The sequence below is a fragment of the Nocardia camponoti genome, assembly GCF_014646135.1.
Lineage (GTDB): Bacteria > Actinomycetota > Actinomycetes > Mycobacteriales > Mycobacteriaceae > Nocardia > Nocardia camponoti.
This window is the reverse complement of record NZ_BMMW01000002.1, coordinates 115,344-230,686: the sequence shown is the minus strand read 5'-3', so window position 1 is coordinate 230,686 and position 115,343 is coordinate 115,344. Positions and strand designations below refer to the sequence as shown.

General features: G+C 65.0%; 99 protein-coding genes and 1 pseudogene (2 of these 100 cut by a window edge). 57 read left to right on the top strand and 43 right to left on the bottom strand.

The annotated features are described in order from the left end of the window. Positions 1 to 858: the 3' portion of a glycogen synthase gene (gene glgA / locus IEX78_RS09225; RefSeq protein ID WP_188829482.1), read on the top strand. The gene continues 297 nt to the left of window position 1, outside the view; only the last 858 of its 1,155 coding nucleotides appear in the window; the start codon falls outside the window, past its left edge; its stop codon occupies positions 856 to 858. On the opposite strand, the gene IEX78_RS09220 is transcribed toward glgA, so the two are convergent. From IEX78_RS09220 to IEX78_RS09180, 9 genes are all read right to left on the bottom strand, one after another. After that, the gene (locus tag IEX78_RS09220) at positions 855 to 1,697 is read right to left on the bottom strand and encodes a putative RNA methyltransferase (protein ID WP_188829481.1); all 843 of its coding nucleotides are present in this window, start codon (positions 1,695 to 1,697) and stop codon (positions 855 to 857) included. The genes glgA and IEX78_RS09220 overlap by 4 nt on opposite strands. After that, positions 1,694 to 1,861: a DUF3117 domain-containing protein gene (locus IEX78_RS09215; protein WP_011211259.1), complete on the bottom strand. Its 168-nt coding sequence runs from the start codon at positions 1,859 to 1,861 to the stop codon at positions 1,694 to 1,696. Before IEX78_RS09215 ends, IEX78_RS09220 begins: the two co-directional genes overlap by 4 nt. A 106-nt stretch (positions 1,862 to 1,967) precedes the next feature. Beyond that, entirely contained in the window at positions 1,968 to 2,558 is a 591-nt protein-coding gene (locus IEX78_RS09210; RefSeq protein ID WP_188828498.1) for a DNA-3-methyladenine glycosylase I, read from the bottom strand. Beyond that, positions 2,555 to 2,866 carry a DivIVA domain-containing protein gene (locus IEX78_RS09205; protein ID WP_188828497.1) on the bottom strand — a complete coding sequence of 104 codons (312 nt, stop codon included), beginning with the start codon at positions 2,864 to 2,866 and terminating at the stop codon, positions 2,555 to 2,557. Before IEX78_RS09205 ends, IEX78_RS09210 begins: the two co-directional genes overlap by 4 nt. A gap of 19 nt (positions 2,867 to 2,885) precedes the next feature. Continuing rightward, entirely contained in the window at positions 2,886 to 4,022 is a 1,137-nt protein-coding gene (locus tag IEX78_RS09200) for an Mrp/NBP35 family ATP-binding protein (protein ID WP_188828496.1), read from the bottom strand. 20 nt (positions 4,023 to 4,042) lie between these two features. Further along, complete coding sequence (locus IEX78_RS09195) at positions 4,043 to 4,894, bottom strand: lytic transglycosylase domain-containing protein (protein ID WP_188828495.1); 852 nt, start codon at positions 4,892 to 4,894, stop codon at positions 4,043 to 4,045. 97 nt (positions 4,895 to 4,991) lie between these two features. Continuing rightward, positions 4,992 to 6,386 (bottom strand): lytic transglycosylase domain-containing protein, encoded by a 1,395-nt coding sequence (locus IEX78_RS09190; protein WP_229683835.1) that lies wholly within the window; start codon positions 6,384 to 6,386, stop codon positions 4,992 to 4,994. 144 nt (positions 6,387 to 6,530) lie between these two features. After that, entirely contained in the window at positions 6,531 to 7,121 is a 591-nt protein-coding gene (locus IEX78_RS09185; RefSeq protein WP_188828493.1) for a DUF1003 domain-containing protein, read from the bottom strand. Then, positions 7,118 to 8,413, bottom strand: coding sequence for a magnesium transporter MgtE N-terminal domain-containing protein (locus IEX78_RS09180; protein ID WP_188828492.1), 1,296 nt, complete (start codon positions 8,411 to 8,413; stop codon positions 7,118 to 7,120). Before IEX78_RS09180 ends, IEX78_RS09185 begins: the two co-directional genes overlap by 4 nt. 58 nt (positions 8,414 to 8,471) lie before the next feature. Between IEX78_RS09180 and IEX78_RS09175 the strand changes: the two genes are divergently transcribed. Genes IEX78_RS09175 through IEX78_RS09165 form a run of 3 tightly spaced genes read left to right on the top strand, consistent with a single transcriptional unit; the run spans position 8,472 to position 10,494 of the window. Continuing rightward, the gene (locus tag IEX78_RS09175) at positions 8,472 to 9,416 is read left to right on the top strand and encodes an HpcH/HpaI aldolase/citrate lyase family protein (RefSeq protein WP_188828491.1); all 945 of its coding nucleotides are present in this window, start codon (positions 8,472 to 8,474) and stop codon (positions 9,414 to 9,416) included. Continuing rightward, on the top strand, positions 9,413 to 9,907 hold the full coding sequence (locus tag IEX78_RS09170; protein WP_188828490.1) for a YflT domain-containing protein: 495 nt from the start codon (positions 9,413 to 9,415) through the stop codon (positions 9,905 to 9,907). The genes IEX78_RS09175 and IEX78_RS09170 overlap by 4 nt, the downstream gene beginning before the upstream one ends. A 5-nt stretch (positions 9,908 to 9,912) precedes the next feature. Then, the gene (locus IEX78_RS09165; protein ID WP_188828489.1) at positions 9,913 to 10,494 is read left to right on the top strand and encodes a suppressor of fused domain protein; all 582 of its coding nucleotides are present in this window, start codon (positions 9,913 to 9,915) and stop codon (positions 10,492 to 10,494) included. On the opposite strand, the gene corA is transcribed toward IEX78_RS09165, so the two are convergent. After that, positions 10,491 to 11,564: a magnesium/cobalt transporter CorA gene (corA, locus tag IEX78_RS09160; RefSeq protein WP_188828488.1), complete on the bottom strand. Its 1,074-nt coding sequence runs from the start codon at positions 11,562 to 11,564 to the stop codon at positions 10,491 to 10,493. The two genes, IEX78_RS09165 and corA, sit on opposite strands and share 4 nt — an antisense overlap. 51 nt (positions 11,565 to 11,615) lie before the next feature. On the opposite strand from corA, the gene IEX78_RS09155 reads away from it, so the two are divergent. The 5 genes from IEX78_RS09155 (at position 11,616) to IEX78_RS09135 (ending at position 16,163) form a co-directional block, all read left to right on the top strand. Next, positions 11,616 to 12,470 carry a PHP domain-containing protein gene (locus tag IEX78_RS09155; protein WP_188828487.1) on the top strand — a complete coding sequence of 285 codons (855 nt, stop codon included), beginning with the start codon at positions 11,616 to 11,618 and terminating at the stop codon, positions 12,468 to 12,470. Then, the gene (locus IEX78_RS09150; RefSeq protein ID WP_229683834.1) at positions 12,467 to 12,736 is read left to right on the top strand and encodes a hypothetical protein; all 270 of its coding nucleotides are present in this window, start codon (positions 12,467 to 12,469) and stop codon (positions 12,734 to 12,736) included. The genes IEX78_RS09155 and IEX78_RS09150 overlap by 4 nt, the downstream gene beginning before the upstream one ends. A gap of 59 nt (positions 12,737 to 12,795) precedes the next feature. Beyond that, positions 12,796 to 14,328 carry an FAD-binding protein gene (locus IEX78_RS09145; protein WP_308426526.1) on the top strand — a complete coding sequence of 511 codons (1,533 nt, stop codon included), beginning with the start codon at positions 12,796 to 12,798 and terminating at the stop codon, positions 14,326 to 14,328. Positions 14,329 to 14,736: 408 nt separating this feature from the next. Next, positions 14,737 to 15,885, top strand: coding sequence for an NAD(P)-dependent malic enzyme (locus IEX78_RS09140; RefSeq protein WP_373291592.1), 1,149 nt, complete (start codon positions 14,737 to 14,739; stop codon positions 15,883 to 15,885). A gap of 68 nt (positions 15,886 to 15,953) precedes the next feature. Beyond that, on the top strand, positions 15,954 to 16,163 hold the full coding sequence (locus IEX78_RS09135) for a CopG family transcriptional regulator (protein ID WP_188828485.1): 210 nt from the start codon (positions 15,954 to 15,956) through the stop codon (positions 16,161 to 16,163). On the opposite strand, the gene IEX78_RS09130 is transcribed toward IEX78_RS09135, so the two are convergent. The 4 genes from IEX78_RS09130 to IEX78_RS09115 are packed head-to-tail and all read right to left on the bottom strand — an operon-like array spanning position 16,113 to position 19,579. Beyond that, complete coding sequence (locus IEX78_RS09130; protein WP_188828484.1) at positions 16,113 to 16,835, bottom strand: ABC transporter permease; 723 nt, start codon at positions 16,833 to 16,835, stop codon at positions 16,113 to 16,115. The two genes, IEX78_RS09135 and IEX78_RS09130, sit on opposite strands and share 51 nt — an antisense overlap. Beyond that, a complete protein-coding gene (locus IEX78_RS09125; protein WP_188828483.1) occupies positions 16,832 to 17,470 on the bottom strand; it encodes an ABC transporter permease in 639 nt (212 codons plus the stop codon). The genes IEX78_RS09130 and IEX78_RS09125 overlap by 4 nt, the downstream gene beginning before the upstream one ends. Beyond that, positions 17,467 to 18,615, bottom strand: coding sequence for an ABC transporter ATP-binding protein (locus IEX78_RS09120; RefSeq protein WP_188828482.1), 1,149 nt, complete (start codon positions 18,613 to 18,615; stop codon positions 17,467 to 17,469). The genes IEX78_RS09125 and IEX78_RS09120 overlap by 4 nt, the downstream gene beginning before the upstream one ends. A 7-nt stretch (positions 18,616 to 18,622) precedes the next feature. Beyond that, a complete protein-coding gene (locus tag IEX78_RS09115; protein WP_229683832.1) occupies positions 18,623 to 19,579 on the bottom strand; it encodes an ABC transporter substrate-binding protein in 957 nt (318 codons plus the stop codon). A gap of 106 nt (positions 19,580 to 19,685) precedes the next feature. Here IEX78_RS09115 and IEX78_RS09110 point away from each other — a divergent pair, with 106 nt between their 5' ends. Continuing rightward, complete coding sequence (locus IEX78_RS09110) at positions 19,686 to 20,564, top strand: glycine betaine ABC transporter substrate-binding protein (RefSeq protein WP_373291551.1); 879 nt, start codon at positions 19,686 to 19,688, stop codon at positions 20,562 to 20,564. A 9-nt stretch (positions 20,565 to 20,573) separates the two neighbouring features. Here IEX78_RS09110 and IEX78_RS09105 read toward each other — a convergent pair whose 3' ends face one another. Next, entirely contained in the window at positions 20,574 to 23,669 is a 3,096-nt protein-coding gene (locus tag IEX78_RS09105; RefSeq protein WP_188828479.1) for an MMPL/RND family transporter, read from the bottom strand. A 735-nt stretch (positions 23,670 to 24,404) separates the two neighbouring features. Here IEX78_RS09105 and IEX78_RS09100 point away from each other — a divergent pair. The 12 genes from IEX78_RS09100 (at position 24,405) to IEX78_RS09045 (ending at position 38,148) form a co-directional block, all read left to right on the top strand. Next, positions 24,405 to 25,412 carry a polyprenyl synthetase family protein gene (locus IEX78_RS09100; protein ID WP_188828478.1) on the top strand — a complete coding sequence of 336 codons (1,008 nt, stop codon included), beginning with the start codon at positions 24,405 to 24,407 and terminating at the stop codon, positions 25,410 to 25,412. Then, positions 25,409 to 26,683 carry a hypothetical protein gene (locus tag IEX78_RS09095; protein WP_188828477.1) on the top strand — a complete coding sequence of 425 codons (1,275 nt, stop codon included), beginning with the start codon at positions 25,409 to 25,411 and terminating at the stop codon, positions 26,681 to 26,683. The genes IEX78_RS09100 and IEX78_RS09095 overlap by 4 nt, the downstream gene beginning before the upstream one ends. Then, positions 26,680 to 27,672, top strand: a complete 993-nt coding sequence (locus IEX78_RS09090) for a fatty acid desaturase (protein WP_188828476.1) — start codon at positions 26,680 to 26,682, stop codon at positions 27,670 to 27,672. The genes IEX78_RS09095 and IEX78_RS09090 overlap by 4 nt, the downstream gene beginning before the upstream one ends. Continuing rightward, on the top strand, positions 27,663 to 28,460 hold the full coding sequence (locus IEX78_RS09085; RefSeq protein WP_188828475.1) for a methyltransferase family protein: 798 nt from the start codon (positions 27,663 to 27,665) through the stop codon (positions 28,458 to 28,460). The genes IEX78_RS09090 and IEX78_RS09085 overlap by 10 nt, the downstream gene beginning before the upstream one ends. Positions 28,461 to 28,577: 117 nt before the next feature. After that, positions 28,578 to 29,579: a mevalonate kinase gene (gene mvk, locus IEX78_RS09080; RefSeq protein ID WP_229683830.1), complete on the top strand. Its 1,002-nt coding sequence runs from the start codon at positions 28,578 to 28,580 to the stop codon at positions 29,577 to 29,579. After that, complete coding sequence (gene mvaD / locus IEX78_RS09075) at positions 29,576 to 30,589, top strand: diphosphomevalonate decarboxylase (protein WP_188828473.1); 1,014 nt, start codon at positions 29,576 to 29,578, stop codon at positions 30,587 to 30,589. The genes mvk and mvaD overlap by 4 nt, the downstream gene beginning before the upstream one ends. Then, the gene (locus tag IEX78_RS09070) at positions 30,586 to 31,875 is read left to right on the top strand and encodes a phosphomevalonate kinase (protein WP_188828472.1); all 1,290 of its coding nucleotides are present in this window, start codon (positions 30,586 to 30,588) and stop codon (positions 31,873 to 31,875) included. The genes mvaD and IEX78_RS09070 overlap by 4 nt, the downstream gene beginning before the upstream one ends. Further along, positions 31,872 to 32,954, top strand: coding sequence for a type 2 isopentenyl-diphosphate Delta-isomerase (fni, locus tag IEX78_RS09065; RefSeq protein ID WP_188829478.1), 1,083 nt, complete (start codon positions 31,872 to 31,874; stop codon positions 32,952 to 32,954). The genes IEX78_RS09070 and fni overlap by 4 nt, the downstream gene beginning before the upstream one ends. Next, complete coding sequence (locus tag IEX78_RS09060) at positions 32,947 to 34,008, top strand: hydroxymethylglutaryl-coenzyme A reductase family protein (RefSeq protein WP_188828471.1); 1,062 nt, start codon at positions 32,947 to 32,949, stop codon at positions 34,006 to 34,008. Before fni ends, IEX78_RS09060 begins: the two co-directional genes overlap by 8 nt. Beyond that, complete coding sequence (locus tag IEX78_RS09055) at positions 34,005 to 35,180, top strand: hydroxymethylglutaryl-CoA synthase (RefSeq protein ID WP_188828470.1); 1,176 nt, start codon at positions 34,005 to 34,007, stop codon at positions 35,178 to 35,180. Before IEX78_RS09060 ends, IEX78_RS09055 begins: the two co-directional genes overlap by 4 nt. Positions 35,181 to 35,188: 8 nt before the next feature. Continuing rightward, the gene (locus tag IEX78_RS09050) at positions 35,189 to 36,694 is read left to right on the top strand and encodes a flavin-containing monooxygenase (protein WP_188828469.1); all 1,506 of its coding nucleotides are present in this window, start codon (positions 35,189 to 35,191) and stop codon (positions 36,692 to 36,694) included. Beyond that, the gene (locus IEX78_RS09045) at positions 36,691 to 38,148 is read left to right on the top strand and encodes a flavin-containing monooxygenase (protein ID WP_373291550.1); all 1,458 of its coding nucleotides are present in this window, start codon (positions 36,691 to 36,693) and stop codon (positions 38,146 to 38,148) included. Before IEX78_RS09050 ends, IEX78_RS09045 begins: the two co-directional genes overlap by 4 nt. A 30-nt stretch (positions 38,149 to 38,178) precedes the next feature. Here IEX78_RS09045 and IEX78_RS09040 read toward each other — a convergent pair whose 3' ends face one another. Then, the gene (locus tag IEX78_RS09040; protein ID WP_188828467.1) at positions 38,179 to 38,469 is read right to left on the bottom strand and encodes a HigA family addiction module antitoxin; all 291 of its coding nucleotides are present in this window, start codon (positions 38,467 to 38,469) and stop codon (positions 38,179 to 38,181) included. Positions 38,470 to 38,485: 16 nt separating this feature from the next. Continuing rightward, positions 38,486 to 38,764: a type II toxin-antitoxin system RelE/ParE family toxin gene (locus IEX78_RS09035; protein ID WP_188828466.1), complete on the bottom strand. Its 279-nt coding sequence runs from the start codon at positions 38,762 to 38,764 to the stop codon at positions 38,486 to 38,488. A gap of 176 nt (positions 38,765 to 38,940) precedes the next feature. Here IEX78_RS09035 and IEX78_RS09030 point away from each other — a divergent pair, with 176 nt between their 5' ends. The 4 genes from IEX78_RS09030 (at position 38,941) to IEX78_RS09015 (ending at position 42,528) form a co-directional block, all read left to right on the top strand. Beyond that, entirely contained in the window at positions 38,941 to 39,621 is a 681-nt protein-coding gene (locus tag IEX78_RS09030; protein WP_229683976.1) for a PadR family transcriptional regulator, read from the top strand. A gap of 17 nt (positions 39,622 to 39,638) precedes the next feature. Further along, entirely contained in the window at positions 39,639 to 41,099 is a 1,461-nt protein-coding gene (locus tag IEX78_RS09025; RefSeq protein WP_188828465.1) for a DHA2 family efflux MFS transporter permease subunit, read from the top strand. A 170-nt stretch (positions 41,100 to 41,269) separates the two neighbouring features. Next, positions 41,270 to 41,977 carry a cutinase family protein gene (locus IEX78_RS09020; protein WP_188828464.1) on the top strand — a complete coding sequence of 236 codons (708 nt, stop codon included), beginning with the start codon at positions 41,270 to 41,272 and terminating at the stop codon, positions 41,975 to 41,977. Positions 41,978 to 42,105: 128 nt separating this feature from the next. Continuing rightward, entirely contained in the window at positions 42,106 to 42,528 is a 423-nt protein-coding gene (locus tag IEX78_RS09015) for a hypothetical protein (protein ID WP_229683829.1), read from the top strand. A 51-nt stretch (positions 42,529 to 42,579) separates the two neighbouring features. Here the strand turns inward: IEX78_RS09015 and IEX78_RS09010 are convergent, their stop codons facing one another. The 4 genes from IEX78_RS09010 to IEX78_RS08995 all read right to left on the bottom strand — a co-directional run bounded on the left by IEX78_RS09010 (position 42,580) and on the right by IEX78_RS08995 (position 47,810). Then, positions 42,580 to 44,376: an AMP-dependent synthetase/ligase gene (locus tag IEX78_RS09010; RefSeq protein ID WP_188828463.1), complete on the bottom strand. Its 1,797-nt coding sequence runs from the start codon at positions 44,374 to 44,376 to the stop codon at positions 42,580 to 42,582. Between the two features lie 92 nt (positions 44,377 to 44,468). After that, positions 44,469 to 45,425, bottom strand: a complete 957-nt coding sequence (locus IEX78_RS09005) for an alpha/beta hydrolase (protein ID WP_188828462.1) — start codon at positions 45,423 to 45,425, stop codon at positions 44,469 to 44,471. A 13-nt stretch (positions 45,426 to 45,438) separates the two neighbouring features. Next, positions 45,439 to 46,272 carry an SDR family NAD(P)-dependent oxidoreductase gene (locus tag IEX78_RS09000; protein WP_188828461.1) on the bottom strand — a complete coding sequence of 278 codons (834 nt, stop codon included), beginning with the start codon at positions 46,270 to 46,272 and terminating at the stop codon, positions 45,439 to 45,441. Then, entirely contained in the window at positions 46,269 to 47,810 is a 1,542-nt protein-coding gene (locus IEX78_RS08995; RefSeq protein WP_188828460.1) for a flavin-containing monooxygenase, read from the bottom strand. The genes IEX78_RS09000 and IEX78_RS08995 overlap by 4 nt, the downstream gene beginning before the upstream one ends. Before the next feature lie 69 nt (positions 47,811 to 47,879). Between IEX78_RS08995 and IEX78_RS08990 the strand changes: the two genes are divergently transcribed. The 3 genes from IEX78_RS08990 to IEX78_RS08980 all read left to right on the top strand — a co-directional run bounded on the left by IEX78_RS08990 (position 47,880) and on the right by IEX78_RS08980 (position 50,595). Beyond that, positions 47,880 to 48,509 (top strand): TetR/AcrR family transcriptional regulator, encoded by a 630-nt coding sequence (locus IEX78_RS08990; protein WP_188828459.1) that lies wholly within the window; start codon positions 47,880 to 47,882, stop codon positions 48,507 to 48,509. 219 nt (positions 48,510 to 48,728) lie between these two features. Further along, positions 48,729 to 50,051 carry an AAA family ATPase gene (locus IEX78_RS08985; protein ID WP_188828458.1) on the top strand — a complete coding sequence of 441 codons (1,323 nt, stop codon included), beginning with the start codon at positions 48,729 to 48,731 and terminating at the stop codon, positions 50,049 to 50,051. Beyond that, positions 49,945 to 50,595 carry an RloB family protein gene (locus tag IEX78_RS08980; RefSeq protein ID WP_308426525.1) on the top strand — a complete coding sequence of 217 codons (651 nt, stop codon included), beginning with the start codon at positions 49,945 to 49,947 and terminating at the stop codon, positions 50,593 to 50,595. The genes IEX78_RS08985 and IEX78_RS08980 overlap by 107 nt, the downstream gene beginning before the upstream one ends. On the opposite strand, the gene IEX78_RS08975 is transcribed toward IEX78_RS08980, so the two are convergent. Further along, positions 50,596 to 51,174, bottom strand: coding sequence for a helix-turn-helix domain-containing protein (locus IEX78_RS08975; RefSeq protein WP_188828456.1), 579 nt, complete (start codon positions 51,172 to 51,174; stop codon positions 50,596 to 50,598). 218 nt (positions 51,175 to 51,392) lie between these two features. On the opposite strand from IEX78_RS08975, the gene IEX78_RS08970 reads away from it, so the two are divergent. Next, positions 51,393 to 51,914 carry a hypothetical protein gene (locus tag IEX78_RS08970; protein ID WP_229683828.1) on the top strand — a complete coding sequence of 174 codons (522 nt, stop codon included), beginning with the start codon at positions 51,393 to 51,395 and terminating at the stop codon, positions 51,912 to 51,914. Positions 51,915 to 51,967: 53 nt separating this feature from the next. Here IEX78_RS08970 and IEX78_RS08965 read toward each other — a convergent pair whose 3' ends face one another. Beyond that, positions 51,968 to 53,107, bottom strand: a complete 1,140-nt coding sequence (locus tag IEX78_RS08965) for a hypothetical protein (protein WP_188828455.1) — start codon at positions 53,105 to 53,107, stop codon at positions 51,968 to 51,970. A 440-nt stretch (positions 53,108 to 53,547) separates the two neighbouring features. Between IEX78_RS08965 and IEX78_RS08960 the strand changes: the two genes are divergently transcribed. The 4 genes from IEX78_RS08960 (at position 53,548) to IEX78_RS08945 (ending at position 58,686) form a co-directional block, all read left to right on the top strand. Further along, positions 53,548 to 55,104 (top strand): peptide ABC transporter substrate-binding protein, encoded by a 1,557-nt coding sequence (locus IEX78_RS08960; protein WP_188828454.1) that lies wholly within the window; start codon positions 53,548 to 53,550, stop codon positions 55,102 to 55,104. 66 nt (positions 55,105 to 55,170) lie between these two features. Continuing rightward, a complete protein-coding gene (locus tag IEX78_RS08955; RefSeq protein WP_188828453.1) occupies positions 55,171 to 56,097 on the top strand; it encodes an ABC transporter permease in 927 nt (308 codons plus the stop codon). Beyond that, positions 56,090 to 57,019: an ABC transporter permease gene (locus IEX78_RS08950; RefSeq protein ID WP_188828452.1), complete on the top strand. Its 930-nt coding sequence runs from the start codon at positions 56,090 to 56,092 to the stop codon at positions 57,017 to 57,019. The genes IEX78_RS08955 and IEX78_RS08950 overlap by 8 nt, the downstream gene beginning before the upstream one ends. After that, positions 57,016 to 58,686, top strand: a complete 1,671-nt coding sequence (locus IEX78_RS08945) for a dipeptide ABC transporter ATP-binding protein (RefSeq protein WP_188828451.1) — start codon at positions 57,016 to 57,018, stop codon at positions 58,684 to 58,686. The genes IEX78_RS08950 and IEX78_RS08945 overlap by 4 nt, the downstream gene beginning before the upstream one ends. A 61-nt stretch (positions 58,687 to 58,747) precedes the next feature. On the opposite strand, the gene IEX78_RS08940 is transcribed toward IEX78_RS08945, so the two are convergent. The 5 genes from IEX78_RS08940 to IEX78_RS08920 form a co-directional block, all read right to left on the bottom strand. Further along, positions 58,748 to 62,521, bottom strand: coding sequence for a multifunctional oxoglutarate decarboxylase/oxoglutarate dehydrogenase thiamine pyrophosphate-binding subunit/dihydrolipoyllysine-residue succinyltransferase subunit (locus IEX78_RS08940; RefSeq protein WP_188828450.1), 3,774 nt, complete (start codon positions 62,519 to 62,521; stop codon positions 58,748 to 58,750). Positions 62,522 to 62,627: 106 nt separating this feature from the next. Next, positions 62,628 to 66,269, bottom strand: coding sequence for an ABC transporter ATP-binding protein (locus IEX78_RS08935; protein WP_188828449.1), 3,642 nt, complete (start codon positions 66,267 to 66,269; stop codon positions 62,628 to 62,630). 2 nt (positions 66,270 to 66,271) lie between these two features. Continuing rightward, positions 66,272 to 67,054, bottom strand: coding sequence for an ABC transporter permease (locus IEX78_RS08930; RefSeq protein WP_188828448.1), 783 nt, complete (start codon positions 67,052 to 67,054; stop codon positions 66,272 to 66,274). After that, on the bottom strand, positions 67,051 to 68,139 hold the full coding sequence (locus IEX78_RS08925; protein WP_229683827.1) for an ATP-binding cassette domain-containing protein: 1,089 nt from the start codon (positions 68,137 to 68,139) through the stop codon (positions 67,051 to 67,053). Before IEX78_RS08925 ends, IEX78_RS08930 begins: the two co-directional genes overlap by 4 nt. Further along, positions 68,136 to 68,915, bottom strand: a complete 780-nt coding sequence (locus IEX78_RS08920) for a hypothetical protein (protein ID WP_229683826.1) — start codon at positions 68,913 to 68,915, stop codon at positions 68,136 to 68,138. Before IEX78_RS08920 ends, IEX78_RS08925 begins: the two co-directional genes overlap by 4 nt. Before the next feature lie 95 nt (positions 68,916 to 69,010). Between IEX78_RS08920 and IEX78_RS08915 the strand changes: the two genes are divergently transcribed. Then, positions 69,011 to 69,796 carry an enoyl-CoA hydratase/isomerase family protein gene (locus IEX78_RS08915; protein ID WP_188828447.1) on the top strand — a complete coding sequence of 262 codons (786 nt, stop codon included), beginning with the start codon at positions 69,011 to 69,013 and terminating at the stop codon, positions 69,794 to 69,796. 83 nt (positions 69,797 to 69,879) lie between these two features. Continuing rightward, on the top strand, positions 69,880 to 71,097 hold the full coding sequence (locus IEX78_RS08910) for a class I adenylate-forming enzyme family protein (RefSeq protein ID WP_188828446.1): 1,218 nt from the start codon (positions 69,880 to 69,882) through the stop codon (positions 71,095 to 71,097). On the opposite strand, the gene IEX78_RS08905 is transcribed toward IEX78_RS08910, so the two are convergent. Beyond that, positions 71,077 to 71,820 (bottom strand): tyrosine-protein phosphatase, encoded by a 744-nt coding sequence (locus IEX78_RS08905; protein WP_188828445.1) that lies wholly within the window; start codon positions 71,818 to 71,820, stop codon positions 71,077 to 71,079. The two genes, IEX78_RS08910 and IEX78_RS08905, sit on opposite strands and share 21 nt — an antisense overlap. Positions 71,821 to 72,186: 366 nt before the next feature. On the opposite strand from IEX78_RS08905, the gene IEX78_RS08900 reads away from it, so the two are divergent. Further along, entirely contained in the window at positions 72,187 to 72,666 is a 480-nt protein-coding gene (locus IEX78_RS08900; protein WP_188828444.1) for a TetR family transcriptional regulator, read from the top strand. 48 nt (positions 72,667 to 72,714) lie between these two features. After that, positions 72,715 to 73,890, top strand: coding sequence for an amino acid deaminase/aldolase (locus IEX78_RS08895; protein ID WP_188828443.1), 1,176 nt, complete (start codon positions 72,715 to 72,717; stop codon positions 73,888 to 73,890). Here the strand turns inward: IEX78_RS08895 and IEX78_RS08890 are convergent. Both IEX78_RS08890 and IEX78_RS08885 read right to left on the bottom strand, forming a co-directional pair. Then, a complete protein-coding gene (locus IEX78_RS08890; protein ID WP_188828442.1) occupies positions 73,887 to 74,507 on the bottom strand; it encodes a phosphoribosyltransferase in 621 nt (206 codons plus the stop codon). The genes IEX78_RS08895 and IEX78_RS08890 overlap by 4 nt on opposite strands. Before the next feature lie 24 nt (positions 74,508 to 74,531). Continuing rightward, a complete protein-coding gene (locus tag IEX78_RS08885) occupies positions 74,532 to 75,380 on the bottom strand; it encodes a carbon-nitrogen hydrolase family protein (protein WP_188828441.1) in 849 nt (282 codons plus the stop codon). Positions 75,381 to 75,442: 62 nt separating this feature from the next. On the opposite strand from IEX78_RS08885, the gene IEX78_RS08880 reads away from it, so the two are divergent. Both IEX78_RS08880 and IEX78_RS08875 read left to right on the top strand, forming a co-directional pair. Continuing rightward, positions 75,443 to 77,269: a DEAD/DEAH box helicase gene (locus tag IEX78_RS08880; RefSeq protein ID WP_229683825.1), complete on the top strand. Its 1,827-nt coding sequence runs from the start codon at positions 75,443 to 75,445 to the stop codon at positions 77,267 to 77,269. Positions 77,270 to 77,370: 101 nt separating this feature from the next. Continuing rightward, on the top strand, positions 77,371 to 80,766 hold the full coding sequence (locus IEX78_RS08875; RefSeq protein WP_229683824.1) for a bifunctional RecB family nuclease/DEAD/DEAH box helicase: 3,396 nt from the start codon (positions 77,371 to 77,373) through the stop codon (positions 80,764 to 80,766). Between the two features lie 1,238 nt (positions 80,767 to 82,004). Here the strand turns inward: IEX78_RS08875 and IEX78_RS08870 are convergent. After that, the gene (locus IEX78_RS08870) at positions 82,005 to 83,534 is read right to left on the bottom strand and encodes a hypothetical protein (RefSeq protein WP_188828440.1); all 1,530 of its coding nucleotides are present in this window, start codon (positions 83,532 to 83,534) and stop codon (positions 82,005 to 82,007) included. Then, positions 83,527 to 83,913, bottom strand: a complete 387-nt coding sequence (locus IEX78_RS08865; RefSeq protein ID WP_188828439.1) for a hypothetical protein — start codon at positions 83,911 to 83,913, stop codon at positions 83,527 to 83,529. The genes IEX78_RS08870 and IEX78_RS08865 overlap by 8 nt, the downstream gene beginning before the upstream one ends. A 446-nt stretch (positions 83,914 to 84,359) precedes the next feature. Between IEX78_RS08865 and IEX78_RS08860 the strand changes: the two genes are divergently transcribed. Beyond that, complete coding sequence (locus IEX78_RS08860; protein WP_188829619.1) at positions 84,360 to 84,671, top strand: hypothetical protein; 312 nt, start codon at positions 84,360 to 84,362, stop codon at positions 84,669 to 84,671. Positions 84,672 to 84,686: 15 nt separating this feature from the next. Here the strand turns inward: IEX78_RS08860 and IEX78_RS08855 are convergent. Then, positions 84,687 to 84,887 (bottom strand): annotated as a pseudogene (locus IEX78_RS08855) (serine aminopeptidase domain-containing protein); the annotation flags it as partial. Between the two features lie 151 nt (positions 84,888 to 85,038). Between IEX78_RS08855 and IEX78_RS08850 the strand changes: the two are divergent. Further along, the gene (locus tag IEX78_RS08850) at positions 85,039 to 85,926 is read left to right on the top strand and encodes an SMP-30/gluconolactonase/LRE family protein (RefSeq protein ID WP_188828438.1); all 888 of its coding nucleotides are present in this window, start codon (positions 85,039 to 85,041) and stop codon (positions 85,924 to 85,926) included. Between the two features lie 75 nt (positions 85,927 to 86,001). On the opposite strand, the gene IEX78_RS08845 is transcribed toward IEX78_RS08850, so the two are convergent. Then, positions 86,002 to 86,808 carry a hypothetical protein gene (locus tag IEX78_RS08845; protein ID WP_188828437.1) on the bottom strand — a complete coding sequence of 269 codons (807 nt, stop codon included), beginning with the start codon at positions 86,806 to 86,808 and terminating at the stop codon, positions 86,002 to 86,004. A gap of 198 nt (positions 86,809 to 87,006) precedes the next feature. On the opposite strand from IEX78_RS08845, the gene IEX78_RS08840 reads away from it, so the two are divergent. Together IEX78_RS08840 and IEX78_RS08835 are read left to right on the top strand one after the other, a co-directional pair. Further along, positions 87,007 to 88,179, top strand: a complete 1,173-nt coding sequence (locus tag IEX78_RS08840) for an acyl-CoA dehydrogenase family protein (RefSeq protein WP_188828436.1) — start codon at positions 87,007 to 87,009, stop codon at positions 88,177 to 88,179. A 10-nt stretch (positions 88,180 to 88,189) separates the two neighbouring features. Next, positions 88,190 to 89,320, top strand: coding sequence for an acyl-CoA dehydrogenase family protein (locus IEX78_RS08835; RefSeq protein ID WP_188828435.1), 1,131 nt, complete (start codon positions 88,190 to 88,192; stop codon positions 89,318 to 89,320). A 15-nt stretch (positions 89,321 to 89,335) separates the two neighbouring features. Here the strand turns inward: IEX78_RS08835 and IEX78_RS08830 are convergent, their stop codons facing one another. Further along, on the bottom strand, positions 89,336 to 89,881 hold the full coding sequence (locus IEX78_RS08830) for a hypothetical protein (RefSeq protein WP_188828434.1): 546 nt from the start codon (positions 89,879 to 89,881) through the stop codon (positions 89,336 to 89,338). 228 nt (positions 89,882 to 90,109) lie between these two features. Between IEX78_RS08830 and IEX78_RS08825 the strand changes: the two genes are divergently transcribed. Further along, positions 90,110 to 90,364 carry a hypothetical protein gene (locus IEX78_RS08825; protein WP_188829618.1) on the top strand — a complete coding sequence of 85 codons (255 nt, stop codon included), beginning with the start codon at positions 90,110 to 90,112 and terminating at the stop codon, positions 90,362 to 90,364. Here the strand turns inward: IEX78_RS08825 and IEX78_RS08820 are convergent. Beyond that, positions 90,354 to 92,060: a serine/threonine-protein kinase gene (locus tag IEX78_RS08820; RefSeq protein WP_188828433.1), complete on the bottom strand. Its 1,707-nt coding sequence runs from the start codon at positions 92,058 to 92,060 to the stop codon at positions 90,354 to 90,356. The genes IEX78_RS08825 and IEX78_RS08820 overlap by 11 nt on opposite strands. Positions 92,061 to 92,165: 105 nt before the next feature. Then, positions 92,166 to 93,302 (bottom strand): serine/threonine-protein kinase, encoded by a 1,137-nt coding sequence (locus IEX78_RS08815; RefSeq protein ID WP_229683823.1) that lies wholly within the window; start codon positions 93,300 to 93,302, stop codon positions 92,166 to 92,168. A gap of 82 nt (positions 93,303 to 93,384) precedes the next feature. Between IEX78_RS08815 and IEX78_RS08810 the strand changes: the two genes are divergently transcribed. The 6 genes from IEX78_RS08810 to IEX78_RS08785 all read left to right on the top strand — a co-directional run bounded on the left by IEX78_RS08810 (position 93,385) and on the right by IEX78_RS08785 (position 100,963). Further along, positions 93,385 to 94,155, top strand: coding sequence for a deoxyribonuclease IV (locus IEX78_RS08810; RefSeq protein ID WP_188828432.1), 771 nt, complete (start codon positions 93,385 to 93,387; stop codon positions 94,153 to 94,155). A gap of 124 nt (positions 94,156 to 94,279) precedes the next feature. Then, positions 94,280 to 95,209 (top strand): TauD/TfdA dioxygenase family protein, encoded by a 930-nt coding sequence (locus IEX78_RS08805; protein WP_188828431.1) that lies wholly within the window; start codon positions 94,280 to 94,282, stop codon positions 95,207 to 95,209. 44 nt (positions 95,210 to 95,253) lie between these two features. Further along, positions 95,254 to 96,477 carry a CaiB/BaiF CoA transferase family protein gene (locus IEX78_RS08800; RefSeq protein WP_229683822.1) on the top strand — a complete coding sequence of 408 codons (1,224 nt, stop codon included), beginning with the start codon at positions 95,254 to 95,256 and terminating at the stop codon, positions 96,475 to 96,477. Positions 96,478 to 96,661: 184 nt separating this feature from the next. Then, positions 96,662 to 97,576, top strand: coding sequence for a hydroxymethylglutaryl-CoA lyase-like TIM-barrel protein (locus tag IEX78_RS08795; RefSeq protein ID WP_188828430.1), 915 nt, complete (start codon positions 96,662 to 96,664; stop codon positions 97,574 to 97,576). A 73-nt stretch (positions 97,577 to 97,649) separates the two neighbouring features. Further along, on the top strand, positions 97,650 to 98,432 hold the full coding sequence (locus IEX78_RS08790) for an ABC transporter ATP-binding protein (protein ID WP_188828429.1): 783 nt from the start codon (positions 97,650 to 97,652) through the stop codon (positions 98,430 to 98,432). After that, complete coding sequence (locus tag IEX78_RS08785; RefSeq protein WP_229683821.1) at positions 98,429 to 100,963, top strand: ABC transporter permease; 2,535 nt, start codon at positions 98,429 to 98,431, stop codon at positions 100,961 to 100,963. Before IEX78_RS08790 ends, IEX78_RS08785 begins: the two co-directional genes overlap by 4 nt. 67 nt (positions 100,964 to 101,030) lie before the next feature. Here IEX78_RS08785 and IEX78_RS08780 read toward each other — a convergent pair whose 3' ends face one another. From IEX78_RS08780 to IEX78_RS08765, 4 genes are read right to left on the bottom strand one after another with little or no spacing between them, the layout of a single operon-like run. Beyond that, positions 101,031 to 102,194: a VWA domain-containing protein gene (locus IEX78_RS08780; RefSeq protein ID WP_188828428.1), complete on the bottom strand. Its 1,164-nt coding sequence runs from the start codon at positions 102,192 to 102,194 to the stop codon at positions 101,031 to 101,033. Positions 102,195 to 102,228: 34 nt separating this feature from the next. After that, complete coding sequence (locus IEX78_RS08775; protein WP_188828427.1) at positions 102,229 to 104,661, bottom strand: DUF5682 family protein; 2,433 nt, start codon at positions 104,659 to 104,661, stop codon at positions 102,229 to 102,231. Positions 104,662 to 104,683: 22 nt separating this feature from the next. Continuing rightward, entirely contained in the window at positions 104,684 to 105,784 is a 1,101-nt protein-coding gene (locus IEX78_RS08770; RefSeq protein WP_188828426.1) for an ATP-binding protein, read from the bottom strand. Then, positions 105,781 to 108,780 carry an SWIM zinc finger family protein gene (locus IEX78_RS08765; protein WP_188828425.1) on the bottom strand — a complete coding sequence of 1,000 codons (3,000 nt, stop codon included), beginning with the start codon at positions 108,778 to 108,780 and terminating at the stop codon, positions 105,781 to 105,783. The genes IEX78_RS08770 and IEX78_RS08765 overlap by 4 nt, the downstream gene beginning before the upstream one ends. A gap of 408 nt (positions 108,781 to 109,188) precedes the next feature. Here IEX78_RS08765 and IEX78_RS08760 point away from each other — a divergent pair, with 408 nt between their 5' ends. The 5 genes from IEX78_RS08760 to IEX78_RS08740 all read left to right on the top strand — a co-directional run bounded on the left by IEX78_RS08760 (position 109,189) and on the right by IEX78_RS08740 (position 114,518). Continuing rightward, positions 109,189 to 111,648: an AAA family ATPase gene (locus IEX78_RS08760; protein WP_229683819.1), complete on the top strand. Its 2,460-nt coding sequence runs from the start codon at positions 109,189 to 109,191 to the stop codon at positions 111,646 to 111,648. Next, on the top strand, positions 111,645 to 112,052 hold the full coding sequence (locus IEX78_RS08755; RefSeq protein ID WP_188828423.1) for a hypothetical protein: 408 nt from the start codon (positions 111,645 to 111,647) through the stop codon (positions 112,050 to 112,052). The genes IEX78_RS08760 and IEX78_RS08755 overlap by 4 nt, the downstream gene beginning before the upstream one ends. A gap of 9 nt (positions 112,053 to 112,061) precedes the next feature. Beyond that, positions 112,062 to 112,460: a YchJ family protein gene (locus IEX78_RS08750; protein WP_188828422.1), complete on the top strand. Its 399-nt coding sequence runs from the start codon at positions 112,062 to 112,064 to the stop codon at positions 112,458 to 112,460. After that, positions 112,457 to 112,756 (top strand): Rdx family protein, encoded by a 300-nt coding sequence (locus IEX78_RS08745; protein ID WP_188828421.1) that lies wholly within the window; start codon positions 112,457 to 112,459, stop codon positions 112,754 to 112,756. Before IEX78_RS08750 ends, IEX78_RS08745 begins: the two co-directional genes overlap by 4 nt. Before the next feature lie 196 nt (positions 112,757 to 112,952). Next, the gene (locus tag IEX78_RS08740; protein ID WP_373291591.1) at positions 112,953 to 114,518 is read left to right on the top strand and encodes a carboxylesterase/lipase family protein; all 1,566 of its coding nucleotides are present in this window, start codon (positions 112,953 to 112,955) and stop codon (positions 114,516 to 114,518) included. Here IEX78_RS08740 and IEX78_RS08735 read toward each other — a convergent pair. Further along, on the bottom strand, positions 114,511 to 114,885 hold the full coding sequence (locus tag IEX78_RS08735) for a winged helix-turn-helix transcriptional regulator (protein ID WP_188828419.1): 375 nt from the start codon (positions 114,883 to 114,885) through the stop codon (positions 114,511 to 114,513). The two genes, IEX78_RS08740 and IEX78_RS08735, sit on opposite strands and share 8 nt — an antisense overlap. A gap of 67 nt (positions 114,886 to 114,952) precedes the next feature. On the opposite strand from IEX78_RS08735, the gene IEX78_RS08730 reads away from it, so the two are divergent. Then, positions 114,953 to 115,343, top strand: the 5' portion of a protein-coding gene (locus tag IEX78_RS08730; RefSeq protein WP_188828418.1) for a nitroreductase family protein. The gene runs 260 nt beyond the window's last position; only the first 391 of its 651 coding nucleotides appear in the window; it begins with the start codon at positions 114,953 to 114,955; the stop codon falls past the right edge of the window.

Below are 115,343 nucleotides of genomic sequence, written 5' to 3'. Positions count from 1 at the left end.
TACGGGATTCCGCATGTGCTGACCGCGCATTCGCTTGAACCGCGTCGCCCGTGGAAAGCCGAGCAGCTTGGCGGCGGCTATCGACTTTCGTCGTGGTCGGAACGTACCGCGATGGAGAACGCGGACGCGGTGATCGCGGTGAGCGAGGGCATGCGCGGCGACGTCATCGACGCTTACCCGACCGTCGATCCTTCGCGAGTTCACGTGGTGCACAACGGGATTGACGCGAAAGTGTGGCATCCGGGTGGACCCTATTCGGTACTTGCTGAGCTTGGCGTTGACGTCGAGCGGCCGATTGTCTCGTTCGTTGGGCGCATCACGCGACAGAAGGGCGTCGCCCATTTGGTCGCTGCCGCACAGGATTTCGATCCGGAAATCCAGCTTGTGCTGTGCGCGGGCGCTGCCGACACGAAGGAACTGGGGGACGAAATCGCTTTGGCGGTAACGGAATTGGAACGCGTGCGTGGCAACGTGTACTGGGTCAAAGACATGTTGCCGACCGAATCCGTGCGCCAAATCCTTTCGGCGTCAGCAGTCTTCGTCTGTCCGTCGGTCTATGAGCCGCTTGGCATTGTGAACCTCGAAGCGATGGCGTGCGCGACGGCCGTCGTCGCGTCCGATGTTGGCGGGATCCCCGAAGTTGTCGACGACGGCGTCACGGGGACGCTCGTGCATTACGACCCGACGCGGGCGCGCGAATACGAGCAGGCGCTTGCCGAAGCGGTGAACCGGATCGGGCGCGACCCTGCCCTTGCCGAGCGATACGGGCTGGCCGGCCGCGCGAGGGCGGTGGCGCGATTCGACTGGGCGACGATCGCCGCGCGCACGGTCGATGTCTATCGCGGAGTGTTGCGCTAGCCGTTCGCGACATAAGTCGACACGTCGACCGAGGCGGTCACCGGTGTGATCGCGGGTAGCGCGGCGATGCGCGGATCATCAGTCGACCGGTGAAATGCCGACGGACCCATCGCGACGACCTGGCCAACCGCGTCCGGCGACAACGGCATCGAGTACTCAACCACCTCATGGCCGACGCGGGAGAACGTGCCAGCCAACTGCTCGGCCAGGCGACGGTCCTTGTCCGGGTCGACGCGCACCATGTCGAGCGGCTCGATGAGCTCGCCGAGGTGACGTTCGGTTGGCGTGACAACGACGAACCGACCGCCAGGTGCGAGGACCCGTGCGACCTCGGCCGCGTTGCGTGGCGCGAAAACGCACAGCACGCCTTCGACGCTGCTGTCACGCAAGGGAAGTCCACGCCAGGCGTCGGCGAGGACCGACGCAACGCGCGGATGCACGCGAGCGGCCCGACGCGCTGCCGGTTTCGCGACATCGAGCGCGACGCCGACTGAGTCGGGCGAAGCGTCGATGACCGAAGCAAGGTAGTACCCGGTGCCAGCGCCGATCTCAAGCACGGCGCTGTCGGGGGAGAAGCTGCCTAACGCACGCGCGACCGCTTCAGCGATCGGACCAAAGTGGCCAGCGCCCTGAAAGGCCGCGCGTGCGTCGAGCATGTCGGCGGTATCGCCGGTCATCTTGGTTGAAGCACCGGTCAGTAGGCCGACATAACCCTGACGGGCGATATCGAAACTATGGCCGGCCGAGCAGCGCAGCGCGCGTTGATCGTCGGGTGGGTGCAGGGCGCCGCCGCACTCTGGACAGGCCAGCAGTGCGGCGACGCTACCGAGCGCACTCAGCTGGTGACGCTCTTCAGTTCGTCACCGAGCGCCGCAGCCTCGTCCGGTGTGAGTTCGACGACCAAACGCCCGCCACCCTCGAGTGGAACCCGCATTACGATTCCACGACCTTCCTTGGTTGCTTCGAGGGGACCGTCCCCGGTACGGGGCTTCATGGCCGCCATCCTCTGCTCCCTCCAGTTTCCCTACAAGGCCCGCCGGGTGTTCGGCGGGCCGCACGGGTCCTATTCTTCCCTATTGCTCACGCGCTTGGACACCTGAGTAGGAAATCTAACCGTCGAGTCGGTTCGGTTGACCTGCCTGGCCGACCCAGCAAACCTCGACGTGGTCGTCGACCATGCCGGTGGCTTGCATGAGCGCATAGGCGGTTGTCGGACCAACGAAACTGAACCCCCGACGCTTCAAATCCTTTGCTAGCGCAATAGATTCGGGTGTGGTGGCGGGCACATCGGCGAGGGTAGCCGGTCGCTTACCGGGCTCGGGTGCGAAGGACCACAGCAGCTCGTCGAGCGGCATGGGCAGGTCGCGAGCAACCTTCGCGTTGTTGATCGCCGCGTCGATCTTGGCGCGGTTGCGGACGATGCCAGCGTCGTTGAGCAGGCGTTGCCGGTCGGCATCGTCGAACTGGGCGACCGCGTCGATGCGGAAGTCGGCGAACGCGGCACGGAACGCGGGCCGCTTGCGCAGGATGGTGATCCACGCGAGCCCCGACTGAAACGCCTCAAGGCACACGCGTTCGAACAACGCGTCGTCGCCGTGCAGCGGCTTGCCCCACTCGGTGTCGTGGTAGTTGGCATAGAGCGCCGACGCGGTTGCCCACCCGCAGCGCGGCAGGCCGTCATCGACGAACGGCTCGGTCATCGGTGCTCGACCGCAGTCGCGGAATGACTACGCGCGACGGCCAATTCGGCTTCTAATTCGTCGATCCGTTCGGCGAGTCGCGCCAACGCCCAGTCGACCTCGCTCGCCTTATAACCGCGCAACACCTGTTGGAACCGCAGAGCACGCACGTCGCTGCCGGTGACCCCGTAGGCGGGCAGCACGGTGGCCGTTGTGCCCTCGGGCAGCGGACCAAGCTCTTCGGCCCGCCCGAACACCGCGCTGACAACAAGAAACAGCATTGCCGCGACGAGCCCGACGATCAGCACATATAAAAGCAGCGTCAGCATAGGTCCACCTTAGGTAGCCCTACAGGTGTCGGGTGGTGTCGATGCCGAGCGACATGCCAGCAAGGCCACGTCGCCGGATCGCGAGCTTGTCAGCGACCCCACGCAGCGCGACAGCGGCCGGGTTCTCCGGATCGCTGAGCACGATCGGGGTGCCCTCGTCGCCACCTTCGCGCAACGCCTGTTCGATCGGGATCTGACCGAGCAGCGGAACGTCGGCGCCGACGGTGCGGGTGAGGCGGTCGGCGACAACCTGACCGCCGCCGGAGCCGTACAGCTCCATGCGTGAACCGTCGGGCAGGTCGAGCCAGGACATGTTCTCGATGACGCCAGCAACACGCTGACGGGTCTGCAACGCGATCGCGCCCGCGCGCTCAGCGACCTCGGCAGCGGCGACCTGCGGCGTGGTGACAACCAGAATCTCGGCGCTGGGGATGAGCTGGGCGATGGAAATCGCGACGTCGCCGGTGCCGGGCGGCAGGTCGAGCAGCAGCACGTCCAGGTCGCCCCAGAAGACGTCGGCGAGGAACTGTTGCAGCGCGCGATGCAGCATCGGGCCGCGCCACACCACCGGGGTGTTGCCCTGGGTGAACTGCGCGATCGAAATCATCTTCACGTCGTGGGCGACGGGCGGCATGATCATGCGCTCGACCTGTGTCGGGCGAGCGTCGGTGCCGAGCATGCGCGGGATCGAGTGACCGTAGATATCGGCGTCGAGTACGCCAACGGAAAGTCCACGCTGGGCGAGCGCCACGGCGAGGTTGGCCGTGACGCTCGACTTGCCTACGCCACCCTTCCCCGATGCGACGGCGTAGACCCGCGTGAGCGACCCGGGCTGAGCGAACGGAATGACCGGCTCAGCCGAATCGCCGCGCAACGACTTACGAAGCTCGGTGCGCTGCTCATCGCTCATCACATCGAGGTCGACGGTGACCGCGCCCGCGCCGGGCACGTCGGCGACGGCACCCGTGACGCGCTGAATGATCTCGGTGCGCAGCGGGCAACCCGACGTGGTGAGGTAGATCTCTACGTGCACATCACCGTTGTCGGCGATGGCAATGCTTTTGACCATGCCCAACTCGGTGATCGGTTTGCGGATCTCCGGGTCGTCGACCTTCGCGAGCGCCGCCCGCACATCCGCTTCCGTAATCACTGGCATGTGCCCGATATTATGCTGCGCTAAATTCGCGGCAGGTCCTGGGGCTTGGGTGTGAGGCCGCTTGAGTAGGACCCGGCCCACGCCATGACGTTGGCGACATAGGCCATCGAGTTGTTGTAGCGCAGGATCGCCTTGGACTGTTGCGCGTAGTCGCGCATGTCGAGGCCGCCGTCGCACAGGTAGCGGCCCGCGGTAAGCGCCGCGTCGAAGAGGTTCTGCGGGTCGGCGATGCCATCGCCATTGCCGTCGGCGGCGTAGCGGTGCCACGTCTCGGGCAGGAACTGCATCGGCCCGATGGCGCGGTCGTAGCCAGCGAGCCCGTCGAGTTCGCCGCCATCGCTGTCGTGGATGACGTTATTGCCATACAGGCTGCCGTCGAGGACAGGGCCGTACACAGCCTTGATGGGGTTGCCGTCGGCGTCGGCTTTGCCGTATGCGTGGGTTGACTCGACGCGGCCGATGCCAGCGAGCATGGTCCACGGCATGTGGCAATCCGGATTCTGTACTGCCAGTTGCTGTTCGGCGTTTTGGTACGCCGCGACCGCGATGCCGGGGATGCCGAGCGAGCCCGCTGGTAGGTCGGACGCCGCGCGATCGTCGCGCTGGGCGACGGTCTTGACCACCGGTGCTGCCGAGGCGGATTGCTTTGCCTCAAGGTGGATTTCGTCGGCGATGGGCGCTGCCGCCTGCGGCGCGCCAGCGACATCCTGGGTGCCCGGCACGATGTCGTGCTCGACGGCAGCCGTGCTGGTAGCGGTACCCACGTCGGTAGCTGCGGTGACCGCGACAAGCCCGGCGGGGACCAATCCGGTAAGTGCGATGAGCGAGCTGCGGCGAACCGCCGGTGCCTGCTGTTTCCGATGACGACCCACTGTGTGGTGCCCTCCTCAACCGTGTTGGATGAGAAGAGATTACCGCACCCGAGACCTTTTTGTTACCCCGTTGTGATCTGAATTCCGGTTTGTTTTTCTACAGCGGGGCAGGGACGGGCGGCAGCGGAATCACGATGTTGAACGGCAAGGTGATGCCGGGCTGCGGGGTCGGCGTGGGCGCGGGAGCCTCTTCGACCGGGGCAGGTTCCTCGGTTGGCGTGACGCTCGGCTCCGGCGTTTTTGTCGGTTGGGGCGTCTCCGCGGCTGGCGTGTTGGCAGGCGCGGGCGCGTCGACGCACGCGGGCTTCGCGGCGGGATCAACGGGCTGCACGGGGTTAGCTGCCTGCGCGGGGTCGACTACCTGTGCGGGGTCGGTTGCGGCCGGATCCTTCGGTGCGACAGCGCCGTAAGTCTGCGCGAGCGGCTTGGGCGCTGGCCTGGTTGGCGCGAGCGGATCGGGCATCGACGCGGGCACCGGATCGGCGACACAGGTGGTCGGCGGCGTCGGGGCGGGCGCGGGGCAGAAGATGCCGCAGGGGATGGGCGGCAGCCCGGGCAGGTTGATCATGACCGGCGTCGGCGTTGTGGTCTTTGGCGCGGCGGGCACGGTGGTGGTCGGGACCGTCGTCGCAGGCGAATTGCCCTGGGCGGCAAGGATATTCGGTGACACCGTCGGCGCGCTGCCAGGCGTGACCAACCCTGGCGAGATCGGCACCGAGGAAGGCGCGCCGCCCGTGCGATAGGCAACCGACCAGCTCAGCACGTTGGCCGCATACGACATCGAGTTGTTGTAGCGCAGGATCGCGCGTAGCTCCTGAGCGCTGTCGCGCAGGTTCATGCCGCCCGAGCACAGGTACTTGGCGGCGGCAAGCGACGCGTCGAAGACGTTGTGTGGGTCGGCGTGTCCGTCGCCGTTGCCGTCGGCGGCGTAATGCACCCAGGTACTCGGCAGGAACTGCATCGGCCCGACCGCGCGCACGAAGCCACCGTCGGCTTCCTTGATGACCTCGTTGCCCGGCAGTGTGCCGTCGAGGGCGGGACCGAAAATCGGGGTGGTCGATGTGCCGGCGGAGTCGGTCGACCCGTTGCTCGCGTGCCCGGATTCAATGCGCCCAATGCCAGCGAGCAGGTTCCAGGTGATGCCACAGCCGGGTTCGGCGGACTCCATCGCGAGTTCAGCGTTGCGGTAGGCGGCAAGCACGATCTCCGGAATCCCCAGTGCGCCACTGCCTGCGGGTAGCGAAATGCTTTGCGGCACAGGTATTCCCGAACTCGGCGTGCGCGACCCGGGGTTCACCGCGCGCAACTTGCGCGGCGATTCTTGCGAAACCGGAAGCAGCCCGACGATGTCGGCGGGATCGGTTTCGCCCGGCTCAACAACGGGAGCCGTTGCCGCAGCGAGGAGTTCGGGCGCGGCGGGCGCCTCGTTGCGAGTGTTGGTTTGGACTGCTGACCCCGAAGCCACCAATCCGGCGACGACTAGGGCGGACATCGTTATCGGCGCTGACATTCGCATACCGGCCACACCAACCCTCACACATCGAAGCGGCGGCACCGTCAGATTTCCCCCTCCGGCCCGCCCGGAACAACGTGATCTAGGTTACCTACCGGTCAGGAGTTTGTTGAGCATTTCCGGTCACTCATCTGCCGCCCCAGGCGAAACCGAGTCGCTTGACCCCGTTTGACCGGAGGTTTTCTTGTGCGCGGACTTTCGCTTCTTCGGCTGCTTCGGCGTGGCGTCGTCGGTTTCGCCAGGGTCGAGCCGGTTCAAAATGTCCTTGATGTCTTCGAGTTCGCGACGCAGATAATCGCGGGTCGCGACATCGCCAACGGCCAGTCGCAGCGACGCGAGTTCGCGTGCGAGGAACTCGGTGTCGGCCTTGGTTTGCGCGGCGCGAGTGCGGTCTTCTTCGAGCGAGACCTTGTCGCGGTTGTCCTGGCGGTTTTGCGCGAGCAGGATCAGCGGCGCCGCGTAGGCGGCCTGGGTGGAAAATGCCAGGTTGAGCAGGATGAACGGGTAAGGGTCCCACTGCAATCGCACCGCGAAAACGTTGATGAAAATCCAGACAACGACGATCACGGTCTGGATCGCCAGATAGCGTCCGGTGCCGAGGAACCGCGCCACCCGCTCGGACGCGCGGGCGAATCCTTCGGAGTCCCAGTCGAAGCTAAATCGGCTGCCGACCGGCGTCTCAAGCCGTTGCCGCGCAGAACTTTTGTCTGTCATCGCTGCACCGGCTCAACGCTGCGCTCCAACGCGGGCTGTTCTTCCTCGCGCCAATCTTCGGGCAGGAGATGGTCGAGCACATCGTCGACGGTCACCGCGCCGATGAGGTGATTTTCGGCGTCGACAACCGGGCCACAGACCAGGTTGTAGGTGGCGAAATAGCGCGTCACCTGGCCAAGCGACATCTCCGGCGACAGCGGCGCGAGGTCGCTATCGACAAGTCCGCCAACCAGATGCGCTGGCGGTTCCCGCAGTAGCTGCTGGATGTGTACGCAGCCGAGGTAGCGGCCGGTCGGCGTCGCTGTTGGCGGTCGAACGACGAAAACCATCGACGCGAGCGCGGGCGTGAGGTCTGGGTCGCGAATGCGCGCGAGCGCTTCGGCGACCGTCGTTGACGGGCTCAAGATCACCGGTTCGGGGGTCATCAGGCCGCCAGCGGTGTCGGGGGAGTGGGCGAGCAGTCGACGGACCGGTTCGGATTCCTGCGGGTCCATCAGCGCGAGCAGCGATTCGGCTTCGCTCTCGGGCAGTTCGCCGAGCAGGTCGGCGGCGTCGTCGGGGTCCATCGCCTCAAGCACGTCGGCGGCGCGATGCACTTCCAAGTGACCCAACAGGTCGACCTGGTCGTCGTCGGGCAGCTCTTGGACGACGTCGGCGAGACGCTCGTCATCGAGGGCGATGGCCACTTCCAGCCTGCGTTTCTCGGGCAGTTCGCGCAGCCGATGCGCGACGTCGGCAGGGCGCAACCCTTCGAACTGGCCAAGCAGCGACGTGACGTCCTGGCCCGGCTGATCCACATCTTGGGGCGTGAGCCCACGCACGTCCGACCAGTCGACGACATGCACGGCGCGCCTGCGGGCGATGCGGCGGTGTCCGCGCACCGCGACCCGGCCAACAACCCAGTCGCGGGTGCGATTCTGTTCAATCCCAAGGTCGGCGACGTACACGTCGACATCGCGCAAGTCGGGTAAATCGGGATCGTTGACGCGCACGCGAGAGTCGACAATCTGCGCCAGCGCCAGCAATTCGCCTGGGCGCTGGGCGAATCGGCGCAAACTCACCGTGCCGGTATTGAGCGTGACCATGCCCGGTTCGATCGCCGTCACGCGGCCCATCGGCACGAAAATCCTTCGGCGCGTTGGCAATTCGACGACAAGCCCGTGGATCCGTGGCTGCTGATGGTCGCCGCGCACCGCTACCACGACATCGCGGACGCGACCGATAGACTCGCCGTCAGGACCGAGCACCGTCAGCCCGGCCAGTCTGGCTACGTAAACCCTCGCGGTTGCCATGCGCACCAGGCTAGGCGGTTTGGTTTCCTCGATCGAACCAACACGACAGGATTTGGTGATGAAGCCTCGCCGTTCGGTACTCGCCGTGCCGGGCAGTAGCCAGAAGATGATCGCCAAGGCTAAGGGCCTGCCCGTCGACGCGGTTTTCCTCGACTTGGAAGACGCCGTCGCGCCCGATGCGAAAGCGGGTGCGCGCGCCAATATCGTCGCCGCGCTCAATGAACCGGGCTGGGGCGAGCAGTTGCGCGTCGTCCGCGTCAACGACTGGACAACCGAGTGGACCTACGCCGACGTGATCAGCGTCGTCGACGGCGCGGGTTCGGTCATCGACGCGATTCTCCTGCCCAAAGTCACCGACGCTGGTCAGGTGCGCGCGCTCGACCTGCTGCTTACCCAGTTGGAGAAGTCGGCTGGGCTCGAAGTTGGTCGTATCGGCATTGAGCCGCAGATCGAAAACGCCCTTGGCCTGCGCAATATCGACGAGATCGCCACCGCGAGCCCACGCGTGCAAACGCTGGTTTTCGGCCCTGCCGATTTCATGGCGAGCATCAACATGCGCACGCTGACCGTCGGCGAACAGCCCGAGGGCTACGACGTCGGCGACGCCTACCACCACATTCTGATGACGATCCTGCTCACCGCACGCGCGCATGGCCTCCAAGCCATTGACGGGCCGTACCTCGCCGTCCGTGACGTCGACGGGTTCCGTCGCGCCGCCGCACGCACCGCCGCACTCGGTTTCGACGGCAAATGGGTGCTGCACCCAGCCCAAATCGACGCGGCCAACGAGATCTTCTCCCCACGCCAAGCCGACTACGACAAGGCCGAAGACATCTTGGCCGCGTACGCGTTTCACACGTCGACGGCCGGTGGCGCGCGTGGCGCGGTGATGCTTGGCGATGAGATGATTGACGAGGCAAGCGCCAAGATGGCCCAGGTCATCGCGGACAAGGGTCGCGCTGCCGGGCTAACACGCACGACAAACGGCAGAATAGGACTATGACGAATCCCCTCGGGAACGCCAATCGCGGAAGGCAACCCCTGCCGACGCCACCTTCGGGCTGGCCCGTCGGCTCGTATCCAACCTATGCCGAAGCGCAGCGTGCGGTCGATTACCTGGCCGACAACGAGTTCCCGGTGCAAGACATGACGATCGTTGGCGTCGACCTGATGCAGGTTGAACGCGTGCTTTACCGACTCACGTGGGGCAAGGTCATCGGCGGCGGCATCGTTTCTGGTGCGTGGCTCGGCCTTTTCCTCGGCCTGCTGTTGAGCCTGTTCGCCACCAGCGGCGGCGCGCTTGGGCCGCTGCTTGTCGGCCTGCTTGGCGGCATCGTTTTCGGCGTTATCACCACGTCGATTCCGTACGCGGCAACCAAGGGCCAGCGCGATTTCGCGTCAACGATGCAGCTCGTTGCTGGCCGTTACGACGTGCTGTGCGATCCGAAAACCGCTGAGCGCGCACGTGACATGCTCGCGCGGTTGGCGATCTGACCGGCATGGACGTGCTTTCGGCGGTGAAGTCGACGGTGCTCGACCACTTCGGGGTCACCCCGGACGCGGTCGACTCGGCGTCGGTCACCTTCCTCGGGCTCGAACCCATCGAAATCCTGCGCATCCCCGGCGACGGCGCGGTGCATTACGCGACGCTCGGCGGGTCACGTCATCCGATGGGCGACCCGGGCGACCTGCTCGCCGACCCGGTGCGCGGCCCGCGCGCCGAACTGGTGCTCACCTTGCGTCTTGGCGCTGGACCGCAGTCGGGGCTGGTGCGCACGCTCGGCGTGCTTGTCGCGTCACCGTCGGTGGAAGGTCTTGTGCTGCAACCGGATTCGCTCATCGATTTGAGCGAACCGCTGTGGCAGGGTTCGCATTTCACCGCCGTTTTGCTTGGCGAGGGCGAGGTGCCTGCTACCCCGTTGCCTGAACCAGCTGAGCCGGTCGCGTACTTCAGTGTCACGCCGATCACCGCGACCGAGGCGGCGTGGGTGCGGGTGCGCGGTGCCCAGGCGTTGCGCGACGCGTGGACCGAAGCGGGCATCGACGTCACCGATCCGGGCCGTCGCGCGGTGAACCTCTAAAGCCAGTTATTGCGTCGGAAGCTGATGAACAGCGCGGTGCACGCGGCGACCATCACGAAAAGCACAATCGGGTAGCCGTATTCGCTGCGCAGTTCGGGCATGTGCTCGAAGTTCATGCCGTAAATACCAGCGATCATCGTTGGCACGGCCGCCATCGCGACGTACGCCGAGATTTTTCGCATGTCGGTGTTCTGTTGCACGCTGATCTTCGCCAGTGCGGCGCTCACGAGTTCGCTCAGTGATTCGTCGAAAACGTTGATGTGTTCGGTGACTTGCGTGTGGTGGTCGGCGACGTCGCGCAGGTAGCGCTTCACTTCCTTCGGCAGCGTGAAATTGGTCGAATTGAGCAGCATCGCGAGCGGAACGGTCAGCGGGGCGACGGCTTGGCGCAGTTCGACGACTTCCCGTTTGAGCTGGTAGATCACCTCGATGCCCACTCGCGAGCGGGTGGAAAAAACTTCCTCTTCCATCTCGTCGACGTCCTGGTCGACGGCTTCGGCAACCTCGACGTAGGAGTCAACAACGTGGTCGGCCACCGCGTGCAGCACCGCGCACGGGCCAAGACGCAGGCGTTCGGGTTCGTTTTCCAGTTCGTGGCGCACGGCGGCGAGGCCGGTGTGGTCGCCGTGACGCACGGTGATCGCGAAGTGTGGGCCAACGAAAACCATGATGTCGCCGGTGAGCACGATTTCGCTGACGGTGTCGATCTCGTGCGCGACGTAACTGACCGTGCGCATCACGAAGAACAGCGTCTGGTCATAAACCTCGAGCTTGGGACGCTGTTTGCCGTGGACGGCGTCTTCGACGGCCAAGGGATGCAGCCCGAAAATCTCGGCGATTTCCGCCATCTGGGCCTTGTCGGGGTCATGCAGCCCAACCCAGACGTAGCCGGTGTCGGCCTTGCTCGCCTCGGCTAGCGCTTTGGCGGGGGCGAATCGGCCAGGCACTCGCTTGCCGTCGATGTAGACGCCACAGTCGACGATGGCCCGCGCGGTTGGCACCGGAATTTTCGGCGGCGTCGGCACGGTGGCGCGTCCTCGGAATGACGGCATGGGCGGAAGGGACGGCATTCCTCGATGCTAAAGGGTCGCCTGCACCGTCGACGCTGTAAGACTGGTGGGGTGCGCATTGATCTGCATACCCATTCCACCGCGTCCGACGGCACCGATTCCCCTGCTGAGCTGGTCCGCAATGCCGCTGCGGCCGGTCTTGACGTCGTCGCGATCACCGATCACGACACAACGAGCGGCTGGGCCGAAGCCGAAGCCGCCCGACCTGCCGGGCTCACGCTGGTCCGTGGCATGGAAATGTCGTGCACCGGACTTGGTGAAGACGGCTATCCGGTGCCGGTCCACCTCCTCGCCTACCTCTTTGATCCTTCGCACGCTGGGTTCGCGCAAGAACGTGAACGCCTTCGGGGCGAGCGCGTCGCGCGGGTGCGGGCGATGGCCGACAAGATGGTCGCCGATGGGCTGCCGATCGACCCCGACGCGGTACTCGCTGGCACGGGCGCGTCGGCAGGTCGACCGCATCTCGCGCGCGCGCTCGTCGCGGCTGGCGTTGTCGAGAGCGTCGACGCGGCCTTTCAAGACCTGCTCGCGCCGCACGGTCCGTACTACGCCGAGAAGGTCGACACCCCGCTCGCGACGGCCGTACGTCTGATCGCCGAAGCAGGCGGGGTGAGCGTTGTCGCCCATATGAAAGCACGCAAACGCGGTCGCCTGCTCGCCGAATCCGAGATCGTTCGACTCGCTGACCTCGGTCTTTCCGGCTTGGAAATCGATCATCCCGACCACAGCGACCCCGACCGCGCCGCCTTGCTCGGTCTCGCGACCGAACTCGGATTGTTGCGAACCGGTTCGTCGGATTATCACGGTACGAACAAGACCATCGCGCTCGGCGCGTGCGAAACCGCGCCTGACCAGTTCGAAGCCCTGCTCGACAAGGCAAGCGGCGTGCCGGTGATCGCGTCGTGACCGGCGTTATTCGCGGCTTTAGCGGGGTGCTCGCCGGTGGCGTGATCGTGCTGATGTGCGTGGTCATCGGCGCGAGCATGCTCGGCACCGATCGCGGCTTTCCCGGACCGGGAACAACGTCGCTGACCTGGCACGTTGGTGCCGCGATCGTTGTTGTGGTCGCCCAACTGGCCGCCGATCGGGCGCGTGGGGGCGCGGTTGTTGGCTGGGCGACGGTTGTCTGCGGCGTAGCTGGGCTACTGCTGTGGACACAGTGGTGGAGTTGAGACCGTGTAATGGTTGCGGTCCGGTGAAATGTCGCCGAACATTTTTGGTTATGACCGGCATGGAAACAGACGTTCTGATTCTGGGTGGGGGACCCGCCGGACTGTGGACTGCCGTCTCCGCCGCCGCGGCGGGCGCGCGCGTGGTGATCGTCGACAAAGCGCGGGCGGGATCGAGTGGACCGACCGTCTACGGGCAGACAACGCTGTGCGACATCGCGCCCGGTCCTGAGCGCGAACTCGCGATCGAGCGGGCTTTCGCTCAGGGCGGCGGACTGGGCGACGTCGAGTGGTTGAGCAACGTGCTCGCCGAAACGCATCGTCGCCTCGCGACGTGGCCTGGCACGCGACATCGACTGCCGACCGGCGATCCAACGGTATTGCGACTCGACGGCGCGAGTTATGTGCGTAGGTTGCGGCGCGGTGCGTTGGAAGCGGGCGTGCGGATTCTCGATCACCATCCCGCGCTGCAACTGCTTGTCGATGGGCGCGGCACTGTCGTTGGCGCGGTTGGGGTGCAGCGGCACAACAAGTTTCGACCGTGGGCCATTCGCGCGGGCGCGGTCGTGATCGCCACCGGTGGTTGCGCGTTTCTGTCGGGCAGCGCGGGCACGGAAGTGAATACCGGCGAAGGCTTGCTGATGGCGGCCGAAGCGGGCGCTGAGCTGGCTGGCATGGAGTTTTCCAGCGCCTACGGGCTCGCGCCGGTGCTGGCTCGGGTCGCGCCGCCGTCGGCGATCGCGGTTGGACTCGGCGTGCGGTTCGGCACGCTCTATGACGAGGCGGGCACCGCGTTGCCAGGCCACTATCCAGCGGCTGCGCTCGGCGCGATCGCCGACGGACATCGCGTGTACGCGGTGCTGAACGAAACGCCGGAAACCGTGCGGCACTGGCTCGGTCGACACGGCGCGCTCGGGCCAGACGGCCGCGTCGCGGTACGTGCCGTCTTGGAAGGAACGATTCGCGGGGGAGCGGGGTTGGCTCTCACCGGCCGCGACTGCGCGACCACCGTGCGGGGGCTTTTCGCCGCGGGCGGGGCAACCGGGCGCGACATGGTCTTGGGTGCGGCCAACGGCTCGGGCGGCTGGAACGGCGCGTGGGCAGTCGCGTCGGGGTCGTGGGCGGGTGCGGCGGCAGCCCGATTCGCGACGGTGAACGAACGCGGCACGTTCGCGCGACCAGTTCCCGGCGCTGGCCTCGGCACGCGTTCCCACATCGACCCGCGCGGCATCGTCGGCCTAGTCCAAGAACACACGCTGCCGCTGCGCCGCAGTTATCGGCGCAGCGCCGGTTCGCTCGCCGATAGCATCGCCGAACTCGACAGCATGTGGCCGGGCGCGCAGTTCGAACTTGGCGGTTCGGGTGCCGAACGTGTGCGCGCCCGACAGGCCGCCGCGCTGTTGGCTGTCGCGCGCTGGGCTGGCTACAGCGCGTTGACGCGCGCCGAGACACGCGGGATTCACCGGCGAAGCGACCACCCCGACGCCAGCGCGGACTGGCGTGTGCGGCTGCGCTGTGGTGGGCTCGACGAGGTGTGGGTGCGTCGCGTGACGCACGGCAACGACCTCACCGTGCCGAGGACGACCGCGGTGTGATTGTTCACCGGATGTTCTAGGTGACCTGCGAGTTTTCGCTAACTCCACGGCAATTGGGTCGCTTTACGCTTAGTCGATGACGCACTATCGGGCTCGCCCGCCTATCGGTTTGGCAACCGCCCGACCGGGCTGGCAGAATGCTTCGAGATTCCCTTCCCTCGCCACCGCCGGGTTCGGGACCCAGGTCGCTTTCCGCCTCACGACGCACCGTCGTATCCGAAAGTCGGCCCGATAGTTCGACTGGACGTACCCGTCCGTCCCAACCCCGCAGTCTTTGAAGTACCCGGCGGTAACTGTCCCCCGGTTGAGCCCAACCCGAGCAGGAGTGGAATCGTGTCCCCTGTGACTGACGCACCGAATGCCACCGCGACGCCCCCGCAGTCTGACGATGCGGCGAGCCTCGCCGCCATCACCAACGACGAGATCTTCGCAGGTCACCTTGGTGGAAAGCTTTCGGTCGAGCTCAGTGCGCCCCTTGAAACGCAGCGCGATCTGTCGATCGCTTACACCCCCGGTGTCGCCCAGGTTAGCCGCGCGATCGCTGAGGATGCCGCGCTTACCAAGACCTACACCTGGACCGACCGCCTCGTCGTCGTTGTTTCCGACGGCACCGCTGTGCTCGGTCTGGGCGACATCGGCCCGCGCGCCTCGCTGCCCGTGATGGAGGGCAAGGCCGCGCTGTTTAAGAAGTTCGCTGGCCTGAACTCCATCCCGCTTGTGCTTGACACCACCGATCCCGACGAGATCGTGCAGACGCTGATTCACCTGCGTCCGTCGTTCGGCGCGGTGAACCTGGAAGACATCTCGGCACCGCGTTGCTTCGAGATTGAGCGTCGCGTCATCGAGGCGCTCGACTGCCCGGTCATGCACGACGACCAGCACGGCACCGCGATCGTCGTGCTCGCCGCGCTCAAGGGCGCTGCCGCAGTGCAGGGTCGCGACATGAGCGGCCTGAAGGTTGTTGTTTCGGGTGCCGGTGCTGCCGGTGTCGCGTGCGCCAACATCCTGCTTGCCGCTGGCATCCCCGACGTTGTGGTGCTCGACTCGAAGGGCATCGTCTCGACCGGTCGCGACGGCCTCAACGACATCAAGGCCGACCTCGCCGCTCGCTCGAACCCGCGTGGCATCACCGGTTCGGCCGCCGACGCGCTCGCTGGTGCCGACGTGTTCCTCGGCCTGTCGGCTGGCACCATCCCCGAGGAGCTCATCGCGTCGATGGCTCCCGAGGCGATCGTGTTCGCGATGAGCAACCCGGACCCGGAGATCCACCCCGACGTCGCTGCCAAGTACGTCGCGATCGTGGCGACGGGCCGTTCGGACTTCCCGAACCAGATCAACAACGTGCTCGCCTTCCCCGGCGTGTTCAAGGGTGCGCTTGATGCGGGCGCGCGGCGCATCACCGAAGGCATGAAGGTCGCCGCCGCGAACGCCATCTTTGGCGTTGTCGCCGACGAGCTTGCCGTCGACAAGATCATCCCGAGCCCGCTCGACCCGCGCGTCGCCCCGGCTGTTGCCGATGCCGTCGCAGCGGCCGCGCGTGCCGAAGGTGTTGCGTAACAAGGTAATTCGAGCAAAGGCCGCGACCGTTTGGGTCGCGGCCTTTCGCGTGTCACTAGGGTGCGGCTATGCGTGAATTGAATCTGCGACTGCCCGATGACCTGCACGAACACCTGGTTGAGGTGTGCTCAAGCGACGGGACCGAGGTCAACACCGCCATCGTGGAAGCGGTCCAAGCGTGGGTCGCCGTCCGTGCCGCGCGAGCCGCTGAACGGGCGCGACTGAACTCAGTCCTGGCCGACGATCCCGAGCTTCGGGCCCTGCTCGGCGACGAATAGCTCGCGTCGGGCGACCCGACCGGTGCCGGGGATGCTGAGCCAGATCGCGAACGCGAGCAGCCCGTCGAGGACAAGCGCGAGCGCGGCGACGAGCAGCGCGCCAACAAGCACCAGGTCGTAGCGGTACAGCCCGATGCCGTCGAAGATGTAGCGACCGAGTCCGCCCAGGTTCACATACGCCGCGATGGTCGCCGTTGCCACCACTTGCAGTGTCGCCGAACGCAATCCGCCGAGGATCACCGGCAATGCGTTCGGTAGTTCAACGCGAAAAAGCACCTGCGCGTGGGTCATGCCGACTGCTCGCGACGCGTCGACAACGTCGTCGGGCACGTTCGCGATGCCCGCGTACGTGCCCGCTAGTAGGGGCGGAACCCCGACGGTCACCAGTGCGATCAGCGGCGGAATCAGCCCGAGCCCCATGCCGAGGACGAGGAACGTGAGCAGACCAAGCGTCGGTAGCGCCCGCATCGCGTTCGCGAAACCGACAACGTAGGCGCTGCCCCGGCGAGTATGACCGACGACCATCCCAATCGGCACCGCGATCACCGCCGACAGCGCGACCGCCAAGAAGCTGTACCAAAGGTGTTGCGCGAGCCGGTGTTCGATGCCGGTCGGGCCACCCCAATTCGCTGCCGTCGTGAGGTAGGACCATGCGTCGAGAAACAGGTTCATGCGCGCACCCTCGTCCACGGTGTGAGGAATTTGCCGAGGTAGAACACGATCCGGTCGAAGATCAACGCGAGCGCGAGGATCACGATGATGCCAGCGACGATTTCATCGGGATAGTCGCGCTGGTAGCCCTGGGTGAACAGCTTGCCAAGGCCGCCAACGCCAATCAGCGCGCCAACCGACACCATCGCGATATTGGTGACGACCACGACGCGCAGGGTCGAGAAGAACACCGGAATGGCAAGTGGCAGATCAACGGTGAGCGTGCGCCGGAACCGGCCGAAGCCAACGGCGTCGGCGGAATCGAGTACCGATGGCGACACCGTGTCCAGCGCGGCGGGCACCGCGATCAGCAGCAGCGCGGTTGAGTACACGGTGAGCGCGATGATCACGTTCAGCGGGTCGATCGCGGAAATGCCAACGAGCGGCGGGATGATCACGAACAGCGCGATCGAGGGAATGGTATAGGCCAAACTCGACACCGTCGTTGTGATCTTCCGAGCCCACCCGTTCCCGCGAACCACCGAGCCGAGCGGCACCGCGATCGCCAACCCCAGCAGCAGCGGCACCAGCGCGAGAATCAAGTGGGTGCGGGTGATCGCCATGATGTCGGCGAAGTTGTCGATCAGGTACTTCACAGCGCGCCCTGCTCGACGAATTCCCGGTTGCGCACCGCGTCTTCGTGTTCGCGTTGCGCGCTGAGTTGGGCGAGGACGTCGGTTGCGAGGATGCCGCCGCGCGCGACACCCGAATCATCAACGGCCACCCCAATTCCCGACGGCGACGAGATCGCGGCGTCGAGCGCCTGGCGGAGGTCGCCGCCCGGCGCGTACAGCGAACCGCCGGCGCGTAGGTGGTCGCGCAGGGGTTTGCCCGCGCGCACGGCGTCGACGCTGGTGACGTCGACCCAGCCGCCAGGTCGGCCAGCATCGTCGACCAGCAGCGCCCACTCGCCGCGCCGCAGCCGTAGTTGCGCTACCCCGTCCTCTTTCACGGTGGAGAGCTGGTGCAGCGCAACATCATTCGCTGTTCGGAACGACAACGCGCGATAGCCGCGATCGTGCCCAACGAACTCGGCGACGAAGTCGGTTGCCGGTTGCGTGAGCACCCGTTCGGGGGTGTCGTACTGCTGCAACACCCCGCCACGGCCGAACACCGCGATCTTGTCACCAAGCGTGACGGCCTCGTCGATGTCGTGCGTCACGAACACGATGGTTTTCGCCAATTCGCCCTGCAGTCGGCGCATCTCGGCTTGCAGCTCAGCGCGCACAACCGGGTCGACGGCGCTAAACGGTTCGTCCATCAACAGCACAGGCGGGTCGGCGGCCAGCGCACGCGCGACGCCAACGCGCTGCTGCTGACCGCCAGACAGTTGCGCTGGGTAGCGCCCGGCGAGACTGCGATCGAGACCAACCCGATCGAGCACGTCGAGCGCTTCCGCGCGAGCCTGGCTGCGCGACTTGCCAAGCAGCATCGGCACCGTCGCGACATTGTCGATGACCTTGCGGTTGGGCAACAGCCCGCCGCTTTGGATCACGTACCCGATCCCGAGCCGCAACTTCACCGGGTCGATGTCGGCGATGTCGCGGCCGTCGATGGTGATCTTGCCTTTGGTCGGGTCGACCATTCGGTTGATCATCCGCATCGACGTTGTCTTGCCACAGCCCGACGGCCCGACGAACACGGTGAACGAGCCCGAATCAATCTTGAGATTGAGGTCGTCGACGGCGGTTGTGCCGTCGGGATAGGTCTTGGTGATACCGCGAAATTCGATGTCGGACACCGGTCTCCTATCCGATGGGGGAGTTGAGCCCTTGCGCGGTAATCCAGGCGAGCGCCGCTGCCTTTGGTTCGATCTTGGACTGCCCGGAAACCGCGGTGTTGAGCGAGATTAGTTCGGCCGTTGTCAGTTTCGCCGACACCGCGTCGAGAACCGCGACAGCTTTGTCGGTCTTCTTCGCCGCGTTGAACAGCGGGACAACGTTTTGGGCGGCGAAGTTGTGCTTCGGGTCGGCGAGGACGACGAAGTCATTTTGCGCGATCGCGGGCGATGTCGTGAAGATGTCGGCCGCGGTGACCTGGCCGTCGACGAGCGCGCGGACGGTCGCCGGGCCGCCGCCGTCGGCGATCGGGACGAAGTTGCCCGGGCTGATGTCGAGGCCGTAGATCTTCTTCAAGCCGGGCAGGCCACCCGGACGTTCCGCGAACTCGGCGGGCGCGCCGAAGCGGACCTCCGACGAGTGGGCGGCGAGGTCGCCGATGGTCGACAGGTTCCACTTGGTCGCGGTCGCGCGGGTCACGACGACGGCGTCGGAGTCTTCGCCTGGCGCGGGGGTCGCGATGGCGAGGTCGCTTGGCAGGGCCTTGATCAGCGCGGCGGTGACCTCAGGCGCTGCCGTGGCTGTCGCGTCGCGGTCGAGGTATTGCAGGAGGTTGCCGGTGTATTCGGGGATCAGCGAGATCGCGCATTGGTGCAGCGCGGGGATGTAGGCCTCGCGACTGCCGATATTGAACTTGGTGTCGACTTTGAAGCCGTTGATGCGCAACGCTTCGGTGTAAATGTTGGCGACGGTCTCGGATTCGGGGAAGTTGGCCGAGCCGACGATCAGCGAGTCGGACGTGCAACCGCCCTTCGCCGCAAGCGGATCGGAGTTGCCGCATGCGCTCAGCGCGAAGGTTGAGGCGAGTGCGGTGGCGACGGCGAGCACGCGCAGCGTGGTACCCGCGAGACGGGATCGAGTTTTCACTGGGGTCCTTCCGGCAAAGGCGGGCAGTGCGCTGTGCGAGCGACGCGAAGGCCGCAGGTACATTCTGGTAGACCATATTGCCCGCGCAACGCTTCGATCGCGCGGGATGACGGCAAATAAAGGAAGTTGGTGTCGCCAGATGGGGTCGGGCGCGTGGCGGCGGACGCTACTCGCGACACTGGTCGCTACCTGCGGTTTTGCTGCTGTTTCCTGTGCGAATGAACCCGTCGCGCCGGTTGTTGTTGTCGGCGCGGATTCTTCTGTGGAATCGATTGTGCTCGCACAGATTTATTCACAGGCGTTGACGCGCGCCGGTACCGCAACGGCAGTGCGCACCGAGTTGAGCACCCCGATCGCCGACCTCGACGCCGCCCGCATCGCCCTGCTGCCCGCTCGCAACGGGGCGTTGCTTGAGCGGTGGGACCCGGAATCGCCAGCCCGCACGCCTAAGAATGTGCCCGCCGCACTGAATGCCGCACTGCCAGAACGGCTTTCGGTGTCTGATGCTGCCGATGGAACCGAGCTACGTGCGCGCGTTGTCATGAAGTCGGACGAGTTCGCGACGGTTTCCGCCCTCGCCCCGCAGTGTGCGAGCTTGACCGCTGGCTTCGCCGACGTGCCGGGTTTGCGACGCGGTTTGCCGCAGATCGACGGCTGCACCTTCGCCAACGTAACCGAGTTCGCCGACCCGGAATCACTGCGAGAAGCGTTGCGCGCCAATCAAATTCAGGTCGGGGTCGTGAACGGCCCGACAACGGCTGGCGATGGATTGCGCGTGCTCGACGACCCGAAGTACGCGGTGCGCACCCAGAACGTCGTCGCTTTGCACCGCTCGGGCATCTTCAACCGGGTGCAGGCGAAGAAGTTGAATTACGTTGCGGGCGAGCTGAATACGGCAGGGTTGCTGGAACTGGTCGCGAAGGTCCGCAGGGGCGACGACCCGGCCGTCGTCGCCCGCGCATGGCTGGACGCGCACGCCCTGTAGGACTGCGTCTTAGGCGCGGACAACCTCGTATTCAGACGCGGGCGTGTCGGCGACGGGCTTCGCTACGGTCGGGCGGCTCAAGCGGGACGGCCACCAGTTCCAGCGGCCCACTAAAAGCGCGAGTGACGGGATTGTCACCGTGCGCACCACTAGCGTGTCGAGCAACAAACCGACTGCGATCGTGAAGCCGATCTGGGCGATGTTGGTGATATCCGAGAACATCAGCGCCACCATCGTCAGCGCGAAAACGACGCCCGCTGTCGTGATTACCCCGCCCGTCTGCGTGACCGCCCGCGTAACCGCTCCGCGAATGCCACCGGCTGGATCGTCGAGCAGTTCGTCGCGTACCCGCGACATCAGTAGCAGGTTGTAATCGGCACCCACGGCCGTCAATGCGATAAACGACATCGCGGGCACCGCCCAATGCAACGGCTTGTCGAGCAGGTGCTGCCACAGCAGTGCGCTCAACCCGAGCGCCGCCAGGTACGACGCGAGGACGGTGCCGAACACGTACAGCGGCGCGATCACCGAACGCAACGTGATCGCCAAGACGAGCAGGATCAGCAGCGATGCCGCGATGACGATGGTCGCCAGGTCGCGGAACGCGAGCGCGCGCAGGTCGACGTACGTCGCGGCGAGGCCGGCGGCATCAATGCTGGTCGTTTGTAACGGTGTTCGCGCTGCCGCCGCCGTTGCCGCGTCGGCCAACGAACTCGCCAGCGCCATTCCTTCCGCACTGAACGCGTCGGCGGTGCCGAGCACCATCATGCGGGCCGAATGCCCGTCGGGGGAGAGGAAGTACCGTGAAGCCGTCACCAGATCGGCATTGCCCAACGCGAACGTTGGCAGGTTGAACGCCCCGTTGCTCGCGGACAGCGTCGGATTCTGTTGCAGCTCTTGCAGATACGTAACCGCCTGGCCGAGTCCGGTTGGCAGTTCGGTGAGCACCGTCGTCATCTGGCCGACCCCGTCGCGCACCTGACCGGTTCCGTCGGCGAGCGTATTCGCCCCACCGCTCGCCTGACCAAGCCCCGCGTCGAGCGCGCCGATGCCCTGGTGCAGCTGCGTCTGCCCGGCCGACAGGGTCGTCGCCCCCGACTGCGCGGTGCGCAACCCAGTAAGCAATTGCCCGATTCCCCCGCCCAATTGGGCGTTGCCGTCGGCAAGCAACCGCACCCCGTCGCGCAGTCGCGTGACCTCGCCGACTGCCGCGCCAAGCGCACTCCCGTCGAACGCGGCCAGTGCCGCCGACGCCGCCGCGCACAGCGGCACCGTCGCGCAGTGCGGATCGGCGCTGACCATCGCGCGCAACCCGTCGATCGCGGCGAGCGAAGGTTGCGCGGGCGCGAGCGCGGAGTCGACGCCCGCGGCAAGTTGAGCGCTACCAACGCGCAACTGCTGAGCAGCCGAGTCGAGCTGGGTCGCACCATCGACAAGCTGATTCAGGCCGCCGACAAGCGCTTTCGACCCATCGACCAGTTGCGTCGAACCACCGGCGGCCTGCGAAGCGCCCGCCGTCAGGCTCGTCATCCCGTCAGCAAGCGCGCGCGCCCCGTCGTTGAGTTGAACGAGTCCGCCGGTGAGTCGGGCGATGTCGGGTTTGGCCGCGTCGAGTCGAACCGCCGCGCCGCTGAGTTGCGAACTGACCATGCCGAGCTGCTTGTCGACGGCCGCTTCCGCGATCGGCGTGCCGAGCGGCCGGGTAATCGACCGCACCTGCGCGACGCCAGCCACCTTCGACAGTTCGTTCGCGATCGATTCGAGCGCGGCGTAGTCGGCGGAATTGCGCAGGTCGTGGTCGGCCTGAATGAGCAGGAACGTCGGCAGCAGTTCGTTGGTTGGGTAGTGCGCGTCAGCGGCGGCGTAGCCCCGGTTGCTTGGGGTGTCGTCGGGTTGGGTCGCGCGTTCGTCGTAACTGAGCGCGAGCGTCGGCAGCACCAACGCGAGCGCGGCGATCACCGCCAACGACGCCGCGAGCATCCGCGCGGGGTGCGCGCCGATCAGCGTGGCGAGTCGATGCCAGTACCGATTCGATGCGCGCCCACGGGGTTCGGCGCGACCCCACTCGGCCGCGATCGCGAGCAACGCGGGGGTGAGTGTGATTGCCGCGAGCACGGTCACGGCGACACCGGCCGCGCACGGGATGCCGATCGTGCGGAACACCCCGATACGCGTTGCCGTCATCGTCGCGCAGGTGACGACGATGATGAGCCCGGATGCGAGCACGATCGGCGTGATCCGTCGGTAGGCCGCCTGATAAGCGGGCCCAACTTCGAGCCCAGCCCGCCTGCCCTCGTGATAGCGACTGATGAAGAAGATCGCGTAATCGGTGCCCGCACCCAACACCATCGCCGACAGCAACGCGACGGAGAAGATCGACGTCGGCAGCCCGGCGATGCCAAGCAGCGAGACAACAGCGCGCCCGGCACCGAGCGCCATCCCGATCGTGATGAGCGCGACGAACGTGGTCGCGATCGACCGATAGGTGAGCAGCAACAAGACAGTAATGAGGACGACGGTGAGCAGCGTGATGATCGTGAGCGCGTCGTGGATACCGCCGAGTTCGTCGGCGAAGGTGGGACTTGGCCCGGTCACGTTGACAGCCAGGCCCGGTGGCGCGGGAACCGAGTCGATGATGGCGTTCACCGCCGTGAGCGAGCGCGTCGCGTCGGTTGTCCCGGTATCGCCGACGAGTCGGATGCCGAGATACACCGCTTTGCCGTCGGCGCTGAGCACCGAACCCGCCGTCGTCGATGACGCCCACAGGTCATTGACCGCTTCCACGTGCGCGCGATCGGCGCTCAGCGCGGCGACGACCTTCGTGTAATAGGCGCGGTCTACCTCCCCGAGCGGTTGAGCGCGCGTGAGCAACAGATAAGCGCCACCGGAACTCGTTGTCTCGCCGAACCGTTCGCCCATCGTCGCGAGCACTTTCGCGGCGGGGGTGTCGGTGGGGACCATCGGCGTTGAACTGGCGAAGACCGTCGTTTCCAGCTGTGGCACTGCCAGGTTGCCGAGTCCCGCGACGAGTAGCCACGCGAACACAACCACATAGCGGAAACGGCGAACGGAGTCGCCGAAGCGATCAAGCCCGTTGATTCGCATCCGATTTTCCCTTTCAGATACCACGCAAGGCAGAGACCGTGCCCGGGGAGATGGAGAGGAAGCGCGCGAATCGCGCGAGAAGTGGCGTCAGCCTAACACGGGCCGATCGTTGGTTTCGCTCACGAAAGTGCACGAAAAACGCGGTAAGACAACGCCTTTGGTGAGTGTGATCTCAGCCACTTAATGGCTAGGGGTGGTCGTGGTTCATGTTGTGAGTTCTCCCGATATGAAGGCTTCGCGACTGGTCTCGGGTCATCAAAGTGTCAGTTTCGAGTCGCATCTTTTCACTTAGAAGTGTTAGCTCATACGGTGTCACAGACAGTGAGTCGTCTAGTGGCTTTCCACAACGTTGTGGATTCGGACCTGTAACCGGAAATTTCCGCAACTACCAGTGCTTTTGCTTCGGCTTCAAGATCTGTTGAAGGTCCGAAACCAGTCAAATTCCGTCGCGATGATGCGACTGACGCCCGCGTTACGACTCGACCTGAGTCGTCACGCTTATCGAAACGCGCCCGAAAATCGTTGTCGCTCTTGCCTTCTCGCGTGACCCGCTGTGACAGCGCAACATCGAACGTATCGTTGTGAAACTGGTCAGTAGTTGGAACACGTTGCAACACTTGACGTTTCGAACCATCGCGCGCAAAACTTCGCCGCAACGCCGGGCATCGCTGTCGCCGCCCGAAGATTCACGTCACCGTCGTCCGTTGTCGGACCCCGCCAAGGAGCTGAAGCGCTATGGATTCGCCCGCGCTAGTGCCTGTTCGACCGCTTGAGCAGATCCCGCTGGTCACCGCTCGTTTGCACGAATTACTGCTGACCAACGGGGCTTTCGACGACATCTACCGCCACATCCTCGCCGCGCCTGGCAAGCGGGTTCGGGCACGTCTTGTCCTCGCAACCGCGGGGCTCCTCCGTGCGGAAACCGACCCTGCGCCGGTAGCGACCTCGTTCGGCGACGCGATCGACCTTGCCTGCGCGATGGAGATGTTTCACGAGTCATCGCTGGTGCACGACGACATCTGTGACGGGTCACTGTTGCGACGTGGCGCGGCGTCGGTGGCCGCCGAGTTCGGAGTGCGGACCTCGGCGCGGCTCGGCTTTCACATGGCCGGGGTCGCGTTGGAATCGGTCGCGCGGGTGATCGACGCCAATCCCGTCGTCTTCGCTGGCATCGGCACGGCCCCGGGCGTCACGTACGCGGATCGCTTGTCGGACTTGTCGTTTGGCCAGCTCATCGAGACGTTGCCGCCGTCGGTTGACGTCGATGTCGACGCGCTGCGTCGCCACTACGAACTCGTCGCTGGCGCGAAAACCGGCACCCTGTTTCGACTTTCGTGTTCCTACGGCGGCACTGCTGGCGGCGTGAATCCCGAACGCCTGCAAGCGCTGATGGAGTACGCCGACCAGCTCGGGCTGGCGTTCCAAATCATGGACGACGTCCGCGATATCGAAGGCGGTGTCGAGCTCGGCAAGGACGCCGGCGGCGATCTTGAGCGGCGCGTTCCGACGTGGCCCGTCATCGAATGGCTCGCGAATCGTCCTGGCGCACACGAACTTTGGCTGTCTGACGAAACAACAAGCGAGTTCCTACAAGCCGACCTAATCGAAAGCGGCGCGACCAAACTCGCGCGCGAAGCCGCCGTCGCGGCAACCGACACCGCGAGCCGCGCCCTTGAGGTTTTCGGCCCGTCGCCCGCGCGTGACGACCTACGCGCCCTGCTACACGAGGTGATTTCCCGATGAACACGCCACGGGTGGCACTGCTCGCGCGCGGTATGCGCCAGCTGCGCCGCCGCGCCGACCTCGCGGCGTTGCGCGCCGCACGCACGCCTACCGAACTCGCTGACCGCGCGCTCATTCCCGCTGGTCGCAACCTCGCAATCGCGATCGGTTTCCTCGCAGCGCCGCTGCGCGCCGAAGCCACCGCCGCGCTGCTCGCCTCACGTGTGCTCGACGCCTACGAAGACCTTTCGCCCCGCGCGACCGCCGCCGATGACGTGCGCGCCGCCGTCGCCTACCTCACCGGTGCGACCGACACCGTCCCGCCCACACTGCCGGAGCTGCCCGGCGACGTGCGCGACAGCGAAGCCGTCGACCGACTGCTCGCCGAACGCATCGCCGATGTGGCCGCGCTGCTCGACGCGCTCTCGCCGGAAGCGCGCGAACGCGTGAACAGCGTGCTCGTCGACATGGGCGCGGTGATGGCACACAACATCGAATCGCCGCTCACCCGCGTCGCCTATAGCGAAGGTGTGCTCGGTCGCGTGACGCACTACGCGTGCTCGCTCGTGGCAACCGACGCGCTCGCCGAAACTGACCTGCGCGACCTCACCGCGTGCGTCGCGGTGATCGCCCAGTCGGCCAACGACCTGCGCGACGGCGAATACGAGATCTACGGCGTCGCCGACCGCACCGAACTGACCCGCATGGTGATGTTGCGCCTGCTCAGCCCCGCACTCGGCGCGTTCGCGCTGCTCGACCGTATGGGCCCTGGCACGCCGAGCGTCGGCGCGCGGGCGGCGATGGCGTACATGACCATCACGACGTCGGCGTTCCTGTGCGCCGCCGTTAACGCGCCGCCCGCCTACAAGCGCCCGCTCGCGGCGGCGACGTTGGCGGCGTGCTCGGCGAAGTACTGGACCAAGATGCTCGACCGGCTGCGCGCCACCGCCGACACGGCCATTCACACGATGCTCGACACGTCGCCCGACTTCGCCGAAGGCGCCGATCAGACGATGGTCTTGAGCTCGAATCACCCGTCGCGACGCGCCCAGCCCGCCATCGTCCCGCTCATCGTCGACACCACGTTCGCGCTGGTCGAGACGCTGCCGGAAGGCCCACTCACCGGCGAACTCGGCGACGCCGACATCCGCACGATGATGATCGCCGACCACCTGGCCTTCGGTGCGATGGAACGCGTTCCTTCGCATCAACCCGAAGCGATGTTCGCCCTTGCCGCACGGCTCAAGAACGCCGCGCTACCCGCCCCAACTAGTCAAGGAGCTCGACAATGAGCACCCGAACGCCCGACATAGCCGAGCGGCCGCCGTTCGCGCGCCGAGTTTTCAAGCTGGAGCACGGGTCCAACATCGGACCGCTGATTCATATCGCGTTGTGGATCTCAATGACCGCGGTCGGGCTTTTCGTCCCGTTCGCGAGCAACTGGTTCGTCGCGATTCCGCTGATCATCGTGCTGTCGCTGCTGAACCTTTCGCTGACGATCGGCGTGATGCACATGCACACGCACCGCCCGCTGTTCGTGGCGAAGTTCCCCAACCGCGTCGTCGACGTGCTGTGCTGCCTGCCCGGCAACCTCACCGCGGCCGAGATGCGTGAAGTTCACGTGCTCAATCACCACCGCTTCAACGACGGTCCCGGCGACGTGACCGCGACGACCGGCATGGAGAAGGGCATCGGGGCCATCTGGTACTGGGTCCGCTACGGCATGGTCGTCAAGATTCACACGCTCAAGATGCTGTTCGCCAAGAACGTGGCCGACACCCGCAAGGTGCGTCGCAACCAGTTCCTGTTCGATATGGCGGCCTACGCGGTGATCATCGGTGGCGTCTGGGCGCTCGTCGACTTCAACAAGTTCATCATCTTCTACTGGGTGCCGTTCCTGATCACGCAGGTCAACGCCGGTTACTTCGCCTGGCTCAGCCACGCACCGGCTAAGCAGTTCGAAGATGACGCGTCGACTTCGCTGAACAACGCGGGCAACATTCTCAACTTCCTGATCTTCAACCAGGGCTACCACTCGGTGCATCACCGCTACCCCGGCGTGCACTGGAGTGAGATCCCCGACAAGCTCGACTACATGCGCAAGGTCGAGCCGGGCGTCATCGTTCCTTACTGGATGGTCGCGCAATCCGGTTGGCGCCTGTTCTTCCCGGGCGGCTTCCTCAACGAGAAGTACGGCAACAAGTGGAAGGCCAAGCTCGAAACGCGGCTGGAAGCCGGCACGGTTCGCAACCGCTACCTGCCGTGGTTCGCATGGATCTAGCAACGGTCAACGATGCCAAGGACGTGGTGAAAACCCCGTCCCGGCTCGTTCCCTTCCTCATCTCGTTCGCGATCTACGGCCTCGCTGGCATCACGGTGCCGCTGATGCTGCTGTTCGCTGGCGGCTGGTTCCTTCCGAAGACCATCGACAAGGGTCCGCACCTGTCGACGGTGCCCGCGCTGGTCATCGACCTCGCGCTGCTCGGTCTGTTCGGCTTGCAGCATTCGGGCATGTCGCGCCCGGCGTTCAAGGCATTCATCACGCGATGGGTGCCGCCCGCGCTGGAACGTAGCGTCTACATCCTCGCGGTCTCGGCCGTGATGTGGCTGATCTTTCTCGCTTGGCAGCCCATCCCGGCCGTACTCTGGGATGCCAACGGGGTAGTCGGGACGGCGCTCGACGCGGGTTTCTGGATCGGCTTCGTTTTGGTGTACGCCGCGACGCTGCTGCTCAACCATTTCCATCTGCTCGGCATCAGCCAGGCTTATCGCCAGTATGTGATCCGCGTCCCAGACGCGACGTCCGATCGCCTTCAGGTGGCAGGCCCGTACCGGTTGGTGCGCCATCCGCTGATGACCGGTTTGCTCGTATCGTTTTGGTGCGCAAGCACTTTCACGGTCGGGCATCTGGTGTGGGCGCTTGGTCTCACCGGCTACATCCTGCTTGGCACCTACTTCGAAGAGCGTGATCTGATCGCTCGCTTCGGCGCTTCCTATCGCGCCTACGCGGCCGAGGTTCCCGCCTTCTTCCCGTCGGTGCGTAGCATTTTCGGGCGAACGACTCAGTAGCCGTAAGGCGGGCCGTCTGACGCGGTCGTAGCGTTGAACGCGTCAGACGTGCCACGGCTGAGTCTGGAGAGGAAAGATGTGAACGGTCACCCTGTTCGAGAGCGTACGAGACCCGACTTGATAGAGACGAGCCAGGTTGGGATCGGGCATGCCTATGCCAAGGCCATCCTGCTGGGTGAACATACCGTCGTCCACGGCACGCCCGCCATCGCTTTTCCGCTGCCCGCGCTGCCGGTGCGTGCGGTCGCGCGTCGAGGCACCTCCGGTTACGTCCCAGACGGGCACCTGCGCTTCGTCGCGGGGCAAACCGACACTGGGACTCGGTCGGGGCCACACGTGGCCGTTGACGCGGCATTGAGCCGCTGGGGCGTGGCCGCTGGACCCGTCGAGGTCACCGTGGAGTGCGAGATCCCGCTCGCGCGCGGGCTCGGCTCGTCGGCCGCATGCGCTGGCGCTGCCGTGCGCGCGGTCGCCGACCTGTTCGACCATGAGCTCGACCTGGCCGCGCTGTATGAGTTCGTGCAGTGCGGGGAACAGGTGGCTCACGGTCGCGCGAGTGGCATCGACGCCAGCGCGGTGCTCGCTGCCGGACCGATTTGGTTCGAAAGTGGTAGCTCACGTCCGCTCGCGGTGGGGCTCGATGCTTCGATCGTGATCGCCGACACCGGTGCGGCCGGGTCGACCGCGCACGCCGTCGCTGGCGTGCGGGCCAAGCTGGCCGCCGACCAGCTTGCCGCGAACCGACTGCTGTGTGAAGCCGCCGACCTCATCGCGGCGGGCGCGCACGAACTTGCCGGTTCAACCGCAGGTCACGCGGTCGCGCTTGGCAAGACCATGGTCGCCTTCCAGGAGTTGCTCGCCGAGCTTGGAGTCAGCACACCCGGCATAGATACCCTGGTCAGTGCGGCCCTTGACGCGGGCGCGCTCGGCGCCAAACTCACCGGCGCGGGACTTGGTGGTTGCGTAATCGCGCTCACCTGGCCCGCCGAAGCAGACGCTGTGAGCGCGGCGTTGCGTCACGCCGGGGCCGTGCGCACCTGGACTGTCTCAACCGACAGCCTGCGCGCCGCACCACCGTCCCTATCCGACACTCGACCTGAACGCGACCGAAAGTTATGAGCTCAGACACCGACGTAACCGCGACAACCGCGGTCGCCTACCCCAACATCGCGCTGGTCAAGTACTGGGGCAAGCGTGACGAGGAGTTCTTCCTTCCGGTCACATCGAGCCTGTCGCTGACGCTCGACATCTTCCCGACGACCACGACGGTCACCGTGATTGATGGCCCTGACGATGTCGTTGAGTTCAACGGTGAGGTCGCATCGGGCACGCCGCTCGCGCGCATCACCCGCTTCCTTGATCTTGTTCGCGCGAAGACCGGGCGCACTGAGCGGGCGCATGTCGTCACGTCGAACGCCGGGCCCACCGGCGCTGGGCTCGCGTCGTCGGCGTCGGGGTTCGCCGCGTTGGCAACGTCGGCTGCCGCCGCGTTCTCGCTCGATGCTGATCAGCGCGCGCTTTCGCGGCTCGCGCGGCGTGGGTCGGGGTCGGCTTCGCGGTCGATTTTCGGTGGATTCGTTGTGTGGAACGCTGGCGATGGACTGGGTGAAGCGGCCGATCTTGGTTCGTATGCCGAGCCGATCGACGGCGGTTCGCTCGACCCCGCGCTCGTCGTTGGTGTCGTGAACAACCAGGCTAAGGCCGTGTCGAGCACGGTCGCGATGCGCCAGACCGTCGCGACTTCGCCGTTTTACCTGCCGTGGGCCGAATCGTCGAAGGTCGACCTCGCCGAGATGCGCGCGGCGATCGCTGCCAGCGACCTCGCCGCCGTCGGGGAAATCGCCGAACGCAACGCCCTCGGCATGCACGCCACGATGCTCACCGCCCGCCCCGGCATCCGCTACCTTTCGCCGCAGTCGCTGGCGATCCTCGACGCCGTGCAAGGCCTGCGCGCCGACGGAGTTGTCGCCTACGCGACCATCGACGCTGGCCCGAACGTGAAGGTGCTGTGCTCGCGCGCCGACGCGCCCGTTGTCGCGAAAACCATTGAGGCACTTGGCGATTTCGTGAGCACGCAGACCGCGTTTAGTGGTCAAGGTGCGTACCTGCTGCGGGATGGGGCCTCATGAGTGTGAGTTGTCGCGCCCCCGGAAAACTGTTTTTGGTGGGGGAGTACGCGGTTGTTGAGCCGGGTCACGCGGCGGTGTTGATCGCGGTTGACCGGTTCGCGACGGCCTCGGTTTCGGCGTCGGCCACCACCGTTTTGCGGTCGGACCTTGACGGCGGAATCGCGCTCGAGCTTGCGCGGGTCGCCCCTTCGGCGCGGCCGACGCACGCTCACGCGGCTTCGCCGGCCGAGCTCGCGACGAACTCGGCGGGTGCCAGCTCGGCTTCGACGCGGCCGACGCATGCTCACGCGGCTTCACCGGCCGAGCTCGCGACGGGCTCGGCGGCTAGCTCGGCCGCCGCGCGCGTTGCTGAGCTGGCGAGTGGAGTTGGCATCACGGGCGACCGTGGGTGGCTTGTCCCAGCGTCGGGCGTCGTTCCGGCCGCCTTCTCCTACGTTTTCGCCGCCGTCACCGTCGTCGACCGGCTTGTCGCCGAGCGCGGGCTGCCCGCGCGAGACTTCACGCTCGACGTGCGCGCCGAACTCGGCGACGCCGACGGCCGCAAGTTTGGGCTCGGGTCGAGTGCCGCTGTCACCGTCGCCACGGTCGACGCGCTCGCCGAGTTCTACGACCTCGCGCTCAGCCGCGAAGACGTCTACCGACTCGCGATGGCCGCCACCATCGCCGTGAACCCCAGCGCATCCGGCGGTGACATCGCCGCCGCCACCTTCGGCGGCTGGCTTGCCTACCGTTCGCCCGACCGCGCCCAGGTCGCCGGCCTGCTTACCCGCGGCGTCGAAGCCGCACTCCGAGCGCCGTGGCCGGGTCTGCTGATCCGCCCGCTGCCGACGCCAACCACTTTCGACGTACGCATCGGCTGGACCGGCGCACCCGCGTCGACCCCCGACCTCGTGCGCGCCCAGCGCAAAGCGCCGCGACCGACCACGTTCCTCGCCGACAGCGACGCGCTCGTCGAACGATTCATCGCGGCCGTCGAAGCCGACGACTACGCGCTGGCGAGTCGTGAAATGCGCAGTGCGCGAGCACTTCTCACGCAACTCGACCAGTCTGCCAACCTCGGCATTATGACCGACGGACTGCGCGCGCTGTGCGACGAAGCCCACGCGCTCGGTCTCGCGGCCAAGTCGTCTGGGGCTGGCGGCGGTGATTGCGGTGTCGCACTGAGTGATTCGGCTGACCACATCGCCGAATTGCACGCCCGCTGGCGTGCGGTTGGTATCGAGCCGCTGCCTGTCGCGGTGTACGCGCCCGCCGAGTTCGCAACCGAGGAGGTGTGCGCATCATGATCGGTGACCGCAAAGACGACCACGTCCGGCACGCTGTCCGCCATCAGGAAACCCGTTCGGCGACAAGCGATTTCGACGACATCAATTTCGTGCACCACGCCCTCGCGGGCATCGACGCCGCCGATATTTCGACCGAGGTCGCCTTCGCGGGCAGCACCTGGTCAACTCCGCTGTATGTGAACGCGATGACCGGCGGATCGATGAAAACCGGCGAGATCAACCGTCAGCTCGCCATCGCCGCTAACGAGACCGGCGTGCCCATCGCGTCCGGTTCGATGAGCGCGTACTTCCGTGACCGCGATGTCGCCGACACGTATCGCGTACTGCGGCAAGAGAATCCGAACGGATTCGTGCTCGCCAACGTGAACGCGACGGCGTCGGTCGAACAGGTCAAGCACGCTGTCGATCTGCTCGAAGCCAACGCGCTGCAAATCCACCTCAACGCCGTCCAAGAAGTGGTGATGCCCGAGGGCGACCGCTCCTTCGGCGCGTGGCCCGCCCAGATTGAGGCGATTGTCGCGGCGAGCGAAGTGCCCGTCGTCGTCAAGGAAGTTGGCTTCGGGCTCAGTCGCGAGACGATCCTGTGGCTGCGTGACGTCGGCGTTTCCGTCGCCGACGTGGGCGGACGCGGCGGCACCAACTTCGCCCGCATCGAAAACGATCGACGCCCCGGCGGCGACTTCTCCTTCATCGAAGGCTGGGGCCAGTCAACGCCCGCGTGCCTGCTCGACGCCGCTGGTATCGACGGGATCGACGTTTCGGCGTCGGGCGGCATTCGCTCCCCGCTCGACATGGCCCGCGCACTTGCGTTGGGCGCCAAGGCAACTGGCGTCGCTGGCCCGTTCCTCGAAACGCTGGTCAACGGCGACACCGCCGCGTTGATCACCCAAATCAGCACCTGGCTGGCCCAGTTGCGCACCATCATGACCGTGCTCGGCGCGCGCACCCCCGCGGACCTGACAAGTACGGATCTGCTCATCACCGGCGCGGTGTCGAGCTTCTGCCACAGCAGGGGCATCGACACCACGCCTTACGCAAGCCGGACAGCCCATCGGAGAAGGAGTCACCCCCATGAATGACACGTCGTACGCAGCGGTTCCGCTGCAATGGGTGGGTCCGGCCCGGGTCAGCGGCAACGTCGTCACCGACGAGCTGGTCGACTTCCCCCTCGCCACCTACGAAACGCCGCTGTGGCCTTCGGTTGGGCGTGGCGCGCGCATCTCGACGCTCACCGAAAAGGGCATCGTCGCCACGCTCATCGACGAGCGCATGACGCGGTCGATCCTGCTTGAAGCCGACGACGCCTACACCGCGTTCACCACCATCCAGGGCCTCCAAGCGCGGATGGCTGAACTGCAGGAAGTGGTCGCGGGCAGCAGCCGGTTCGCCAAGCTCATCGAGATCAACCACCAGATCGCGGGCAACCTGCTCTTCGTCCGGTTCGAATTCACCACCGGCGACGCGTCCGGCCACAACATGGCAACCCTCGCCAGCGACCACCTGATGGACCACATCCTCGCGACAACGCCGGGTGTGAAGTACGGCTCGATCTCGGGCAACTTCTGCACCGACAAGAAGGCAACCGCCGTCAACGGCATCCTCGGTCGCGGCAAGAACGTGATCACCGAACTGCTCATCCCGCGTGAAGTGGTCGAGGCCCGGCTGCACACCACCGCCGCCAAGGTGGTCCAGCTCAACATCCGCAAGAACCTCATCGGCACCCTGCTCGCAGGCGGAATCCGTTCCGCCAACGCGCATTACGCCAACATGCTGCTTGCCTACTACCTGGCGACCGGCCAGGACGCGGCCAACATCGTCGAAGGTTCGCAAGGCGTCACCCACGCCGAAGACCGCGACGGCGACCTGTACTTCTCCTGCACGCTGCCCAACCTCATCGTCGGCACCGTCGGCAACGGCAAGCACGCCACCTTCGTTGAAGACGTGCTCACCCGCCTCGGCTGCCGCGAAGAGCGCGAGCCGGGCGCGAACGCCCGCCGCCTCGCCGTGATCGGTGCCGCATCGGTGCTGTGCGGCGAACTGTCGCTGATGGCGGCCCAGACCAATCGGGGCGAGCTCATGCGCGCCCATACCCAATTCGAACGGTCCACCTCGAGCAACGGAACCCCCGCATGAGTACTTCCGCATCGGTCGGTATTAGCGACCTGTCGTTCGCAACCACCCATTACGCACTCGACCACGCGGTCCTCGCTGAGCGTCTCGGCGTTGATCGCGACAAGTTCTACATCGGCATCGGCCAGGAACGCATGAGCGTCGCGGCCGCCGACGAGGACATCGTCACGATCGCGGCGGCGGCGGCCAAGCCGATCATCGACCGCCACGGCGTCGACGGCATTCGCACCGTGCTCTTCGCGACCGAAACCGGTGTTGACCAGTCGAAAGCCGCCGCGCTGTACCTGCATTCGCTGATTGGGCTGCCCAACGCCGCGCGCGTTGTCGAGCTCAAGCAGGCGTGCTACGGCGGTACCGCTGGCCTGCAGTTTGCGGCTGGGCTCATCGCGCGCGACCCGTCGCACAAGGTGCTCGTGATCGCCGCCGACATCGCCAAGTACGAAATCGACACCCCCGGGGAACCGACCCAGGGCGCTGCCGCCGTCGCGATGCTGGTCACCGCTGACCCGAGCATCATCGCGCTCGACCCGCAGTCGGGCCTGTATTCGGCCGACATCATGGACTTCTGGCGACCCAACTACCGCACCGAAGCCATCGTCGACGGCAAGACCTCGGTGAACGCCTACCAGAAGGCCGCCGAGGAAGCGTGGAACGATTACCGCCGCCAAGGTGGCCGTGACCTGGGCGACTTCGCCGCGTTCTGCTACCACCAGCCCTTCACCAAGATGGCGTACAAGGCGCACAAGCACCTGCTCGAAAGCCAGGGCCGCACCGCTGAACCCGAGGCCATCGAAGCCGCGATCGGCAAGACAACCACCTACAACCGCACCGTCGGCAACAGCTACACCGCGTCGCTGTACCTCGGCTTGCTCGCGCTGCTTGACCAGGCCGAAGACCTCACCGACAAAGTGCTCGCCTTCGTGAGCTACGGCTCCGGTGCTGTCGCTGAATTCTTCAGTGGCACAGTGGTTTCCGGTTACACTGAGCACTTACGTACCGAAGCAAACCGCGCCGCTATCGATTCGCGCGAACTGCTCGATTACGACCACTACCGCCAGCTGCATGAGGCCCAAGCGCCCGTCGATGGCAAGTACCACGCAACCGTTTCCGAGACTTCGCGCCCGTACCGTCTCGCTGCCATCTCAGGGCATAAACGCATTTACGAATCCGTGTAGAGGATCCCATGAGTAACGAAGCTGCTGCGATCGGCACCGCCGATCGCAGGCCCGTCCATGCCCTTATCGTGGGAGCTGGCCTATCTGGGCTTGGTGCCGCGATTCGGTTGAAGCAGCACGGTTTTGACGATTTCGTCGTCGTCGAACGTGGCTCCGACGTCGGTGGCACCTGGCGTGTCAACTCCTACCCCGGCGCTGGCTGTGACGTGCCGTCGCAGCTGTACTCGTACTCCTTCGCCCTCAATCCTGAGTGGTCGCACTCGTTTTCCCCGCAGCCCGAAATCTACGCGTACTTGCGAAAAGTGGCTGACGACAATGGGATTCGCGATCGACTCTTGTTTGACAGCGCGATGACCGGCGCGCGGTGGAACACCGAAACATCGCGCTGGGACGTCGACACCGCCAACGGCAACTTCAGCGCCCAGTTCCTGATTTCCGGTGCTGGCGTGCTCGCTGAGCCGAGTTTGCCTGATATCAAAGGCATTTCGACGTTTGAGGGCAAGATCTTCCACTCGTCGCGCTGGGATCATTCGGCTGAGTTGGCAGGCAAGCGCGTCGCGGTGATCGGCACCGGTTCGTCGTCGGTGCAGATCGTGCCGTCGATCGCACCCGAGGTCGAGCGCCTTGACGTGTATCAGCGCACCGCGACCTGGGTGATGCCGCATTTGGGTCGCCGCTACACCGGGCTCGAACGCGTGCTGTTCAAGCGTGTTCCCGGTTTTCAACGATTCGTGCGTGGCCTGATTTATGCGAACCGCGAAATCTTCGTCGTCTTCCAGGTGAAGTACCCGAAACTCGCTGTGCTGCTGGAAATCGTTGGTCGCGTGAAGATGTTCCTGGAAATCCGCGATCCGGAAAAGCGACGCAAAGTCGTGCCAACGCACCGACTTGGCTGCAAGCGCATGCTTGTCTCGAATAAGTTCTACCGTGCGCTCGATCGCAAGAACGTCGACCTAGTGACGGACGGAATCAGCGAAATTCGCGCGAATTCGATTGTCACCGAAGACGGTACCGAGCGTGAAGTCGATGCCATCGTGCTTGCGACCGGCTTCCACGTCGCCGATTCGCCGACCTTCAACCTCTACACCGGTGCCGACGGGCGAACGATGGCCGAGTGCGCTGAGGAGGAAGGGCCCAAGGTGTATAAGGGCACGACCGCGACGAATTTCCCCAACCTGTTCATGATGCTCGGCGCGAATTCCGGCCTGAATTACACGTCGCTGATTTACATCATCGAATCGCAGCTCAATTACGTGCTTTCCGCGTTGACCCGCATGCGCGAGCTCAACCTCGGCACCTTCGAGGTGAAGCTCGCCGCGCTTGACGACTACAACGCGGTCATCAAGAAGAACATGGCGACAACGGTGTGGGCCACCGGTGGGTGCCAGAGCTGGTTCCTCGACAAGGCTGGCAACAATTCGGCACTATGGCCCGATTTCAGTTTCCGGTTCCGCAACCAGACGCGCGAATTCGACCTCACCGCGTACGAAACCACCCCGGCGGTCGCACGGTGACGCGCCACGTACGGGTCGCGATTATGGGTGCCGGATTCTCCGGCCTCGGCGTCGCCATTCGACTCGATAAGCAAGGTGTTGACGATTTCGTAGTCTTCGAGAAGGCAAGCGATGTTGGCGGGACGTGGCAGGCGAACACCTATCCTGGTGCCCGCTGTGACGTGCCGTCGCAGCTGTACTCGTATTCGTTCGCGCTGAATCCCCGTTGGACGCACTCGTTTTCGACGCAACCCGAAATTCAGCAATACATTCGCGATGTGGTCGACGAGTTCGGTATTCGCGACCGCGTTGTGTTGAATTGTGAGGTGCTCGGCGCACGCTGGAACGCCGACGCCGCGCACTGGAAGATCACAACGACCCAGGGCGAGTTCACCGCCGACTTCGCCGTCTCGGCAGCCGGACCATTGAGCGCGCCGAATCTGCCTGATATCAAGGGCATTTCGTCGTTCGAAGGTGCGGTTTTCCACTCGGCACGCTGGGATCATTCGGCCGAGTTGGCAGGCAAGCGCGTCGCGGTGGTTGGTACCGGCGCTTCGGCGATTCAGATCATCCCCGGCATCGCCGACACCGTTGGCCAGTTGACCGTGTTCCAGCGCACCGCGCCGTGGGTGCTGCCGCGCGTTGGGCACAAGTACACCGCCGTGGAACGCTTTGCCTACCAACGGATTCCGGGGTGGCAGCGCCTCGTTCGCACCGCGATTTACTGGTTGCGCGAGAGTTTCGTGATTTGGCAGGCGAAGATTCCGCTGCTCGCCGCGTTCGTTGGGTTGGTCGCGCGGGGCAAGATTTTCTTGGAGATTCGCGACAAGGAGCTGCGGGCGAAAGTCACGCCGAAGTACCGGCTTGGCTGCAAGCGCATGCTGATTTCGAACGACTATTACGGGGCGTTGTCGCGCCCGAACGTCGACGTGGTCACTGACGGGATTCACGAGATTCGCGCGAATTCGATTGTGACAGAAGATGGTTCGGAGCTTCCTGTCGACGCGATCGTGTTCGCCACCGGGTTCCGCATCGAGGATTCGCCGACGTACGACCTGATCACCGGCCGCGACGGTCGCACGGTCGCCGAGGTTTTCGAAGCCGAAGGCATCAGCGCTTACCGGGGCACCGCCCTCGCGAACTTCCCGAACGTCTTCGTGATGATGGGCCCGAACACGGCACTGGCATACACGTCGGCGATCTTCACGATCGAGTCGCAGATCAACTACATCGCCGACGCGATCGCCCAGCTCACCGAACGCGGTTTGCGCACAGTCGAGGTGCGCGGCGACGTCCAGCATTCCTATGACGTCGCGCTGCAACGCAAGTACGAGGGCACGGTCTGGACAACGGGCGGTTGCGACAGCTGGTTCAAGGACTCAACAGGCAAGATCCACACTCTGTGGCCCGACTTCAGCTTCCGCTTTTACCGCACGTTGAAGCACTTCGACCTGGACGCATACGAGACGACGTAACCCGTCGCCGGGCCGATCACCGGATGCCGCTCAGCCCGCGAGCGGGACGATATGTACCAGGTCGTCCGCGATCTCGGCCCGGCTCACGTCTGCGGCATACCGCGCCTGCATATTGATCCAGAACATGTCGCTGAGCCCGAGGGCGCGGGCGAGGCGCAATCCGGTCTCGGCGGTGATCGCTCGTCGCCCCCGGATGATCGCATTGACGCGGGGAAGCGGCAGACCAGCGGCGCGCGCCAACGCGTACTGGCTGATTCCCAGCGGCTCAAGAAACTCGGTAAGCAGGATCTCGCCGGGGTGGGTGGGTGCGAAATCGGTCATGGTGTCCTCCTCCGTGTCAGTGATAGTCGACTAGTTCTAGCTCGTGGGCACCGCTATCCCAGCGGAAGCACAACCGCCATTGGTCGTTCACTCGAATGCTGTGCTGGCCTCGTCGGTTCCCGCTCAATTTCTCTAGTCGGTTGCCTGGAGGGATCCTCAGGTCGTTGATATCGTCCGCGGCGTCAATGAGCTGCATCTTGATGCGCGCTTGTTTGGCGACCTGCGGACTGAATCGCTTTACGTACGTCAAGTTCCAGACGGATTGGGTGTCACCGTCCTTGAATGAGCGGATCACCAACCTATGGTATCGCAGCGCAACACTGTTGTACCGCGACATCATTGCGATGGCGATCAAGGTCGCCGCGAGCAGGCGATTGACGCGCTACCGAGACCAGTACTTACTTGCTGCCTCACACTTTCGGTCCGTATATTCCAACGGGAATATACGGGCTGGAATAGGTGGAGGTAGTGATGCGGGAACGTGGCGGGGTCGCGCTGACGCCGCTGTCGATCGCGGTGCTTGCCCTGCTCGACGAGCGGCCAATGCATCCCTACGAGATGTATCAACTGCTGCTTGCCAGGCGCGATGATCTCCTCCTCAAGGTGCGGCCCGGGTCGCTTTATCACGCCGTTGCCAAGCTCGCCGACGCCGCGCTGATCGAACCGGAAGGCACCGACCGGGCGGGGAATCGACCCGAACGCACCACCTATCGCATCCTTGATGCGGGGCGAGAGTTGTTGCAGCAGCGCGTAACTGAGCTGCTCAGTGTGCCCGTGCAAGAGTTTCCGATCTTCCGGCTCGCGCTTTCCGAAGCGCACAGCCTGCCCAAAGACGATGTCGTCGCCGCCGTGCGCACCCGCATCGATTACCTCAATCAAGACCTAGCCGACCTCGACACGCTCATGGAGTGGGCACGCACCCGCGACGTGCCGAGGCGGTATTGGATGGTCGCCGAATACATGCACGCCACCGTCACCGCTGAAGAGCGGTGGCTCACCCACCTGTGCGCCGACCTCGAATCCGGGGCGCTCGAATGGGAGACCTTCGACCCGGTCACCGGCACGCGACAGCCCGACACCCACCAGGTGTGGCGGCCAAGCGAAACGGCCGACCTCATGCCGGTGCCCCGCTGGGCCACCCGGACGTCTTGACGAAAAGGACGAAAACGATGACCTCCCAACGCAATCCGTGGCTAGCGCTCTTCGCGCTAGTAGTCGGGTTCTTCATGATCCTGCTCGACATGACGATCGTGGCCGTCGCCAACCCGGCGATCATGACCGAACTGCACGCCGACATTTCCAGCGTCATCTGGGTGACCAGCGCCTACCTGCTCACCTACGCGGTGCCGCTGCTGGTCACCGGGCGACTCGGCGACCGGTTCGGCCCGAAGAACATGTACCTGATCGGGCTGGCGCTCTTCACCGCGGCTTCGCTGTGGTGCGGTCTGTCGGGCACGATCGGGATGCTGATCGCGGCGCGCGCGGTGCAGGGTCTCGGTGCCGCGCTGATGACCCCGCAGACGATGGCCGTGATCACCCGCACCTTCCCGCCAGACCGGCGCGGTGCGGCGATGGGGCTGTGGGGCGGCGTCGCCGGACTCGCGACGCTCGTCGGCCCGATCCTCGGCGGCGTGCTCGTCGACAACCTGGGCTGGGAGTGGATCTTCATCGTCAACGTGCCGTTCGGCATCATCGCGTTCGGGCTCGCGGTGTGGCTGGTGCCCGCGCTGCCGACCACCTCGCACAAGTTCGACCTGGTCGGCGTGCTGCTCAGCGGCATCGGCATGACCGCGCTCGTGTTCGGCATCCAGGAAGGCAACACCCAGGATTGGTCGCCGCGCATTTGGTTGTTGATCGCGTTCGGCGTCGCGATGCTGATCGTTTTCGTGATCAACCAGGCCCGCAACAAGGGTGAACCGCTCGTTCCGCTTTCGCTGTTCAAAGACCGCAACTTCGCCCTGTCGAACCTGGCGATCGCCGTGATGGGTGCCGCTGTCACCGCGTTGATGGTGCCGTCGTACTTCTATCTGCAGGCGGTGCGGGAAATGTCGCCGACGATTTCGGCCCTCGTTTTCGCGCCGATGGCGATCATCACCGGCGTCACCGCCCCGTTCATCGGCAGGATTTCCGACAAACTGCCGCCGCGTTTGCTGCCGACCATCGGCTTCGCCCTGTTCGCAGGTTCGGTTTTCGCGTTCGGCGCACTGATGACCCCGGGCTCGAACATCGTCTGGTTCCTCGTCGCCGCGGGTGTCGCTGGCTTGGCGAACGCGTGTATTTGGGCGCCACTGGCCGCCGTCGCGACACACAACCTGCCAGTCGCGCAGGCGGGCGCGGGCGCTGGCATTTACAACACGATGCGCCAGGTTGGCGCGGTCCTCGGCAGCGCCGCGATCAGCGCCTTGATCTCGGCCCGCATGGCGGCCAACCACCTGCCCGACATCCCGGTTGCCGAGGGCGGCGGCGGCTCACTCCCGCCGCACATCGTCGACGAATTCAGCACGTCATTGGCCCAGTCGATGCTGCTGCCCGCAGGCGTTTTGATCGTGGGCGTAGTGGCATCATCGTTGTTCGTGAGCCACCAGCGGGCGGGAACAAAGAAACCCGAATTGGCCGACACCGCAGCCTAATTGGGCTGCGGCATGTCGAAGATGCGGCCGGGTCGAGCACGAACATCGCAATCGCCTCGACCCGGTTGTCGAGCGACGGCGTACTCGGCTTTCTTCTCGCCGTGGAGTCGCGCAGGCATAACGGCGCGCCGGAGTCGGCGGCGCGCGCACCCATCGGTATCCTGCGCGGAATGACAGCACGTTCTCTTAGTCGATTCGTGTCTGGCCTCTTCCTGGCAGCCGCGATTCCGCTGGTTACCCCCGTCCATTCCGCTACCGCCGCACCCTGTTCCGATGTGGAAGTCGTTTTCGCGCGCGGTACTGCTGAGCCCGGTGGGGAAATCGGGCTCACTGGAACCTCTTTCGTTGAAGCCGTGCGGTGGCAAGCTGCTGGGAAATCGGTTTCCGCCTACGGTGTGAACTATCCCGCGAGCAGCGACTTCACCGACAAGCTCGCCTTCGCGCACACTGTCCTCACCGGCATCAACGACGCGCGTCGTCACATTGAAGCCACCGTCGCCAACTGCCCAGGCACGCGCATCGTGCTCGGCGGGTATTCGCAAGGCGCGGCGGTTGCCGGGTTCGCGACCGACGGCAATCCGCCCGGCATTCCCCCTGAATACGAGCAGTATTTGCCCGCGCCGCTCGCGCCCGAAGCGGTCAATCATGTTGCTGCCGTCGCCCTGTTCGGCAAGCCGTCCGCACGATTCCTCGCCGACGGTGGCGCACCGGAAATCGTCATCGGCGACGACTACCTGGCCAAAACGATCGACCTCTGCATCGCGGGCGACATCGTCTGCGACGGCTCCCCACTCGGCAACCCCAATGCGATCCACACCCTCTACGGCATCAACGGAATGACCATCACCGCAGCGCAATTCGCGGCTCAGCGGTTCTAAACAGCCCGACGCCGCCGGGCCAGAGAGCCCGGCGGCACGGATAGAGACCGACCCGTGATAGCCAAACCCTGTCGTAAGCCTGTCGATGCAACTACGCTTCGTAGTAGATAAATCGGCAGGAGGCTCGCATGACTCACGCGCCACAGACCACCCACGACACCAAAGCCCTGCGCATCACAACGGTGATTTTCGCCGTCGCGCTCGTCGTCCACGGAGCCGACCATCAGCGGCGCGGCATGGACGTGACCTCAACCCTGGTCAACACCCTCGGCACGATCCAGCTCCTCGCCGCACTTCTCGTAATCGTCCTCGTCTTCCGACGCAGCCCGTCGGCCCCACTGGCCGCGACGATCGTCGGATTCGCAAGCGCCGCAGGCTTTCTCGTTGTCCACGTGTTACCCGACTGGTTCGGCCCACTCAGCGACAGCTTCATCAACGCACCAGCCAAGGCCGACGTCACCGCCTACTCGTGGTTCGCCGCGCTGTTCGAAATCGCCGCCGACCTGGCAATCGGCTTCGCTGGCCTGAACGTCATGAGAAGCAAGACCTAAACGCCAAAAGGCCAGCCGCACAAAGCGACTGGCCTTTTGAACGAGAGCGACCTACGAGTAGATCTTGTCGACCTCGCCCGCGTACTGCTTCATCACCACAGCGCGCTTCAGCGACATCTTCGGGGTGAGCTCGCCACCCTCCTGCGTCCAATCGACGGGCAGGATGCGAATCTTCTTGATCGCCTCAGCCTTCGAAACCTTCTTGTTGGTCTCGTCGACAGCGGCCTGCACCTCAGCGACCAGGGCCGCGTTGTCGATCAGCGAATCGATCGCGGTGTCGGCGGCGACACCGTTGCGCTCCTTCCAACCCGGCAGTGCTTCCGGGTCGAGGGTGATGAGCGCGCCGATGAAGGGCTGGCCGTCGCCGACAACCATGACCTGGCTAATCAGCGGGTGCGCGCGCAGCGAGTCCTCAAGCACGGCGGGGGAGACATTCTTGCCGCCCGCGGTGACGAGGATTTCCTTCTTGCGACCGGTGATCGAGACGAAGCCGTCGGCGTCGATGGCACCGAGGTCGCCGGTCTTGAACCAGCCGTCTTCGATGGCCTCGTCGGTGGCCTCAGCGTTGCCCCAGTAGCCGCCGAAAACGACCGAACCCTTGAGCAGCAGCTCGCCATCTTCAGCGATCTTGACCGACTGACCCTGGATCGGGCGACCGACCGAGCCAACGCGGATCTGCTGCGGGGTGTTGACCGTGAAGGCGGCGGTGGTCTCGGTGAGACCGTAGCCTTCGTAAATGGTGACGCCAGCGCCACGGAAGAAGTGGCCGAGGCGGGCACCGAGGGGGCCACCACCGGAAACGGCGGCGAGGCACTGGCCACCGAGCGCGGCGCGCAGCTTGCCGTAAACGAGCTTGTCGAAGACGAAGTGCTTCGCCTTCAGCAGCAGGTCGGGGCCACCCTTGGTCTCCAGCGCGGTGCTGTAGGCGATGGCGGTGTCGGCGGCGGCGTCGAAGATCTTGCCCTTGCCAGCGTCGTGCGCCTTCTGCTTAGCCGAGTTGAAGACCTTCTCGAACACGCGCGGCACCGACAGGATGAAGTCGGGCTTGAAGTCGCCGAACTGCTCGACCAGCGTTGACCAGTCGTTGGTGTGGCGGATGGTGACCTTCGAGTCGAAGGCGATAAGCGCGACCGCGCGTGCGAACACGTGCGCGAGCGGGAGGAAGAGCAGCGTGCGCTGGCCTTCGGAAACGAACGCCGACAGCTCGATACCACCCGAACGCGACTCCGCGTAAAGGTTGGCGTGGGTGAGCTGAACGCCCTTCGGGCGGCCAGTGGTGCCCGAGGTGTAGATCAGGGTGGCGGGCGAGTTGGCGCCGACCTGTGCGCGACGCTCATCGACAGCCTCGTCGGTGACAGCGGCACCACGCTCGGTGAGCGTGTCGATCGCGCCCTTCTCGATCTGCAGCGTCTCGGCGAGCGCGGGAAGCGCGCCAGCCTCGATCTCGTCGATGGTGGCCTTGTGCTTGTCGTTCTCGACGACGAGCAGCTTGGTCTCGGAATCCTGCAGGATCCACTTCGCCTGCTCAGCGGCCGAGCTGTCGTAGATCGCGACGGTGACGCCACCGGCGGCCCAGATCGCGAAGTCAAGCAGCGTCCACTCGTAACGAGTTGACGCCATGATGGCGACTCGGTCGCCGAGTTCGATGCCGGAGGCGATCAAGCCCTTGGCAACGCCGCGAACGGCCTTTTCGAACTGTGCCGCCGTGACATCGTTCCAGCCGCCGTTGCCGTTCGGGACGTTGAACAACACCACGTTCGGCGTCTCCGCGGCAAAGCGGAAGACGTTGTCGGAATTGTTCGCGTTGTCCGGGATGGTGTAGGAAGCCGGAACTTCGAACTCTCGCATCAGTGCCCTTCCAGTGGGTTTTACTCGCCAGTAATCTACGACACGTTCGGCCGGTCCGCGATATCGCCGTCCGAATTGGCCGTCACCTGGCTTTATCGTAAATCTTCTATGGATACCGGTTGAATTGCTTCACGCAGGAAATCAGCGAGTCCGCTGAGCGTGAGTGCGGCTTCGGCGACCAGCGCGGCCTGTAGCTGCGCGACATGCCATAACCCGCGGGTCTCGGTGAACCGGACGTGCACGCCGGCCTCCCGAAGCCCAGCGACGAGCTGAGCGCACTGTTCGTGCAGCAACTCGTCGACATCGGCCTGCACGTAGGTGGGCGGCAGGCCCGTGAGATCAGTCGCGAGCGGGGCATACCCCGGTTCGCTTGAATCGGCGTCACCGAGGTAGTCCGCCGCGCAACGCGCGATCCATTTGCGGTTCAGGATCGTGTCGCGGTCGGCGGTCGGTGGCTGACGGGGGTCGCCCCAGGGCGCGATCAACCCGAGCGCGCATGGGGTGAGCTGATGGTTGTCGCGTAGGCGCTGCGCGAGGGCGAGCGCGAGGCCGCCACCTGCGGAGTCGCCCGCGATGCAGATCTGGTCGGGCCGGTAGCCGACATTGTTGACCAGGTCGAGGAAGGCCGCTTCGGCGTCGTCGAGGCCAGCGGGGAAGGGGTGTTCGGGCGCGAGACGGTAGTCGAGGTTGTACACCGCGCACGAGGTTTCGCGGGCAAGTCGCGCGACGAGCGAGCGGTGCGTCGCGAGCGAACCAACGACGTAACCGCCGCCGTGCAGGTACAACACCGCGCCCGCCGCCCGCTCAGGCGGAACCGCGTTGGTGCGGGAGGTAGGAATGGCCGCTTCGGCAAAGATGCGCTCAGCGGGTCGGCCGCCCAACTGAAGATGTTGGACGACCGAGCCCTCCGGCATGAATTGCACGCGCGAGAGCACGTTTAGCAGCGCACGCTGAATCCCGACTGGCATGTCGCCATGCAGGGCGAATCGAAACAGCGGGCCGACAAAGGCCACGCGGGCTAGGCCCGCTGGCAGCGTGATCTCGCGCATGAAACCCTCGTAATTAGTGCGGCATGAAACGGCCGTTGACGACGGCCGAGATGCGGTTGTAGCCGGAAGCGAGGAAGCGCACGCTCACGTCGAGCAGCTTGGCTTCCCAGCCGATGAGCACGCGGGCGTGACCCTTGCGGACACCCTCGGTGATGGTCTGAGCGGCCATCTCCGGGCTGTGGATGGCCAGGTACTTGTCGAACAGCGTCGCGGTGTTCGCGCCGTCGATGCCCTCGGCGTAGGTGGCGTTGCGCGCGACGGCGGTCTTGATGCCGCCGGGGTGCACACAGGTGACCTTGACCGGCGCCTTGGCGACCTTCATCTCCTGGAACAGCGCCTCGGTGAAGCCGCGAACCGCGAACTTGGCCGAGTTGTACGCGGCCTGACCGGGCACGGTGACCAGGCCGAACAGCGAAGAGACGTTGACGACGTGGCCGTCGCCCGACTCGATCAGCATCGGCAGGAACGCCTTGGTGCCGTTGACAACGCCCCAGAAGTCGACATCCATGATGCGTTCGATGTCTTTGAACTCGGTCTTGACGATGTCGCCGTGGTAGGCGATACCGGCGTTGTTGTAGACCTGGTGGACCACACCGAAGTGCGCCTTCACCGAGTCGGCGTAAAGCAGGAATGCCTCACGCTCAGCGACATTGAGCCGGTCCGACTTCACCTGCGCGCCGAGGGCTTCGCAGGTGGCCGTGGTCTCGGCGAGACCTTCGACGTCGATGTCGGAAAGCGCGAGCTTGGCACCGCGACGGGCCAGGTTCTCCGCGAGCGCGCGCCCAATGCCGGAACCGGCACCGGTGATCACACAAACTTTGTTCTGGAAGTAAGCGTCCTTGCTCACTGGGCTGCCACCACTTTCTGATCGGCGCTGAGGGCGTCGGAGGTTGTCACATTGTAGGCATCAACGTCGAATTGTCTTGTGATGCTTCGGAATTGAAACGTGAAGTCCGGCCACAACGTGGTGTTGTTGCCGTGCTTGTCGAGGTACCACGACGCGCAGCCTCCGGTGTTCCACACCGTCTTGGCTAGCTTGTCCTGGAGGTCTTGGTTGTAGGCACGCTGCTTGTCGCCGCGCACTTCCACGGTCCGAATGCCCTTGGCGGCAATGGTTTTGAGCGCGTCGACGACGTAGTTAATCTGCGACTCGATCATGAAAACCATCGAGGTGTGGCCGAGGCCGACGTTCGGGCCGACAAGGAAGAACATGTTGGGGAAGTTCGCGATGGACGTGCCCTTGTACGCCTGCTGGCCGACCTCGTCGAACACCTCCGACAGCGTGCGACCGTCGCGGCCAACAATCGTGTTGTAGGTGGGCGAATCGGTGACGTGGAAGCCGGTCGCGACGATGAGCGCGTCGATTTCCCGCTCGGTGCCGTCTTTGGTGACGATCGAGTTCGCGCGAACCTCGGCGATGCCGTCGGTGATCACGTCGACGTTGTCGCGGTCGAGTGCCGGGTAGTACTCGTTGCTGATGAGCATGCGCTTGCAGCCGATGCGGTAATTCGGCGTGACCTTCTTGCGCAGCTCAGCGTCGCGGATTTCGAACTGCAGCTTGGCGCGCGAGAGCGCTTCGAAGCCCTTCATCAGCAGCGGGAACCGGGTCAGCCCGACAACCTGGGTCTCGCGTGCCGCGTAGATCGCCGCGCGCGAAAGGCGCTGCACGCCCGGAATGTGCTTGAACGCCAAGCGTTCTGGCAACAGGTAGGGGCGGTCCATGCGCGGCAGCAGCCACGGCGCGGTGCGCTGGTAGACGTCGAGCGAGGCGACCTTGTTCGCGATGGCGGGCACGATCTGGATCGACGAAGCGCCGGTGCCGATGATGGCGACGCGCTTGCCTTCGAGGTTGGCGTCGTGGTTCCAGCGGGCCGAGTGGAAGATCTCGCCCTCAAAGTCGTTGATGCCCTTGATATCTGGCAGCGAAGGCTCGCACAGCGCGCCAACGGCGGAAACGACGGTGTCGGCGGTGAAGGTGCCGCGCGAGGTGGTGACCGTCCAGGTCGCGGTGTCTTCGTTCCACACGACGCCCTGGACGTCGCAGTCGAAGAGGTGGCGGTCGAGGACGTTGTAGCGCTCCGCGACACTGCGGATGTAGGCCTGAATCTCGCCCTGCTTGGAGAACGAACGCGTCCAATCGGGGTTCAGTGCGAACGAGTAGGAGTACAGGTGCGAAGGCACGTCGCATGCCGCGCCCGGATAGGTGTTGTCTCGCCAGGTGCCGCCGACATCGCTGCCGCGCTCTAAAACGAGGAAATCTTCGCGTCCCTGCTGGCTCAATTTGATGGCGAGGCCAAGGCCAGCGAACCCGCTGCCAACGATGATGGTGTTCATGTGGCGGGGTGAGGTGGCTTCGACGTCGTTGTCTGTAACCTTGCGACTCATGTAACTCAGACTACGGTCTTATTGATTCGCAGTCAATAGCTTGTTGAGTCCCATTCAATAGCGGTTAGGATGGTTGACGTGAGTGATCCGGGACAGGCCAAACGCGGGCGATTGCGGCCCGAAGAGCGGCGGCAACAGCTGATCACGCTCGGTGCCGACATGCTTGCTGAGCGGTCGCTCGAAGACATTTCCGTCGAAGACATCGCCAAGCAGGCGGGCATTTCGCGTGGGCTGCTCTTCCATTACTTCGCGTCCTTGCAGGACTTCCACGACGCGATCAGCAAGCACGTGACGGGCGAGTTCTTCGCCGCGGTGATGCCCAATCGGGAGCTGTCGCTGTTCGACATGCTGCGCGATTCGATGGAACGGTTCGTCGACTACGCCACGACGCACGCCGCCGCTTACCGCTCAGTTTTGCGCGGCCCCGCGTCGATAACGCCGGATGTGGCGAACCACGTCGACGAGACCCGCGCGGTGATCGCGAACCTGATCGTGAGTGAACTGTCGCTGCCCGCCGACGACCCCGACCTGCCCCGCTTAACGCTGGCCGTGCGTGGGTGGATCGCCTTCGTTGAAGAGACGATTCTGACGTGGATGGTCGAAAAACCCATCAGCCGAACACAATTGGTTGATTTGCTTGTCGCGTCACTGCCCGCGTTGGCGATGAGCCCGGCGCTCTTGGCGGCGTTGCAGGGTTAGCCGCGTGGGCAATCTCCGATAGCCCGGACATTTGTGGTGTGAGTCACTATCGAATCCGGGTTGACATGTACCCTTGGGTGACACACGATGTCGCTTAAGGGGCTCTCGCGTTGGATTTTGTCGTCAGGGTGAGGTTATCGACAAGGCGGAGGTGGCGAAGTGTTACTGCGGTTTCGAGTGGAGAACCACGCGTCAATCCGTGATGAGCAGGAATTGTCCATGATCGCGCAGCGGCAGGTCGATGGTCGGCCCGAGGTTAACGTGCCGGGCACCAGCTACGCGGTCGTCCCGGTTGCTGCGATCTATGGTGCGAACGCGTCAGGCAAGTCAAACATGATCGCGGCCATGGCTTGGATGAGGCGTGCCATTCTCGATTCTTACCGTAAGTGGGATCCCGACGGCGGCGTGCCCCGAATCCCTTTCGCCTTCCGAGAAGACCACGCGAAGTTCCCGTCTAGCTTCGAACTCGACTTTGTTCTCGACGGAATCCGGCATAGCTACGGCTTCGAAGTTGATGATGAACAGGTCCTGCGCGAATGGCTGGAATTCTTTCCCGAAGGGCGCCCCCGCAAGCTGTTTGAGCGGGTAGGAGCAGACGTTTCATTCGGGCGCTCAATGACTGGTCAGCGCAAGTCGATCGCAGATCAACTCCGGTTGCGGACCAATAGCCTGCTCGTCTCAGCGGGCGCCCAGTCGGGGCATGGTCAGTTGCAGGCCATTAGAGAGTTCTTCGCCACGATGATCAATAGCGCCGATGATAGGGACTACGCCCAGCGACTCCACCGAACGGTTGCGATGTTCGAGGCTAGCGACGAAACCAAACGGGCCGCGGTTCGTTCGTTGCTCTCCCACGCGGATCTGGGCATCGTCGGACTGCGGGCCTATGAGCCCGACGCGAATCAGATCGCGGAATCCGCACGGCTCGTAGCGATGATCCGGGAAGCGTTCGGGCGCGAAGTGCGTATTGAGCACTCGCATTCCAAGCGCGTACAGGTAGTGCACACCACGGACACGGGCACGTTCGAACTTGCGCTGGAGCGCGAATCGAGCGGTACGCGCACCTGGATTGGCCTGATTGGCCCGGTGGTAGCCGCGCTGGAAAGTGGCGGCGTCCTCATCGTCGACGAACTAGACGCACGTCTGCATCCTCTGCTCGTTGACGCCTTGATAGGACTGTTCACGCATCGGCAGGTTAATTGCCTTGGAGCACAACTGATTTTCAGCACACACGATGTGACGCTCATGGGGCGCTACGCCAAGTCGCACCTGGCCCGTGATCAGATCTGGTTCGCCGATAAAAACGCGAACAGCCTCGCCACATCCGTGTTTCCATTGACGGAATTCAAGCCACGCATGGACGAGAACCACGAGATCGGCTACCTCCTCGGCAGGTACGGGGCCACTCCGTTCTTCGCGGACGACCAGCTGGGCATGAGTGGAGTGTTCAACACGACAAGGGGGCGGGGTGCGGCGGAACCGGGAACTCGACCGGAATTCGCGGAGGGGTCGGAGCGAAAGCCCGAGACTGCTGATCTTCACTGAGGACAAGTACGCGGGACGCAGCTACTTCTTAGGCCTCAAGAACCAGCTACGGGCACGGGGAATTGACCTCGGAGCCGAGCACGGGGAACCGCTGAACCTAGTCAGGAGCGCAGTTGCGAAACGTGACCTGGCCAAACGAGATCCGCACACCCGTTACGACGAGGTGTGGTGCGTGATCGATGTCGAGGCTCCCGTCCCACACCCTTCGCTTGAGGACGCGCTGACTCTGGCGAGGCAGCAGCGCGTTTCCGTAGCGATCGCTAACCCCTGCTTCGAACTCTGGCTATATCAACACTTCGAACAGGTGAATGGCTACCGGACAAGTAAACACATGGCAAAAGCTCTGGAAGAACTCGGCAGGTGCAACGGATACTGCGTGGGCCACAAGGACATTCAGTATTCCGATTTCGCTCCGTTGGTGCCAAAAGCCGTCGAGCACGCTACGGCGCTTCACTCCTGCGTCGAGGCCAACCGGCACACCAATCCCTGGACTGATATCCATCTGCTCGTGCAGCGTATCCGTGCTGAGCACGGGTGCGGGTAACTATGCGCGTGGGCGCGCGCGGACGTGGGCGCGTTCGCCCTGCTTGCCGAAAAGGCTGAGGAATTCGACGGATTCTTCGCCTGCTGGGCCGAACCAGTGCGGGACGTGGGTGTCGAATTCGGCGGCTTCGCCGGGGGTGAGGACCACGTCGTGGTCGCCGAGAACTAGGCGCAGGCGGCCGTTCAGGACATAAAGCCACTCGTAACCCTCGTGTACGCGCGGGTCGGGTTCGGTGCGCGCCCCCGCCGCGATCACCATTTTGTACGCCTGAATTCCGCCCGCGCGTCGGGTGAGCGGCAGCATCGTGATGCCGTTTCGGGTGGTCGGGCGCAGGTGGATTCGGGGGTCGCCGGTAGGTGGCGCGTCGACGAGTTCGTCGAGGGTTACGCCGTGTGCTTTGGCGAGGGGGAGCAGCAGTTCGAGTGTTGGTTTGCGGTCGCCAGATTCCAAGCGCGACAACGTGCTTACCGAGATGCCAGTTTGGTTCGCGAGTTCGGTGAGCGTGATGTCGCGCTGCTTGCGTAGCGCGCGCAAATGCGGGCCAACCGCGTCGAGTGCGGCACCGAAATCGCTGGTCATGCCGCTAGTTTGCCAGGCCGACGATGAACCGCTTGTGTTTCACAGATGCCAAACCGATACACCTTTCGTTGGCTTGTTTGGCTAACTCAGGACTTGTTGTGTGCGACAAACCCTGCATGAAGACGACAGCTCGGAAACTTAACCCGACCTGCCGCACATCGCGGGCAGCGCGAGCTTCACGCTGTCGTAAGCACGTTGACCAGATTGAGACCGTTACGGTGGGTAACGATCTTGGTGCCGTCGGCGAATTACTGTGCATGAGTCTGAAATACAAAGCAGCACAACGTCTTTCGGTTCTTGCAGGTGTTGTTGGAGCGGTCGCCGCGGCTTTCGTCGGGCCGGCACAGGCCGTTCCGTCCGACCAAGTTGTTCAGTTCAATCCCACTCTCGTTCGCGTTCCAGGGCAGGGGTGCGCGGCCATCGTCAACGCCGAAACGGTGCCGCAGCCGCAGGTTGGCGTGTTCGGAGTGAAGGTTCGCATCACCCAAACCGGGTCCGGCTGCGACGCATGGCGCGTCGCGGTTCGGTGGAAGAACCTCGATTCGGGAATTACTAACGGACAGTCAGCCAAAGTGGTCAACGGAGTGGTTGAGGCTCCCGACAGCGTGATTGTCGGGTTTGGCACAGGCCCGGGTGCTGGCCGCGTTGAGGCCGAGATCGTAGCGACCGCCGACCTTTACCCGAGCAACCCTGAGCTCGACCAGCTTTCGGGCAAGGCGTGGTTCACACTCAACAAGTAGATGAACGCGAAGCGGAGGCGGAACCCGACCTGGGCCCCGCCGCCGCTTTCGTGTTACTTGTGCGAACCGTGGTCGTGCGTGCCGCACGTGTCGGTGCGGCGGCCGTCGGGGGACTGGGCTTGGCCCGCGCCGTGGCCCTCCAATGCGGCGAAGGGGCCGCACTGGTGTTCGGCGATCCACACATGGACCATCGGGTCGCCAACGCCAGGGTTTTTGGAGTTCGGTGGGCAGTTTCCTGCCTCGTCGGTGACGCCGACGACCACCGGACCGGCGTCGCCACGCGCCCAGCACAGGTTGTCGTGGACGTGCCACTGCATCAGCGAACCGGCGAAATCGGTGAGGGCGGGGTCGTCGATTTTCTTGTTGTTAGCCATGAACATCGCCGAAACCAGGGTGCGTTTGTCGCCGTCGACCCGGTACACCAGCGACTCGGGGTATTTCGGGTCGAGCAACTTGTCGTCGCCGATGTAAGTGCCGTTGACGTAGTGCTCATAACCGGTGTCCTGGTCGCCGATCGACCGGAAGCCCAGCGCCGGAATGGTGGTGACGTCGGCGAAGGTGGGCAGGGTGTCGAGCGTGCTGCGAATCAGGTTGGTAGCGCGCTGTTCCTGCGCGGCGGTGACGCCCGGCACGCCGGACACGTCGATCGGCTTCGTCGGATCGAACGGGCGCGGCCACGCGGAACCAGCATCGTGGGCGTGGTCGCCCGACGCGTGGTCGTGCGTATCGCCATGACTATGCACATGCCCAACGCCGCTCAACATCGCCGCAAGCGCGAGCACGCTTACCAGGGCGACAGCGGCACCCGACCGCAGCGCGGGCAACGTCGCATGAGGTTTCAGTAGGCCGACTAAACCAGCGACCAAAGCGACCAACCCGAGTGCGGCGCAAGCGGTATCGGCAACCTGCGGCGATTCGGCGGTAAGGCCGGTAATAAACGGAATGTCGGCGAAGCGCGTGACCGCCCACACCGCTACCGCGAACACATTCACCCCAACGAGCGCGGACGTGACCACCTTGCGCTGGTTCAGCAACACCGCGACACCCATCGCGCACTGAATCGCCGCAAGCAACACCATCATTCGCGCCAACGTTGCGTGCTCGGTGTGCATGCCAGCGGCGAGGAAGTGCACCGCTCCCGCCCCGACCGAGGCGATCCCACCTAGCAGCAGGTACCCGTTCCGTGCGCCCATCGCCTTCTCCTGTTCGCTGCGTCGCTCAAGCAAAAGCCTTGGGGCGGACGATACGCCGAGCCTATGACTCGAATCTGGCGCGCGGATGAGGGAACCATGTGAACCCTGGTGTGTCGATGAGGTTTCCGCGCAGTCACCGCGCGCCGATCTTCCGCTGAGTTTTCCTGCATACCGGGCGGTCTCGCGTTATCGTTTTTAAAACAACCGCTGCGCAGACGGTTTCCCATATTGTTCATTTATTTCTGCTGAGTGTGAGGGACTCGGCAAATATCGTCGCGTTTCCATCGAGTAACCACCACGATACATGTGCTCCGAAAATGGTCCTTAGCCAGGAAAAGTAGGGCCATAGTGGCTAACCTCCGATTGTTGTGCCACGCCAGTTAAACCGGGAGATAGCGTTGAGATTCACCAGATTAACCGCGCTGCTCGCAGCGGGCCTCATGGCTACCAGCCTTGGCCTCACCGCGTGCTCGTCCGACGACAGTGCTGACGCGAGCATCGTCACCACCAACGCGGGTGAACCGCAGAATGGTTTGGTCCCAACCAACACCGCCGAGAATATGGGCGGTCGCGTTGTTGACCGCTTGTTTGCTGGCCTGAAGCGTTACGACGCCGACGGCAAAGCTTACGACGAAATGGCGGAGAAGATCGAGACGTCCGATCGGAAGTCTTACCGGATCACCATTAAGCCGAACTGGAAGTTCACCGACGGCACGACCGTCACCGCGAAGTCGTTTGTCGACGCGTGGAACTTTGGCGCACTCGGCACCAATGGGCACCTGCAGAGCTACGCGTTCACGCCGATTGCCGGGTTCGACGAGGTCAACGCTGAAAAGCCGACAGCGCAGACGATGTCGGGTCTCAAGATTGTCGACGATCGCACCTTCACCGTCGAGCTCAAGGAGCCGTCGATCGACTTTGAGTCGGCCCTGGGTTACGCGCCGTTCTACCCGCTTCCCGAGGTCGCGTTCAAAGACATCAAGGCGTTCGGTGAGAACCCCGTTGGCAACGGCCCGTACGCCTTCGTCTCCTGGGAACACAACGTCAAGATCGACCTCAAGCCCAACGCTGATTACCCGGGTGGGCGTCCGGCCAAGAACAAGGGCCTGCGGTTCGTGATGTACCAGTCGTTCGAAACCGCCTACGCCGACCTGCAAGCAGGCAACCTCGACGCGCTCGACACCATTCCGACCAGCGCGCTGTCGACGTTCAAAGCCGATCTTGGCGACCGCGCGATCACCAAGCCGACCGCCCAGAACCAGCACATCGGCGTCCAGTCGACCGTCGCGCATTTCAGCGGCGAAGAGGGCGTGCTTCGCAAGCGCGCGCTTTCCATGGCGATCAACCGGCCGCAAATCGTCGAGAAGATCTTCAACGGTTTGCGCGAACCCGCGCACGAATTCACCGCGTCAACGCTGCCCGGCTACAACGGGAAACTCCCAGGGTCGGAGGTTTTCGAGTACAACCCGACCGAGGCGAAGAAGGTGTGGGCCCAGGCCGACGCTATCTCGCCGTGGTCCGGCAAACTTGAGGTCGCCTACAACTCCGACGGCGGGCACCAGGCGTGGATTGAAGCCACCGTCAACAGCATCAAGAACACCCTTGGTATCGATGCGGTGCCCGCTCCGGTTCCCACCTTCAAGAGCATTCGAGATGCCGTGAACGCCAAAACAATTGGCAAGGCGTTCCGTTATGGCTGGCAGGGCGACTACCCGACCATGATGCAGTTCCTCAGCGCGCAGTACTACAGCTTCTCCGAATCCAATAGCGTCGGGTACAACAACCCCGAGGTCGACAAGCTGTTCAAGGCGGCAATGGCCGCGCCGAACAACGATGAGGCGTACAAGCTCATCGGCCAGGCGCAAACGATCATGATCAAAGACATGGCCGACATCCCGATGTTCTATTACATCGCGGCAGCCGGACGTTCCGACAAGGTGAGCGCCGCGCCAATGTCATGGAACGGGCTCTTCGATTTCGAGAACATCGAGAAGTAGCCGGGTAGTAGCAGGGTCGGGTCGCCAGTACGTGCGACCCGACCCGGCTGCATTTCGGAGGAAATGATGGCTTGGTACATACTTCGACGCGTATTGCAAATGATCCCGGTCTTTCTTGGTGCGACTCTGCTTATCTACGCGATGGTTTTTCTCATTCCGGGTGACCCGATTAAAGCGCTCGCTGGCGAGAAACAATTGACGCCCGCGGTCGAGGCCGCACTGCGCGCTCGATACCACTTAGACGAGCCATTTATCATGCAGTACCTGCATTATTTGCAGGGTGTCGTGACCTTTGACTTTGGTACATCATTCTCAGGCCGCCCCGTCCGTGATGAATTGGCTCGAGCCTTCCCCATTACCATCAAGTTAGCGTTCCTCGCGGTGTTGTTTGAGGGCTTCTTCGGAATTATTTTCGGCTTGATCGCTGGGTTGCGCAAGGGCAAATGGTTCGATTCCACCATGCTGGTCGCCAGCCTGGTGCTCATCGCGCTGCCGGTGTTTGTTGTTGGTTATCTCGCGCAGTTCGCATTTGGCGTGAAGTGGGGAATCGCACCGGTGACGGTGACCGGGAAGGCGAGCCTCGGCGAGCTGATCGTTCCGGCTGCGGTACTCGGGTCACTTTCCTTCGCCTATGTCCTGCGGCTCACCCGAAACGCGGTCGCGGAGAACAAGTCAGCCGATTATGTGCGGACCGCGACAGCGAAGGGACTGCCCCGTCGCCGCGTTGTCACCGTCCATATTCTGCGCAACTCAATGATTCCGGTCGTGACTTACCTTGGCTCCGACCTCGGTGCGCTGATGGCCGGTGCGATTGTCACTGAAGGCATCTTCAATATTCCCGGCGTCGGCGGCACGATCTATCAGGCCATCATTCGAGGTGAGCCGCCAACGGTTGTCTCCTTCGTGACGGTGCTTGTCGTGGTGTTCCTGCTGACCAATCTCGTCATTGACTTGCTCTATGCCGCGCTTGACCCGAGGATTCGCTATGCATGACAAACAGGCGCATTATGTCGCGCCAGCCGATGAGGTCGAGGTGCTGGCAACCGACCGAGTTGTCGACACGGGCGCGCCAACGAGTATCTGGCGCGATGCGTGGCGGCGGTTGCGGCGAAATCCGATCTTTCTCGCTGCGGTTTTTCTCATCGCTTTCGTTGCCCTTGTTGTTGTGTGGCCTTCGCTTTTCACAAGTCAGGACCCGCGTGCCTGTTTAGGCGAATTCGGCATGGACGGCCCGAGACCCGGTCACCCCTTCGGGTTCGACAAACAGGGCTGCGACGTCTTCGCGCGCACGATTTACGGCGCGCGCGCATCGGTAACGGTGGGTATTGGCGCGGCGGTGGGATTCCTGCTGCTCGGCGGCGTTCTCGGCGCACTGGCAGGCTTCTACGGCGGCATCCTCGACACCGTGGTCTCGCGCATCGGTGAAATCTTCTTCGCCATTCCAATGGTCCTCGCCGCGATCGTGCTCCTGCAGCTGGTTCGGCCGGGCGGTGTCTCGGTGGTGATCGCGATTCTGGTCGCTTTCACCTGGCCACAGGCCGCGCGCATCGCACGCGGCGCGGTGATCGAGGCGAAGAACAGTGAATATGTCACCGCGGCAAAGGCATTGGGCGTTTCGCGATTTGGCACGCTAGTCCGCCACGTATTACCCAATGCCGCTGGGCCCTTGATCGTGGTGACAACGCTGTGGCTTGGGGTTTTCATTGTCACCGAGTCGACACTGTCCTATCTCGGCGTTGGGTTGCCGCCGGAGATCGTTTCCTGGGGTGCCGATATCGACCGCGCCAAATCCGAAATTCGCGTCTCGCCCATCCTTTTCTACCCGGCGACCGCGCTCGCCATCACCGTGCTGAGTTTCATCATGCTCGGCGACGCGATGCGTGACGCGCTCGATCCTAAGGAGCGCACCCGATGAGCAAGGTCGAGCCGCTGCTCGAATTACGTGATCTGGAAGTAAGTTTCACCTCGGACGGCAAGCCGGTGCGCGCGGTTTGCGGAGTCAATCTCACGGTTTATCCTGGCCAAACCGTCGCCATCGTCGGCGAATCGGGCTCGGGGAAATCGACGACCGCGCACGCGATCATCGACCTGCTGCCCGGAACAGGAAAGGTGACCGGCGGGTCGATTCACTTCGACGGCAAAGACCTCACCAACGCCAGTGAGAAAGACATTATCTCGGTACGCGGCAACGGCATTGGGCTGGTTCCGCAAGACCCGATGTCGAATCTGAATCCGGTGTGGAAGATCGGCTTCCAAATTCGGGAAACGCTGGTCGCGAATGGCGTCGCCCGTGGCGCGGAAGCCGATAAACGCGTAGTCGAATTGCTCACCGAAGCCGGGATGCCCGACGCGGAACGGCGAGCCGGGCAATATCCGCACGAGTTCTCCGGTGGCATGCGCCAGCGCGCACTGATCGCGATGGGGCTTTCCTGCCGACCGAAACTCCTGATTGCCGACGAACCGACATCGGCGCTCGACGTGACCGTGCAACGCCAAATTCTCAATCACCTAGAAAAACTCACCACCGAACTCGGCACGGCCGTCCTGCTCATCACCCACGACCTCGGCTTGGCTGCTGAACGCGCCGAGCATCTTGTTGTCATGTATCGCGGCCGGGTAGTCGAATCTGGGCCGGCGCTCCAAATTCTGCGCGACCCGCAACACGCCTACACCAAGAAATTGGTTAGCTCGGCACCGTCGCTCGCCGCGCAACGGATGTCGTCGTCGCGTAAGCGCGCTGAGGTGAAGGCGCAGGCGGTTGAGGTCGCTGAGGCGTCCGCCGAGACCTCGACGGCATTGCTTGACGTTCGCGGACTCACCAAGAAGTTCAAGATTCGCGGCAAACGCCCCTGGCAATCAAGCGATTTCACCGCCGTCAACGAGGTGAGTTTCTGTGTTGAGCGCGGAACAACAACGGCGATCGTCGGCGAATCGGGTTCGGGCAAGTCGACCATCGCACAGATGGTGCTCGGCCTGCTCGAACCGACAGCGGGCACGGTCAGCTTCGACGGCAGCAGTGTCGCCGACCTTGACCGCAAGGCCGCCTTCGCGTTCCGTCGCCGGGTGCAGCCCATCTTCCAAAACCCGTACGGCTCACTCGACCCGATGTACACGATCTTCCGCACGGTCGAAGAGCCACTGCGGGTACACGGGATCGGCACGCAAGCAGAGCGAGAGGCGACCGTGCGCGACCTGCTCGACAAGGTCTCGCTGCCGTCATCGGTGCTGCGCAGGTACCCGAACGAACTGTCGGGCGGGCAGCGGCAGCGCGTCGCAATCGCGCGGGCATTGGCGCTCTCACCCGACCTCGTTGTCTGCGACGAAGCGGTCTCGGCGCTGGACGTCCTGGTCCAGGCACAAATCCTGACCCTGCTCAACGATCTGCAAGCCGAGCTTGGTTTGACGTATCTATTCATCACCCACGACTTGGCCGTGGTGCGGCAGATCGCCGACAACGTCCTCGTCATGCGCGACGGCGCGATCGTCGAATCAGCAACCACCGACGAGGTTTTCGCGAATCCGCGCGAGGACTACACCCGCGCGCTACTGAAGGCCATCCCCGGCCGCGAACTACTCGCCTAAAACGCCGACGCCGGGCGGATCGCGATGATCCACCCGGCGTCGGCCGTTGTGCGAGAAGAACTTACGTGGTCGGCTCGAAAGCCTCGCCGATGATCTCGGCCTGCTCAACCGCGTGCACCTTCGACGAACCCGACGACGGGGCCGACATCGCGCGACGCGAGATGCGACGCAGTCGGCCGAGACGCTCGGGGAGCACCTCCGGCAGGTTCAGCCCGAAGAACGGCCATGCGCCCTGGTTGGCGGGCTCTTCCTGCACCCACGCGATGTCAGTCGCGTTGGGGTACTTGGCAAGTGCTTCGTTGAGGCGGTACGTCGGGATCGGGTACAGCTGCTCGATCCGAACGATCGCGACATCTTCGCGCTTGTGCTTGGCCTTCTCGGCGGCGAGCTCGTAGTAGAGCTTGCCCGAGGTGAGCAGGATGCGCTTGACCTTGCTCGGGTCGCCAATGCCCTGTTCGTAGGTTGGCTCGTCGAACACCGAACGGAACTTCGACTCGGTGAAGTCCTTGATATCGGAAACCACGGCCTTGTTGCGTAGCATCGACTTCGGGGTGAAGACGATCAGCGGACGACGGATCCCGTCGAGCGCGTGACGACGCAGCAGGTGGAAGTAGTTCGCGGGCGTCGACGGCACCGCGACGGTCATCGAACCCTCAGCGCACAGCTGCAGGAAGCGCTCGATACGACCGGACGTGTGGTCGGGACCCTGGCCTTCGTGGCCGTGCGGCAGCAGCAGCACGACGTCGGAAAGCTGACCCCACTTCGCCTCACCCGAGGAAATGAACTCGTCGATGATCGACTGCGCGCCGTTGACGAAGTCACCAAACTGGGCTTCCCACAACACAAGTGCGTTCGGGTTGCCAAGCGAGTAGCCGTACTCGAAGCCGACGGCCGCGTACTCCGACAGCGCCGAATCGTGAACGGCGAACCAACCCGGCTTCTCCGAACCGATGTTGTGCAGCGGGGTGTACTCCTTGGCGTCGACGCGGTCGATGATCACCGCGTGACGCTGGGTGAACGTGCCGCGACGCGAATCCTGGCCGGTGAGGCGCACGTCGTGGCCCTGGTCGATGAGCGTGCCGAAGGCGAGCAACTCGGCGAACGCCCAGTCGACCTTGCCTTCGTAGGCCATCTCGCGACGCTTCTCCAACACCGGCTTGACGCGCGGGTGCACGTTGAAGCCATCAGGGGTATTGAGGAACGCGTCGCCGATGCGCTGCAGGACCGACTTGTCGACCATGGTCTGCACGGTGGCAGGCACCTTCTGGTCGTCTTCGACGGACTCCGACGGCTCGGGAACGTACTTCTCCAGCTCACGGACCTCGTTGAAGACCCGCTCAAGCTGACCCTGGTAGTCGCGAAGGGCGTCGTCGGCTTCCTTGGTCGAGATGTCGCCACGACCGATCAGCGACTCGGTGTATGCCTTACGCACCGAACGCTTGGTGTCGATCACATCGTACATCTCGGGCTGAGTCATCGACGGGTCGTCGCCCTCGTTGTGACCGCGACGGCGGTAGCAGACGAGGTCGATCACGACGTCCTTGCGGAACTTCTGGCGGAAATCAACCGCGAGTCGCGCGACCCAGTCGCATGCCTCGGGGTCGTCGCCGTTCACGTGGAAGATCGGCGCGCCAATGAACTTCGCGATGTCGGTCGAGTACTCGGTCGACCGCGAGTTCTCCGGCGCGGTGGTAAAGCCGATCTGGTTGTTGACGACGATGTGGATCGTGCCGCCAACGCGGTAACCACGCAGCCCGCTGAGGTTCAGCGTTTCCGCGACAACACCCTGACCGGCGAACGCGGCGTCGCCGTGGAGCATCAGCGGCATCACCGAGAAGCCCTCGGGGCCGTCGCCCTTGTCGAGCAGGTCCTGCTTGGCGCGCACGAGACCCTCAAGCACCGGGTCGACCGCCTCAAGGTGCGAGGGGTTGGCGGTGAGCGAGACGGCGATCTCGTTGTCGCCGAACATCTGCAGGTACGTGCCCTCGGCGCCAAGGTGGTACTTCACGTCGCCGGAGCCGTGGGTGGCCGCCGGGTTCATGTTGCCTTCGAACTCGGTGAAGATCTTCGAGTACGGCTTGCCGACGATGTTGGCGAGCACGTTCAGGCGACCACGGTGGGGCATACCAATAACGACTTCGTCCATCGCGTATTCGGCGGACTGGTCGATGGTCGCGTCCATCATCGGGATGACAGCTTCGGCACCTTCAAGCGAAAAGCGCTTCTGCCCAACGTATTTCGTCTGCAAGAACGTCTCGAACGCCTCGGCCGCGTTGAGGCGGTTGAGGATGTACTTCTGTTGCGCGACAGACGGTTTGACGTGCTTCTGCTCGACCCGCTCCTGAATCCACTTGAGCTGATCGGTTTCCAGAATGTGGGTGTACTCGACACCGACGTGGCGGCAGTACGCGTCGCGCAGGATCGACAGCACGTCGCGCAGCTTCATGCGCTCCTGACCGTGGAAGCCAGCGACGTTGAACGTGCGGTCGAGGTCCCACAGCGTGAGGCCATGCTGGGTGACGTCGAGGTCGGGGTGGCTGCGGAACTTGTCCTTGACCAGCCGCAGCGGGTCGGTGTCGGCCATCAGGTGACCGCGGTTGCGGTAGGCGGCGATGAGTTCGAGCACGCGCGCGCTCTTGTCGACGCCACGCTCGGTGATGTCCTTGCGCCAGCGAACCGGCTCGTACGGCACGCCGAGACCGTGGAAGATCTCGTCGTAGAACTCATCGCTGATCAGCAGGTTGTGGATCGTGCGAAGGAAGTCGCCCGACTCGGCACCCTGGATGATGCGGTGATCGTAGGTTGAGGTGAGCGTCATCAGCTTGCCAACGCCAAGGTCGGCGATGCGCTCATCGCTCATGCCCTGGAACTCGGCCGGGTACTCCATCGCGCCAGCGCCGATGATCGCGCCCTGGCCCGGCATCAGCCGCGGCACCGAGTGAACAGTGCCGATCGTGCCCGGGTTGGTGAGCGAGATGGTGACGCCAGCGAAATCGTCGGCACCGAGCTTGCCGAGGCGAGCGCGCCGAACGATGTCCTCATAGGCCGCGTGGAACTGGCCGAAGCTCATGTCCTCGGTGGCCTTGATCGCGGCGACGACGAGCGAACGGTTGCCGTCCTTGCCAGCGAGGTCGATCGCGAGGCCAAGGTTGGTATGGGCCGGGGTGACCGCGTTCGGCTTGCCGTCGATCTCAGCGAAATGCCGGTTGAGATTCGGGAAAGCCTTGACCGCCTGCACAATCGCGTACCCAAGCAAGTGGGTGAACGAGATCTTGCCGCCGCGCGTGCGAGCGAGGTGGTTGTTGATGACAAGACGGTTGTCGATCATCAACTTGGCCGGAATCGCGCGCACCGAGGTAGCGGTGGGGATGGTGAGCGACGCCGACATGTTCTTGGCGATCGCCGCTGCCGGACCACGCAGCACCTTGTGCTCTTCAACTGCCGCGACCGGCTTCGGTGCGACGGTGGCGGGCGCGTTGGACGTGGGCGCGGGCGTGGTGCGAGGTGCGCGCTCAGCGGTCGCGGTAACGGTTGCCGCCTTGGCGGCGGGAGCGGCAGCTGCGGCTGGCGCGGCGGCAGCGACTGGCGCCGCGGTAGGTGCGGATGCGGCGGGCCGCGCTACCGGCGCGGCCGCTGCCGTAGTGACGACTGACGCGGTCGGCTGCGCGCTACCGGATTCGGCAGTGGGTTCTGGACTGTAATCGGCGAGAAACTCGTGCCAACTGGCGTCGACCGAGGATGGGTCCTGTTTGAACTTCTGATACATCTCGTCGACTAGCCACTGGTTCTGTCCGAACTGGGAAGTTGAGCTGCTCACAGCTGGTGTTCGCCTCATTTCGTTCTTCGCGCTGCGACGTTTGTGACGTGCCCGGCAGGGGTATCAGCGGATGGCTGCCGATGCGCCCGCTAGCGAGCATATGCCCAGCGACCAATCGGTGTTGCTACGGACCCAAACTCGTCTTGTTAGCCACATCGTCGCCCGCGACCGTTCCGTTAGTTCGCGCCGCCGCATCCCACAATCGTGCGTAACGTCCGCCGGCCGCGATGAGTTCCTCGGGTGGACCAAATTCGACAACGCGACCGTCTTCGACGACAGCGACGAGGTCGGCACGCGCGGCCGTCGCGAGCCGATGCGCGACCACGATCGTCGTGCGATCTTGCGCTAGCGATTTGCTCGCTGCCAGCACCGATGCTTCGGTTTCGGGGTCGAGTGTCGACGTCGCCTCATCAAGTAACAACAGATCGGGGGCCACTAATTCCGCTCGCGCGAGCGCGACCAATTGCCGCTGTCCCGCCGATAAACCGCGCCCTCTTTCGCCTACCGATTGGTTCATTTTGTTCGGTAATCCGGCGATCATTTTGGCCGCGCCGACCGTTTCGGCGGCGGTAGCGATGTCTACTGCTGTGGCGTTTGGTTGCCCAAAGGAGATATTGCTCGCGACGTCACCGGTGAACAAGTGAGCTTCTTGGGGCACAATTCCTAATCGCTCACGGAAGTCAGTGAGCACAAATTTACGTAAATCGACCCCGTCGACTTCGATCGCGCCCGCTTTCGGGTCGTCGGGCAGATCGTAAAGGCGAGCGAGCAGCTTCACGATGGTCGATTTTCCGGCGCCCGTCGGGCCGACGAGCGCGAGCGTTTTGCCAGCGGGGACCGAGAACGACACGTCCTTGAGCGCCGGTTTGGTCGTGCCGGGATATTCGAAGGTCACATGGTCGAAGACGATCTCGCCGTCGAGGTGCGGGGCGGGGAGTGCGTCGGGTGGGTCGGGCGCGATCGACGACTGGGTGCGCAGCAGGTCGCCAATGCGGCGCAAACCCACCTTGGCCTGCTGATATCCGTCGAACACCTGCGACAAATCCTGAATCGGACTAAACAGCAGGCCGAGGTAGAGGACGAACGCGACGAGCGTGCCGGTCGTCGTTGTTCCTTTCGCGACCTCATGCGCGCCGAGATAAACAACAAGCGCCAAAGCCAAATCAGCCCAAGCTAATCCAAACGAGAAGTAGGCGGCGATGGCCCGTTGTGCCTGCACACGGGCGTCGCGATAACGCTGGGAATAGTCGGCGAATCGCTTCGCGGCCACGGGTTCGTTGCGGGCGGCCTGCACCGCGCGCAAGCCCGCGATGTTCTCGTGGAAATCGGCGTTGACCGTCGAAACACGTTCGCGCGAAACGGTATACGCGACATTCGATACCCGCCGGAACGCGAGCGTCGCGAGAATCATCGGGATCATCGCGACGAAAACAACGATCGCGAGTTCAGCGTCGATGAGCACGAGTCCGAAGGCGACGCCAAGCAGGGTGATCACGCTGACCAGGCCGGTCGCGACCCCGGTTTGCAGAAACGTCGACAGCGCGTCGACGTCGGTGGTCATGCGGGTCATGATGCGGCCCGACAGTTCGCGTTCGAAATAGTCGAGTCCGAGGCGTTGCAGGTGGGCATAGCTGCGGACGCGCAATTCGAAGAGCACGCGTTCGCCGGTGCGCGCGGTGGTAATGGTGACGGCGATCCCAACCGCGATGCTCGCGATCACCAACGCCGCGCCAAGCAGCGCCGACCACAGCAGCGCGTTGCCGTCGTCGCCGGTGATGCCGGTGTCGATGGCGTAGCGGACAAGTGGCGGGAACGCGACGCCGATCAGCGCGTCGGCGACCAGCAGGAGCGCGACCAGCGTCACCAGGCCGCGAACCGGGCGCAAGAGTCCGCGCAGGCCGAAGCCCGGTTGCTCGGCGCGCAGGTCGCCGGTGACGTTCGGCGTGTCAGTCGCGGGTGGGAGCGCGTCGACGGCAGCGCGCAGGGCCGGGGTTTCGCTCAGCGCGGCGGCCGCGCTCGCCATGTGTTGGCCACGGCCGGAATGCGCTGCTTCCGTCGTTGTTGCCGCTTTCGGCATTGTTGGGCCGGATTGGACGACGGAACCGACCGGCGCTGGCAGCCGGATTACCCGGTCGGCCTGGGCCAATGTCGACTCGCGGTGGGCGAGGATCACCGTTGTTCTGCTGCCTGGATCAGGCAGTCTGCGGAAAATCTCGGCCTCGGTGACCGCGTCAACGGCAGAGGTCGCGTCGTCGAGAATCAGCACGCGGGGTCGGGTGAGTAGCACCCGCGCGAGCGCGATCCGCTGACGTTGGCCGCCCGACAGCGTGAGCCCGCGCTCTCCGATCACGGTGTCGTAGCCGTCGGGCAGGTCGCGGATGAATTCGTCGGCCGCCGCCGCGATGGCCGCTTCGCGAATGTCGGCGTCGGTCGCGTCGGGGTCGCCGAGGGCGATGTTGGCGGCGATGGTGTCGGAGAAGAGGAACGGATCGTCGAAGACGACGCCGAGCACGCCACGCAATTCGTCGGCGGTCAGGGTGGCGAGGTCGATGCGTTCGCCGTCTTCGGCGACGAGACTGATGCGGCCGGTATCGGGCGCGTAAAAGCGGGGGAGTAGCAGCGAAAGGGTCGATTTGCCCGACCCGGCTGGGCCGATGATCGCCACGGTTTCGCCTGGTTCGATGGTCAGGTCGAGTTCTTGGAGTACCGGCTGATCGGCGGCGAAACCGAAACTCACGCGGTCGAATTCGATGCCGAGCGGGCCGGGCGGGACCTTCGCTGGATGGTCGGGGTCGACCACGGTCGGGGCGGCGTCGATCACGTCGAAGACGCGGTCAGCGGCGGCTTCGGTGAGTTGGGCCATGATCACCGTCGAGGTGATCGTGCGCGCCGACGACGTCATCGTCGCCAAGTAGGCGGTGAACGCGACGAACGTGCCAACGCCGATCGAACCGTGCCGCGCGAGCAACGCGCCGACAACGATCACCGCGACCAGCCCGGCCTGTGGCAACGCGGAAACGAACGGGGCGAAGCGCGCGTTGATGCGGGCAGCGCGCATGCGTTCGGCGTAGAGCGTTGTGCTGTGGTCTTCGAGCAGGTCGACCATCCGGGCTTCCTGCCCGAACCCCTTCACCACGCGCACGCCGGTGACCGTTTGCTCGACGTGTTCGGCCAGCTCAGCGGCCCGTTGTTGCGCTGACCATGTCGCCGCGTAAAGCCGAGGCCGCATTCGCAACACCATGACGGCCATCGCGGGCGCGACAAGCAACGCGGCGGCGGCGAGCGGCGGACTCAACCACACCATCACCACGGCCGAGAGCACGAACTGTAAAACCGCGAGGCCCGACCACGGGACCATCGCGAGCAGACCCTGCACAAGCGAAAGGTCGGTGATCGACCGCGACACCACCTGACCGGTACGAATCGTGTCCTGACCAGCACCATCGAGACGTTGCAGCGACGCGAGCAGTGACAGTCGCAGGTCGTGTTGGACGTCGAGTGAAAGCTTGCCCGCCCACAGTCGGCGGGCGAACGTGACGACAAACCGCGTGACCGCGAGGACCGCCAACAGCGCGGCAGCGCTCCCGATGACGCTGAGGTCGCCAGCTTGCGCGGCGTCGATCGCGCGCTTAGTCGCCAGCGGCGCGGCGATCGACACGACCGCGCCAGCGAGTACGGACGCGAGAATGCCAGCGAGCAACCGTGGCCGGTGCAAACACCGCAGCCACAGCCTCGCTATCCACCCGCGTCCGCGCTCGGTCGTCATGGTTACAGGTCGCGATCGCGCAGATTCCACCAGCCAGCCGCGCCGACGACGCAGGCCCACAACACAATCAGCACCAACGCGGCCGGCGCGGGCGCGAGGAAGTCGGACTCCTCGAACGTGCCCGCGGTGACCCCGGCGACGGTGGACGCGACCGGCAACGCGGCGGCGACCCAGCCCAGCGACATGCTCTTCGCGACAAGCCACATCAGCGGTTCGAAAACAACAACCCAGGCGAGCAGCAGCCACAACACCGTCGAAAACGACCGCGCGAGCAACCCGAGGCCGGCGCCGATCACGGCCCAACACATCGCAGCGATGAGCCCGCCGCCGAGCGCTTCGAAGAAGCCCCAGCCGAAATTGGCTTTGCCGCGCGCGGCGATCACCAGCACGAGCGCCGACGCAAGTTCGGCGGTGAACGCGACACCAAGCGCGATACCAGCGGCGGCCGCGTATTTCCCGATGACCAAACGGTCGCGGTCGGGCGCGAACAACACTGACAGGGCGAAGGTCTCTCGGCGATACTCGCCGCCGGTCGAGGACAATCCGATGATCGCCGCGACAACGCAACTAGCCGCGATCGCGAGATATAACCCGACCGTCGCCGCACCCGTATGTGGTTGTCCCTTCGGGTCATACGGGCCGGCCAGCAGCGCGGTGATGAGCGTGCCAACGACGGCGATGGCGGTTGGCGCGACAAGCAGCAGCCGATTGGGTCGCACGCTGACGACCTTGCGTGCCTCGGTGTCGATAACCGCGACAACGTCGGCGGGCAGGACAGTGATCATCGGGACATCCCCTGAGTCATGGCCGGTGCGTACGCGGGCTGGCTGGGCGCGATGGTCGCTGACCTGCGCGGTTTGCTCAGCGACGCGAGCACCCGGTCGGGGTGAATGGGGTCGGCGACGATGCTGCCGATGCGTACGCCCGCCGCATTCGCGACCGAACGGACCGTCGCTTCGTCGGCTTCGGCGACCGCGAGGCGACCGTCGGGCCGCATGACCGCGTCGGTGAAACCGCGCGCGGCGAGCGCGGTGGCAAGGCCGATCGATGGCTGGGCGGCGATGACGAGCCGGTCGGGGTGACCACGTCGCAGGCGCGTCGGGGTGCCCTGCCAGACGATCGCGCCTTCGCTCAGCACGATCAGCTGGTCGGCTACCGAAACCACCGCGGCGAGGCTGGCCGACCCGATCAGCACGCTGCCGCCGCGCGCGGTGTGGTCGCGCAAAAGGGCGTGCAACCAGCCGCGTTCTTCGGGTGGCAGTTCGATGAACGGGTCGTCGAAAACAAGCAGTGGGGGATCGGCGAGCAGCGCGGCCCCGATCGCGAGCCGAACCTGTTGACTTGGCAGTAGGCGCGCGATCGGGGTGTCGGCGGCAACGCTGAGCCCGACGATGGCGAGGACTTCGTCGACCCGCCGTCGCCCGACGCCTGCGGCAGGGGCAAGCGCCCAGAGGTGGTCGCGTGCGGTGCGGGCGGGATGCAGTCCGCGTTCGCGGAGCAGGGAACCGATTACGCGGGGGCCGGTTGCTTGGGGAACGCCAGCACCTGGGCGCACATCGACACCTGGTCGCAGGTCTACACCTGAGCGGTTGTCGGCGTCCGCACCCGCCGCCACGCGCGCACCACCGGTGCCGGTGCGAACACCAGTGCCCGTCGGCACATTGACCGTGATGGTCCCTTCGGACGGCTTGATCAGTCCCGCGACCATCCGCAGCACCGTCGACTTGCCCGCACCAGCAGGCCCGACGAGCGCGGTGATCGACCCTGGCGACACCGTGAAGCTAATATCGCGCACCGCTTCGAATTCGTCGAACCGTTTCCCGACCCCAGTCAGGCGCAAGTTGTCGCTAATGGTGTTGGCCCCCTTCACTTCTTATGCACCTGCGGCTTGCTCGGTGGCACCTCCGTCGGCGCGGCGCCGAGCTGCTTGGGCGCGCTAGGCAGCACGGTAGGCGATTTCGCTTCGAGCGAGTGCTTGCCCGGTGCGTCGAGGAAGGTTGGCCAGTGCGCGGGTGCGGGCCCAAATGCCTTGCGCGCGTTGTCGATTGTGGTGTGGCCGAGCGTGCGGTTGCCTGCGGCGCCAACGGCGGCACCGATGCCAGCGGGCAGCACCTTGCCGAACATCAGCATCGCGCGCTTGGTGATGAAACGTTTGATGAACTGCTGCAACAACTTTGAGTTGATGCCAGCGATGCCGGGCACCTTGCCAGCAAGCGCGCCGGTCCAGTTTTTCGCCTGGGTGCCGATGCCCTTCTGCACGATCGCCATGCCAGCGTCGCCCAAGACGACGGCAAGCACCATCGCGCGACGCGCTTCCTTATCCTCCGGCTCGATGCCGTGCACGTAGGCTTCGGCGAGGGTAAACAGCGCCGACGCCTCCATGAAGAACACCGTTTCCGCGCTCACCGCACCAAGCGCGGCGACCGTGCCGATGCCGGGCACCGCGGCGGTAGCGCCGACAGCGGCACCACTGCCCGTAACGGCAAGCAGATACTGCTTTTCCAGTCGAGTGACGATCTGCGCCGGGCTTTCACCCGGGTGCTTTTCGCGCAGGTACTCGACGTACCGGCGCACGGCAGGCGCCTGCAACTTCGATCCGGTGTCGAGCACATCGACAACGGCCTTTTCGATCGCACCCTTAAACACGGTGTCGTCCTCCCTTATCGCGGTCCCGCACAGCTCATCTTGCCAACGACCACCGACACCTGCGCGTTCCAGAGCCCAAGTTCTACGCTGCCAGCATGAGCCCGACGAAGCTGACCCGTGAATACACCGATGCCGGCGCCGAGATTGGCGTGATCACCATCGATCATCCGCCGTTGAACCTGTTTGACCGTGACTTGATGGACTCGCTCATCGAAGACATCGCCGCGCTCACGCTCACCCCGCCGCGCGCTGTGCTGATCCGTGCCGAAGGCAAACTGGTTTCCGGTGGCGTTGACGTGCACGTTTTCGCCGGCCTCAGCATCGAGGAAGCCGCGCAACTGTGGCGCGACCTCTTCAACAAGCTCATTCATCCCGTCGAAGCGCTGCCGTGCCCGGTCGTGTTCGCCGCGCACGGCCTCACGCTCACCGCCGCGTTCGAATTGGCCCTCGCCTGCGACATCATCATCGCTGGTCCGAAGGCCAAGTTCGGGCTCGTTGAGACCGTCGTCGGCCTCACTCCGTCGATGGGTGGCCCACAGCGCCTCGCTGAGCGCGCCGGTTCGGGTCGCGCGCGCGAATTCGTGATGACCGGCGACCTCTACAACGCCCAAACGATGCTGGACTGGGGTGTGGTGAACCGGGTAGAAGACGACGTCGACGCGGCGGCCCGCGCGTTCGCCGGTCGACTCGCCGACGGCCCGACCCGCGCGAACGCCGCGACGAAGGAGATCATCGCCGCGTGGCGGGCCAGCGGCATCGCGAGCGCCGACGAACTCACCCCGCAGATCTCGGGCGACCTGTTCGACACCGACGACCTGGTCAACGCCGTTCGCAGCTTCCTCGACGTTGGCCCGGGCAAGGCGACCTTCAAAGGCGAATGATTTTGCTGCCAAAAATGTGACCCAGGTCATATAGTCGTCGGTGTAGGCCCGCGCGGCCACACCGACGACGTGGGAGGTCGGCGATGATCGTTGAGTTCGGAGCTAGCCCTTCGGTCGCCTTGTCGCGCGGTGCCGACGGCGTGCTGCGCTACGGCGACCTGAACCCCGCGCTCACCGAACTCCTCGACCTGCGCGTTCACGCCTTCGGCAACCGCGAAGCTGTCGTTGAAGTGGGCGGCGATCGGCTTACCTATCGCGAGCTGTGGCATGCGGCGTCGCGTATCGCTGGCGGTCTGCAACAGCATGGAATCGGCTACGGCGACCGGGTGGCTGTCGCGCTGCCCGCAGGCATCGAATGGGTCAAAGCCTTTCTCGGCGCGCTCCTTTCGGGCGCGGTTCCCGTGCTCGTGCCCGCCGGGTTGTCGGCCGCGCTCACCGCGCGCGTGATCGCCGACAGCAGCGCCGACTTCGTGCTCGGCGGTCATCTTCCCGATGGAACGCCGTATATCGACGACGGCGCTGGCCTCGATGAACTCGCGCTGCTTTGCTACACCGGCGCGACGCCTAAGGGCGTTGAACTCACGAATGAGAATCTGCTGTCGGCGATTTCGTCGATGATTGGCGCGCTTGATCTACCCGGCGACGGACTGCGCAACCTCGTGCTGTTGCCGCTTGCCCACGCCAGCGGCTGCGTCGACCAACTCCTGCCGACCTTCGCCGTCGGCGGCACTGTTGTCCTACTTCGCGATCCGAGCCAACTCCCCGAAGCGTTGCGCACCGAACGCATCGACACCATCTCGGCAACCCCGCGCATTCTCGCAACACTGTTGAAGGCCATCGGCAATTCCGGTGGCGGCGACAGTGTTCGACGGATTAGCAAGGCGTGTCATCGTTCCGAACGTGCCGCTGCGACGGTGCCGAGCGTCGCGGTTGGGCTGCGCCGAGCCTTTCCTGCCGCGCGCCAGTGGTCGGTCTGGGGTGCGACGGAAACGAGCGGCATCGGCCTCGCGGTCGACGACACCGAGCTGGTCGAACCGGCTAGCGCACTCGGATTCGCTTTCGGTGGAACGGAATTGGCGCTTTCCGGCCCGCACGCTGATCAGGGTGACGGCGAACTGCTGTGTCGCGGACCCAACGTGAGCAGGCGATATTGGAACGACCCCGACGCCTCCGTCGCCCGCTTCAGCGGCACTTGGTTTCATACCGGCAACGCGGTGCGCATTGACGCGAACGGTCTTGTTCGGTGCGCGATTTCCGAACAAGACCGCAGCGCGAATAATTCAGACCAATCGGTCGCGTAAAGCGTTACGCAGTGAACCAGTAAGGCCGATTTCAGCGAGATAGCCTTCGAAATCGCCATATTTTTCGGCGACCGTCGCGTCGGCTGTCGTGAGATATTCCGGTCGCACTCCGAGTAAATCGAGCGAGAGCGGTTCACCGCGCCCAATCTTCGGTTCAAGCAAAACGCGTAGCGGTTCGACGGCGTCGTTGGATGCTAGGAAATCGCGGGCGACATCGTCTTCGTTCACCCCGACCGCGCGCAGCAGCGTCGCGACCGCCCAGCCCGTGCGGTCCTTGCCCGCGGCGCAATGCACGAGTGCGGCACCGTCGTTGGCGGCGATCGACTTCGCGATGGCAACGATGGCCTTGTGCGCTTCGGGCATCAGCGGGAAGTGTCGATACACCGCGATCATGTGCTCGTAGGCCGTCTCGGTTTGGGCTTCGTGCGGCGGCGCTTCGCCCATCCGTGAGTCGAACGGGGTCACGTGTAGCGCGACACCGTCGGGCAGATTGTCGTGCCCGATGTGGTCGATTTCGGCGAGTCCGCGCAGGTCGTGCACGTGCGTGACGCCCAGTTCGCGCAGGGTTGTCTGGCCGCCGGTGTCGAGGCCGCTCAGTTGCGCGGAGCGCAGCAGCACCCCTTCGCGCACGGTCGCGCCGTCGGCGGTACGTAACCCGCCGACGTCACGAAAATTGAACGTGCCGCTGATGGCGAACTGGTCAGCTCGGGGGGAAAGAGTCACCTCGACAGGTTATCGGGCGCGATGTCCTACCTGGTGGCTGTTCGCGCGGGAGTCACCGACTGTGCGCTCGCCGTTACTGTGTGCTCGGTCACCCCGCTGGGGGCAGCGGACCATAACTTGTACAATTGTCCAGCGGAACCATTTCGGTACGTCAGTGCCGAAATATAGCTATTTGCCGGAGGCGGCATAAGGTCGCATTCGGGTAACAAAACAATCTTTCGGTATGAAAACTCCGGCTTTAGCAGTTCGCGAATCTAGAAAACCTTCTAAGATCGAACGTGCTGGACGGGTTTAAACCGACCGCCCGTCACGTTCAGTTGTCTCGCTACGCCGCGGGCAGCGAAATCTGTTGCCGAGGAGTCATCGTTGAGCACCAGCCGTGAACTAACCGAATCGTCGCTCCGACCGGCCGTCTGTGACGCCATCGAAGAGGCGGCCACTGGCCTCGACGCCACCGGTGTCCGCGCGCTTCGCGTGCTTCTCCACGCGGGGATGTGTGCCTACTGGCCGCTGGTCAAGGGCAAGCCTGACCGGCAGATCGCCGCGTATGAGGCCACCGTCAACACGCTGCGTCAGCGCTGGTCAGCCACCGGCGAGACCGTCGGCGACCCCACTGCCATCGCGCTGTTCCGGCAGATGGACGCCGAAGCCATCTACTTCCTGCGGTTATGCGCCGAACGGTCGGGCACTGTGTGGCTTGAGCCGCTCGACTCGGTCGCCACCTACCTCGTTTCCGTGCTCTACGGTATGGTCATGCGCTGGCTCGCTGACGGCAACGACGAGACGACCCTGGTCGTGATCGACGACCTCGTCGCCTCGCTCACGCTGAAGGCTGTCGAGAACTAACTGCCCGTTTGCTGGACGCATGACCAATTTGATGGTTCAGTAGTGGGTGTGACCCAGGAAACACCGCTGCGCCTCCACGCGGCGACCGCTGACCTCGACCCGCCGCTTGCCGCCGTCGACCTCACGTCACTGCGGGCCAACATCGACGACCTGGTCAGCCGCGCGAACGGCGTTGCCATTCGCGTCGCCAGCAAGTCAGTGCGCTGCCGCGCGGTCCTTGAGGAAGCCCTCGGATCGGGCCTCACCGCACGCGGCGGTTTCGCGGGCATCATGGCCTACTCCCTGCGCGAAGCGATCTGGCTCGTCCGACTCGGCGCGCGTGACGTCCTGCTTGGCTACCCCGTCGTCGACCGGGCCGCCATCGCCGAACTGGCCGCCGACCGGCTGTTGCAGCGCTCGATCACGCTGATGATCGACGACGTCGACCAGCTCGACTTCACCCGCGCCGCCCTCGGCACCGACACCGTCGCCCCCCGCGTCTGCCTCGACGTCGACGCCGCGCTGCGCATCGGCCCGCTGCATTTGGGCGCGCGTAGGTCGCCCGTTCGCACGCCCGAGCAGGCTGCCGAGCTGGCCGTGACCGCGCGCGAACGTGGGTTCGATGTGGTCGGCGTGATGACTTATGAGGCCCAGATCGCGGGCCTGCCCGACAGCAACCCGGCCATTCGACTGGTGAAGAAGCTGTCCGCGCTCGAAATCGGCCGCCGACGCGCGCAGGTGATCGACGCCGTCCGCTCGGTTGTCGGCCCGCTTGAGATCGTCAACAGCGGCGGCACCGGATCGATCGAGGTGTCGGTGAGTGCGCGCGAGGTCACCGAGGTGACGGCCGGTTCCGGCCTGTACGTGCCAACACTGTTCGACCACTATCGCTCGTTCACGCCGCGTCCCGCGATGTATTTCGCGACGTCAATGCTGCGCAAACCGACACCGAACATCGCGACGGTGTTCGCTGGCGGCTACATCGCGTCCGGTCCCGTTGGCCCGAGTCGCGTGCCCATTCCGGTCTGGCCCGCTGGGCTCAAACTCCTTGGTGCCGAAGGTGCTGGCGAGGTGCAGACGCCGCTTTCGGGTGCGGGTGAGCTGGAAATCGGCGATCGCGTGTGGTTGCGGCATGCCAAGGCGGGGGAGTTGTGTGAACGCTTCGCTGAGGTTCATCTCGTTGATGAAGACGGCACGCGGACGACCGTGCCGACCTATCGCGGCGAAGGGCAGTGCTTCGGCTAGCGCAGGAGTTCGATGACTTCCTCGTCGGCAAGTTGGTGAAAGTCGCTGTAGGCCATGCCAACTCCGCCGAGGTCGTCGGGCGTCCAAAGGCTCACTAGCTCATCGCATTCGGATGCGATGCGGTTCGCCGCTTCGGGCGACGACACCGGCACAGCGACAACCAACCGGGCGGGAGCTTGCGCGCGCGCGACCTGACACGCGGCGACAACCGTTGCGCCCGTTGCCATTCCGTCGTCAACGAGGATCACCGTTCGGTCAGTAAGTGACGCGCGTTCGCCATCGCGAAACAGCGAGCGCCGGCGTGCGAGTTCGGTGCGTTCTGCCGCTTCGACTTCCGCGAACGCGTCGGCCGTGATGCCGCTTCGCGCGATCACGTGCTCGTTGCGCACGACCGTCCCGTCCTCGCCAAGCGCGGCCATCGCCAGCTCCGGCTGCCACGGCAGACCAAGCTTGCGCACGAGCAGAACGTCGAGTTCCCCGCCGATTTCGGCGTGGACGCTCGCCGCGACCGGCACCCCACCGCGCGGCAAGCCGAGCACCAACGGGTTCGCGTCACGCAGGTGCGTCAGCGCCGCCCCAAGCGCGTGCCCGGCGGCGGTTCGGTCGGGGTAGACCACGCCTTCGACGCTACGCCCGCACCATCACTGCCCGTCGACGATCGCGAAACGGCCAAGCGACAGGCTGGGATTAGTGCTACGCACCTGCGCCAAGCGTGCCGCGTCGATGGGCGCGGTGAGCACGCCAGGTTCGACGCCAAGCTCAACCAAAATTTGGCCCGCTGGGTCGATGATCATCGACAAACCGGTCCCAAGCGGCGTGCATTGGTCGGCCGCCGCGACGTAGACGGTGTTTTCGATCGCGCGCGCCCGCAGCAGTGTGGTCCACTGATCGGCCTTGCCGGGACCGGGAATCCACTGCGCGGGCAGGACGAGCACCTGGGCGCCAGCGAGGGCGACACGCCGAATGCCTTCCGGGAACCTCAAATCGAAACAGGTCTGCAACCCGAAGATGACCCCGTCAACGTCGAAAAGGGCGGGCGCGACGAGCGGACCAGGTTGCACCAGTTCGGATTCGGTCTGTCCGAACGCGTCGTAAAGGTGCACTTTGCGATAAACGGCGACTTGCGCGCCTGACGGGTCGACCGCAACCAACGTGTTACTAATTCGATTCGCATCTGGTGTCGGCTGTTCGACCATCCCCGCTACCAGAAACACGCCGAATTCGGTTGCGATCGAAGAAAGACCGCGTGCGAACGGGCCGTCGAGCGGCTCAGCGACAGCCAACACGCGCGCATCAAGTTCAGTCACGGCAAACATTGAGTATTCCGGTGCGACAACGACACGCGCGCCCTGCTCATGCGCGGTTCGCACGTGTTCACGTAGCAGCCCAATGTTGGCTTGGGGGTCGGTAGTTGGCGCGAATTGCACCACTGCCACCGGCACTTTCGCGTTCGTTGCGTCGCGATGCGTGTGGCTGTCCGCTAGTTGCATAGCTCTCACCGTAGTCACCCTGTGACCGGAACTCTGGGGACCAAGCAGTAAACTCCTGGTCAATGAGTACCAATGAGGGCATAGCCGTCGACACCGCCCCTGCCGACGAAGACGCACCCGAGAGTGGGCCAACCTTCGCCGATCTCGGTATCGACGACCGCGTCCTCGCGGCCATCGCCGATGTCGGCTACGAGTCGCCGTCGCCGATTCAGGCCGCAACCATCCCGCCGCTGCTTTCGGGCGCCGACGTGGTTGGTCTCGCGCAGACCGGCACCGGCAAAACCGCGGCATTCGCGATTCCGATCCTGATGAATCTCGACACGTCGCAGAAGAAGCCGAGCGCGCTCGTGCTCGCGCCGACACGCGAACTCGCCATCCAGGTGGCTGAGGCGTTCGGCAAGTACTCGTCGCACATTCCTGGCTTGCATGTGCTTCCGATTTACGGCGGCCAGAGCTACGGCGTTCAGCTTTCGGGGCTGCGTCGCGGCGCGCACGTTGTCGTTGGCACGCCTGGTCGCGTGATCGACCACCTCGAAAAGGGCACGCTCGACCTGTCCGAGCTCAAGTACCTCGTGCTCGACGAGGCCGACGAGATGCTCAAGATGGGCTTCCAGGAAGACGTCGAACGCATCCTGCGCGACACTCCTGACGACAAGCAGGTCGCGCTGTTCTCGGCGACCATGCCGGGCGCGATTCGCAAGATTTCGAAGCAGTACCTCAACGACCCGATCGAGATCACGGTCAAGTCGAAGTCGCAGACCGCGACCAACATCACCCAGCGCTACGTGCAGGTGTCGCATCACCGCAAGCTGGACGCGCTCACCCGCGTGCTTGAGGTCGAAGACTTCGAAGCCATGATCATCTTCGTCCGCACTAAGCAGGCGACAGAAGAGCTCGCGGAGAAGCTGCGTTCGCGCGGGTTCTCGGCTGCGGCGATCAACGGCGACATCGCGCAAAACCAGCGTGAGCGCACGATTGGGCAGCTCAAGTCGGGTGCGCTCGACATCCTCGTCGCCACCGACGTTGCCGCCCGTGGTCTCGATGTCGACCGCATCTCTCACGTCGTCAACTACGACATTCCGCACGACACCGAGTCCTACGTGCACCGCATCGGTCGTACCGGTCGCGCTGGTCGTTCCGGCCAGGCGCTGCTCTTCGTCGCGCCGCGTGAACGTCACCTGCTCAAGTCCATCGAGCGCGCGACTCGGCATCCGCTCATCGAGATGCAGCTGCCCAGCGTTGAAGATGTGAACGCGACGCGCGCGTCGAAGTTCGGCGACTCGATCACCGAGAACCTGGCTTCGGACAACATCGCGCTGTTCCGCAAGCTCATCGAAGATTACGAAGCTGAGCACAACACGCCGCTCGCCGACATCGCCGCAGCACTTGCCGTTGGTGGATACGACGGCGACAACTTCTTCATGTCGGCCGAGCCGGAGCCCGCACCGCGTCGTGAGCGCGATCGGGACCGTGATCGCGACCGTGACCGGGATCGCGACCGCGCGCCGCGTCGCTACGACGATGAAGGCGACCGTGGACGTTCGTTCTCGCGCGCGGCCGATGGTCAGGAGCTCGCGACCTACCGCATCAGCGTTGGCAAGCGGCACCGCGTTGTGCCGGGCGCGATCGTCGGCGCTATCGCCAACGAGGGTGGCCTGCGCCGCAGCGACTTCGGTCACATCAGCATTCGACCCGACTACAGCCTGGTCGAACTGCCCGCCAACCTGTCGAACGAGACGCTGGAAGCGTTGCGCCGCACCAGGATTAGCGGCGTGCTGATTCAGCTTCAGCCCGACTCGGGCCCGCCGTCGCAGCGTCTCGCTTCGCGTGCGCCGCGTCGCGAGCCGGGACAGGGACGTCGTCCGGAGCGTCGCCAGCCCCGTTCCTAGCGCGGGTTGCGGCCAGCGCGGGCAACTGCGCTGGTTAAGGTGTTGCCGTCAGGTGTGGCGACAACGCAGGAGGGCCCCGTTTGTTCTGCTCGGGTGATCGGGTGATCAGTTCCGTCGGCGATCTGCTGCGTGCCGCCGACTGCGAGTTCGCCCTCCTACGCGCGCTCGACACCGCCCTCGGCACTTTGCCGGGGGCTTTGGCCGATGCTGGCATCGCCGGGCCACCCGCGCCTACCCCGGAACTCGTGCGGCATTTTGGGCCCGCGATGGTGCGCGTTCCGAGCATTAATGAGGCTGCCGGGCTTAGCGCGGCCGATCGACTTGCCGCGATCACCGCCGCCGCCTCCGCAACCACGGACGCTCTTCGTGCGGGTGCCGCCGCCATTCACGGCGCGGTGTTCTTCGACGGCAAGCATGTTTCGACGGCGGAGTTGTTGCTCGCCAATGGTGATCGCTACACCGTGCACGGGAGTATCGCGCCGTTGGCCGTGCGCGGGCAGCGGATCGAATTCGCTTCTCGCCCTTTGGGTTTGGTTCCTGATCCGGTGGTGGAGACCGAAGCGCCACGTGGTCATCGGACGCCGTTTGAACGGGCCGCCGGGTTCACCAATGAACTCCCTGTCGTTGACGCGCGGCGTGAATCCCTTTCGCTCTCTTTGACTTTCGCCGCCGTCGGCCTCGCGCTGACCGACGCTGGGTTCGGCGTTGATGGCATCGGGTACGTCACGACCGCCACCGGCGTGCACCCCGACCGACTCGACCGGCTCGTGCCGATCCTGCGCGCCCGTCGCGCGCGACTCGACCACATCGTCGACGAAAAATTGGGTGAACTGCTGCCCGTGCAGTGGGGCGACCCGCGTTACCTCGCGTGCGAACACTGCCCAACGTGCGTCGCGGCGGCCGAGGCGGCGCGAGATGTGTTGCTGGTAGCGGGAATTCGACCAGCGCATCGGGTGCGGATGCGCGAAGCGGGCATTCTCACCATCGACCGGCTCGCCGCGACAACCGAGCTCGTGCCCGGTCTTGCCCAGCGCACCGTCACCGGATTGCGTCGCCAAGCGCAACTGCAACTCGAACGCGAGCGCACCGGCAAGCCAGCGTTCGCGCTGCGTGACCCCTCGGCGCTCGGTGCGTTGCCCGCGCCGAACGGCGGCGACCTGGCGCTGGTCATCGAGACCGACGACTACGGCGACATCACGCTTGTCGAGGTCGCTGACGCGCGTGGTTCGGTGTTTCTCGGCGAGCCGACAGCGCCGTGGTCGGACCCGGCGCGCGTGCTCGCCGACCTGCTTGACGTGCTCGACGACCACCTCACCGTCGACGAGAACCTGCACATTTGCCACTACGGATCGAGCGTGCGGTCGGCGTTGCTCGACTGGGCCGGGCGACTCGGCGATGGCGCTGACCTGCTTGATGACCTGCTCGCCGTCGGCGCGTTCCTCGACCTCGCGCCGATCGTGCGCACATCGGTGCTCGTTGGCGAGCGCGACTACTCGGCCGCCACGCTCGCTGCGATGATCGCGCCGAACATGCTGCCGCTTGGTGCGACGCGCGCGGCGGCGAGCGACCTGCTAGCGATCCGCGATTGGTTGCTTGAGCGGGCCGTCGAGGCGAATGTTGAGGTGCCGGGCAGCCCGTTTGCGGTGAGCGAGTCCGACGAGGCGCCAGCGTTGCGGGCCAGTCCGGTGGAAGCGGCGCTGAGCGAGTTCGCCGCGGGGGCGCGTGGACTTGCGGGGAGCGCTGCGGCGTTGACCGCGGCGATTTTGGGGTATCACCGGCGGGAACGTCAGCCTGCGTGGTTGGCGCATCTCGACCGGCTGGCGAACCCTGTCGCGGAATGGGCTGATGCGCCCGGCGTGCTCGTCGCGGATTGGGGCACCGTCGACACCAAGTGGCATCGGACGCCGCAGTTGGCGACCATGCGGCGGTATCTCACGTTGACCGGGCGACTGGGCACTGGCGCGACGCTCGCACCCGGAACGCAGCTGGTCACCGTGTACGACGGCGCCGCTGCCGCTGGAATGGTGCACGGTCTCGGTCGACGCGCGACGGCGACCGCGACCGTGCTCGGCTGCGGGGTCGACGCCAACTTCGACGACACCGTGCGCCTAGAAGAACTTCTGCCGCCCGACTGCCCGCCCTACGACGACCTCCCAGCCGCGATCGCGCCCGCGCCGCCGGAAACCGATCCGAACTATGACGCCGCGTTGGAACTCGTCGCGCAGGAACTGCTGATGGCGTTGCCTTCGGTGCCGGAAAACGCGGTCTTCGACCTGCTGCTGCGTCGTCGGCCACGCCTACTTGACGGCCCGCTGCCTGAACCGACCGCCGACCCTGCCATCGCGATCGCCGCCGCACTTGGCGACCTCGACGCGTCATATCTGGCCGTGCACGGACCGCCGGGGACGGGCAAAACCGGGATCACCGGGCGCGCGCTCGAACGTCTCGTGACGCGACATGGTTGGCGCATTGGTGTTGTCGCCGAATCGCACGCGGTGATCGAGCGGATTTTCGACGTGGTTGTCGAAGCCGGGTTGCTGCCGCAGTTGATCGCGAAGAAGGATGTCGCGTCGGTCGGTCGAGAATGGTCGGCGATCGAGGGCGACAAGTACCCGCGCTTCCTCGACAATGCGGTCAACGGCTGCGTAATCGGCGGCACCACAGCCGATTTCGTGAACCCCGACCTATTCGCGCCAGGCTCGCTCGACCTGTTGGTGATCGCGGACGCGGGGGAGCGCGGCTTGGCCGACACGGTCGCGGTGGCCCCGACGGCCCGCAACCTGCTGCTACTCGGCGACCGCGAACCCACTTACGCGGCGGCAGGTCACCCCGAACCGGTGCAGACGTCGGCACTGGCGTGGTTGTGCGACCGCGCCGCGACATTGCCGCCCGAATACGGCTACTTCCTCGACCGCACATGGCGAATGCACCCCGCCCTGTGCGCCCCCGTCTCCGCGACATGGTACGAGGGCCGCTTGCGTGCGAACGAAAACGTCACGGGCACAAGAAGTTTGAGCGGCGAGTCTCCGGGCGTGAGCACGGTACTAGTCGAACACCGAGGCAACTCAACCGAATCCGATGCCGAAGCCCGCGAAGTGGTGCGACGAGTACGCGCCCTGCTGACCGAAACATGGACCGAAGAGGGCGAGTCTCGAAAACTGCACCCCCACGACATCTTCGTAGTCGCCCCCTACGCGGCCCAAGTGGCCCGCATCCGAACCTTGTTGGCGCGAGCCAAAATTGAAGATGTCCTAGTAGGCACCCCCGACCGCTTCCGAGGCCGCGAGGCCGCAGTGGTGCTGCTGTCGATGACCACGTCGACCCCATCCGACGCCCCCTTCGGCATGCGCCCCCTGCTGTCCCGCACGGTCATCCAGTCGGCGCTATGTAGGGCGACGTGGAAGGCCGTGATCATCCGCTCGCCGCTGTTGACGGAGTACGTACCGTGGGCGCGAAGCGAACTGATCCCGTTGGTTGAGCTGTTGAGGTTGAGGTAGCGGGCGTTAATGGTGGCGGACGGTTCTCGATGCGGAGCGAGGGCGCGCCCCGCAGTCGGCGCGTTCGCGAAAGCGCGTCAGCGCGACGGCTCGCGATATTCGAACGTGTGCGTGTCGAGCAATCGAATCTCGACGGTTGCGCGCAGTTCCCGATGCGGAGCGAGGGACCGCGCCCCTGCAATCGACACAGCCGCGTGAAGCCCGGCCCGCACGAACGTTTCCGACCGTCGAATGTGCACGGTCGAGCAATCGAATCTCGACGGTTGCGCGCAGTTCCCGATGCGGAGCGAGGGACGTGCCCTGCAATCGGTACGTTTGCGGGAACGCGACCAGCACGAGGGTTTGCGACATTCGAATGTGCACGGTCGAGCATTCGAATCTTGACGGTTGCGCGCAGCCCGCGATGCGAAGCGAGCGGTCGCGCCCCTGCAATCGACACGTTCGCGAAAACTCAACCCCGCACCCGCGACCTCGAGGAGCGGCGGCCCCGAAGGGGCCGGTCGCGGCCGTCCGTCCGTTCAGGTGCCGTTGCGTAGGCGACGAAGGAGCAAGCAACGGTGCCTGAACGGACGGACCTCAGGGCCGCGACACGCGCGCGCCAGCGCGCCAAAAACACAGTTGACGCGCACTTTCTTCTAACTGGTGCCCTGATGAGAGACCCAGCCACCACCAATCCGGCGTATAACTCCAAGACGGAAGTCGGCGGGCCCTACCTCCCAACGACCGCACCACGACGCCCCAACGATCCGAAGGTTCATCAGTTCGCCGCCCAGCACCCGACCACGACACCTTCGCGAAAATGCGCCAGCACGAACGCCCACGACATTCGAAGGTGCACGGCCGAGCAATCGAATCTTGACGGTTGCGCGCAGGCCCCGATGCGGAGCGAGGGACCGCGCCCCTGCAATCGACACGTTCGAGCAATCCCCGCCCCGCACCCGCGACCTCGAGGAGCGGCGGCCCCGAAGGGGCCGGTCGCGGCCGTCCGTCCGTTCAGGTGCCGTTGCGTAGGCGACGAAGGAGCAAGCAACGGTGCCTGAACGGACGGACCTCAGGGCCGCGACACGCGCGCGCCAGCGCGCCAAAAACACAGTTATGTCCCGAATCCCTCCACCGAACACCCGTGGCAATGGCGGGCGGTCTACACCCCGCCGCATAAAGAACCCCCGACAGAAGCGGGCGGGCTTTCTCTCTAGAACGTCACCAAAGTGCAGCACCCACAAGGCTTGCCACTGACCTCACTCATCCTCCCGCCACTCCCCAACCACCGCAGGCGAGGTCGGCCCCAACTGCCCCATCCACGACGGCGTCGGCAGCGCAGCCTCCAAATACGTTGGCTCATCCGCCAGTTCGCGCAAGACTCGAATGTCGTCCGCAGCCTCGTCAGGTTCGTCAGGCGCAGACTGCGCCACAGGCCGCTTACGCGGCGCCCGCACATCGTCACCCGCGATCGCCGCCCCACCAAGCAGTCCACCCATCGCACCAGCAGTCATGCTCGCGGTCGCGTCGGTGGAGGCAGCGCGATGGTCCGCTGCATCAGGCCCTACCCCTAATGCCGCAGATGTGCTGTGCGGCGGAGAGCCAGCGCCCGCAGACGCCAGCGTCGTGCTCGCGAGTTCGGCGCCAGCGAAATCAGGGATGGCGTACGCGGGCACAGGCGACCCATCCACAACGGTCGAGTTCGCATGTGCGAGCGAATCCCCTTCCCCGGGCGCGGAATTCGCCGCGCCTTTACGCGTATCGGCGGCCCCAGCTTGCCCAACGTGCCCCGGAACGTCCGACTGCACGGTCGGATACGCAACGGATTTGGGAGCAGACTGCACGCCCGACTGCACAGCCGGATGCACAACGGGCGAAGAAACCGGCTGCACGCCCGCCTGCACAGTTGACATAGCCCGGTCGCCAGACCGACTGAACGCGTTCGCCAACGACGACCCGCCCGACTGCGTGTCAACCGGCGACCCCGTGACGACGGGCGCCCCGGACAGCGCCGACGGCGTGACAGGTACGGCAGGCCCGCCAGCCGCAGCAACCGGGTTCGACCCAGGCGCCCCGACCAATCCTGCTGCCGCGACGAGAGATTCGGACTCCCCACCGCTTGCGGAATCGCCCACACCCTGGAACTCAACTCCAGCCGGGGTCGAGTGAGGCCGCAGTGCAGCGCCTAACGCGCCATTTCCACCAACCAATTTGGCCGAACCACCATCACCCCGCGCAGGCAACGGGTCAAACGCGGGCACCCCCGACCCAGTCTCAAGAAACACCGGCGTGTAAATCGTGTCCATCGCCCGCACCGCATCCAATCGCGCGGACTCCGCCTCCCTCGACCGCGCCGCCTCATTGGCCGCATGATTCGGGTCAAGCAACGACCTCGGCCCACTCTCAGGCTGCGAATCCGGTTGCGGCACAGCAGTTCGCAATGCTTCCGCCGCCTCGCCAGCCCGACCAAGCCGCGAACCAACCCCCGCGAGCACCTCGCTCACCCGGTGCCCAACCGCCTCAAGCGCGGCAACCGCTTCGGCAGCGGCAGCCGCACCCGTTCCACGCCACCCGTCGGCGATCGTCGCGTGAATCTCGGTGTGGGCGTTGGTAATTGCCTCAGCGAGCGCACCCCCGACCGCATCGAACACCCCACCAGCGCTCACCAGCGCGGCCGGATCGAGTTCGCTTACTACGGAATGAATCTCGGCATGCGAGAGACGATCAAATACCTCGATCGCAGGCACATAGTTCGCATCGACCGCGTCGGGCCCAGAAAGGCTACGCATGCTCGTCGCCCGCTAGCCGGACCAGCGCGTCGGCACCGGAGGCGTCTACCTCGCGATACGACACCGCCGCCGCGCGAAGCACAGCGGCCAAGTCGCGTGCCGCCGCCGCATACGCCGTCAACTGTGCGACCGACTGCGCCGCCTTTCCTTCAAACCCAGTCCGCAGCGCGACCCCCGAAGCGAGCGACCCGAACCCCGGTAAAACCGCGACCGAAGATAATTCCCGAATTTGCGCGTCGACGGCGGCGGCTAACCGCTCGTACGCCGCAGCGCACCGCTCATGCGCCCCATCGGCGACCAGCAGCGGTTCGATCCACAATCCACCGTCGGCTACCGCGCGCCCGAGCGCGGCAGTGTTCGGCAATCCTTCGGTACGCATATTCTCCCCACCCATTCCGCGATATCAGCCGTTACGCGAGCATGCACAGGTTCGTGCAGGAGGTCGTGCCCGGCGTCGGCGTACTCACGCAAATCTACCGATTTCCGCGCCGCTGTCCATAGCCTCACCGTATCGATGGGCGCGCGCCGGTCGTCGGCCCCGTGTACCGCGAGTGTCGCCAACCCGGGGTCGGGTTGCGCAGCCGCGATGCGACGCGGAGTTCCACAAACAACCAATCCGGCCAGCTCACCCCGGTTTTCGAGGGTGAGCGTGAGCGCCGTCGCTGCCCCCAGCGAGTGCCCCATCAACACGAGCGGTGCTGCGGTACGCGCCCCCGGCCCAATCGGTCCGTGCGCCGCGTCGTCGCCACCCGCCGCGCCCGCGAACCTTCCTCCGCCAGAATTGCCGCTGCCAGAATCGCCGCTGTTCCCCTTACCGCCTACTTCGTGGCAGTCACCGTCCCGGCCCATTTCGTGTCGGGCCTCGCTCCCGCCAACTCCGTGGTGGTCCCCGCCGCCTACTTCGTGGCGTTCCCTGGCGTCGCCGACGTCGTGGAGGTCATCGTAGCCGCCGACTTCGTGGCGGCTGCCGCCGCTGACTTCTTGCCGCCCACCGCGCCCGCCAACTTCGTGGTTGTCGCCGTCGCCGCGACCCTCGCCACCGTCCCAGGCAACTACGTGGGCGTCCCGCAGCAGCGGCCCAACGCTCCCAGCAACGACCGCAAGGAAATCTGCGGCGTCGCTCGCCAGCTCGGCTAGCGTTCCGGGCGCGTCAGGTGCGCCCTCACTCAACCCCTGACCCGCAGTATCCAACGCCCACAACTGAATTCGCGACGAGCTTAACTGCGCGGCGAAACGGTGATAATGCCCGCTGTGCTGCCGCGTTCCCGGGAGCAACGCGAGGTGCGCGACCGGCGCGTCAACCGTCCACGTCCGGTAATGCAATCGCCCACGCTCGCTTGAGAAGTACGGCACGCGCCCGATGATAGGCCGGTTACTTGCGCGGCAACGATGATCAACCGCTGGAGTGGCCGCGCCGAAGTAGTGCACTACCCGTTACACTTCGCCGGTCGAACTGGTTCGGATCAGAGTCGAGGTTTTGTCGATGTTGTCCTTACGTCGTTGTGTGGCAAGCGTTGTCGTCAGCGCGGGCGTCGGTGCGACCCTCTCGATCGGAACGGGTGTCGCGGTCGCCGCACCCGCCGACTGTGGTCAGGTCCGCCAAGAAGTCGCGATTCGGTCGAGCGTTCCGCTTCTCGATTGGTCGGAGAACATTGGCGTCGACGACGCTGGCGCACTGTGGGTTTCGCGACTCATGCGCGGAGAAGTGCAGCGCTACAACGCGAATGGGCAACTCACCGGCACCGTCGCGGTCGCCTCGCCCGGCGCGGTTCGGCTCGGCCCCGACGGACTGCTTTATGTGGTCACCGGCAATTCCTGGCTCTCCGGCGACGGCGGCGTTGTTCGCTTCGACCCGAATGCTGTTCGTCCAGAACCGGTTACGTTCGCGACCGGCCTATCGCACCCCAACGGCGCGGCCTTCGACGCCGACGGCAACCTCTACGTCACCGCCGCCGACGGCGTGCACCGCTTCCGTCGCGACGGCAGCGAGGACATGGACTGGTGGGCCAAGGTCACCGTCGACGGGCCCAATGGCATTGCGGTCGTTGGTGATTCGGTTTACGTGACGGCCAACTATGTCGCGGCGGGCGGCCCCGTCGGCCGCGTTCTTCGCCTCTCGCGCGTGAACCCAGCCGTGAGCGCGACGGTCGCCGACCTCACCTCGTTCGGCGCGCTGCCCGACTTCCTCGATGACCTCGTGATCCGCGACGGCATCCTCTACGTGACCACCCTCGCTGGCCACCTCGTTCGCGTCGACCCGGTCGCCGCCACCACGTGCACGGTCGTTTCGACGCACCCGCTCACGGCGGTGATCGCCGACCCGACGAACCGGTCCGCACTGCTCGCGGGCTCAGAAGAGGGAACGGTCCTGCGCATCAGTCCGGCAGGGTAGCGCCCATCGCGCCTGGTCGTGGCCGTCAGCGGGTTCCTTCGGGCAAGCCCACATTCGGTCTCTGCCCGCGCGGGATCAGCCTCCGACGGTCAACGCTGACGGCGGCTGCGTGGTCGTCGGGGCGGGCGGGGCAACTGGCGCGGGCGCGGGAGCGGCCTCAGTAGCCTGCGGGCGCACCGCTTCACCCGAGCCAAGGCCGGGCACCGGGGCGGGTGTCGTAGTGGTCGGCGCGGGTTCACCCGGCGCCACCGGCGCCTGAACCGGCAGGTCGGGCACAACGAACGTGCCAACGGTCGGCGTCATCACGCAGCGCTGCCCGGGGTAATCAATCGACCCCCACATCGACGCGACGACCGTTCCCGCACCCGAGTGCACGGTCTTCGACAGCGACGGTGTGCGGAATTCCGTCTGATCATCAAGCGCGACAATGCCACTCAGACCAGTGTTCAGGTTCACCCACGCCACGTTGAGGCCCGACGCGAGCGCGAACCCCGACTGCATCGGGCTAGCGCTAAAGCGCAGGTCGCCGGGGGTGAGGCTGGTTGGGGTGCGCGGGCCGGGCCCTTCGAACGTGGCCGCTGCGATCACGGTGGTGATCGGCCCATTCGATCCACAACCGAAGGTGGGCGCGGCGTAGCTGAACGGCACGAACTGCGCGGAGACCGTGCGCAACCGGTCGGCGCCGACAAGGTTGGTGAAGCTGGCGATCGCGCTGACACCAGCCTTAGCGGAAACGTCGTCACCAGCGAGTTTGGTGAGGTTGTCGATGCCGTCGTTGGCCGGGTTCGGTGCGGCGGTGGCCGTCGCGACGACCATCGCTAGCGCGCCGATGCTGGTCGCGGTAACCGCTGCCATTTTGCCCGCGATGGATCTGCCGTTCACCCGTTTGCTCCTCGATGGATCGCGTCACCGATTGTCCGGTTTCGTCTGCAAACTACCAGGCGTAGCGCGATGCCGCCCCACGTGCTTGGCACGCGGAGATCGCGGTTCGGACACCACCCGGTGTGAGGTAGTCGACAGTTGTCAGTACCCAGGGGTAGGTTGCGAGTCGACGGTAACCAATGAGGCTGGGAGACCCGTATGAAGTTGGCCCTGTCCCCGGATGAACTCGCGTTTCGCGACCAACTCCGACAGTTCTACCGCACTGAAATCCCCGTCGACATCCGCGACCGGGTGAAGTACGGGCATGAGCTGTCGCGCGAAGACATTGTCACCGCGCAGCAGATCCTCAATGACAACGGGCTCGCGGTTCCGAACTGGCCGGTTGAATGGGGCGGCAAAGACTGGACGCCGATGCAGCGCCACATCTGGCTCGACGAAATGCAGTTGGCGTCGGTGCCCGAGCCGCTTACGTTCAACGCGTCGATGGTTGGCCCGGTCATCGCGCAATTCGGTTCCCAAGAGCTCAAGGAGCGCTTCCTCCCACCTACCGCGTCGCTCGATATCTGGTGGTGCCAAGGCTTTTCCGAGCCTGACGCCGGTTCCGACCTCGCGTCGCTGCGTACTTCCGCTGTTCGCGACGGCGACGATTACATCGTCAATGGGCAGAAGATCTGGACCACGCTGGGTCAGTACGCCGACTGGATTTTCTGCCTTGTGCGCACCGACCCGACCGCGCCAAAGAAACAAGCTGGCATCTCCTTCTTGCTTTTCGACATGAAGTCGCCTGGCGTCACGATTCGCCCGATCAAGCTCATTGACGGCAGTTTCGAAGTCAACGAGGTGTTCTTCGAAAACGTGCGCGTCCCCGCGAATCAGCTTGTCGGACAAGAAAATCAGGGCTGGACGTATGCGAAGTTCCTGCTCGGAAACGAGCGCACGTCCATTACCGGCGTGGGCAAAACCAAGGTCAAACTCGCGCTCGCGAAGGAGTACGCGCGGCAAACGCGCACCGGGCACGGCACGTTGATGGACGATCCGGTCTTCGCCGCCCGCGTCGCCGAGTTGGAAAACCAGCTGCTCGCGTTGGAAGTCACGCAGTTGCGCGTTGTCTCGAATTCGGCTGGGGATAAACCGAATCCGGCGTCGTCGGTGCTCAAATTGCGCGGCACCGAGCTGCAACAGGCCGCGACCGAACTGCTGCTCGACATCGCGGGCCCCGATTCGCTACCGATCGACGCACCCGACGTGGCGTCGCCCGACTGGGCTGAGCACGCTGGCCCCACGTACCTGAACTACCGCAAGGTGACCATTTACGGTGGCTCGAGCGAGATTCAGCGCTCGATCATCTCATCGACGATCCTGGGACTGTGAGGGCGCGACCATGGACCTCGAACTCACCGAAGAACAGACAATGCTGCGCGACACCGTTCGCGAACTGCTGCACCGGTTTTACGACGGCGAAGCGCTTGTGCAGGTCACGAGCAATACCGACCACGCGTTCAACCCGGCCGCATGGAAGCAGTTGGCCGACCTCGGCGTGCTTGGCCTGACGATTTCGGAAGAAGATGGCGGCGTCGGCGCTGGCGTCGAGGAAGCCATGCTCGTGCAGGGCGAACTCGGCCGTGCGCTCGCGCCGGAACCGGTGCTCGACGCGGTGGTGATCCCCGCTGAACTCATCAAGGCGGCGGCGTCCGCCGAACAGCGGGCGCGACTGCTGCCGTCCCTCGCCGATGGCACCAAGCTGATGGCATTTGCCCACGCTGAACCGGGCATTCGCTGGCCGTCGACCGAGATCACCACAACGGCTACCCCGCAGGGCGATGGGTTCGTGCTCGCTGGCGTGAAAAACCCGGTGCTGCGTGGCGATGTGGCCGACGAGGTGATCGTGAGCGCGGTGTTGCCCGACGGCACCGTCGGCCTGTTCCTTGTCGCTGCCGACGCGGCTGGGGTGCGTCGCCAGAGTTACCGCACCTTCGACGGACGCCGCGGCGCGCAGTTCAATTTCGAACAGGCTGTCGCGGAACCGCTTGGCAGCAACGCCGACGCCGCGTCGGTGATCGCGGCCGCGCTTAACTACGCGCAGGTGGCGCTGAGCGTTGAGTCGGTTGGCGCGTTGGAAACCACGCTCGCGTTCACCGTCGAATACCTCAAGACGCGCAAGCAGTTTGGTGTCACACTGTCGAAGTTTCAGGTGCTCACCCAGCGCGCGGCCGACCTGTATGTCGCGCTGGAAATCGCGCGCAGCATCAGTTTGTACGCGACGGCGTCGCTCGCTGAGGGCGCGCTCGACCCGGTCGTCGCGTCGCGAACGCGGCTACAGGTCGGCGAGGCAGCCACTTACATTGGGCAAGAAGCCATTCAGCTTCACGGCGGTATTGGTGTCACCGCCGAATACCCGGTCAGCCATTACGTCGCGCGCCTTACCGCGATCGGGCAGACGCTCGGCGGTACGCACGAGCATCGTCGGGTGCTTGCCGAGCGGGTTGGCAGTTACGACCTCGCGGAGCTTTAACACCAACTGGGCCGATTAGTACGTCGGAGTCTCCGGGGTGCTAGTCGGCTCGGTTGTTGGCGCGACTGTCGTTGGTTCCGCCGTTGTCGTTGGCGCGGCGGTTGGCGTTGGCGCATCGGATGTTGTTGGTGCGGCGGGCGTTGTCGTCGCGGTTGGCGCGACCGGTGCAACCACGGTCGGAGTTTTGCTCGGCGTTGGCTGCACAACCGTGGTTGCCGCCGAGGTCTCCATCGCTAGCTCCGGGCGTGGTTCCTCCGGTGCGCCCTCCGACGGAGTCGCGCTTTCGCTGGTCTCGGTTGAGCTGAGGCTGAACGGCTTACGCGGCGAAACGTAGGGCCCAACCTGCCACGTTGGCGACGGGGGAATAGTTAGCCGAACGGTTGTCGACGACGTGACATCGGCGATCGGGGCGGGCGCGGCGGCCAATTCCGCCTGAATCGGCGGCGGCGCGACATAGGTATCTTTCTGTCCGACACCGCAGGCACCGATCACGATCAAACCGAACGACACGGTGCCGACCGCGACCAGCGGACCGAGGAACTTGGTCGGCATTTTCTTCATCGCGTGTACTCCTGATCGGGCTTCGAGTCGCCTCAGGTTAGTTCAGGATTCCGCGAATCGCGCATTTTAAAGGTTTGCACTTCACATATCGGCTTGATATCGCGGGCGTGTCGTGGGGACGTGTCGCACGTCGGAGCCGTCCGTGAGTCGTAACGTGTGTGAGCAAAGTTACGCATGAGACGTCCGTGTCAAGGTCTCACCCTGGTCGGCGTCAACGAGGAGATTCTGATGGGAGCATTTTCGACACCCCACCTCGAAACCGAGGCGGCGGAGGAAAATTCAGCACCGAGCACGCAGCGTCCCTACGCAGCGGTTTCTCGCTGGCTTGGCTGGCTGCTCTTTGTCGGCGGACTAGTTGGCGCCGGCATCGGTATCGCCGATCTCCACGTCGAAATCGCCGTCGCCGGATTGATTCTCGCCTGTACAGCGGGATTGACGCTCCTCAAGCTGCGTACCGACCGGACAACCGCGATCACTGGTTGAGTGGCGCTGAACTCCACCACGTCATGATGGCGTCGAAGTCCTCATAGCTGTCGGTGAACATCAGGAACTGGGCGCGGTCGGCGTCGCCGGTGAACACCGTCACCATCTTGTTGCCATCGCCGCTGACGAATTTGTAGTTGGTGTAGGACTTTCCGCCGTTGGGATCGACCGACTTGGTGTTGGTCGGCAAGGACTTGACCACCTTGTCGACGGCCGCGGCGGAGTCGTAGACGTAGAAGCGATAGAACGGGTCGCTCACATTGCCGCCGCCGAAGCAGTCCCACTGCCACGCCCACGCGCCGAAATCTGGCTCACCCGCAACGGGATCGGTTTTGTAGCTGCTGTCGCTGGAATAGCAGGTCGCGCCGTTGTAGCCGGTGTCGCCGGTCGGCTCGGCGGGAACCATGCTGGGGAAGCGCTTGCTGATCGCAGCGGCGTCGGGCGTGACGTGACCTGGCGCGGCGGTTGTCGTCGTCGGGGTGTCTGACGAACCGTCGCTCGCGGCGATGCCAATCACCATGAGTAGCACAACAACAAGCACGATCGCGCCGACGATACTGAGCACGATCACGGCCGCGTTCGACTTGCGTCGTCGTGGCTGCGGATAGCGGCCAGCGAACGCGGCGGGCGGCCGATTTTGGTACTGCGGGCCTGCATAGGGCTGATTGCCCGTGTGCGGTGGCTGCGGGGTCGCGCCGGTGTTGGCGAGCGGCGTTGGCGACGTCATCGGGCGCGGTTGCGATGTTGGGTACGGCGTCGCGGCTTGCGGATACCCGCCACCTGGGGTGGGCGGTCGAGGAGTGACCGTCGGGATGGCACCGCCGGTCGTTGGGCGCGGCGCGAGGGGTGTGCTCGGATTGGTTGTGGCATTCAGCGCGGCGATGGCCGCCGATGCGAACTCCGAACAGCTCGTGAACCGGTCGTCTGGGCGCTTGGCCATCGCCTTGGCAAGCACCGCGTCGAGGGCGAGCGGCAGTCCAGCGCGCATGCTGCTCAGCGGCGGCGGTGGCTGTTGCAAGTGACCCTGGATGACGGCGGCTGGGTTGGTTGCCGCGAACGGGCCAGCACCGGTGAACAGCCAAAACAGCGTGCAGGCAAGCGAATACTGATCGGAGCGATGATCGAGTGCCGCGCCGGTGAGCTGCTCGGGCGACGCATACGCGAGGGTGGCGGTGAAGGTGCCGGTTTGGGTGAGGTTGCCGGTGTCGTCGCGCAGGCGCGCGATGCCAAAGTCGGTGAGGTACACGCGCTCTCCGCGGCCCGCACCCGACCGAGCGAGCAGGATATTGGCGGGCTTCACGTCGCGATGTAGCACGCCCATGCCGTGGGCGTAGTCGAGCGCGTCGGCGGTCGCGGCAATGATTTGCAACGCGCGCGCGGGCGGAAGTGATTGCGGCTCAACCGAAGACGCGTCGACACCGTCGATGAACTGCATCGAAATCCACAGCTGTTCATCGTCGACACCTCGGTCGTACACGGTGACGATGTTGGGGTGATCGAGGCGCGCGACAAGGTCGGCTTCGCGCTCGAAGCGGGCGCGCACCTCGTCGTCGAAGAACATCTCACGGTTGAGTAGCTTCAACGCTGTCATGCGCGGCAGGCGTGGGTGTTTGGCCAGGTAGACCGAACCCATGCCGCCGCGACCGAGCTGACGCTCAACGAGATAGCCGGCGAACACATCACCGTTGCCCAGCATCGCTGCTCCACTTCTCGCACCCGCTGGGACCCACCAGCGCGCGCGTTCTGAAAATCTGGAAAACCTTAGCAACCCCGGGTGACAAGAACTGTCACGCGACTTCGGTTAGGGAGACCTGCGGGTTTGCGGGCCGACGATGTAGCCGGGATGGCTACGGCCGCCGGGAAATTCGATGGTTCCCGGATGCTGACGTTGCCGCGTTGGCGGCGGCGCGGCAGGGGCGATCGGATACGCCGGAGTCGACGGCCGTGCGTGCTGATTCGGCGAATAACCTTGGGGCACCGCCGGATACGACGTCGGATAATTTTCCCGAGCGCGCAACACCACGCCAGTATTCACGGACGCGTCGCGCTGAAACTCGTTGTGCCACGGCCCGGGAACCGAAAGCAAGGCCGAGCGCGCGGCATGCGCGAATTCGCTGCAGCTGGCGAAGCGGTCGCTCGCTTTTTTCGCGGTCGCACGCGCTAATACGCCGTCCAACGTTGGCGGTAGGTCGCCGCGCAGGCTGCGCAGTGGCGGAATGGGGCGCGTCAAGTGCGACTGGATGATCGCGCCGGGCGACTGGCCAGGAAACGGGACCGACCCGGTGAGCATCCAAAACAACGTGCACGCAAGCGAATACTGGTCAGCGCGATGATCGGTTTGCAGCCCGGTGAGCTGCTCGGGTGCGGCATAAGCCAGCGTGGCCGTGATGGTGCCAGCCGAGGCGAGCGTGGTTTCGCTGTCGCGTACCGACGCGATCCCGAAATCGGTGAGCACAACGCGTTCTGGGCGGCCGATCGGTGGTTTGGCAAGCAGGATATTGGCCGGTTTCACGTCGCGGTGCAGGACGCCTGAGTCGTGCGCGAAGTCGAGCGCGGTCGCGGTTTCGGCGGCGATCTGGACAGCTCTGCCTGGCGTGAGCACGTCGACGTCGGCGGTCGCCACATCGGTACCCGCGACGAACTGCATGGAAATCCAGAGTTGATCGTCGTCAGTGCCACGGTCGTAGATGTTGACGATGTTGGGGTGTTCCAGGCGGGCGACCAGGTCGGCTTCGCGTTCGAAGCGGGTGCGGATCTCGTCATCGGCCGAAAGATCGCGACTGAGGAGTTTTAACGCCGTCAAGCGGGGTAACCGGGGATGGCGGGCGAGGTAGACCACGCCCATGCCGCCGGTGCCGAGCACACGGCGAATCGTGTATCCGGCGAACACGTCGCCTTTGCGCAACACCGTGAAATCACCCCCTCCAGGGCCTAGCACCGTCGAAATTCTACCGATCTATCTCCGCGCGGCAGCCCGGTGCAACATCTTTCTTGTCGGTGGGGCCGATTAGGCTCGCCACATGCGCATTGGAGCACACGTTCGCGATGAGAGCGACCCGATCGGCTTCGGGGAGAAACTCGGTGCCGAAGTTGTCCAAATGTTCGTTGTCGACCCGCAGAGCTGGGACAAACCCGTCCCGCATCCGCGTGCCGCCGAGATTGTCGCGTCACCGATCGACGTTGTCGTGCACTCGTCGTATCAAATCAACGTGGCATCCACTAACAATCGGCTGCGGATGCCTTCGCGCAACGCGGTCGCTCAACAAGCCGCCGCTGCCGCCGAGCTTGGCGCGTTCGGGTTGGTTGTGCATGGTGGGCACGTGCGGTCGGATGCCGAGCTCGCTGCCGGATATGAGAACTGGCGCAAGCTGTTTGAACGCCAGCAGGACAAGGGCGGTTTCGCTGTACCGATCCTGATCGAGAACACCGCGGGCGGAAACCATGCGATGGCACGGTATTTCGACTCCATCGGCCGGTTGTGGGACCAGGTTGGCGATTTCGGCGCGGGCTTTTGTCTCGACACCTGTCATGCGTGGGCTGGCGGCGAAGACCTCGTCGGGGTGGTTGAACGCATCAAGGGCATCACCGGCCGCATCGACCTAGTCCATTTGAACTCGTCGCGCGACGAGTTCGATTCGGGTGCCGACCGGCACGCCAACCTCGCCGACGGCACCATCGACCCGCAGTTGCTTGCCGAGGTGTGTCGCACCGCCGACGCGCCGGTCATTTTGGAAACGCCGGTTGACGGGGTGGCCGCCGATCTCGCGTATCTGCGTGAGCACTTGGGCTGATCCACTGAGCTGGCTTTCGCGCCAGCTTTCGATCACACGGAGATAAAACCTGTTTGCCCGGGTGTTTTCGCGGTGTGCTTGGGACATAAGCACTTCCGCGAGCATGAACTGAAGGTGATCTCCCATGACGGTCGACACTGCCCAGCCAACCACGGTGACGGTGACCAAACTCGGTGCCCACATCGGCGCGCGTATCGATGGCGTGCGGCTGGGTGGCGAGCTTGATGCCGACACCGTCACCGCCATTCGGCGGGCGCTCAACGAGCACAAGGTGATCTTCTTCCGCGATCAGCAGCACCTCACCGAAGACGGCCAGTACGAGTTCGCGCAGTTGCTTGGCACGCCAACAACGCCGCACCCGACGGTGAAGTCGCAGGGCATCAAGAGCCTGGCGATCGACTCGGAGAACGGTCGCGCCAACTCGTGGCACACCGACGTGACCTTCGTTGATCGCATTCCGAAGGCATCGATCCTGCGCGCCGAGTACCTGCCGAGCTACGGCGGCACGACCACCTGGGCGTCGACGGTTGCGGCGTACAACTCGCTGCCCGAACCGCTTAAGGACCTTGTGTCGAACCTGCGCGCCGTGCACACCAACGTTTACGACTACGCGGGTGTGGTCGACCGGGTTCGCGCCGGTCAGGCCAAGTACACCGCCGAATTCCAGTCGGATCTGTACGAAACCGAGCACCCGGTTGTTCGGGTACACCCCGAGACGGGCGAGCGCGCGCTGCTGCTTGGCCACTTCGTCAAGCAGCTTGTCGGGGTGCCCAACCATGAGTCGCAGGTGCTGTTCCGGCTGTTGCAGGATCGCGTGATCAAGCTTGAGCACACAACGCGCTGGACGTGGGCCGAAGGCGATGTCGCAATCTGGGACAACCGTGCCACTCAGCACTACGCCGTCGACGACTACGACGACCAGCCGCGTCGCCTGACCCGCATCACCCTCGCGGGCGATGTCCCGGTCGGTATCGACGGCCGACAGAGCACTGTGTTGACCGGCAACGCCGAAGAGTACTCGATCATTGAGGAAGTTCAGCCGCTCGCGAGCTGAGCCTGATCCGCCCGCCACCCGGTCGACACGCTAGAGTCGCCCGGGTGGCGGACAAGCGTATACAGCCGTTGGACGGAGTGCGTGTCCTCGAACTTGGCAACTATGTAGCCGCACCAACCGCAGGTCGGATTCTCGGCGATTTCGGCGCCGACGTCATCAAGGTCGAACGGCCAGGAACAGGCGATGAGCTGCGCAATTGGCGGCTTTACGGCGGTGACACCTCGATGCTCTATCGCACGGTCAACCGCAACAAGCGTTCGATTGTCCTTGATTTGCGCACCCAGGCTGGTCGCGATGTCGTGCTGGATTTAGTCCGGCACTGCGATGTGCTGCTTGAGAATTTCCGGCCGGGCATGCTGGAGAAATGGGGCCTTGGGCCCGATGTGCTTGAACAGGTGAACCCGAACCTCGTCATTACCCGGATCTCGGCTTATGGCCAAACCGGGCCCATGTCGGCCCGCCCGGGCTTCGCCGCTGTCGCGGAAGCCGTTGGCGGCCTTCGTGAACTCGTCGGCGATCCCGACCGGCCGCCCGTGCGCGTCGGGGTGTCGATCGGGGACTCGATCGCGGGCATCTACGCGGCATTCGGCACGGTCATGGCACTTTTTCAGCGCGAACAGGTAGACGGGCCTATCCCACAGGTCGAGCGGATTATCGACGTCGCGCTCAACGAATCGATCCTGTCGGTGATGGAATCGCTCGTGCCCGACCACCTCGCGTACGGGATCAATCGCGAGCGCGTTGGCGGGCGAATGGAGGGCATCGCGCCGTCGAACGCGTACCCGACAAGCGACGGATTCAGCATCATCATCGGCGGCAACGGCGACGCGATTTTCCAGCGGTACATGACCGTCATCGGTCGCGCTGACCTGGCAACTGACCCGGAATTGGCCGACAACGCGGGCCGTTGGCGCAATCGTGAACGGCTCGACGCGTCGATCGCCGAATGGACGATCACCAAGACCCGCGATGAGGCGTTAGCGTTGCTTGACGCGGCAGCCATTCCCTGTGGCCCGATTTACACCGCGGCCGACATTGTCGCCGATGAGCAGTACCGTGCTCGGGACATGATTCAACATTTTGCTGTCGACGTTGGCGAGGATGAACCTCGCAGCGTTGGTTTTCCGGGCATCGTCCCGGTGATTGGAGACAAGTCCCTGCCTATCCGCAATGTCGGCCCTGACCTTGGCGAACACACCCATGAGGTGCTGTCGGAGGTGCTGGGGATGAGTCCCGACCAGATCGCCGCGCTGGAGGGTGCGTCATGACCCGACGAGTTCACGGCCGCCGGCGCCCACCTGTCCGCAATAAGTGGGAGCCGCGTGGACCCGGTCATGTGCGACCCACTGTGCACCCCGCTCCAGCCAGCGTTGGCGACAAGCTGTTTGGTGGGGTGATGTGCGGGCCGCCGCGCCCCGTTTCATCGACCGCTCCGGCTGCCGAGAAACGCGCATGACCGCGCCGGTGTTGCGCGATGTCACCTTGCGCGACGGACTGCAGCTCACCGGCAAGGTGTTGCCCACCGAAACCAAGGTCGCCGTCGTGCGGCGGCTGCTCGCCGCCGGCGTCGAAGCATTAGAGATCGGGTCGATGGCTCGGCCGGATCTTGTTCCACCCGTTGCCAATTCGCTCGACCTGATCGCCGCGCTCACGCCGGAAGAGCTGGCGAAATGCTGGGTGTGGGTCGCGACGCCACGGCATGTCGCCAAGGCCGCCGCAGCGGGCGCGCGCAATTTCCAATACTGCTTCTCGGTGAGCGACGCCCACAATCGGGCCAACATCGGTCGTGATACCGACGCGTCGCTCGCGGCGATGCCCGAGGCCATCGAGTACGCCAACGAAGTCGGTGGCAGCATTCAGTTGTGCCTAGCGACGGCGTTTACGTGCCCCTTCGACGGTGACGTCGATCCGGACCGCGTACTTGAGATCGCCAACGACCCGCGCGCGGTCGGCGCGACCGACATCGTGCTCGCCGACACGCTCGGCCAAGCGCATCCAGGACAGGTCAGCGCGCTTGTCGCCGCGGTCCGCGACCATTCGCTGTCGCGTCGAATCGTCTTTCACGGGCACGACACGTGGGGGATGGGCGTGGCGAACACGCTCGCGGCCGTCGCCGCGGGCGCGACGATGGTCGACGGGGCGCTTGGCGGGCTCGGCGGTTGCCCGTTCGCCCCCGGTGCGTCCGGCAATACCGCGACCGAAGACCTGCTCTTCGCGACGCGGCCAGGGTGGTTCACGCCTGAAGTGCTCGCTGACCTCGCCGGACTGTCGCGCGAGTTGCTTGCTGAGTTGGGCGAGCCGAATCGGTCGCGTGCGCTTGAAGGCGCGTTTTCCAAAGCCGACGCCTTCGACTGGGTTGTTGGCTAAGAGCTCAATAAGAGGTGAGATATCCGGGCGAACCCGGATGGCGCGCCGATAATCGGCCAGACAGACTGGACACATGACATCGCTTGACAAGGGGCTCGACACCGAATCCAGCCCTGCCCACGCGGCCGCCGAGATCGCGGCCGCCGCCGAAAACCTGGTGAAGGTGTACGGCTCAGGTGACACCCAGGTCAAAGCGCTCGACGGAGTGTCGGCCGACTTCGCCAAGGGCGAGTTCACCGCCATCATGGGCCCGTCCGGTTCCGGTAAATCCACCCTGATGCACTGCCTGGCCGGCCTCGACGTGGCCAGCTCGGGCGAGGTCCGCATCGGTGATACGGCGCTGACCGGCCTGAACGACAAGCAGATGACCGCGCTGCGTCGCGACCGCATCGGCTTCGTTTTCCAGGCATTCAACCTGGTCCCCACGCTGACCGCACTGGAAAACATCACCCTGCCGCTCGACATCGCGGGTCGCAAAGCCGATCAGGAATGGCTCGACACGGTCGTCAAGCGCCTCGGTCTGGCCGACCGCCTCAGCCACCGACCCACCGAGCTTTCCGGCGGTCAGCAGCAGCGCGTCGCCTGTGCGCGCGCCCTCGTCGGCAAGCCCGAAATCATCTTCGGCGACGAACCGACCGGCAACCTCGACTCGCACTCCTCGGGTGAAGTGCTGTCGATTCTGCGCGCGAGCGTTGACGAGTTTGGCCAGACCGTCGTGATCGTGACCCACGATCCGCGCGCGGCCTCCTACGCCGACCGTGTCGTTTTCCTCGCCGACGGCCGCATCGTCGACGAGTTGCGCGACCCGACGCAGGACTCGGTGCTCGACCGGATGAAGGCGCTGGAAGGCCGATGAGCGCTAGTCCCATGCGCAAGGTGGCCTTGCGCAACCTCGCCGCGCACAAGGTGCGCCTTGCTCTGACCCTCCTTTCGGTGGTGCTCGGCACCGCCTTCATTTCCGGCTCGTTCGTCTTCACCGACACGCTTCAGCGCACCTTCGACGGCATTTTCGAAGGCCAGGCTCAAGGTGTTGATGTTCGAGTTAGCCCCAAGGGCGCGCAGTCACTCGGGCTGCCGACCAACATCGTCGACGCCCTCGGCAAAGCGCCCGGGGTGGCACGGGTCGCGCCCGCGATGAACGGCCCAGTCGTGCTGTTGGAACCCGATGGGCGCAAGGCCGTGCAGACCGGCGGCGCACCCAGTTTCGGACTTTCGTATTTGCCTCCTGACCAGGCTGTAGAGACGGCGGACAAGTACGTCGCGGGCAAGCCACCGAGCGTGCCGGGCGAGATCGCGCTCAACAGTGGTGGCGCGACGAAGGCCGGCCTGCACGTTGGGGATAAGACCAAGGTGCTTATCCCTTCGCGCGGTGAGCCGTTCGAGGTCACGCTCACCGGCATTTACGACATGCCGGGAACCGCTGGCGGCGGTGTCGTCGCGGTGCAGTTCACCCAAGAACAGGCCCGCAAGCTGTTCACCGACGGCTCGCACGTTGCCTATGCCGACCTGCGCGCGCAGCCGGGCGTGAACGCCGACGAGTTGCGCGACACGCTCGCCGCCCAACTGCCCAACTACAAGGTGCAAAACGCTGAGCAGGTTCGCGACGACATGCAAAAGCAGATCTCGGATGCCCTGACGTTCATCAACTACTTCCTGTTGGCGTTCGGGTCGATCGCGCTGATCGTCGGCACGTTCATCATCTACAACACGTTCTCGATGATCGTCGCCCAGCGGCTGCGTGAACTCGCGTTGCTGCGCGCAATTGGCGCGAGTCGTCAGCAGGTCGGTCGCTCGGTTGTCAGTGAAGCGGTGGTGATCGGGCTGATCGGTAGCGCGCTCGGTCTCGCGGCCGGCATCGGGCTTGCCTACGGGCTCTCGGCGATGCTGAACGCCTTCGACGTTGGGCTGCCTACGGGTTCGCTGACCGTGCTGCCCCGTACGGCCATCGTCGCCATCGCGGTTGGGCTGATCGTCACCGTTGCGAGCGCGTACGCACCGGCCCGTCGCGCGGCCAAGGTGCCCCCGGTTGAAGCGATGCGGTCGGAATTCGCGAGCATCGGCGACTCCCTGCGCCTGCGCACCATCGCTGGCACTGTCCTCGCGGTTATCGGTGGCGCGCTCGTGTTCTTCGGGGCACGTGAGTCGGGCAAGACCGCCGCGTCGATTGTGGGTATCGGCGCGCTCGCGTTGATTCTCGCTGTCCTGCTTGCCGCGCCCGCGCTGTCGCGGCCCATCGTCGGCGCGCTTGGTGTGCTCACGCGCCCGTTCGGCCCGATCGGCCAGATGGCACGTAATAACGCGGTTCGCAACCCGCGGCGCACCGCGGCGACGGCGTTCGCGCTGACCCTCGGACTGATGCTCGTCTCGGCCATCGGCATTCTCGGCGCGTCGGCGAAGACGAGCGTTTCGGTGCTCATCGACAAGGGCGTCACCGCGGAATACGTGCTTGCTGGGCCCCAGATGATCGGCGTGCCGATCGGTGCGGTCGACGCGGTTCGCGCCCAGGTTCCCGGCGTCGCCGACGCGACCGGGGTGCGAGCGGTCGGCTTCAAGTTCAAGGACGAGACCATCGGCGCGACGTCGCCCGACGGCCCGCTCTCGCCCGTGATCGACGTGAAGATGACCCAGGGCTCGGCCACGCTCGGCGAAGGCAAGACGCTCGTGAGCGAGACGGCTGCGGCGGATCACGGCTGGAAGGTCGGCGACAAGGTCGGCATTACCAGCCTCGACAACCGGCCGCTTGAACTCACCGTCGGCGGCATCTACACCGACTCCGCGCTGATGGGCGCGATGGTCGTTGACCCGGGCATCTACGACGACCTGATGCCGCAAAGTCTGCGGACCAACGTCTTCGTGCTCGTGAAGGCGCGGCCCGGCGCTGACCTCACCGCTATGCGCACCAACTTGGAGAAGGCGACCGAACCGTTCGTCATCGTCCAGGTGCAGGACCACGAGCAGTTCAAGGGCGCTCAGGGCGCGCAGATCAACACGCTGCTCGCGATTCTCTATGGGCTGCTCGCGTTGGCCGTCGTGATCGCGGTGCTCGGCATCATCAACACGCTCGCGCTGTCGGTGGTCGAGCGACGTCGCGAGATCGGCATGCTGCGCGCGGTGGGCACCCAGCGTGCCCAGGTGCGCAGGACGATCTACCTCGAGTCGATGCTGATCGCGGTATTCGGCGCGATCGTCGGTCTGGTGCTTGGCGTCGCGCTTGGGGTTGGGTTCCTGCGGACCCTGCGTGACCTTGGTATCGACCAAATCACCATCCCGTGGACGCAGTTGGTGATCGTGCTGATCGCTTCGGCCATTGTCGGTGTGCTTGCCGCGGTGTGGCCGGGTGTGCGCGCGGCGCGGACGCCCCCGTTGGCAGCGATCGCGGACCTGTAGCAGTCGCTCGACGATATCGGCCCTCGCGCTACGTAGGCGGGGGCCGATCTCGTTTGTCCAGAACCGCTTAGCTTGCCGGAGCATGGGTGTGGGCCCACTGGGTCAGGTCGCCCCGGTCGAGCGCTGCGGCGAGCAGGGCGGGGAACTTGTCCGGCGTGCAGGCGAAGGCTGGAATGCCAAGGGCCGCAAGGGCTGCCGCATTGTCGTGATCGTAAGCGGGCGCACCTTCGTCCGAAAGGGCAAGCAGCACAACAACTTGCACGCCCGATTCCTTCATCGCATTGCATCGGCGCAGCATCTCGTTGCGCACGCCACCCTCGTAGAGGTCGGAGATGAGGACGAACAGGCTGTCGGTCGGGCGCGTGATGAGCGACTGCGAGTAGGCGATCGCGCGGTTGATGTCGGTGCCGCCGCCGAGTTGCGTGCCGAACAGCACGTCGACCGGGTCGGTGAGGTGCTCGGTGAGGTCGACAACCTCGGTATCGAAAACCACAAGCGACGTTTTGAGCGACCGCATCGACGCGAGCACCGCGCCGAACACCGACGCGTAAACGACGCTGGCCGCCATCGAACCGGATTGGTCGATCGCGAGCACGACGTCGCGCTGGACCGCCTGGGCCTTGCGTCCATAGCCGACCAGGCGTTCGGGCACGATCGTGCACTGTTCGGGCAGGTAGTTGGCTAGATTCTTGCGAATTGTTCGATCGAAGTCGATGTCACGCAGCTTCGGTCGATGCGTGCGCGCGGACCGATTGATCGAGCCACTGACGGCCGCGACTGTTTCGGCGGCGATGCGCGCCTCGATGTCGCGCACCACCTTCTCAACGACCATGCGCGCGGTGGCCTTGGTCGTTTCGGGCATCACGTGGTTGAGGCCGAGCAGCGTGCCGACGAGGTGTACGTCGGGCTCAACGGATTCAAGCAGTTCGGGTTCGAGGAGCAGCTGGGTGAGGTCGAGTCGGCGGACCGCGTCGCGCTGCATGACCTCGACGACCGTGGTGGGAAAGTAGGTGCGGATGTCGCCGAGCCAGCGCGCGACCTTCGGCGCTGAACTACCAAGGCCCGCACTACGTTTCGACGAGCCCGCTGGCTTGTCGGTGTTGTAGAGCGCGGCGAGCGCCTGATCCATTGCCTGGTCGGCGCCGGAGCCGAGGCCGCCTAGCTGTTCCTCGGCGGCCTGACCGAGGACCAGACGCCAACGGCGCGAAGCATTTTCGGCTGCGTCGGTCATGAGCGGCGCTCCTTGCTTGTCGTGCTGACAGTGGTCATTGGGCTGCCGCCAAGATCGCGGTCGCCGCGTGCAGCGCCATGCGCCCGCGAAGGGGATCGACCGCGATCGTTGCGGCGGTTTCGCTCGTGGAAACGCCATCGCGCAACGCTTGGCTCGCCTGACCGATCGCGCGACGTTCGCCCGATTCGAACGAACCGAACGTGCGGCGTAGCAGGGGAAGGGTGGCGACGAATTGATCTTCGGGCAGCGCTATAAGCCATTCGTCGATGCGGCGCAGCAACTCTCGATCGTGCACGAGCAGCAGACCGCGTCCGCCGAGGAAGCCGTCGATCCACGCAGCCTTCGCCGCTGGTGTGTTGCCGATCGACAACGCCGCGGACAGTCGTCGCGCTGATTCGGCGTCGTCGATCCGTTCGGCATCGCACAGCAGTCGGACTAAACGGCCGGTGATGGCCCCATGCACGTCGTCGCGGTCGGCGATGCGGTGCAGCGTGGTAAGCCACTCGTCGGTGGCGTGCTCGTCGTCGCGGACGCTGATCGCCGTGTGTGCGGCGTCGAGTTGGGCGCGCAACGCTTCGGCGGCGTCGACGTCGAGGCCCGTAACCGCACTCGGTAGACCAGCACAAATGCGGACAAGGAGACCGTCGGCGACATGCAGTAGCGCTTTGGTGTCGGTGCCGCGCACGTCGCCGTAGCGCAGCGTGCGGGTGAGGCCGGGGAGTGCGCTCAGCAGGTGGGTGACGTCGGTGTCGAGCGCGGCGACAGCTTCGAGCCTCCTGATCAGCCCGTCAGTCGCGCCGCCTAGGTCGGCGAGCAGTGCCGTCTCAAGCGCGTCCGCGAGCGCGGTGACGGTTACGTCGTCGCGGTTGGCGAGGTCGAGGATCTTGGCCTCGGCCGCGGTCTTGAGAGTGTTGCCCCACACCGCCGCTTCCACGATGCGCACTTCGAACTCGGGTTGCCAACGCAGCGACCAGGATTCGCGAAAGGTGCCGGTGTTGCGCACCTCGCCGACGGTCGGTGTGCCCCACCCGACGCCGAGCAATCTCAGTCGATGCAGCAAGTGCGAGCGTTCGACGTCGCGCTCTTTGCGCAGGTCCAGGTCGAGTGCGCGCTCAAGCGCTTCCGGCTTGAGGCGCAGTGACTTGCTGCGGGCTCGTAGGTCGGCCGCGAGCGGAACCGTTGGTGTGTTGTCGGGTACGCCGCCGAGCTGTTCGCCGACGACGAGTTCGTCGGTGACGAAACGCAGCAGGGTTTCGTCACCACCGCACATCACCGACCGCACTGCCTCGGTGACTTCGGAAAGGCCAGCGAGGGGCCGATTACGCAGGGCGGCAAGGCTTTCCGCGAGACAGACCGCTTCGATGATGTGCGCGCTCGACACTGGTAGGTCGTGACCGCGCAGCACGCCGGCGACCCTTGTGAGCCAGCGTGCGATCGGCTGCCGCGTCTCGGTGAAGAGGTGGTGATACCAGCCGGGCGAGGTGATGCCCGCGCCGTACCCCGACGTGGATGCGAGCCGGGAATGCGTCCACGGCACCCAGGTAAGCGACGCTTTGACCTTGGGTAAGCCCTTGAGCAGCCGCGCATCTGGCGCTGCTGGGCCGAGCGGGCCGCTGAGCGCGGGGGCATGCCACGCGCCGCACACCACGGCGACACGTTGCGCGCCACCTTTGAGCGCGGCGCGAATGGTCTGCCGCATGTACGCCTCGCGGCGCAGGGTTTGTTGGTCGACGACGAGGTTGCTTTCGCGCGGCGTTGAACCGGCTACCTCGGACGAAATGTCGTGGACCCGACCGTCGCTGCTCGCGCCCTCGCCGCCGCAGACCCCGCCGCTGCTTCCGCTGTCGCTGTCGCGGTGGTTCGCGTCGCTGCCATTGCTGCCGCTGCCACTGTCGCTACTGGTGGCGCTGCCGCCCCGACCGCCGATGTCGTACGGGCTGCCGGTATCGCTGTCGCTGTCGCTGTCGCTGTCGCTGTCGTCGCGCAACGCGCCCATTGCTTCGGTGATCGCGTCGAAAGCCGCGCTGTCGGGGGCGGATTCGATGACCGCGTCCCACCAGCGTTCGAAGTCGTCGTAACCGGCTGCTGCCGCGAGTTCGCCGAGTGGGTCGCCCTGTTCGCGTGTCTCGTCCTCGCTCGCCAGCACCGCGCTGGCTGGCAGATCGCAAAACCGCACGGGGACTTCGTGATCCACGCCGTAGCGCATCGCCTGCCATTCCGGCGAGAACACCGCGAACGGCCAGAAGCTGGCGCGTGCTGGCGCGTCGGGGACGTAGGCGAGCAGCGCGACGGGTGGGGTCATGGTGTCGGCGGCGACGAACCCGACAAGCGGGTCCGCGTCGGCTGGCCCCTCGATCAAGATCATGTCGGGTGCGAACTCGTGTAGCGCGGTCCGCAGCGACCGCGCGGAACCGGGACCGTGGTGGCGTATCCCGAACACCCGGGTTACGGGCTCAGTGTTGTTCATCGGCATCCTTTAGCGAGGCTGCTTAGCCGGAAATCTCGCGGCAAGCGCGGTAGAAATCGGCCCAATCAGGACGTTCACGCACGACGGCTTCGAGGTATTCGGTCCACACCACCGCGTCGGCGACGGGATCCTTAATGACCGACCCGAGCACCGCGCCCGCGATGTCGGACGCGCGCAGCACCCCGTCGCCGAAGTGCGCCGACAGCGCGATGCCGTTGGTGATCACCGAAATCGCCTCAGCTGTCGACAGCGTGCCGGTCGGCGACTTGAGCTTCGTCCGCCCGTCAGCGGTGATGCCCGATCGCAGCTCGCGGAAGACGCGAACGACGCGACGCACCTCCTCAGCGGCGGCGGGAACGGTCGGCAATTCGAGTGCGGCACCGAGTTGTTCGACGCGACGGCTGACGATCGCGACCTCGGAATCCTCGTCGGCGGGAAGTGGGAGGACCACGGTGTTGAACCGCCTGCGCAGCGCCGATGACAGGTCGTTGACGCCACGGTCGCGATCATTCGCGGTCGCGATGACATTGAAGCCCTTCGCGGCCTGGACCTCGGTGCCCAGTTCCGGCACGGGCAGCGTTTTCTCCGACAGGACGGTGATGAGCGCATCCTGGACGTCGGAGGGGATGCGGGTGAGTTCCTCGATGCGGGCGATGGCACCCGTTCGCATCGCGGTCATGACCGGTGACGCGACAAGGGCGGCCGGGCTTGGACCTTCGGCGAGCAGGCGCGCGTAGTTCCAGCCGTAGCGAATGGCTTCTTCCGCCGTGCCGGACGTGCCCTGCACGAGCAAGGTCGACGAGCCACTGATGGCAGCCGAAAGATGCTCGGACACCCAGGTTTTCGCGGTTCCGGGCACGCCAAGCAACAGGAGCGCGCGGTCAGTCGCGAGTGTCGCGACCGCGACCTCCATCAGCCTGCGCGGCCCGACGTACTTGGGCGTGATGACGGTGCCGTCCTCAAGCGTGCCGCCAAGGAGATACGTGACGACCGCCCACGGCGACAGCTGCCACGAAGGCGGGCGCGGCCGGTCATCGAGGCGGGCGAGCGCGGCGAGTTCGTCGGCGAACGCCTGTTCGGCGTGTGGGCGAAGGAGGCCGGTTTCGATTTCGGTGACGGTCAACGTAGCTCCTCAAGCATGGTCGCGCGATCGCGGAGATCGCTTGCGAGTCGGTGGAATGCCTGCTGCCAGGCGGGATCTTCGGTGGTGTCGGCGAGCGTGGTGACGCGCGCGGCGAGGTCGGGTGGGAAGTGCACGCCCGCCGCGGTGAGCAGGGCACGGTCGGAGTAGACGCCCACGTTGTCGCGGTTGGCGCGAGCGGTGGTGCGCGCGCGTTCGCCGAGTAGTCGCAGGATGTGGTCGGCGACCCGAGCGGGCCACGGATGGGCGAGCCCGGGCAGGATCGCGTGAAGCTCGGTGAGTTGGTGGGAGTCGAGGTCGAGTACATGCTCGACCCGGTCATCGGCGTGCAGCAGTGAGAACAGTTCGCGTCGGCGTAGCACGGCCTGCTCGGTGGGGGATGCGTGGTCGAAAACCGCACGCGCCCAGGTGTGGTCGCGTTGGGCGAGCGTCGCGTCGACGAGGCCGTCGACAAACGCCTTGGCGTACCGCGGCGGCAGGTCGAGGCTGAGAACTGAATCGGCAGTGATGTTGGGCTGGCCAGTGACCGTCTGCCACCCGGTGAGCGGCATCGAGGAAACCGCCTGACGGAGCGTTTTGACGGTTGAATCCGGGGTTTCCCACCGTAGGTGCGCCTGGTCGGTGCTGTCAGACAGACCATCGCGACGTGCGTCGGCGTCGAGCGTCTCCGGCACAGCAACAGCTACTTTGCCGTCTTCGTCCAGCGAAAGCCACGCGCTGACCCGCGCGATCATTCGGGTGCCGAACGCGGCATGGGGCAGGCGCGTGAGCAGACTGACGGCGGCGCGGCGCACATCCCCACGCCGGTCGTCGAGCGCGGTTTCGAGCAGGGCCTCATCGGTGGTCGCGAGGTTGTCGGCGAGCAGCGAAAGGAGTTCGGCCTTGATGGGGCCCGATTCCTTAGCCCAGCCGTCAGCGAGTACCGCGACGGCGACCGTTGGATTCGTGCGGCGAAGGTTCGCGAACCAGTCGGTGCGCTCGCCAGCGGTCCCGTAGCGCCAAACCTCGTCGGCGACAAGCTGTTCGGTTGTGAACGCCGCCGTTGGCGTTTGATCGGCGCTGCCCGCACCGAGCGGGAACGCGTCGACCAAATTCGACCAGCCGGGGTTGTGCGGTGCGAGCCAGCGACCGCGCGTGCCCGCCAAGCGAAGGAGTTGTGGCCGCATGCTGGTATCGGCAGCGGCGCCTACCAGCGCTTGGACGCACAGCGCATCGGGCAGGCGGTAATCGAATTCGCTTGCCGCACTCAGCCATTCGCGAAGGAACGGCGACTTGGTGCTCAATAGCTGCGAGAGCCTTGCCGCGGCGAGTGTCGGCAAAAGCGGGCGCGGATCGGAAGGGGCTGGCGCACAGGGGATTACCGGCGCATGCGCGGGCGTGTGACCCCCGCTGAGATACAGCTCGTAGAGCGACGCGGCCTCAAGTAGCCGGGTCGCGGGCTCGCCTGTCCGGTTCGGCAGCGCGGCGATGAGTTCAGGCTCAAGCGTGATCCCGTCGATGGTGCGACGCGCGGTGCCCATCAGGGCGACGGAAACCAGTTCGGCCAGTTCGGGACACGGGGACGCGACCGCTAGTTCAGGCGTGCCGACGGCCTCAATCTCGGAAACGACGCCTGCCTCGAGCACCGAGATCGGGTCGAAGCCAGCTTCGGTCCATTCGCCCATCACGGTGACGGGATGACCGCCAGAAACCGCGAGCAACCGCAACGACTGGCGAGCCGCGATGACGGGCAGCGCGGTGCGGTTCGTATCGATGAGCCACCAGCCCGCAGGGTCGGGGACCGGAATGACGTCGACAAGGAGTGCGGGCCACGATCGCACCCACGGATCGGCACCTAAGGCTTGGGCGTATGCGGTGAGCGCACCCTCGATGCAAGTGGTCGACGGCGCGCTGGACTCGGCACCAATGCCGGGCGGGTTAGACCGGGCAATGTCGGTGGCCGAGTGCCCGCTCAGCGCGGTGGAGAGGGGCTGGGGCACCGTGGCGAACGGTTGCGGTGCGTGGTGGCGCGTGCCCCACTGAGCGCGCAGCGGAGCCGGTGCGGGGTAAAAGTGCAGGTCGGCATCGACTTCGTAACCCGGTGCAGGTACTTCACTAGAGAAACGTGGGCTGCCGTGGGAGTGCTCGATGAACAGCGCCCATCGGCCGCTGCTTCGCCCGCGCAACCACGTGCGGCGCGTGTGCAGCGCGTCTTCCTCGGTAACCCGCATGCCAAGCACTTGCCACACATCGCGGACGGCGGGTTCGGCGAGCACGGTATCGGCGCGCATCGGGTAACCAACGTGCGCCCGCACGCCCGCCTGCAATGGCTCGGGCAACGTCGCGAGCCCGCGATAGGCGCGAACGAGGAGATGCAGACGCGCGTACTCACGCAACAGGAGCGCGGGCCAATGTTCGGTAGTGGTGACGGCGCGCGGCAGCTTGCGCAGCGATTCCGCGACGCCGGGCGCCTGCGCGTCGACCATGCGCGCGGCTATCGCTTCAAACGTCGCGTACGACCGATCGGCTTGTGCGAGACCGGTTCTCACCTGGTCGGCAAGCCAGATTTCCAACTCGGCAAGCCCGGCGGCGACCCGAGCACCACGCGCTTCGAGCGCCTCCGCTGAAATCGGCTTGCTCGACGTGGCTTTCGGCGCGGCAGCTTTCGCCGCGCGTCCCGCCAGCCACTCCGCAGCGAAGTCGGCCGGCTCTGTGTGTGCCGCAACGCCGTTCGCCGCCCAGTTCAGCAACAGCGAGAGCGCGTGTTTGCAAGGAAACTTGCGGCTCGGACAGGTGCATTTGTAGGCGGGACCAGCCAGGTCGACAATGGTCTGATACGGCTTGCTGCCGCTGCCCTGACACAGCCCCCACACCGCGTTCGCAGTAGCGCCAGTTTCGCGCCAGCGGCTCGCCAGTTTGCGCGCGGCGGTGAGTGAACTGGCATCTGGTGCGAGCGCGCTGACCTGTTCGGCGGTCAACACGGTTGGCGTCTCGGTCATCTCATTCCCCCGTTCGGTGATGAGAGAAATATGTACCCGAACCCACCGACAAGTTTCGTTGGCGCGGACAAAACCGCTGGACAACCGTGGTGCGCAAGCGCATTCGACAACCGGGTCTTGTCACGAACAATATTGTCTGGCATTCTGTCGTGTTCGGCCGAGCCGGACCGTCAGCCTCACTTTTCGCAGAGTGGCGCGGGCGCGAACCTCATCGATCTGCCCGCCGGAGTGGACGAGGGGTGGGCATCGACGGCCAGCACGCTTGGGCGGCTTTCGATGGCCATTCCACTCCCGCGGGCAGATCTCGTAGCGGCCCACCGCATTCCCTGGGCAAACCGCCCGCGATCGGGTAGCGTTTTCCGCGACCAGCTTTCACCGATGTACGTGCCTTGGGGGGGTGTGAGACGGGTGTGTTCTGATCGTGTTGCTGATGTCCTCGCGCGTGAACTCGCCGCCGATCCCAATATTGATGCCGCCGTTGCCGAATGCGTGCTCGATGCGGTTGGGTTCGCAGTCGGCGCCGACGAAAAGAACGGTGACACAGGCCAATTCATCGCCCACGGCGTGTTCCTGCGCTCGATTGCCGTGCAGGGCTTTCGCGGGATTGGGCCAGTCGCGACGCTACGGCTCAATCCGGGACCCGGCCTCACGCTCGTCGTTGGCCGTAATGGCAGCGGCAAATCCAGCTTCGCTGAGGCGGCCGAGTTCGCACTCACCGGCGGCAACCGTCGCTGGGACGGTCGGGCAGGTGCGTGGAAAGAGGGGTGGCGCAACCTGCATCAGCCCCACCTGGCGCGCATAGAGGTCGAATTACTCACGGCGGGAAACGATCCCGCACTGACTATCGCGACCGAGTGGGATGCCGACGCTGAGCTTGCCGAAGCTAGTTGGACGCGTCGACGGGGGAGCGAGAGGCCTGTCTCACATGACCCCGAGGCGGGGCGAACCGAACTTGAGCTTTATCGCCCGTTCCTGTCGTATAGCGAGCTGGGTGCCCTTGTCGACGGCAAGCCGAGCGACCTCTTCGACGCTCTGCATCGCCTCCTCGGGCTCAACGAACTGTCCGATGCGACGGAGCGCGTACGTGCCCGCCGACTAGAACTGGAACGCGCGGCGAAGGATTCGCGTGCGGAACGGGTCGCGCTCGCCGAAGTACTTGGTGCGGTTGACGATTCGCGGGTGCAACGCATCGCGACGCTCCTCGCTGCACCTGGGCCCGACCTGGGCGCGATAGCCCTCGCGATTTCGGGGCAGTACGCGAACGAGGAGCCCGTCCAGGCTGACACTGTTGGTTTGTTCGTCGGAGCGTCTTCGGTCCCTGTCGATGCGCTTCGTTATCTCCTCCACGTCACGCTCCCGGAGCGCGCCACCGTAGTCGCCGCCGCACGAAGACTCGTTGTCGCCGCCGCCGAAGCAGACCGGTTCACAACGGCAGAAAGCCTCGCTGACCAGCGCGTGCTAGACCTACTGGTGCGCGCACGTGCCCATGCTGACGCCGAAGACAGCCCATGCGCGTGTCCGGTGTGCGGGCGTAGTCAGCTCGATGCGCGGTGGCGCGCCGACGCGGACGCGGAAATCGCGGAACGCAGCGCGCGACTTAAAGCATTGCATGCGTCCGTCGCAGAAAAGAACCAAGCGACAATGGAATTCGCTGAGATTCTCGCTGACTGCCCGGTAGGGAACGGGTGGGCGGACCTAAGCCAACAGTGGACACACTGGACCAACCTGCGCGAAGCCGAACCGAGCGAGACGCTCGTCGCTCGGGTCGAAACCGCCCACGACCAGCTCTCAACCGCATTGGCCGCCGCGCAAACAGCGGCACGTGCCGAGCTAGCCAGCAGCGAATCCGTGTGGTTGCCGACGGTCGCGCGGGTGAGTGCATGGCTTGAGACCGCCCATGCTGTCGCCGCCGCCGCCGACGAATTGCGCGTGGTCAAACGTGCCGCTGATTGGCTCAAAGTCGCCACCGCGAACCTGCGCGGCGACCGGATGCGCCCGTTGGAAAACGCCGCGCGCTGGGTCTGGCGCACGCTACGACAGCAAAGCAACGTCGAACTCGGCGCGATCCGGTTGCAGGGCAGCGCGGGCACCGCGCGTCGCGTGCTGCTCGACGTGACCGTCGACGACGTCGACGGCGCTGCCCTGGGCGTGATGAGCCAAGGTGAACTGCACGCGCTCGGGTTGTCGCTTTTCCTCCCACGCGCCACCGTCGCGAGTAGTCCGTTCCGGTTCGTCATGATTGACGACCCGGTCCAGGCAATGGATCCGGCCAAGGTCGACGGGCTCGCCCGCGTACTTGCCGAGGTCGCCGAAACACGGCAGGTCGTCGTGTTTACCCACGACGAGCGACTTGCCGAAGCGGTGCGCCGCATGCAGCTCGACGCGACCGTGGTCGAAGTGCAGCGCCGTGAACGCTCGATCGTCGAGACGCGCGTCACCGGCGACCCGGTGCGCCGCTACCTCGACGACGCGCGATCGCTACTTCGCACCGCGCAGCTACCACCCGCGATCGCCGACGAACTTGTCGCGACGTGCTGTCGATCGGCAATCGAGGCAGCTGGCTTGGCGAAGGCGCGTGCCGAACTGCTCGCGCGCGGCATCGACCATCACGAGGTCGAACGTCAGATCCGCAACGCGCACACCACGCGCGCGATGCTCACCCTCGCGTTGATGGGCCCCGGCAGTCGCGTTGACGATCTCAACAAACATTTGAGCACGGTCGGCGGCCGCTGGTTGGTCGGTGTGCTCCGCGACGCGACCGCGGGCGCGCACGTGCCCATCGGCCGCCCCATGCGCGAATTGATCGGCGACACTGAACGTTTCATCTCGTGGTTGCGTGCGCATGAGCCGAAATTGGCCCGTGCATGAACGGGTACGCCTTCGCTCGGCGACCATCGGTCCGCGAACGTATCGCCGCCGTCGACAACCTGCTCGCTGGCTCAATCTCCGACGCTGACGGGGTCTGGTCGCGTGCCGTCGCGTGGATCCTTCGACTCGCGCTCGAACAAGCCGTCGACGAACTGTGGGGTGTACTCGCACCCGAACTCATGCGATGTCCGATGCGCGCGCAACTGCTCGCTTTGCGTGCCTACGCCGGTCCTGGCACCTCAGGGGAAGTCGGCGCGCTCTGGGCCGCGTTGTCGCGCGCCGCCCATCATCTTGACTACGAAATGGCACCGGGGATCACCGACCTGCGCCGCTGGCGCGACCAGACCGTCGAGCTTGTTCGCGCGCTCGAACACGTCCCCCTCGCGCAGCAAAACTTTGGTTGAGCGGGCAAGATGACCGGCATGGGTGAAGCGAGACCGTGTCCGTGCCGTCGCGGCGAACCGTTCGACGTGTGCTGCGGCCCTATCCTTGCCGCGACCAAACCGGCAGCGACCGCCGAAGCTCTGATGCGCTCGCGCTACACCGCTTACGTGGTCGGCGACGTCGACTACCTGCGTCGATCCTGGCACCCCGACACCCTCCCCGCCGACCTTTCGCTCGACGCCGAGCATCACTGGCTGTTCCTCGAAGTGCTCAAAACCGAACGCGGCGGCCCGTTCGACGACAACGGCACCGTCGAGTTCATGGCCCATTACCGTCAGGGGACCGTGCGTGACCGGATGCACGAGGTGAGCACGTTCGTGCGGGTCAACGGCGCGTGGGTGTACCTCGATGGGACATTTGTGGCATGACAACACCCGGCGCGCGCGTCGCGATCGAATACTGCACCCAATGCCGCTGGTTGCTGCGCGCGAGTTGGATGGCACAGGAACTGCTGTCGACATTCACGACCGAACTGGGCGAAGTGGCGCTGATTCCCGGCGAGGGCGGCATTTTCCGCATCACCCTCGACGGCGAACAGCTGTGGGAGCGCAAGGCCGACGGCGGCTTCCCCGAGATCGCCCAACTCAAGCAGCGGGTGCGTGACCGCATTGCTCCCAATCGCGACCTTGGCCACGTCGACCGCCGCGACGGACCGTCACGCTAAACGCCAGCATACTTACAGCTATCGCTGTGACTGCGTGTAATGATCTGTTACCTGTCGGTAGCAAACGATGCGGGCCGGTTGTCGCCTCCTCCACGTACTCTCGTAGGAAGTCACCAGGCGAAGACGACCGGTCGTAGCTAACGTCGAGACACCTCGCGTTCAGCCGTCCTGGTTAGGGAGGTGTGCGATGAGCGTGATGTCTGATCTGGAGTTGGGCGATTCCACGTCGACCGGTGAGCCGCTGGCGCGCACCGAGTACGGGAAGGTCAGCGGGGTGTACGACGGGCCGATCGCGGTCTGGCGAGGGGTCCCGTACGCGGCTGCCCCGCGCGGGAACGCGCGTTTCGCGCCGCCGCAACCGCCTGAACCGTGGACTGGCGTGCGGGAGTGCGTTGTCGCTGGCGACATCGCGCCGCAGGCGATGGGCGCGATGGTCCCAGTCGACTCCGACCTGCAGATGGGTGAAGACTGTCTCTGGGTCAACGTGTGGTCGCCCAACCCCAACCCGGATGACGAGCCTCGTCCGGTCATGGTGTGGCTGCACGGCGGCGCTTACTGTCTCGGCACCGCGGCGCAAAGCATCTACGACGGGCGCAAACTCGCCGAATCCGGCGACGTCGTCGTTGTCACGGTGAACTACCGCATCGGCGTGCTCGGCTTTCTTGACCTGTCGTCGTTCGGCAGCGATTTCACCCCCAACCTCGGCCTGCATGATCAACTCGCCGCGCTGGCGTGGGTGCGCGACAACATCGCGTCGTTCGGCGGCGACCCCGGCAACGTCACGCTTTTTGGCGAGTCGTCGGGTGCCGGTTGCGTCACCGCGCTGCTCACCTCGCCCGCCGCAGCCGGGCTGTTTCACAAGGCCATCGCTCAATCTCCGCCTGCCACAACGGTTTTCGGTCAAGAGCGGGCGGCGGTCGTCGCGCGACGGTACCTGGAACTGCTTGACATCGACCCGAGCGATGTCGAGCAACTGCACGAGCTGCCGATCGCGAAACTCGTTGAAGCGGGCGCGATTTTGATGGATGAGGTGCCGGTGAAGGAACCGGGTCGCCTTGCCGCCGCCCCCGTCGTCGACGGCACGCTGCTGCCTGACTATCCGATCGACCGGTTCCAACAGGGTCGCTCGCACCGCGTGCCGCTGCTCATCGGCACGAATCGCGATGAGGCGTCGCTGTTTCGGGTGTTGCGGTCGCCGATCATGCCGGTCACGCCCGACGCGGTGAACGCGATGTTGCGTGACGTCGCCGCCGCACACCCGGAGATGTCGGCCGAACGCATCGCCGAAATCACGTCGGCCTACCCCGACCTCACGAAAACCCGTGGGGCTCTTGCTATGTCGACCGACGCGGCGTTTCGCATGCCCGCCGCCTGGGTTGCCGAAGCGCACGCACAGCATTCGCCGACGTGGATGTACCGCTTCGACTATGCGACGCCCATGCTCAAGGCGGCGCGGGTCGGTGCGGGGCACGCCACTGAATTGCCTTACGTCTTCGGCAATTTCGGCACACTGAACCACGACCCAACGTTCTGGTTGGGTGGACGCAAAGCGTCGGTCGCGGTGTCGGGCCGGATGCGGCGACGGTGGCTCGCCTTCGCTGAACACGGTGTGCCCGCCGCACTCGACGGCTCCAAACACTGGCCCCACTATCGCCCCGCCGCCCGCACCACCCTGCTCATCGACACCATCGACCGCGTCGTCGACAACCCCGACGCCGACCTCCACACAGCATGGGGCGACCAGGCCGTCGGCTTCAGCTAGCCGCGGCGCGAGCGCGTTCGATCTCGTTGATGTGGGTTTCGGTCCACTGTCGCAGCGCGGCGATCGGTTCGGCGAGGCTGCGCCCCAGCGCGGTGAGGTCGTATTCGACCTTGGGCGGAATGGTGGGATAGGCGGTGCGGGTGACGAATCCGTCGGCCTCGAGGCTGCGCAGCGTTTGGGTGAGCATCTTCTGGGAGACGCCCTCGATGCGTCTGCTGAGGTCGGTGTAGCGCTGTGTGCCGTCGGCGAGCGCGTCGACGACGAGGATTGTCCATTTGCCCGCGATGTGATCGAGCACCTGGCGGGTCGGGCATTTCGCCGAGTAGGCGTCGGCGGGGAGACCCGAGGACTCCACGAACCATGTCATAAAAGGATAGTAACGCACTATTTAGTGCCTACTTCCTAATGGAGAGCGACTCTCCGATAGTTGGTGCATGTCATCCAGAATCTTGTCGGTCGCCGAAGCGATCCGCACCCGCCGCACTGTCCGTCACTACCGCCCCGAGCCGGTCTCGGTCGCCGATCTCGACACCCTGCTCGATCTCGCGATCGAGGCCCCGACCAGTTGGAACCTGCAGGACCGCTCCATCGTCGCGATCACGAGCGAGGCGGGTCGGGCCGGGGTGACCTGGGCGACCGGAGGCCAGCCCCAGCCACAGGAGGCGCCACTGATCCTGGTTTTCGTCGCCGAGCCGGAGTCGTGGCGCGACGACCACAGCGACGTGTACGACCAGGCCCGCGACAACGACGCGTGGTCCGAGGAGTTCGTCACGATGTTCGCCGCCGCGTCACAGGAGTTCCAGGAAGATCTCGCGCGGCGGGGAT

Coding starts and splice junctions, on each gene's coding strand:
- IEX78_RS09215 (WP_011211259.1), bottom strand. CDS start 1,861: ATGGCGGCCATGAAGCCCCGTACCGGGGACGGTCCCCTCGAAGCAACC.
- IEX78_RS09210 (WP_188828498.1), bottom strand. CDS start 2,558: ATGACCGAGCCGTTCGTCGATGACGGCCTGCCGCGCTGCGGGTGGGCA.
- IEX78_RS09205 (WP_188828497.1), bottom strand. CDS start 2,866: ATGCTGACGCTGCTTTTATATGTGCTGATCGTCGGGCTCGTCGCGGCA.
- IEX78_RS09200 (WP_188828496.1), bottom strand. CDS start 4,022: ATGCCAGTGATTACGGAAGCGGATGTGCGGGCGGCGCTCGCGAAGGTC.
- IEX78_RS09190 (WP_229683835.1), bottom strand. CDS start 6,386: ATGTCCGCCCTAGTCGTCGCCGGATTGGTGGCTTCGGGGTCAGCAGTC.
- IEX78_RS09185 (WP_188828493.1), bottom strand. CDS start 7,121: ATGACAGACAAAAGTTCTGCGCGGCAACGGCTTGAGACGCCGGTCGGC.
- IEX78_RS09180 (WP_188828492.1), bottom strand. CDS start 8,413: ATGGCAACCGCGAGGGTTTACGTAGCCAGACTGGCCGGGCTGACGGTG.
- IEX78_RS09175 (WP_188828491.1), top strand. CDS start 8,472: ATGAAGCCTCGCCGTTCGGTACTCGCCGTGCCGGGCAGTAGCCAGAAG.
- IEX78_RS09170 (WP_188828490.1), top strand. CDS start 9,413: ATGACGAATCCCCTCGGGAACGCCAATCGCGGAAGGCAACCCCTGCCG.
- IEX78_RS09165 (WP_188828489.1), top strand. CDS start 9,913: ATGGACGTGCTTTCGGCGGTGAAGTCGACGGTGCTCGACCACTTCGGG.
- corA (WP_188828488.1), bottom strand. CDS start 11,564: ATGCCGTCCCTTCCGCCCATGCCGTCATTCCGAGGACGCGCCACCGTG.
- IEX78_RS09145 (WP_308426526.1), top strand. CDS start 12,796: ATGGAAACAGACGTTCTGATTCTGGGTGGGGGACCCGCCGGACTGTGG.
- IEX78_RS09135 (WP_188828485.1), top strand. CDS start 15,954: ATGCGTGAATTGAATCTGCGACTGCCCGATGACCTGCACGAACACCTG.
- IEX78_RS09130 (WP_188828484.1), bottom strand. CDS start 16,835: ATGAACCTGTTTCTCGACGCATGGTCCTACCTCACGACGGCAGCGAAT.
- IEX78_RS09110 (WP_373291551.1), top strand. CDS start 19,686: ATGACGGCAAATAAAGGAAGTTGGTGTCGCCAGATGGGGTCGGGCGCG.
- IEX78_RS09105 (WP_188828479.1), bottom strand. CDS start 23,669: ATGCGAATCAACGGGCTTGATCGCTTCGGCGACTCCGTTCGCCGTTTC.
- IEX78_RS09100 (WP_188828478.1), top strand. CDS start 24,405: ATGGATTCGCCCGCGCTAGTGCCTGTTCGACCGCTTGAGCAGATCCCG.
- IEX78_RS09095 (WP_188828477.1), top strand. CDS start 25,409: ATGAACACGCCACGGGTGGCACTGCTCGCGCGCGGTATGCGCCAGCTG.
- IEX78_RS09090 (WP_188828476.1), top strand. CDS start 26,680: ATGAGCACCCGAACGCCCGACATAGCCGAGCGGCCGCCGTTCGCGCGC.
- IEX78_RS09085 (WP_188828475.1), top strand. CDS start 27,663: ATGGATCTAGCAACGGTCAACGATGCCAAGGACGTGGTGAAAACCCCG.
- mvaD (WP_188828473.1), top strand. CDS start 29,576: ATGAGCTCAGACACCGACGTAACCGCGACAACCGCGGTCGCCTACCCC.
- IEX78_RS09070 (WP_188828472.1), top strand. CDS start 30,586: ATGAGTGTGAGTTGTCGCGCCCCCGGAAAACTGTTTTTGGTGGGGGAG.
- fni (WP_188829478.1), top strand. CDS start 31,872: ATGATCGGTGACCGCAAAGACGACCACGTCCGGCACGCTGTCCGCCAT.
- IEX78_RS09060 (WP_188828471.1), top strand. CDS start 32,947: ATGAATGACACGTCGTACGCAGCGGTTCCGCTGCAATGGGTGGGTCCG.
- IEX78_RS09055 (WP_188828470.1), top strand. CDS start 34,005: ATGAGTACTTCCGCATCGGTCGGTATTAGCGACCTGTCGTTCGCAACC.
- IEX78_RS09050 (WP_188828469.1), top strand. CDS start 35,189: ATGAGTAACGAAGCTGCTGCGATCGGCACCGCCGATCGCAGGCCCGTC.
- IEX78_RS09040 (WP_188828467.1), bottom strand. CDS start 38,469: ATGACCGATTTCGCACCCACCCACCCCGGCGAGATCCTGCTTACCGAG.
- IEX78_RS09030 (WP_229683976.1), top strand. CDS start 38,941: ATGCGGGAACGTGGCGGGGTCGCGCTGACGCCGCTGTCGATCGCGGTG.
- IEX78_RS09025 (WP_188828465.1), top strand. CDS start 39,639: ATGACCTCCCAACGCAATCCGTGGCTAGCGCTCTTCGCGCTAGTAGTC.
- IEX78_RS09020 (WP_188828464.1), top strand. CDS start 41,270: ATGACAGCACGTTCTCTTAGTCGATTCGTGTCTGGCCTCTTCCTGGCA.
- IEX78_RS09015 (WP_229683829.1), top strand. CDS start 42,106: ATGACTCACGCGCCACAGACCACCCACGACACCAAAGCCCTGCGCATC.
- IEX78_RS09010 (WP_188828463.1), bottom strand. CDS start 44,376: ATGCGAGAGTTCGAAGTTCCGGCTTCCTACACCATCCCGGACAACGCG.
- IEX78_RS09005 (WP_188828462.1), bottom strand. CDS start 45,425: ATGCGCGAGATCACGCTGCCAGCGGGCCTAGCCCGCGTGGCCTTTGTC.
- IEX78_RS08995 (WP_188828460.1), bottom strand. CDS start 47,810: ATGAGTCGCAAGGTTACAGACAACGACGTCGAAGCCACCTCACCCCGC.
- IEX78_RS08990 (WP_188828459.1), top strand. CDS start 47,880: ATGGTTGACGTGAGTGATCCGGGACAGGCCAAACGCGGGCGATTGCGG.
- IEX78_RS08985 (WP_188828458.1), top strand. CDS start 48,729: ATGATCGCGCAGCGGCAGGTCGATGGTCGGCCCGAGGTTAACGTGCCG.
- IEX78_RS08975 (WP_188828456.1), bottom strand. CDS start 51,174: ATGACCAGCGATTTCGGTGCCGCACTCGACGCGGTTGGCCCGCATTTG.
- IEX78_RS08965 (WP_188828455.1), bottom strand. CDS start 53,107: ATGGGCGCACGGAACGGGTACCTGCTGCTAGGTGGGATCGCCTCGGTC.
- IEX78_RS08960 (WP_188828454.1), top strand. CDS start 53,548: ATGGCTACCAGCCTTGGCCTCACCGCGTGCTCGTCCGACGACAGTGCT.
- IEX78_RS08955 (WP_188828453.1), top strand. CDS start 55,171: ATGGCTTGGTACATACTTCGACGCGTATTGCAAATGATCCCGGTCTTT.
- IEX78_RS08950 (WP_188828452.1), top strand. CDS start 56,090: ATGCATGACAAACAGGCGCATTATGTCGCGCCAGCCGATGAGGTCGAG.
- IEX78_RS08945 (WP_188828451.1), top strand. CDS start 57,016: ATGAGCAAGGTCGAGCCGCTGCTCGAATTACGTGATCTGGAAGTAAGT.
- IEX78_RS08940 (WP_188828450.1), bottom strand. CDS start 62,521: ATGAGGCGAACACCAGCTGTGAGCAGCTCAACTTCCCAGTTCGGACAG.
- IEX78_RS08935 (WP_188828449.1), bottom strand. CDS start 66,269: ATGACGACCGAGCGCGGACGCGGGTGGATAGCGAGGCTGTGGCTGCGG.
- IEX78_RS08930 (WP_188828448.1), bottom strand. CDS start 67,054: ATGATCACTGTCCTGCCCGCCGACGTTGTCGCGGTTATCGACACCGAG.
- IEX78_RS08915 (WP_188828447.1), top strand. CDS start 69,011: ATGAGCCCGACGAAGCTGACCCGTGAATACACCGATGCCGGCGCCGAG.
- IEX78_RS08910 (WP_188828446.1), top strand. CDS start 69,880: ATGATCGTTGAGTTCGGAGCTAGCCCTTCGGTCGCCTTGTCGCGCGGT.
- IEX78_RS08885 (WP_188828441.1), bottom strand. CDS start 75,380: ATGCAACTAGCGGACAGCCACACGCATCGCGACGCAACGAACGCGAAA.
- IEX78_RS08880 (WP_229683825.1), top strand. CDS start 75,443: ATGAGTACCAATGAGGGCATAGCCGTCGACACCGCCCCTGCCGACGAA.
- IEX78_RS08870 (WP_188828440.1), bottom strand. CDS start 83,534: ATGCGTAGCCTTTCTGGGCCCGACGCGGTCGATGCGAACTATGTGCCT.
- IEX78_RS08865 (WP_188828439.1), bottom strand. CDS start 83,913: ATGCGTACCGAAGGATTGCCGAACACTGCCGCGCTCGGGCGCGCGGTA.
- IEX78_RS08840 (WP_188828436.1), top strand. CDS start 87,007: ATGAAGTTGGCCCTGTCCCCGGATGAACTCGCGTTTCGCGACCAACTC.
- IEX78_RS08835 (WP_188828435.1), top strand. CDS start 88,190: ATGGACCTCGAACTCACCGAAGAACAGACAATGCTGCGCGACACCGTT.
- IEX78_RS08830 (WP_188828434.1), bottom strand. CDS start 89,881: ATGAAGAAAATGCCGACCAAGTTCCTCGGTCCGCTGGTCGCGGTCGGC.
- IEX78_RS08825 (WP_188829618.1), top strand. CDS start 90,110: ATGGGAGCATTTTCGACACCCCACCTCGAAACCGAGGCGGCGGAGGAA.
- IEX78_RS08820 (WP_188828433.1), bottom strand. CDS start 92,060: ATGCTGGGCAACGGTGATGTGTTCGCCGGCTATCTCGTTGAGCGTCAG.
- IEX78_RS08810 (WP_188828432.1), top strand. CDS start 93,385: ATGCGCATTGGAGCACACGTTCGCGATGAGAGCGACCCGATCGGCTTC.
- IEX78_RS08805 (WP_188828431.1), top strand. CDS start 94,280: ATGACGGTCGACACTGCCCAGCCAACCACGGTGACGGTGACCAAACTC.
- IEX78_RS08795 (WP_188828430.1), top strand. CDS start 96,662: ATGACCGCGCCGGTGTTGCGCGATGTCACCTTGCGCGACGGACTGCAG.
- IEX78_RS08790 (WP_188828429.1), top strand. CDS start 97,650: ATGACATCGCTTGACAAGGGGCTCGACACCGAATCCAGCCCTGCCCAC.
- IEX78_RS08785 (WP_229683821.1), top strand. CDS start 98,429: ATGAGCGCTAGTCCCATGCGCAAGGTGGCCTTGCGCAACCTCGCCGCG.
- IEX78_RS08780 (WP_188828428.1), bottom strand. CDS start 102,194: ATGACCGACGCAGCCGAAAATGCTTCGCGCCGTTGGCGTCTGGTCCTC.
- IEX78_RS08775 (WP_188828427.1), bottom strand. CDS start 104,661: ATGAACAACACTGAGCCCGTAACCCGGGTGTTCGGGATACGCCACCAC.
- IEX78_RS08765 (WP_188828425.1), bottom strand. CDS start 108,780: ATGACCGAGACGCCAACCGTGTTGACCGCCGAACAGGTCAGCGCGCTC.
- IEX78_RS08755 (WP_188828423.1), top strand. CDS start 111,645: ATGAACGGGTACGCCTTCGCTCGGCGACCATCGGTCCGCGAACGTATC.
- IEX78_RS08750 (WP_188828422.1), top strand. CDS start 112,062: ATGACCGGCATGGGTGAAGCGAGACCGTGTCCGTGCCGTCGCGGCGAA.
- IEX78_RS08745 (WP_188828421.1), top strand. CDS start 112,457: ATGACAACACCCGGCGCGCGCGTCGCGATCGAATACTGCACCCAATGC.
- IEX78_RS08740 (WP_373291591.1), top strand. CDS start 112,953: ATGTCTGATCTGGAGTTGGGCGATTCCACGTCGACCGGTGAGCCGCTG.
- IEX78_RS08735 (WP_188828419.1), bottom strand. CDS start 114,885: ATGACATGGTTCGTGGAGTCCTCGGGTCTCCCCGCCGACGCCTACTCG.